The sequence below is a fragment of the Lapidilactobacillus dextrinicus DSM 20335 genome (genome assembly GCF_001436095.1).
GTDB classification, from domain to species: Bacteria; Bacillota; Bacilli; order Lactobacillales; family Lactobacillaceae; genus Lapidilactobacillus; species Lapidilactobacillus dextrinicus.
Genome location: NZ_AYYK01000004.1, coordinates 115,344 through 230,686, shown reverse-complemented (window position 1 = coordinate 230,686; position 115,343 = coordinate 115,344). Strand labels below are relative to the sequence as shown.

97 protein-coding genes, 1 other RNA gene, 6 pseudogenes and 1 other annotated feature (2 of these 105 cut by a window edge) are annotated in these 115,343 nt (G+C 39.2%); of the genes and pseudogenes, 72 read left to right on the top strand and 32 right to left on the bottom strand.

The genetic code is table 11. The features are described 5' to 3' along the window. The 3 genes in view from FC84_RS03240 to FC84_RS03230 are tightly spaced (at most 49 nt apart) and all read left to right on the top strand, a layout consistent with a single transcriptional unit that may run on beyond the window. A protein-coding gene (locus FC84_RS03240; RefSeq protein ID WP_057755322.1) for a RelA/SpoT family protein crosses the window boundary here: on the top strand, window positions 1–683 show its 3' portion. 1,543 nt of this gene lie to the left of the window's left edge; the window shows 683 of its 2,226 coding nt (coding positions 1,544–2,226); the start codon falls outside the window, past its left edge; the stop codon is at window positions 681–683. Window positions 684–732: 49 nt separating this feature from the next. Beyond that, complete coding sequence (gene dtd / locus FC84_RS03235; protein ID WP_057755319.1) at window positions 733–1,176, top strand: D-aminoacyl-tRNA deacylase; 444 nt, start codon at window positions 733–735, stop codon at window positions 1,174–1,176. Then, entirely contained in the window at window positions 1,176–1,808 is a 633-nt protein-coding gene (locus FC84_RS03230; RefSeq protein ID WP_057755316.1) for an HAD hydrolase-like protein, read from the top strand. Before dtd ends, FC84_RS03230 begins: the two co-directional genes overlap by 1 nt. An 82-nt stretch (window positions 1,809–1,890) precedes the next feature. On the opposite strand, the gene FC84_RS03225 is transcribed toward FC84_RS03230, so the two are convergent. Beyond that, window positions 1,891–3,219, bottom strand: a complete 1,329-nt coding sequence (locus FC84_RS03225) for an N-acetylmuramoyl-L-alanine amidase family protein (protein ID WP_225733053.1) — start codon at window positions 3,217–3,219, stop codon at window positions 1,891–1,893. A 527-nt stretch (window positions 3,220–3,746) separates the two neighbouring features. Between FC84_RS03225 and hisS the strand changes: the two genes are divergently transcribed. The 5 genes from hisS (at window position 3,747) to FC84_RS03200 (ending at window position 9,849) form a co-directional block, all read left to right on the top strand. Further along, complete coding sequence (gene hisS / locus FC84_RS03220) at window positions 3,747–5,033, top strand: histidine--tRNA ligase (protein WP_057755312.1); 1,287 nt, start codon at window positions 3,747–3,749, stop codon at window positions 5,031–5,033. Window positions 5,034–5,068: 35 nt separating this feature from the next. Then, on the top strand, window positions 5,069–6,847 hold the full coding sequence (aspS, locus tag FC84_RS03215) for an aspartate--tRNA ligase (protein WP_057755310.1): 1,779 nt from the start codon (window positions 5,069–5,071) through the stop codon (window positions 6,845–6,847). Window positions 6,848–6,957: 110 nt separating this feature from the next. Continuing rightward, window positions 6,958–7,485, top strand: a complete 528-nt coding sequence (gene msrA, locus FC84_RS03210) for a peptide-methionine (S)-S-oxide reductase MsrA (protein ID WP_057755307.1) — start codon at window positions 6,958–6,960, stop codon at window positions 7,483–7,485. 568 nt (window positions 7,486–8,053) lie between these two features. Then, window positions 8,054–8,932: a YitT family protein gene (locus FC84_RS03205; RefSeq protein ID WP_057755303.1), complete on the top strand. Its 879-nt coding sequence runs from the start codon at window positions 8,054–8,056 to the stop codon at window positions 8,930–8,932. 8 nt (window positions 8,933–8,940) lie between these two features. After that, on the top strand, window positions 8,941–9,849 hold the full coding sequence (locus tag FC84_RS03200) for a deoxyribonuclease IV (RefSeq protein ID WP_057755300.1): 909 nt from the start codon (window positions 8,941–8,943) through the stop codon (window positions 9,847–9,849). 68 nt (window positions 9,850–9,917) lie between these two features. On the opposite strand, the gene FC84_RS03195 is transcribed toward FC84_RS03200, so the two are convergent. Continuing rightward, complete coding sequence (locus FC84_RS03195; protein ID WP_057755295.1) at window positions 9,918–10,736, bottom strand: pyruvate, water dikinase regulatory protein; 819 nt, start codon at window positions 10,734–10,736, stop codon at window positions 9,918–9,920. 209 nt (window positions 10,737–10,945) lie between these two features. Here FC84_RS03195 and rpsU point away from each other — a divergent pair, with 209 nt between their 5' ends. From rpsU to glyS, 10 genes are all read left to right on the top strand, one after another. Next, window positions 10,946–11,125, top strand: a complete 180-nt coding sequence (rpsU, locus tag FC84_RS03190; protein ID WP_057755293.1) for a 30S ribosomal protein S21 — start codon at window positions 10,946–10,948, stop codon at window positions 11,123–11,125. An 84-nt stretch (window positions 11,126–11,209) separates the two neighbouring features. Beyond that, window positions 11,210–11,659 (top strand): GatB/YqeY domain-containing protein, encoded by a 450-nt coding sequence (locus tag FC84_RS03185; protein WP_057755290.1) that lies wholly within the window; start codon window positions 11,210–11,212, stop codon window positions 11,657–11,659. Window positions 11,660–11,737: 78 nt separating this feature from the next. After that, a complete protein-coding gene (locus tag FC84_RS03180; protein ID WP_057755278.1) occupies window positions 11,738–12,736 on the top strand; it encodes a PhoH family protein in 999 nt (332 codons plus the stop codon). Beyond that, window positions 12,717–13,193, top strand: coding sequence for an rRNA maturation RNase YbeY (gene ybeY / locus FC84_RS03175; protein WP_057755276.1), 477 nt, complete (start codon window positions 12,717–12,719; stop codon window positions 13,191–13,193). The genes FC84_RS03180 and ybeY overlap by 20 nt, the downstream gene beginning before the upstream one ends. Next, window positions 13,177–13,575, top strand: coding sequence for a diacylglycerol kinase family protein (locus FC84_RS03170; RefSeq protein ID WP_057755274.1), 399 nt, complete (start codon window positions 13,177–13,179; stop codon window positions 13,573–13,575). Before ybeY ends, FC84_RS03170 begins: the two co-directional genes overlap by 17 nt. 19 nt (window positions 13,576–13,594) lie before the next feature. After that, a complete protein-coding gene (cdd, locus tag FC84_RS03165; protein WP_057755272.1) occupies window positions 13,595–13,990 on the top strand; it encodes a cytidine deaminase in 396 nt (131 codons plus the stop codon). Then, the gene (gene era / locus FC84_RS03160) at window positions 13,987–14,889 is read left to right on the top strand and encodes a GTPase Era (protein ID WP_057755269.1); all 903 of its coding nucleotides are present in this window, start codon (window positions 13,987–13,989) and stop codon (window positions 14,887–14,889) included. Before cdd ends, era begins: the two co-directional genes overlap by 4 nt. A gap of 2 nt (window positions 14,890–14,891) precedes the next feature. Then, the gene (recO, locus tag FC84_RS03155; protein ID WP_057755266.1) at window positions 14,892–15,692 is read left to right on the top strand and encodes a DNA repair protein RecO; all 801 of its coding nucleotides are present in this window, start codon (window positions 14,892–14,894) and stop codon (window positions 15,690–15,692) included. A gap of 457 nt (window positions 15,693–16,149) precedes the next feature. Then, window positions 16,150–17,058, top strand: coding sequence for a glycine--tRNA ligase subunit alpha (gene glyQ, locus FC84_RS03150; RefSeq protein ID WP_057755263.1), 909 nt, complete (start codon window positions 16,150–16,152; stop codon window positions 17,056–17,058). Further along, on the top strand, window positions 17,058–19,136 hold the full coding sequence (glyS, locus tag FC84_RS03145) for a glycine--tRNA ligase subunit beta (RefSeq protein WP_057755260.1): 2,079 nt from the start codon (window positions 17,058–17,060) through the stop codon (window positions 19,134–19,136). The genes glyQ and glyS overlap by 1 nt, the downstream gene beginning before the upstream one ends. Before the next feature lie 55 nt (window positions 19,137–19,191). On the opposite strand, the gene FC84_RS03140 is transcribed toward glyS, so the two are convergent. The 3 genes and pseudogenes from FC84_RS03140 to trpX form a co-directional block, all read right to left on the bottom strand. Continuing rightward, the gene (locus tag FC84_RS03140; RefSeq protein WP_057755257.1) at window positions 19,192–19,953 is read right to left on the bottom strand and encodes an ABC transporter ATP-binding protein; all 762 of its coding nucleotides are present in this window, start codon (window positions 19,951–19,953) and stop codon (window positions 19,192–19,194) included. Continuing rightward, on the bottom strand, window positions 19,950–20,846 hold the full coding sequence (locus FC84_RS03135; protein WP_057755254.1) for an ABC transporter permease: 897 nt from the start codon (window positions 20,844–20,846) through the stop codon (window positions 19,950–19,952). The genes FC84_RS03140 and FC84_RS03135 overlap by 4 nt, the downstream gene beginning before the upstream one ends. Beyond that, window positions 20,843–21,846 (bottom strand): annotated as a pseudogene (trpX, locus tag FC84_RS03130) (tryptophan ABC transporter substrate-binding protein). The gene FC84_RS03135 and the pseudogene trpX overlap by 4 nt, the downstream one beginning before the upstream one ends. A gap of 529 nt (window positions 21,847–22,375) precedes the next feature. On the opposite strand from trpX, the gene dnaG reads away from it, so the two are divergent. The 11 genes from dnaG to FC84_RS03075 all read left to right on the top strand — a co-directional run bounded on the left by dnaG (window position 22,376) and on the right by FC84_RS03075 (window position 34,573). Next, window positions 22,376–24,205 carry a DNA primase gene (gene dnaG, locus FC84_RS03125; RefSeq protein WP_083479513.1) on the top strand — a complete coding sequence of 610 codons (1,830 nt, stop codon included), beginning with the start codon at window positions 22,376–22,378 and terminating at the stop codon, window positions 24,203–24,205. A 21-nt stretch (window positions 24,206–24,226) separates the two neighbouring features. Beyond that, window positions 24,227–25,378: an RNA polymerase sigma factor RpoD gene (rpoD, locus tag FC84_RS03120; protein ID WP_057755251.1), complete on the top strand. Its 1,152-nt coding sequence runs from the start codon at window positions 24,227–24,229 to the stop codon at window positions 25,376–25,378. 449 nt (window positions 25,379–25,827) lie between these two features. Beyond that, the gene (locus FC84_RS03115) at window positions 25,828–26,547 is read left to right on the top strand and encodes a tRNA (adenine(22)-N(1))-methyltransferase (RefSeq protein ID WP_057755249.1); all 720 of its coding nucleotides are present in this window, start codon (window positions 25,828–25,830) and stop codon (window positions 26,545–26,547) included. Continuing rightward, window positions 26,519–27,331, top strand: coding sequence for a Nif3-like dinuclear metal center hexameric protein (locus FC84_RS03110; protein ID WP_057755246.1), 813 nt, complete (start codon window positions 26,519–26,521; stop codon window positions 27,329–27,331). The genes FC84_RS03115 and FC84_RS03110 overlap by 29 nt, the downstream gene beginning before the upstream one ends. A gap of 21 nt (window positions 27,332–27,352) precedes the next feature. Continuing rightward, window positions 27,353–28,597 (top strand): peptidase T, encoded by a 1,245-nt coding sequence (gene pepT, locus FC84_RS03105; RefSeq protein ID WP_057755243.1) that lies wholly within the window; start codon window positions 27,353–27,355, stop codon window positions 28,595–28,597. Next, entirely contained in the window at window positions 28,578–29,438 is an 861-nt protein-coding gene (locus FC84_RS03100) for a shikimate dehydrogenase family protein (protein ID WP_057755240.1), read from the top strand. Before pepT ends, FC84_RS03100 begins: the two co-directional genes overlap by 20 nt. Before the next feature lie 13 nt (window positions 29,439–29,451). Continuing rightward, on the top strand, window positions 29,452–30,450 hold the full coding sequence (gene aroF / locus FC84_RS03095) for a 3-deoxy-7-phosphoheptulonate synthase (RefSeq protein ID WP_057755238.1): 999 nt from the start codon (window positions 29,452–29,454) through the stop codon (window positions 30,448–30,450). Further along, a complete protein-coding gene (gene aroB / locus FC84_RS03090; RefSeq protein WP_057755235.1) occupies window positions 30,443–31,510 on the top strand; it encodes a 3-dehydroquinate synthase in 1,068 nt (355 codons plus the stop codon). The genes aroF and aroB overlap by 8 nt, the downstream gene beginning before the upstream one ends. Before the next feature lie 6 nt (window positions 31,511–31,516). After that, a complete protein-coding gene (gene aroC / locus FC84_RS03085) occupies window positions 31,517–32,719 on the top strand; it encodes a chorismate synthase (protein ID WP_057755232.1) in 1,203 nt (400 codons plus the stop codon). Further along, entirely contained in the window at window positions 32,712–34,055 is a 1,344-nt protein-coding gene (aroA, locus tag FC84_RS03080) for a 3-phosphoshikimate 1-carboxyvinyltransferase (protein ID WP_057755227.1), read from the top strand. Before aroC ends, aroA begins: the two co-directional genes overlap by 8 nt. Continuing rightward, on the top strand, window positions 34,052–34,573 hold the full coding sequence (locus FC84_RS03075) for a shikimate kinase (RefSeq protein WP_057755224.1): 522 nt from the start codon (window positions 34,052–34,054) through the stop codon (window positions 34,571–34,573). The genes aroA and FC84_RS03075 overlap by 4 nt, the downstream gene beginning before the upstream one ends. Before the next feature lie 95 nt (window positions 34,574–34,668). Here the strand turns inward: FC84_RS03075 and FC84_RS03070 are convergent, their stop codons facing one another. Beyond that, window positions 34,669–36,087, bottom strand: coding sequence for a C69 family dipeptidase (locus FC84_RS03070; protein WP_057755221.1), 1,419 nt, complete (start codon window positions 36,085–36,087; stop codon window positions 34,669–34,671). Between the two features lie 295 nt (window positions 36,088–36,382). Here FC84_RS03070 and FC84_RS03065 point away from each other — a divergent pair, with 295 nt between their 5' ends. The 4 genes and pseudogenes from FC84_RS03065 to FC84_RS03050 all read left to right on the top strand — a co-directional run bounded on the left by FC84_RS03065 (window position 36,383) and on the right by FC84_RS03050 (window position 39,622). Continuing rightward, on the top strand, window positions 36,383–36,892 hold the full coding sequence (locus FC84_RS03065) for a hypothetical protein (RefSeq protein ID WP_057755218.1): 510 nt from the start codon (window positions 36,383–36,385) through the stop codon (window positions 36,890–36,892). Window positions 36,893–36,942: 50 nt separating this feature from the next. Next, window positions 36,943–38,183: pseudogene (locus FC84_RS03060) on the top strand (glycosyltransferase family 2 protein); the annotation flags it as partial. Window positions 38,184–38,284: 101 nt separating this feature from the next. Beyond that, entirely contained in the window at window positions 38,285–38,473 is a 189-nt protein-coding gene (locus tag FC84_RS03055; RefSeq protein ID WP_057755216.1) for a 2-hydroxymuconate tautomerase, read from the top strand. Between the two features lie 159 nt (window positions 38,474–38,632). After that, entirely contained in the window at window positions 38,633–39,622 is a 990-nt protein-coding gene (locus tag FC84_RS03050; protein ID WP_057755212.1) for an aldo/keto reductase, read from the top strand. Window positions 39,623–39,685: 63 nt separating this feature from the next. Here the strand turns inward: FC84_RS03050 and FC84_RS03045 are convergent, their stop codons facing one another. Continuing rightward, the gene (locus FC84_RS03045; protein ID WP_057755209.1) at window positions 39,686–40,489 is read right to left on the bottom strand and encodes a Cof-type HAD-IIB family hydrolase; all 804 of its coding nucleotides are present in this window, start codon (window positions 40,487–40,489) and stop codon (window positions 39,686–39,688) included. Window positions 40,490–40,680: 191 nt separating this feature from the next. Here FC84_RS03045 and FC84_RS03040 point away from each other — a divergent pair, with 191 nt between their 5' ends. Next, a complete protein-coding gene (locus FC84_RS03040) occupies window positions 40,681–40,992 on the top strand; it encodes a metal-sulfur cluster assembly factor (protein ID WP_057755206.1) in 312 nt (103 codons plus the stop codon). Between the two features lie 90 nt (window positions 40,993–41,082). On the opposite strand, the gene FC84_RS03035 is transcribed toward FC84_RS03040, so the two are convergent. Continuing rightward, window positions 41,083–41,268 (bottom strand): LBP_cg2779 family protein, encoded by a 186-nt coding sequence (locus FC84_RS03035; RefSeq protein ID WP_057755204.1) that lies wholly within the window; start codon window positions 41,266–41,268, stop codon window positions 41,083–41,085. 77 nt (window positions 41,269–41,345) lie between these two features. Between FC84_RS03035 and FC84_RS03030 the strand changes: the two genes are divergently transcribed. Next, a complete protein-coding gene (locus FC84_RS03030) occupies window positions 41,346–41,666 on the top strand; it encodes a hypothetical protein (RefSeq protein WP_057755201.1) in 321 nt (106 codons plus the stop codon). A 74-nt stretch (window positions 41,667–41,740) separates the two neighbouring features. On the opposite strand, the gene FC84_RS03025 is transcribed toward FC84_RS03030, so the two are convergent. Beyond that, window positions 41,741–43,030: a hypothetical protein gene (locus tag FC84_RS03025; RefSeq protein WP_057755198.1), complete on the bottom strand. Its 1,290-nt coding sequence runs from the start codon at window positions 43,028–43,030 to the stop codon at window positions 41,741–41,743. A gap of 142 nt (window positions 43,031–43,172) precedes the next feature. Here FC84_RS03025 and FC84_RS03020 point away from each other — a divergent pair, with 142 nt between their 5' ends. The 11 genes and pseudogenes from FC84_RS03020 to FC84_RS02975 all read left to right on the top strand — a co-directional run bounded on the left by FC84_RS03020 (window position 43,173) and on the right by FC84_RS02975 (window position 51,199). Then, window positions 43,173–43,937, top strand: coding sequence for a hypothetical protein (locus FC84_RS03020; RefSeq protein ID WP_057755195.1), 765 nt, complete (start codon window positions 43,173–43,175; stop codon window positions 43,935–43,937). A gap of 19 nt (window positions 43,938–43,956) precedes the next feature. Beyond that, window positions 43,957–44,976 (top strand): hypothetical protein, encoded by a 1,020-nt coding sequence (locus tag FC84_RS03015; RefSeq protein ID WP_057755192.1) that lies wholly within the window; start codon window positions 43,957–43,959, stop codon window positions 44,974–44,976. 1 nt (window position 44,977) lies between these two features. Further along, window positions 44,978–46,384 (top strand): RsmF rRNA methyltransferase first C-terminal domain-containing protein, encoded by a 1,407-nt coding sequence (locus FC84_RS03010; RefSeq protein ID WP_057755189.1) that lies wholly within the window; start codon window positions 44,978–44,980, stop codon window positions 46,382–46,384. 16 nt (window positions 46,385–46,400) lie between these two features. Further along, complete coding sequence (locus FC84_RS03005) at window positions 46,401–46,907, top strand: DUF1697 domain-containing protein (RefSeq protein WP_201780883.1); 507 nt, start codon at window positions 46,401–46,403, stop codon at window positions 46,905–46,907. Window positions 46,908–47,045: 138 nt separating this feature from the next. Beyond that, window positions 47,046–47,516, top strand: a complete 471-nt coding sequence (locus FC84_RS03000) for a DUF2975 domain-containing protein (protein ID WP_057755184.1) — start codon at window positions 47,046–47,048, stop codon at window positions 47,514–47,516. Between the two features lie 10 nt (window positions 47,517–47,526). Then, window positions 47,527–47,739: a helix-turn-helix domain-containing protein gene (locus tag FC84_RS02995; RefSeq protein ID WP_057755181.1), complete on the top strand. Its 213-nt coding sequence runs from the start codon at window positions 47,527–47,529 to the stop codon at window positions 47,737–47,739. 169 nt (window positions 47,740–47,908) lie between these two features. Continuing rightward, window positions 47,909–48,799, top strand: a pseudogene (locus FC84_RS09125) (glycerophosphoryl diester phosphodiesterase membrane domain-containing protein); the annotation flags it as partial. Then, complete coding sequence (locus tag FC84_RS09120) at window positions 48,794–49,651, top strand: glycerophosphodiester phosphodiesterase (RefSeq protein WP_269079386.1); 858 nt, start codon at window positions 48,794–48,796, stop codon at window positions 49,649–49,651. The pseudogene FC84_RS09125 and the gene FC84_RS09120, both read left to right, overlap by 6 nt. A gap of 178 nt (window positions 49,652–49,829) precedes the next feature. After that, entirely contained in the window at window positions 49,830–50,138 is a 309-nt protein-coding gene (locus FC84_RS02985; protein ID WP_083479510.1) for a zinc-binding dehydrogenase, read from the top strand. An 82-nt stretch (window positions 50,139–50,220) separates the two neighbouring features. After that, a pseudogene (locus FC84_RS02980) lies at window positions 50,221–50,712 on the top strand (type 1 glutamine amidotransferase domain-containing protein); the annotation flags it as partial. Between the two features lie 58 nt (window positions 50,713–50,770). Then, entirely contained in the window at window positions 50,771–51,199 is a 429-nt protein-coding gene (locus FC84_RS02975) for a hypothetical protein (protein ID WP_057755173.1), read from the top strand. A 66-nt stretch (window positions 51,200–51,265) separates the two neighbouring features. Here the strand turns inward: FC84_RS02975 and fni are convergent, their stop codons facing one another. The 4 genes from fni to mvk are packed head-to-tail and all read right to left on the bottom strand — an operon-like array spanning window position 51,266 to window position 55,397. Beyond that, the gene (fni, locus tag FC84_RS02970) at window positions 51,266–52,357 is read right to left on the bottom strand and encodes a type 2 isopentenyl-diphosphate Delta-isomerase (RefSeq protein ID WP_057755170.1); all 1,092 of its coding nucleotides are present in this window, start codon (window positions 52,355–52,357) and stop codon (window positions 51,266–51,268) included. Further along, on the bottom strand, window positions 52,354–53,436 hold the full coding sequence (locus FC84_RS02965) for a phosphomevalonate kinase (RefSeq protein ID WP_057755166.1): 1,083 nt from the start codon (window positions 53,434–53,436) through the stop codon (window positions 52,354–52,356). The genes fni and FC84_RS02965 overlap by 4 nt, the downstream gene beginning before the upstream one ends. Window positions 53,437–53,466: 30 nt before the next feature. Further along, on the bottom strand, window positions 53,467–54,429 hold the full coding sequence (gene mvaD, locus FC84_RS02960) for a diphosphomevalonate decarboxylase (RefSeq protein ID WP_057755163.1): 963 nt from the start codon (window positions 54,427–54,429) through the stop codon (window positions 53,467–53,469). Continuing rightward, on the bottom strand, window positions 54,429–55,397 hold the full coding sequence (gene mvk / locus FC84_RS02955) for a mevalonate kinase (protein WP_057755160.1): 969 nt from the start codon (window positions 55,395–55,397) through the stop codon (window positions 54,429–54,431). The genes mvaD and mvk overlap by 1 nt, the downstream gene beginning before the upstream one ends. Window positions 55,398–55,628: 231 nt before the next feature. Between mvk and FC84_RS02950 the strand changes: the two genes are divergently transcribed. The 6 genes from FC84_RS02950 to nth all read left to right on the top strand — a co-directional run bounded on the left by FC84_RS02950 (window position 55,629) and on the right by nth (window position 67,715). After that, entirely contained in the window at window positions 55,629–59,180 is a 3,552-nt protein-coding gene (locus FC84_RS02950) for a PD-(D/E)XK nuclease family protein (protein ID WP_057755157.1), read from the top strand. After that, complete coding sequence (gene addA / locus FC84_RS02945; protein ID WP_057755154.1) at window positions 59,173–62,928, top strand: helicase-exonuclease AddAB subunit AddA; 3,756 nt, start codon at window positions 59,173–59,175, stop codon at window positions 62,926–62,928. Before FC84_RS02950 ends, addA begins: the two co-directional genes overlap by 8 nt. A 110-nt stretch (window positions 62,929–63,038) precedes the next feature. Further along, a complete protein-coding gene (locus FC84_RS02940; RefSeq protein WP_057755151.1) occupies window positions 63,039–65,795 on the top strand; it encodes a helicase C-terminal domain-containing protein in 2,757 nt (918 codons plus the stop codon). Between the two features lie 100 nt (window positions 65,796–65,895). Beyond that, the gene (locus FC84_RS02935; RefSeq protein ID WP_057755148.1) at window positions 65,896–66,366 is read left to right on the top strand and encodes a cell wall elongation regulator TseB-like domain-containing protein; all 471 of its coding nucleotides are present in this window, start codon (window positions 65,896–65,898) and stop codon (window positions 66,364–66,366) included. 66 nt (window positions 66,367–66,432) lie between these two features. Then, the gene (locus FC84_RS02930) at window positions 66,433–67,053 is read left to right on the top strand and encodes a DnaD domain protein (RefSeq protein ID WP_057755146.1); all 621 of its coding nucleotides are present in this window, start codon (window positions 66,433–66,435) and stop codon (window positions 67,051–67,053) included. Window positions 67,054–67,067: 14 nt separating this feature from the next. Continuing rightward, window positions 67,068–67,715: an endonuclease III gene (gene nth, locus FC84_RS02925; protein ID WP_057755143.1), complete on the top strand. Its 648-nt coding sequence runs from the start codon at window positions 67,068–67,070 to the stop codon at window positions 67,713–67,715. Window positions 67,716–68,165: 450 nt separating this feature from the next. On the opposite strand, the gene FC84_RS02915 is transcribed toward nth, so the two are convergent. After that, entirely contained in the window at window positions 68,166–70,517 is a 2,352-nt protein-coding gene (locus FC84_RS02915) for a PBP1A family penicillin-binding protein (RefSeq protein ID WP_083479508.1), read from the bottom strand. Beyond that, the gene (gene recU / locus FC84_RS02910; protein WP_057755136.1) at window positions 70,514–71,161 is read right to left on the bottom strand and encodes a Holliday junction resolvase RecU; all 648 of its coding nucleotides are present in this window, start codon (window positions 71,159–71,161) and stop codon (window positions 70,514–70,516) included. Before recU ends, FC84_RS02915 begins: the two co-directional genes overlap by 4 nt. Before the next feature lie 64 nt (window positions 71,162–71,225). On the opposite strand from recU, the gene FC84_RS02905 reads away from it, so the two are divergent. From FC84_RS02905 to FC84_RS02895, 4 genes and pseudogenes are all read left to right on the top strand, one after another. Further along, window positions 71,226–71,804 (top strand): SLOG family protein, encoded by a 579-nt coding sequence (locus FC84_RS02905; RefSeq protein WP_057755133.1) that lies wholly within the window; start codon window positions 71,226–71,228, stop codon window positions 71,802–71,804. A gap of 151 nt (window positions 71,805–71,955) precedes the next feature. After that, window positions 71,956–72,303 (top strand): annotated as a pseudogene (gene gpsB, locus FC84_RS02900) (cell division regulator GpsB); the annotation flags it as partial. A gap of 207 nt (window positions 72,304–72,510) precedes the next feature. Further along, window positions 72,511–72,868, top strand: an RNA gene (gene rnpB / locus FC84_RS08845) — RNase P RNA component class B. Between the two features lie 668 nt (window positions 72,869–73,536). Beyond that, window positions 73,537–74,670: a THUMP domain-containing class I SAM-dependent RNA methyltransferase gene (locus FC84_RS02895; protein WP_057755130.1), complete on the top strand. Its 1,134-nt coding sequence runs from the start codon at window positions 73,537–73,539 to the stop codon at window positions 74,668–74,670. A 48-nt stretch (window positions 74,671–74,718) separates the two neighbouring features. Here FC84_RS02895 and FC84_RS02890 read toward each other — a convergent pair whose 3' ends face one another. After that, on the bottom strand, window positions 74,719–75,636 hold the full coding sequence (locus FC84_RS02890; RefSeq protein WP_057755127.1) for a magnesium transporter CorA family protein: 918 nt from the start codon (window positions 75,634–75,636) through the stop codon (window positions 74,719–74,721). Between the two features lie 391 nt (window positions 75,637–76,027). On the opposite strand from FC84_RS02890, the gene FC84_RS02885 reads away from it, so the two are divergent. From FC84_RS02885 to csn2, 5 genes and pseudogenes are all read left to right on the top strand, one after another. After that, window positions 76,028–76,855: a Cof-type HAD-IIB family hydrolase gene (locus FC84_RS02885; protein ID WP_057755124.1), complete on the top strand. Its 828-nt coding sequence runs from the start codon at window positions 76,028–76,030 to the stop codon at window positions 76,853–76,855. A gap of 227 nt (window positions 76,856–77,082) precedes the next feature. Beyond that, the gene (locus FC84_RS02880) at window positions 77,083–78,504 is read left to right on the top strand and encodes a hypothetical protein (RefSeq protein ID WP_057755121.1); all 1,422 of its coding nucleotides are present in this window, start codon (window positions 77,083–77,085) and stop codon (window positions 78,502–78,504) included. After that, window positions 78,504–79,589, top strand: a complete 1,086-nt coding sequence (locus tag FC84_RS02875; protein ID WP_192496371.1) for a hypothetical protein — start codon at window positions 78,504–78,506, stop codon at window positions 79,587–79,589. Before FC84_RS02880 ends, FC84_RS02875 begins: the two co-directional genes overlap by 1 nt. A gap of 145 nt (window positions 79,590–79,734) precedes the next feature. Then, window positions 79,735–80,047, top strand: a pseudogene (cas1, locus tag FC84_RS02870) (type II CRISPR-associated endonuclease Cas1); the annotation flags it as partial. Beyond that, window positions 80,047–80,406, top strand: a complete 360-nt coding sequence (gene csn2, locus FC84_RS09190; RefSeq protein WP_083479506.1) for a type II-A CRISPR-associated protein Csn2 — start codon at window positions 80,047–80,049, stop codon at window positions 80,404–80,406. The pseudogene cas1 and the gene csn2, both read left to right, overlap by 1 nt. 67 nt (window positions 80,407–80,473) lie before the next feature. Here csn2 and FC84_RS02860 read toward each other — a convergent pair whose 3' ends face one another. Then, window positions 80,474–81,502, bottom strand: a complete 1,029-nt coding sequence (locus FC84_RS02860; RefSeq protein WP_057755110.1) for an NAD(P)H-dependent amine dehydrogenase family protein — start codon at window positions 81,500–81,502, stop codon at window positions 80,474–80,476. Between the two features lie 167 nt (window positions 81,503–81,669). After that, entirely contained in the window at window positions 81,670–82,545 is an 876-nt protein-coding gene (locus FC84_RS02855) for a DegV family protein (protein WP_057755107.1), read from the bottom strand. A 154-nt stretch (window positions 82,546–82,699) separates the two neighbouring features. Continuing rightward, window positions 82,700–82,936 (top strand) — a binding site (T-box leader). 63 nt (window positions 82,937–82,999) lie between these two features. On the opposite strand from FC84_RS02855, the gene asnS reads away from it, so the two are divergent. Then, window positions 83,000–84,388, top strand: a complete 1,389-nt coding sequence (gene asnS, locus FC84_RS02850; RefSeq protein ID WP_057755104.1) for an asparagine--tRNA ligase — start codon at window positions 83,000–83,002, stop codon at window positions 84,386–84,388. Between the two features lie 76 nt (window positions 84,389–84,464). Here asnS and FC84_RS02845 read toward each other — a convergent pair whose 3' ends face one another. Then, window positions 84,465–84,782 (bottom strand): DsrE family protein, encoded by a 318-nt coding sequence (locus tag FC84_RS02845; protein WP_057755100.1) that lies wholly within the window; start codon window positions 84,780–84,782, stop codon window positions 84,465–84,467. Window positions 84,783–84,872: 90 nt separating this feature from the next. Continuing rightward, window positions 84,873–85,271, bottom strand: a complete 399-nt coding sequence (locus tag FC84_RS02840; RefSeq protein WP_057755097.1) for a reverse transcriptase-like protein — start codon at window positions 85,269–85,271, stop codon at window positions 84,873–84,875. A gap of 228 nt (window positions 85,272–85,499) precedes the next feature. Here FC84_RS02840 and FC84_RS02835 point away from each other — a divergent pair, with 228 nt between their 5' ends. The 4 genes from FC84_RS02835 to FC84_RS02820 are packed head-to-tail and all read left to right on the top strand — an operon-like array spanning window position 85,500 to window position 88,988. Then, window positions 85,500–85,895, top strand: coding sequence for an EbsA family protein (locus FC84_RS02835; RefSeq protein WP_057755089.1), 396 nt, complete (start codon window positions 85,500–85,502; stop codon window positions 85,893–85,895). A gap of 1 nt (window position 85,896) precedes the next feature. Continuing rightward, on the top strand, window positions 85,897–87,564 hold the full coding sequence (locus FC84_RS02830; protein ID WP_057755086.1) for a formate--tetrahydrofolate ligase: 1,668 nt from the start codon (window positions 85,897–85,899) through the stop codon (window positions 87,562–87,564). A gap of 25 nt (window positions 87,565–87,589) precedes the next feature. Continuing rightward, window positions 87,590–88,063: a signal peptidase II gene (gene lspA, locus FC84_RS02825; RefSeq protein ID WP_057755083.1), complete on the top strand. Its 474-nt coding sequence runs from the start codon at window positions 87,590–87,592 to the stop codon at window positions 88,061–88,063. Beyond that, window positions 88,056–88,988, top strand: coding sequence for an RluA family pseudouridine synthase (locus tag FC84_RS02820; RefSeq protein WP_057755081.1), 933 nt, complete (start codon window positions 88,056–88,058; stop codon window positions 88,986–88,988). Before lspA ends, FC84_RS02820 begins: the two co-directional genes overlap by 8 nt. A gap of 64 nt (window positions 88,989–89,052) precedes the next feature. On the opposite strand, the gene FC84_RS02815 is transcribed toward FC84_RS02820, so the two are convergent. Further along, complete coding sequence (locus FC84_RS02815; RefSeq protein ID WP_057755078.1) at window positions 89,053–90,126, bottom strand: endonuclease/exonuclease/phosphatase family protein; 1,074 nt, start codon at window positions 90,124–90,126, stop codon at window positions 89,053–89,055. A 354-nt stretch (window positions 90,127–90,480) separates the two neighbouring features. Between FC84_RS02815 and pyrR the strand changes: the two genes are divergently transcribed. The 4 genes from pyrR to FC84_RS02795 all read left to right on the top strand — a co-directional run bounded on the left by pyrR (window position 90,481) and on the right by FC84_RS02795 (window position 96,797). Beyond that, window positions 90,481–90,993 (top strand): bifunctional pyr operon transcriptional regulator/uracil phosphoribosyltransferase PyrR, encoded by a 513-nt coding sequence (pyrR, locus tag FC84_RS02810; protein WP_057755075.1) that lies wholly within the window; start codon window positions 90,481–90,483, stop codon window positions 90,991–90,993. Window positions 90,994–91,020: 27 nt separating this feature from the next. After that, complete coding sequence (locus FC84_RS02805) at window positions 91,021–92,301, top strand: solute carrier family 23 protein (protein WP_057755073.1); 1,281 nt, start codon at window positions 91,021–91,023, stop codon at window positions 92,299–92,301. Window positions 92,302–92,511: 210 nt separating this feature from the next. Continuing rightward, window positions 92,512–93,594: a carbamoyl phosphate synthase small subunit gene (locus tag FC84_RS02800; RefSeq protein WP_057755069.1), complete on the top strand. Its 1,083-nt coding sequence runs from the start codon at window positions 92,512–92,514 to the stop codon at window positions 93,592–93,594. Next, window positions 93,594–96,797, top strand: a complete 3,204-nt coding sequence (locus FC84_RS02795; RefSeq protein WP_057755066.1) for a carbamoyl phosphate synthase large subunit — start codon at window positions 93,594–93,596, stop codon at window positions 96,795–96,797. The genes FC84_RS02800 and FC84_RS02795 overlap by 1 nt, the downstream gene beginning before the upstream one ends. A gap of 79 nt (window positions 96,798–96,876) precedes the next feature. Here the strand turns inward: FC84_RS02795 and FC84_RS02790 are convergent, their stop codons facing one another. Next, on the bottom strand, window positions 96,877–98,598 hold the full coding sequence (locus FC84_RS02790; protein ID WP_057755063.1) for an Rqc2 family fibronectin-binding protein: 1,722 nt from the start codon (window positions 98,596–98,598) through the stop codon (window positions 96,877–96,879). A 326-nt stretch (window positions 98,599–98,924) separates the two neighbouring features. Here FC84_RS02790 and FC84_RS02785 point away from each other — a divergent pair, with 326 nt between their 5' ends. After that, complete coding sequence (locus FC84_RS02785) at window positions 98,925–99,788, top strand: DegV family protein (protein WP_057755060.1); 864 nt, start codon at window positions 98,925–98,927, stop codon at window positions 99,786–99,788. Window positions 99,789–100,396: 608 nt separating this feature from the next. Continuing rightward, a complete protein-coding gene (locus FC84_RS02780) occupies window positions 100,397–102,079 on the top strand; it encodes an oleate hydratase (protein WP_057755057.1) in 1,683 nt (560 codons plus the stop codon). A 67-nt stretch (window positions 102,080–102,146) separates the two neighbouring features. Here the strand turns inward: FC84_RS02780 and FC84_RS02775 are convergent, their stop codons facing one another. The 10 genes from FC84_RS02775 to parE all read right to left on the bottom strand — a co-directional run. Next, window positions 102,147–102,794 carry an NAD(P)H-binding protein gene (locus tag FC84_RS02775; protein WP_057755053.1) on the bottom strand — a complete coding sequence of 216 codons (648 nt, stop codon included), beginning with the start codon at window positions 102,792–102,794 and terminating at the stop codon, window positions 102,147–102,149. Window positions 102,795–103,165: 371 nt separating this feature from the next. After that, on the bottom strand, window positions 103,166–105,094 hold the full coding sequence (locus FC84_RS02770; RefSeq protein WP_057755050.1) for an acyltransferase family protein: 1,929 nt from the start codon (window positions 105,092–105,094) through the stop codon (window positions 103,166–103,168). Then, window positions 105,091–105,513: an MORN repeat-containing protein gene (locus tag FC84_RS02765; protein ID WP_057755047.1), complete on the bottom strand. Its 423-nt coding sequence runs from the start codon at window positions 105,511–105,513 to the stop codon at window positions 105,091–105,093. Before FC84_RS02765 ends, FC84_RS02770 begins: the two co-directional genes overlap by 4 nt. A 77-nt stretch (window positions 105,514–105,590) precedes the next feature. Further along, window positions 105,591–106,895 (bottom strand): aminoglycoside 6-adenylyltransferase, encoded by a 1,305-nt coding sequence (locus tag FC84_RS02760; RefSeq protein WP_057755044.1) that lies wholly within the window; start codon window positions 106,893–106,895, stop codon window positions 105,591–105,593. Window positions 106,896–107,026: 131 nt separating this feature from the next. Continuing rightward, window positions 107,027–107,956, bottom strand: a complete 930-nt coding sequence (locus tag FC84_RS02755; RefSeq protein ID WP_057755041.1) for a manganese-dependent inorganic pyrophosphatase — start codon at window positions 107,954–107,956, stop codon at window positions 107,027–107,029. 32 nt (window positions 107,957–107,988) lie between these two features. Further along, on the bottom strand, window positions 107,989–108,963 hold the full coding sequence (locus FC84_RS02750; protein WP_057755039.1) for a LysR family transcriptional regulator: 975 nt from the start codon (window positions 108,961–108,963) through the stop codon (window positions 107,989–107,991). Between the two features lie 105 nt (window positions 108,964–109,068). Then, a complete protein-coding gene (gene pflA, locus FC84_RS02745) occupies window positions 109,069–109,872 on the bottom strand; it encodes a pyruvate formate-lyase-activating protein (protein ID WP_151425846.1) in 804 nt (267 codons plus the stop codon). A 205-nt stretch (window positions 109,873–110,077) separates the two neighbouring features. Continuing rightward, window positions 110,078–112,339: a formate C-acetyltransferase gene (gene pflB / locus FC84_RS02740; protein WP_057755031.1), complete on the bottom strand. Its 2,262-nt coding sequence runs from the start codon at window positions 112,337–112,339 to the stop codon at window positions 110,078–110,080. A 403-nt stretch (window positions 112,340–112,742) separates the two neighbouring features. Continuing rightward, on the bottom strand, window positions 112,743–115,220 hold the full coding sequence (gene parC, locus FC84_RS02735; RefSeq protein ID WP_057755029.1) for a DNA topoisomerase IV subunit A: 2,478 nt from the start codon (window positions 115,218–115,220) through the stop codon (window positions 112,743–112,745). 5 nt (window positions 115,221–115,225) lie between these two features. Next, window positions 115,226–115,343, bottom strand: partial view of a DNA topoisomerase IV subunit B gene (parE, locus tag FC84_RS02730; RefSeq protein ID WP_057755026.1) — the end only. It continues 1,904 nt past the right edge of the window; 118 of the gene's 2,022 nt are visible here — the last part of the coding sequence; the start codon falls outside the window, past its right edge — the gene reads right to left on this strand; its stop codon occupies window positions 115,226–115,228.

Genomic DNA, 115,343 nt, shown 5'->3' with positions numbered 1-115,343 from the left:
ACCACTTACAAACTGTCTTAGAGAAGGTCAATTTCAATACTGAAGACGAATTGCTAAGTGCAATTGGCTATGGTGAAATTTCTGCACTGGTGATTTCTAATAAGCTAACAGAAAAAGAGCGTAAAGAAAAAGCTGAAAATGAGCAACGTCAGTATGAAGACCAAATTTTAACGCAGACCGAAACACTGACACCTAAACAATCTAAAACACCAGAAAAAATGAAGATTCAGCACGAAGCCGGCGTCGTGATTCAAGGTGTCAATAACCTCTTGATCCGTTTAGCCAAGTGTTGTAATCCGGTACCTGGCGATGAAATTGTTGGCTACGTGACGAAAGGCCGTGGTGTTACTATCCATCGAGCTGATTGTCCTAATATTCAGCATGAACAAGAAGCAGGGCGACTAATTGAAGTTGAGTGGGATGAAGACGACGATGCTTCCCAATCATACTTTGCTAACTTAGAAATCTTTGGCTATAATCGCAACGGTCTTTTAAATGAAGTTTTGCAATTGTTGAATGGCAAGAGTAAAAACTTGAACAATGTTAATGGTCGAGTTGACCATAATAAGATGGCACACATTTATGTTAGTGTTGGTGTCCGGAATCAAACGCACTTAGAATCAATTATTGATGGTTTAAAAAACATACCAGATGTTTATGAAGTTAAACGCGCACAAGGTTAACGACTAGCATCTTGATGATCAATAAACGATTTATTTCAGGAGGTTTATTTTGCGCGTAACTTTACAACGAGTTAAATCAGCAAGTGTCACAGTTGATCAGCAACAATTAGGCGAAATTCAAGCTGGTTTACTGTTATTCGTCGGGATTAGTCCGACCGATACGGAGCAGCAATTAGTCAAAATGGCGCATAAAATCGTTAATTTGCGTATCTTTGAAGATGAAGACGAAAAGATGAATCAGAATGTTCAGCAAGTTAAAGGCGGCATTCTCTCAATTTCTCAATTCACACTTTATGCAGATACCCATAAGGGCAATCGACCAAGTTTCCAAAATGCTGCCAAACCTGAAATTGCTAAACCACTTTATTTGGCCTTTAATCATTATTTAGAGGCTGAATTAGGTCAAGCAGTCCAAGTAGGCGAGTTTGGGGCTAACATGCAAATAACAGCGGTCAATGACGGCCCTGTGACGATTAATTTGGAGGTCGAATAATGCTCAAAGATTTTATTTGGGATTTTGATGGTACTTTATATGATACTTACCCTGTGATGACGCAAGCATTATTAACCGCTTTGCATCAATTTGATATTCGTGATATTGATGAAGCGTCTTTATACCGCGACTTAAAGATTCATTCCGTTCGTTCTGCTGTTCAAAATTTTGCTGATCAGTACCAACTTTCAGCTAATGAATTAACAGCTACTTATCATCAAATTGAGCATCAGAATCAACAAGCGCCCCAGCCTTATCCCGGAGCTAAAGCGGTGTTAGAAGCAGTTATTGCTCATGGCGGTCGTAACTTCTTAGATACACATCGTGATCGGACGGTTTATGATTATTTAGCCCAAAACGGTTTGGCTGATTATTTCAGTGGTGGTGTTGATGCTAGTCAAGATTTCCCCAGAAAGCCTGACCCTAGTGCTATTAATGCGATCGTGCAGCAATATCAACTAACACCTTCAACCACAGCGATGGTAGGTGATCGGCGTTTAGATATTGATGCCGGTGTTAATGCTAACGTCCAAACAATTTACTTTAATGTCGACGGTTATCATGATGCGCCTAATGCAACTTATCAAGTCGAACAATTAACAGATATTCTACCGTTAATTAATCTAGCTTAGCGCTGCTAACTTTGAACAAACTAAAACCCCCTGATGAAAATCCTTTAAGTCAAGATTTTCATCAGGGGTTTTATTGAAGTTTTTATTTGAAATATGCGGTTAAGCCATTAACAATTGAATTGGCAACTGTTTGTTGATAACTCGATGATTTAATATAACTAAAATCTTTTTTGTTATTAATGTAACCTAATTCCAGCAATACTGACGGACGAGTGTTATCACGCAGGACTTCATAGTTAGCGTACTCGGCACCGCGATTAGTTAAAGGTAGGACAGCAAGCTGTTTGTTTAATGAAGTAGCTAGTTTGCCATCACGACCTTTATTGTAATAGTAGGTTGTGATACCACTTGCAGAATCGGCACTTTGACTAGAATCAAAATGAATACTAATAAAGGCATCTGCCGAAAGTTTGTTGGAAACATGCGCGCGTTCAGCAAGTCCCACAAAGTCATCACCGCTACGTGTTAACACAACGTTGGCACCGGCAGAACGTAATTGGGCTGCAACAGCGTTAACCATTTGTAAGGTGTAATTCTTTTCGTACTTATTACTTTGCGAAAGTGCGCCAGAATCGTAACCACCATGACCAGCATCAAGTACAATCGTTGATTCAGCTAGGTTTGATGCTACCTTAGGCATGGCGCTACTATCGGTACTCTTGTTTTTCAAAGTAACAACCCAACTGGCTAGATAACCAGTCTTGCCAGAGTTTGTCTTAACTTCATACCATTGATTGACTGTCTTAATATAAGTTAGCGTTGATTTCTCTGACAAATTGGCAACAATCGCCGCACTAGCGTTAGGTTGTGCGCGGAGGTGAGTGTTGTTTGAGTTGATCACCACGACTTGAGTTGCATCAGAAGTGTTTGAAGTAATGACCGTGTTTTCAGTTTGAGCATTGCTTTCAACTTGACTAGAAAGGCGCACTGCACTTTGTTGAATCCAAGCAACGGAGGTACCATATTTAATTTCGTACCAACCATTCTCACTATAAAGAATCGTGACGTTCGTTCCGGCTGTTAACGTTGTTAACTGATGAGATGATTCATTATTGCTTTGGTAAATTGGGGTGCCGCCGCTAATGACACTGGCGACTTGATTAGTGGTCGCACTAACTTCGGTGTTTTTAACTAACCAACTAGCAACCCAACCGACTTGGTTATTACTAATTCTAACCTGATACCATTCATTACGTTCACTGATAATAGTCAAGCGTTGTCCTTTTTTAACTTGACCAGCAACATCATAGGCCAGCCCAGGTCCTTTACGAATGTTTAAAACATTAGCTTGTACTTCGACCTGTTGACTTGTTGCTAACACAATTGTTGTTCCAACTGACAGAATAATGGCAATAGAAATTGTGAGCACAACACGCCAATGCCAAATCTTTTTTAAGATTGCTTTTATCAAATTAATTAACCCCTTGTAATCGAACAAAGATTGTTTCGTGTGTGTATACGATTTAATTATAGACTATTCTTGCATGATTCGCCCAATTTAATCGAATCTTAAAAAAATACTTAAAAATTCAAATGGTACACAAGTGACTAATCCCCAATAAATATTGAGAATGACTTGACTTTCTGAAAATACGCGGTTACAGTAGGAGATAATATTAAACCGATGACAAATGAGAAGTAATTCAGAAAACAGAGACTACCAGTTGCTGAGAAGGTAGATTGAATGAAACGACCATTTAGAGGTTGAGCATCGCTCCGTCTAAAAGACGTTATCTAATGAGTTAATTTAAGGTGGTACCGTGCCGTGAGCACCCTTAATCGTAATAGGCGATTAAGGGTGCTTTTTTTGTCGGTTGACTTAAATTAGCGATGCTAACTTAATTATTGATTAGGTATTCATCAAGTTATAAGCTAGATGAAGCTAATTAATCAGTTCGTTGATTTAATTGTTGATTATTGATCACAGGAGGAATTCCAATGCATTATCAAAAGCCAAAGGGCACAGCTGATATTTTACCTGCTGAAGCTAAAAAATGGCAGTATGTTGAAAATATCGCTCAAGAAGTCTTTGAAACTTATAACTATCACGAAATTCGTACACCAATTTTTGAATCATATGATGTTTTTGAACGTTCATCAGGAGAATCTTCTGATGTGGTGTCTAAAGAAATGTATGACTTCCATGATAAAGGTGATCGCCACATTGCCTTGCGTCCTGAAGGCACTGCTGGTGTTGTTCGCGCTTATGTTGAAAATAAATTATTCGGACCTGAACAAGTCAAGCCTTACAAAGTTTACTATCACGGCCCAATGTTCCGCTATGAGCGTCCACAATCTGGCCGTCAACGTCAATTCCACCAAATTGGGGTGGAAGCTTTTGGTTCAACGTCACCAGATTTAGATGTTGAAACAATCGCCATGGCGATGCAATTATTGGCCCGCTTAAACTTAACTGATATGCATTTGGTAATTAACAGTCTAGGCGATGCGCAAACACAAGAAGCTTATCATCAAGCGTTGGTTGACTATTTAACACCATTAAAGGATGAATTAAGCGCTGATTCAAAACGACGTTTAACAACTAATCCTTTACGAATTCTAGATAGCAAAGATGCACATGACCAAGAATTAGTGGCTCAAGCACCAACAATCCTTGATTTTCTAAGTGAAGATTCAGCTAAGCACTTTGAAGCTGTTAAAGCTGGCTTAACAAGTTTAGGGATTGACTACGAAGTTGACAATACAATGGTCCGCGGTCTTGATTATTACACCAACACAATTTTTGAAATCATGGTTACTTCACCAGCTTTTAATAATACTGAAATGACTGCTATCGGCGGCGGCCGCTATGATGGCTTAGTCAAAGAATTCGGTGGTCCCGATGAACCTGGTATCGGCTTTGGGATTGGCGTTGAACGCTTGTTGTTACTATTAGATAGTCAAGCAGCAGCTTTACAAGCCAAGCCACTAGACTTCTATATTGTTAAGACTAGTGAAGCAGTAGAAGGTGCTGCCTTTAAGTTGTTACAAGCCATTCGCCAAAACGGTCTAAGTGCTGATCAAGATTATTTGGCTCGTAAAGTGAAAGGTCAGTTCAAAAATGCTGATCGCTTACATGCTCAATATGTTATTACAGTTGGTGAAACCGAAGTTGAAACTGGTCGAGTTCCAGTTAAAGATTTAGCAACTGGTGAACAAGTTGAAATCGCCATTGCAGATTTTACAACTAATTTTGCAGGTGTCTTAGCAAAACTAGCAAAATAATTTAAAAATTTTGCTCAATATTTGGAGGAGTTATTATGGTAAAACGTACAACATATGCTGGTTTAGTTGACGAACAATATCTAGGCCAAGAAATTGATTTAGCAGGTTGGGTTCAAAAGCGGCGTAGTTTAGGTAACTTGGTCTTTGTTGACCTCCGCGATCGCGAGGGAATTGTCCAATTAGTTTTTAGTCAAGAAATTAATGCTGATGCTTTAGCAATTGCTGAGACCTTACGTTCAGAATATGTTATTAGTGTGCATGGTCAAGTGGCTGCGCGTAGTGAACAAGCTATTAATGACAACATGAAAACCGGTAAAATTGAAGTTGAAGTGACTGATGTAGAAATTTTAAACAAGGCAAAAACAACACCATTTGAAATTTCTGATAACATCACGGCTTCTGAAGATACTAAGTTAAAATATCGTTATTTAGACTTGCGCCGGCCAGAAATGATGGCTGGTATTAAGACGCGTGCACAAATTGTTAAGTCTGTTCATCATTTCTTAGATGACAATGGCTTCATCGAAATTGAAACACCAGATTTAACTAAATCAACACCAGAAGGTGCTCGTGATTATTTAGTACCTTCTCGTGTTTATCCGGGTAGTTTTTACGCCTTGCCACAGTCACCACAACTTTTCAAAGAATTGTTAATGTCATCTGGTTTTGATCGCTACTATCAAATTGCTCGTTGCTTCCGTGATGAAGATTTACGTGGCGATCGTCAACCTGAATTTACACAAATCGACTTAGAAACCAGTTTCTTATCTGCCGAAGAAATTCAAGCCTTAACTGAAGGCATGATTGCTCAAGTTATGCATGATGAAAAAGGTATCGACGTTAAGTTACCATTCCCACGAATTACTTGGAATGAAGCAGAAGCTCGTTTTGGTTCCGACAAGCCAGATTTACGGTTTGGTATGGAATTACAAGATTTAAGTGACTTCTTTAAAGACAGTGCTTTTAAAGTATTTAGTGGTGCGGTCGCTGATGGTGGTCAAGTTAAGGCAATTGTGGCGCCACAAGCTGCTACTAAGTATTCACGCAAACAAATTGATCAAATCCAAGATTACATCAAACGCTTCGGCGCTAAAGGCTTGGCTTGGTTAAAGGTTGAAAACGATGAAGTTTCTGGTCCAATTGCTAAATTCGTTAAAGAACAACAAACTGAATTAATTAATAAATTAGACGCTAAGAACGGTGACTTGCTCTTATTCGTTGCTTCAAGTAAAAAAGTTGTTGCTGATAGCTTAGGTTATTTGCGTAACTTCTTCGCCAAAGAGTTGGGTTTAATCCCTGAAAATGAATTTGCCTTTACTTGGGTAGTTGATTGGCCATTATTCGAATACGATGAAGGGGATCAACGCTGGATTGCTGCACACCATCCATTTACTATGCCTAATGAAGAAGATGTTCACTTATTAGACACTGATCCTCATGCTGCCCATGCCCAAAGTTATGATATTGTCTTGAATGGTTTTGAATTAGGCGGCGGTTCAATTCGTATCCATAATCGTGAAATCCAAGAAAAGATGTTGAAAGCCTTAGAAATTTCGCCAGAAACTGCTCAAGAACAATTCGGCTTCTTATTAGATGCTATGGATTACGGCTTCCCACCATTAGGCGGCTTAGCTCTTGGTTTGGATCGTTTCGCCATGTTATTAGCTGGTCGTGATAACATTCGTGATGTGATTGCTTTTCCCAAGAACTCTAAAGCAACAGAACCAATGACAGCAGCACCTTCACGTGTTGCTCAAGCACAACTTGACGAATTGAGGTTAGAAGTTGAACCTGAAAAACCAGAACAAGCTTAATCAGTTTACTTTTTAAACAAGATGCTTGATAATTAAGACATCACTTAAGACACCTGAATTTTTCAAGGTGTCTTTTTTATACAATTTATTAGGCAAAGGACGTGGTTTTGATGAAGCAAGAAACAGCGATATTTGCAGGTGGATGTTTTTGGTGTATGGTTAAGCCTTTTGATCAACAGCCGGGTATTATTAGTGTCATTTCTGGTTATACGGGTGGGCATGTGCCTAATCCGACTTATGAGCAAGTTTGCTCGCATACAACTGGTCACACAGAGGCGGTTGAAATCACCTATGATGCTGATGTGATTAGTTATGGCGAATTAGTGCAAATTTATTGGCAAGTAACAGACCCCACGGATGCCGCTGGTCAATTTCAAGATCGCGGCGATAGCTATCGTCCTGTTATTTTTGTCAATTCTCCAGAACAACGGCAAATTGCAACAGCTTCTAAAGCAGCCTTGAGCCAATCGGGAATGTTTAAAGAACCAATTGTAACTGCCATTGAGGATGCCCAACCATTTTATCCGGCTGAAGACTATCATCAAGACTTCTATCGCAAAAACCCAGCCAGGTTTGAACTGGAAGAACGCGGCGGACGCCAGCAATTTATCGCCAAGCATTGGGGTGAAAAAGCCTAAACTGGTGTCTACAGAAATTTATATTTGATGTATCTCGTCGCATTTGCGTAAAGGTTGCTCATGAAACCTAGTGGAGACTGGTTGAAACCAATCTGAGATAGTTTTTAATCTTGACCTTGTCGTAAATGCTAAGGCAATAACGACAAGGTCACAGCTGATCGCGATTTTCTTCCGACAATAAGTAAGACACTCATATCATGATCTAATAACTTGTCTGTTAGCGCTGGAGTAAAGTTGACATCAGTGATGAAATTGTTGTTGCAATTTATTGCTTACAACAAGACCTGACTTGCAGACAATTTTTGCAAAAATTGCCTACAAGCAGTGTCCCTCACGTTCCATGCGCAACTTTGTGGCAGCGCGAAGAAGTAAAAAAACTAGCTAACCAGTTTAAGTTGTTTACAATTGTTTCGTGTATTTAATAAGTGATGGCTGGTTTTAGCGGCAGGGAATTCATAACAAGTTTAATTTAAGCCGAAGTTTTATTTTCTTGCTGATTTTTTAGTTGTATAATTATTCGATGTGTTACAATATTGGCAAATGCTCTAAATGAGAGGGATTTACTTATATGTTTAATGATATCGAACGTGTTATCCGACGGCATTCTAACTTAACTAAGTTATCAATGGCGTTTTTCTATGCGATTTGTGTGTCCATCGCCTTGAACTTTTTCTGGACACCTGGACACATTTATTCTTCAGGAATTACCGGTGCGGCGCAGTTGGTTTCTAACTTGTTAGCGAACACCCCGTTTAAGTTAACGACACCAATTTTGTATTTTGCTTTCAACGCGCCATTGTTTGTCTTGGCCTATTCCAAAATTGGCCATCGCTTTACTTATTTCACATTTTTTGCGGTTTTATTCTCAACGATTATGATGCATTTAATCTCGCCGTTAAAAATCACGTTTGATCCGATTGTCTGTGCAATCTTTGGTGGTTTGATTAATGGTTTAGGGACAGGGATGGCCTTGAAATATAATATTTCAACCGGTGGTCTTGATATTATTGGGATCGTTATTCGTAAAAAAACTGGCCGTAGTATGGGCTCAATTAATATTGCCTTTAACTTATTAATTATCTTCGGTGCCGGTTTTGTCTTCGGTTGGGTTCATGCTTTATATAGTGCCATGGGAATTTTTGTCAATGGGGCAGTAATTGACATGGTTTATACTAGTCACCAACGTTTACAGGTTATGATTGTGACTGATCATCCTAAAAAAGTTATCAGCAGCGTGCAAAAGTCATTGCGTCGAGGAATTACAATTGTCCATGACGCTGAAGGTGCCTATAAACACGAAGAAAAAACAATCTTATTTACCATTATTTCTCGTTACGAAATGCATGATTTTGCTGACGCGATACGCCAAAGCGATCCTTATGCCTTTGTAAGTATCACTGAAGTCTTCAAGTTAATGGGGCACTTCTATGAACCAAAAGTTGAGTAGGTGACAATATGACAAATTCAGAATTAATCATTGGCTCGCACGTTTCAATGAGCGGCAAAAAAATGTTAGTCGGTGCAGTCCAAGAAGCTCAAAGTTATCAAGCTAATACAATGATGATCTTTACTGGTGCACCACAAAATACCCGACGCAAAGACAGCAGTGAAATGAAGATTCCTGAAGGCCAAGCACAAGCAAAATTGGCTGGCATTCAAAGTATTGTGGTTCATGCACCTTATATCATTAACTTAGGCAATACGATTAAACCTGAATCTTTACCTTTTGCGATTGAATTTATGCAGGGAGAAGTGCAACGGGCTGATGCTATTGGTGCTTTTACGATGAGTTTTCATCCTGGCGCTCATGTAGGCGCTGGTGCTGCGGCAGCAATTAAGCAAGAAGCTCAGGCACTTGACCAAATCATTAGCGAACAACAAAATGTCACGATTGCGCTGGAAACAATGGCTGGCAAAGGAACAGAAATTGGCCGTACTTTTGAAGAGTTAGCAGCTATCATTGATCAAACCCAACATAACGACAAATTAAAGGTTACCTTTGATACTTGTCATACTAGTGATGCTGGCTACAATATTCGTGAAGATTTTGATGGTGTCTTAAACGAATTCGATCATATTATTGGTTTAGATCGTTTAAGTGTGGTTCATTTAAATGATTCTAAGAATCCTCAAGGTAGTCATAAAGATCGCCATACTAATATTGGGTTTGGCACAATTGGTTTTGATGCTTTGAACTATGTGGCTCATCATCCGCAATTAACAACTGTTCCGAAGATTTTAGAAACACCTTATGTCGGCATTACCGATGATGCCAAGGGAACAATTGCGCCATATGGTGCAGAAATTGCGATGCTGCGCGCACAAAAATTTGATCCAGAAATGAAAATAAAATTACGAGCATAAAAAATAAGGTGAGTGCAAACTAATTGCACTTACCTTATTTTTTAAATTCTACGTTTATTAAGCAGCTTTTAATAATGATCCAAGCCTAAGTGTTCCATAATTAAAGTAGCCGTTTCTTCAATAGAACGATTAGCCACGTTAATGACATAGCAGCCAAGTTTTCTATACAGTGCCTTAGCAAAGGCTAGTTCTTTCTTAATGGCATCCATATCTGAATAGGTGGTATCGGGATTTAAACCGTAAGCAATCATTCGCTCACGACGAATATTATTGAGAACCTTGGGATCATTGGTTAAGCCAATAATTTTCTTAGGGTCCACTTGATATAATTCATCGGGAATATGAGCTTGGGGAACTAATGGTAGATTAGCCACCTTAATGTTACGATTGGCTAAGAACAGCGAGATTGGTGTTTTGGACGTACGAGAAATCCCTAGTAAGACGACATCCGCTTCTAAGAAACCACGAGGGTCTTTACCATCATCATACAACACGGCAAATTCCATGGCAGAGATGCGATCAAAATAAGTCTCGTTAAGATGATGAAGGGCACCAGCCTCATGAGTAGGTTCTAATTCAAATCGTTTGCTGACGCTACGTACTAAAGGTGAAAGCAGATCGATGGATGTTAAGTTATTATTAGCGGCTTCAATTTGAAGATATTCACTTAAACCTTGCGTTACCAAAGTGTGGGTAATGATCGCATCTTTTTCCTTCGCATTTTCAATTAACTCATCAATTTTTTCTTTGGTGTTCACAAATGGATAGCGTTCATAAATTGGCTTAATCTCTGGGAACTGGGCCATAGCTGCTTGAGTCAGCTTAAATCCTGTCTCACCAACGGAGTCTGAAATTAGAAATAAATATAATTGTCTAGGTTGAGCCATTGTTTTTACCTCATATCATTTATTAGTTTCAATTAATTTTAACATATTTAGCGCTTTCACGACGATTTATTATGAATTAATACAAAATTTACTAAAAAGGTTATTGACCACATTTTCATCTTTCGCTATAATAATTAAGAACCACTGTGATGTAGTTGTTTATTCGCACAACAGAGTAGTTACATAGAAACTGGAAGGAGGGAAATCACATGGCTAAGACAATTGTCCGCGACAACGAGTCTCTTGATGATGCTCTTCGACGTTTCAAACGTTCTGTTTCTAAAAGTGGTACGCTCCAAGAATACCGTAAACGTGAATTCTACGAGAAACCAAGCGTTAAGAAAAAGCTGAAGTCAGAAGCAGCTCGCAAACGTAAGAAATTTAGATAATAAATTTTACCCTCTTGTTTTTTGGATTACATTTTGTGATCTTCTACGACAAGGGGGTATTTTTTCACGAAAGGAAACTTAATAATGACATTAAACGAACAATTAACACAAGATTTAAAAGACGCAATGAAGGCTAAAGACAAGACTAAGTTAAACGTTGTGCGAATGATCAAAACGGCCTTGACTAACGCTAAAATTCAAAAAGGTACTGACTTGTCAGCTGAGGATAAATTACAAGTACTGAGTACTGAAATGAAACAACGTAAGGATTCTTATGCTGAATTTGAAAAGGGTGGCCGCGAAGATTTAATGGCTGAACTTAAAGCTGAAATGGCCATCGTTGAAAAATATTTACCTAAACAATTAAACAAAGCAGAATTATCAGACTTAATTAGCGAAACTATTCAAGAAACTGGTGCAACTTCCATGAAAGATATGGGTAAAGTGATGTCAAACTTGATGCCAAAAGTTAAAGGTCGTGCTGATGGCGGCCAAGTTAACCAAATTGTTAAAGAACTTTTGACGAATAAGTAAGCGCGCGAAAAATTCAAACCAGTGCCAAACTGTGCTAAAATTCAATTCATAGATAACTTTTTGATTGGAGCGAAGTCGTTGGTAGAGCAATCAGGTATTGAAAAAACATTTATCTTATCAGATCCTGACCAGGCGCTAAGTATTTTAGGTGTCAATGATGAATACCTACATTTGCTCGAAGAGGGAATGGCTGTTAATATTCATGCCTTTGGAGAACGAATTGTGGTAACTGGATCAGCAGTTGCAGTTGATCGGGTGATCAGTATTTTTGAACAATTGACGCGTTTATTGCGCCAAGGTGTCATGATTAACAATAGCGATATTTTAAGCGCCATGAAGATGGCCGATCGGGGCACGTTAGAATACTTCAGTGATTTATATACTGAAGAGATCGTTCGTGATGCTAAAGGTCGTAGTGTGCGCGTTAAAAATTTAGGTCAACGGCAGTATGTTCAGTCGGTTAAACATAACGAAATCACTTTTGGAATTGGCCCTGCTGGTACCGGTAAAACTTATTTGGCCGTTGCCTTAGCTGTTGCGGCAATGAAAGCTAACCAGGTTCAACGGATTATTTTGACGCGCCCGGCAGTTGAAGCAGGCGAGAATTTGGGCTTTTTACCTGGTGATCTTAAAGATAAAATTGATCCTTATTTGCGGCCGATTTATGATGCCCTTTACAATATTATGGGAACCGAGCACGCTAACCGTTTAATGGAGCGTGGCATTATTGAAATCGCACCATTAGCTTATATGCGTGGGCGAACTTTAGATGACGCTTTGGTTATTCTTGATGAAGCGCAGAACACAACCCCTGCACAAATGAAGATGTTTTTAACCCGACTGGGCATGAATTCTAAAATGATTGTTAACGGTGACGTTACTCAAATTGACTTGCCGCACAATCAACGCAGTGGTTTAATTGAAGCCGCAAAAGTTTTGAAAAATGTTAAACATATCGGATTTGTCGAACTATCTTCCGCTGATGTTGTTCGTCATCCCGTAGTCGCAAGTATTATTGATGCTTACGAAAAATACAATCAGGAGCAAATAAAGAAGCATGAATCTGGAAATAATTAATGATCAACACGTTTTACCCGCAGAGCGCGAAACATGGATTCGCGATTTAGTCGAATTTGCTGCTAAAAAGTTGGCAATGCCTGAAGATACTGAAATGTCGATTAGTTTAATTACTGATGATAAAATTCGTGAGATTAATCGCGAATATCGCGGTAAAGATCACGTCACTGATGTTATCAGTTTTGCAATTGAAGATGATGAAAGTGATCTACCTGACTTTGAAGCGTTGGCTGCTGAATTAAATATTCCTCGTAACATTGGTGATTTATTCATTGCACCAGAACACGTTCAAGAACAAGCCGTTGAATATGAACATAGTTTTGACCGCGAATTTGGTTATACAATTGTTCATGGATTCTTGCATCTTAACGGCTATGATCACATCGAACCTGAAGATGAAAAAGTGATGATTAAACTACAAGAGGAAATTCTAGATAGCTATGGCCTTAAACGATAAAAAACAAACTGACAAGAATCATACTTTTTTTCAGTCATTCCGACATGCTTTAGAAGGCCTTAGAACCACGTTAGCTGACGAAAAGAACTTTAAGCGCCATTTGGTCATTGCAACGTTTGTTTTGCTACTAGGCTTCTTATTTGGTGTTAGTAAGCTTGACTGGCTATGGTTAATTGTTGTTATTTTCTTAGTGCTGATTGCCGAGCTTTGGAATACAGCAGTTGAATATTTGATTGACTTATTAGTGGCTAAGCACTATGACCCACTAGCTAAAAAAGTAAAAGATGTATCAGCAGCCATTGTCTTAGTCGCCGCATTTTTGGCTGCGATTGTTGGTGTCATTATTTTTATGCCTTATATTTTAAATTTTTTAAATCTATAATGGTTGGGGAGGTCATTTGATGAATGAATTGATCGAACAAGCACAACAAGCCCGTCGACAAGCGTACGTCCCATATTCTCATTTTGCTGTTGGTGCGGCAGTGTTAACAGATGACGGAAAAATTTTTCAAGGTTGTAATATTGAGAACGGTTCTTACGGCATGACAATTTGCGCTGAACGCGTGGCCATGTTTAATGCTGTTTTAGCTGGCTATCATCACTTCAAAACAATCGCCGTCACCGGCGACACACACGGAGCTGTTTCACCATGTGGTGCTTGTCGCCAAGTGATGACGGAGTTTATGCACGCCGATGATCAAGTGATTTTAACGAATTTAAACAATGATATTAAGAAATTTACCGTTGACCAAATACTACCATACTCATTTTCATTAAAGGATGATCCGATTAAATGACAGATTATAAATCCGGCTTTGTGGCATTGCTAGGCCGACCTAATGTTGGTAAATCAACATTAATGAACCGTCTAGTTGGCGAAAAAGTCGCCATTATGTCACCCAAAGCCCAAACCACCCGTAATAAAATTCAAGGTGTGGTTACTGATGACGAAGCACAAATCGTCTTCTTAGACACCCCGGGAATTCATAAACCTAAAAATGACCTTGACAATTATATGGATAAGGCTGCTTTTTCAGCGTTAGCTGAAGTTGATATTGCCATTTATATGACTGGTGCTGAAGACAAAATTGGCCCTGGTGATCGTTATATTTTGGAACAGTTAGCTAATATCAAGGCCCCATTATTCTTGGTTATTAATAAGATCGACTTAATTCATCCTGATGATTTATTATCAATGATTGTTGAATACCAAGAAATTGCTAACTTTGCTGAAGTAATTCCCTTATCAGCTACGCAAGGCAACAATGTAGACGAATTAATGACCGAGATTAAGAAATATTTACCAGCTGGTCCTAAATTTTATCCCGATGATCAATTAACGGATCATCCAGAATACTTTATCGTCGCAGAATTAATTCGCGAGAAGATTTTGGAATTCACGCGCGATGAAATTCCTCATTCAACGGCTGTCATTGTTGAAGACATGAATCGCTTTGAAAGTGGCAAGCGTGTGATTAATGCCATTATTTATGTCGACCGCGATAGTCAAAAGGGAATTGTGATTGGTAAAGGCGCCGCCATGATCAAGAAAATTGGCATTGGTGCCCGGCGTGAAATTGAAGCTTTACTAGGCGAAAAAGTAAACCTGAAACTACAAGTCAGTGTGCAACGCAACTGGCGTGATAATCCGCTGTTCTTAGCTCGAGCTGGCTATAACGCCAAGGACTTTAAATAAAAATGGCTTTATTTCGCGATACAGAATTCCGCGGAATTGTCATGTATCGGCGTGATTATCGCGAACGTGACTTACTCGTTCAGATTTTAACGGACAAGTATGCAGCCAAAATGTTTATGGTTCGTGGTGCTAAGAAACAAGGTTTTAAACTACAGACTGCTATTTTACCCTTAACGTTTGCTGATTATATTGGCGCAATTAATACGCAAGGCTTGTCTTATATTTCCGCCACCAAAAGTACAAACTTGTACACCACTATTAGTGCAGACATTGTTCTACAAGCTTACGCGGCGTATTTGTTAACCTTAGTAGCTGCTGCTTTTGATGAAGGTAAGCCACTTGGTCAATATTTTGATTTGGTTAAAACAGCAATGGATAAAATGAATGGCGGGACCGATCCGCAATTATTAACAAATTTAGTTGAAATTAAGTTGCTGAATCAATTTGGTGTCGCACCGCATTTACAGGATTGTGTCATTTGTCAACGAACCGATTTACCAATGGACTACTCTGAACAATATGGTGGTTTGCTTTGTCAGAATCATTGGCATCAAGACCAACATCGATTGCACGCTCAGCCCAAAACGATTGCTTTAATGCAAGGTTTGGCGCGAATCATGCCTCAGCAATTAGGAACGATTAATCTCAGTGTGCGGACTAAGAAAGATCTACGACGAATTCTTGATAAGATTTATCAAGACCAAGTCGGTTTACAATTGAAAAGTAAGAAGTATTTAGACGAAATGCTGCGCATGCCGCAATTAACACCAAAAAAAGTTGACAAGTCGTCCGAAAACGATTAGACTTTTTTACGAATTCAATATTATTCTAGCTTGATGAGGATTTAATGATTTTAAAACAGCGAGTGTGGTCAGTGAAAGCACACCAAAAATCAGGGCACCTCAATAGAGTGCGCGAAGCAATTAGTTGTTTCAAACACATTTATATTTAAAAAAAACAATTAAGTGCAGATGCCTAGCATCTGAATTAGGGTGGAACCGCGAAATTACTCGTCCCTATGTTACGTTTAGCGTAGCATAGGGACTTTTTTTGTAGAGTGTGAAAGCCAATGGTTTGATGGTGACGTCTTAATGATAAGGCATAGCTGTGTATTAACACAGATGAGGTTTATCATTAAGTATAGCCATCAATTGGCTTGAGTACGTTTCACTTAATTGCCTTGAACGTTGTTTTGATTCCTAACTCATTGCAGTTCTCATCAGCTACTTAACCACGATTAAATAAGGAAAGGTGAATTTTATGGTTAAACATTTGAATGTACAAGAAATGATTTTAACATTGCAGAAATTTTGGTCACAAAAAGGCTGCATGTTAATGGAGGCCTACGATACAGAAAAGGGTGCCGGAACAATGTCACCATATACATTTTTACGGGCGATTGGTCCAGAACCTTGGAATGCCGCTTACGTTGAACCTTCACGGCGTCCTGCTGATGGTCGTTACGGCGAAAATCCTAACCGATTGTTCCAACATCACCAATTTCAAGTTGTCATGAAACCTTCACCAAAAAATATTCAAGAGTATTATTTAGATAGTTTACGTGAATTAGGCATCGAACCTTTGGAACATGATATTCGTTTCGTTGAAGACAACTGGGAAAACCCATCAATGGGTTGTGCCGGTGTTGGTTGGGAAGTTTGGCTTGATGGTATGGAAGTTACTCAATTTACTTATTTCCAACAAGTTGGTGGGTTAACCGTTGATCCTGTGACTTCCGAAATCACTTATGGTGTTGAACGTTTAGCTTCTTACATCCAAGAAGTTAACAATGTTTTTGAACTCGAGTGGGGCGATGGCGTTCTTTATGGCGACATCTTTAAAGAACCTGAATATGAACATTCTAAATACGCCTTTGAAGAAAGTGATCAAGAAATGCTATTAACTTTCTTTAATGACTATGAAAAAGAAGCACTTCGTTTAATTAAATTAGGGTTAGTTCATCCAGCTTATGATTACGTTTTAAAATGCAGCCATACGTTTAACTTGTTAGATGCCCGCGGCGCAGTTTCTGTTACAGAACGGGCCGGCTATCTTTCTCGTATTCGGCGGTTAGCTCATCAAGTTGCGCAAGCCTTTGTTGATGAACGTGAAAAACTGGGCTTTCCATTATTAAAACATGCCCAAGAACAAGCTGAGGAGGAAAAATAATGGCAGCAAATTATTTATTTGAAATTGGCTTAGAAGAAATGCCAGCACACGTTGTTCGTCCTAGTATTGAACAACTGGTTGCTAAAACAACTAACTATTTAAAAGAACAACGTTTAGATTATGCTGAGATCAAATCTTTTGCGACACCACGGCGCTTAGCTATCTTAATTAGCGGCTTAGCAGAACGCCAACCAGATAAGGTTGAAGAAGTGAAAGGTCCAGCTAAGCGAATGGCTTTAGATGTTGATGGTCATTTTACTAAGGCGGCTATCGGTTTTGCTCGTGGTCAAAAAGTTGATCCTGAAACCATTACGTTTAAAGAATTTAAAGGCGAACCATACGTCTTTGTTGAAAAGAAAACCGTGGGTCAACCTGCTGCTGAAGTGCTTGCAGGTATTCAAGATATCGCTAAGGGCTTAACTTTCCCAACTCGAATGAAGTGGGGGAGTAATGAATTTGAATACATTCGGCCAATTCATTGGTTAGTGAGCTTGCTTGATGAACAAATTGTGCCTATGCAAATTCTTGACGTTCAAGCTGGTCGTATTACTCAAGGTCACCGCTTCTTAGGCAAGCCGATTGAATTAGCAACAGCAACAGATTATGAAGAAGCATTGGCTCAGGAATTTGTCATTGCTGACATGGCTAAACGTCAAGACGTGATTGAAAAACAAATTCAGGACATTGCTGCTGAAAACAACTGGCAAGTTGATCTTGATCCTGATTTGTTAGAAGAAGTTGTCAACTTAGTTGAATATCCAACGGCATTTGCTGGTCACTTTGCTGAAGAATACTTAGCTGTTCCCGAAGCAGTTTTAATTACGTCAATGAAAGATAATCAGCGTTACTTCTATGTTCGTACTCAAGATGGTCAGTTAGCACCATACTTTATCGGTGTTCGTAACGGTAATCACGATTATCTTGAAAACGTGATTTCTGGTAACGAAAAAGTTTTAGTTGCACGTCTTGAAGATGCTAAGTTCTTCTTTGAAGATGATCAAAAACATACCATTGCTGATTATGTTGATAAATTAAAGACAGTTAGCTTTCATGACAAGATTGGGACCATGTACGAAAAAATGCAGCGTGTTGCTTTAATCGCACGTAACCTAGGCGAAATGTTTAATTTAAGCACACAAGAACTAGCTGACTTAGATCGTGCTGCTCACATCTACAAATTCGACTTGGTAACTGGTATGGTCGGTGAATTCCCTGAATTGCAAGGGGTAATGGGTGAAATCTACGCTAAAATTTTTGGTGAAAATGAAGCTGTTGCTCAAGCAATCCGCGAACACTACATGCCAACTTCTGCTGATGGCGACTTACCAGCTTCTAAAGTTGGTGCTACCTTAGCAATCGCAGATAAATTAGATACGATTTATGCTTTCTTCTCTGTCGACATGATTCCAAGTGGCTCAAACGATCCATATGCTTTGCGCCGTCAATCATATGGTTTGGTTCGTATTTTAGTTGCCAACCACTGGCACTTGAAGTTACGCGACTTACAACCTCGGATTGCCAACTCATTAGCTGAAAATGATTTAACTTTCAATCTTGACTGGACTAATAACGCTCAGAATGCTCGTCATTTCTTCGTTGATCGCATTCGTCAGTTGTTTAATACTAAGAACTTACGCCATGATATGATTGAAGCAATCGTGGCTTCTGACAGCGCTGATCCAGCAACCATTGCTGATATTGCTAAGACATTAGTTCAACACAGTCACGATGATGATTTCAAAGAAACGATTGAAGCCTTGACTCGGGTTTCACGCTTGGTTGCCCAAGCTGATCTTGACCTGGACACTTTAACCGTTGATCCAAGTTTGTTTGAAAATCCATCTGAACAAAAATTATATGACGCAGTTGAAAATATTCGCGATAGTTTCAAACAACAAACAATCGCCGAAAATTATGAACAATTACACGCTTTACAACCATTAATTGCCAATTATTTTGATGAAAACATGATTATGGCAGATGATGAAAAAGTTCGTCGTAATCGTTTAATTCAATTAGCGTTGATTCAACGTTTAATTAAGATCTTTGGTAACTTACAAGAACTCGTTGTTAAATAATAAAAGGTGTTATCGTAGCAATTCGCTATGATGACACCTTTTTTATTTAATTAAGTTAACCAAAATAAGTTAACACAGTTTGTTTCGTTAGCGCGGCTTTTTGTTCACCACTAATCTCTAATAAAATCTGACCAGCATTTAAAATAATGAGACGATTGCCATATTTTAAAGCATCTTCTAAATGATGAGTAATCATCAAACAAGTCAGTTGTTGGGTCGTTACAACTTGATTGGTTTGCCTCATTAATTGAGTACTGGTCCTAGAATCAAGAGCAGCCGTATGTTCATCTAGTAATAATAGTTCGGGACGTTTTTCAGTCGCCATTAAGAAGCTTAACGCTTGACGCTGTCCACCAGATAAATTTTCAGTTGGTGTATCTAAGTGTTGATCTAAGCCATTACCCATTGTCGCTAATAATTGTGTAAACTCATGCCGTTGTTGTTTTAAGTGACGCGGTTTAAGCGTGCGACGTTGGCCACGGTGTTTAGCAAGCAATAAATTTTCGGTAACGGTCCTTCTTGGCGCTGTTCCTAATTTAGGATCTTGAAAAACTCGGGCAATTTGTCGAGATCGCTTTTCTGGACTTAAATGATTAATTGCTTGCCCATTTAGTAATATTTCACCTGAAGTTAGCGGTAAAAGACCAGCAATTGTATTAAATAAGGTGGATTTACCAGCACCGTTGGTACCTAACACGCTAATAAAATCACCTGAATTAATTGTTAAATTGAGATTTTTTAATATTTTCGTTTGTTCAACATTTTGTTGATCAGCTGCAACAACAATATTTTTAAGTTGCAAGATTGGCATTGTCATCCGCGGCTCACTCCTTTACGCAATAGTTGGTCAAGTTTTAACTTCTTGCTGACTTGCGGTAATAACAAACAAATCGCTAAAATAATGGCCGAAATTAAATTTAAATCGTTGGTACTAAAGCCAAGCTGTAAAACACCGAGAATAACAAAACGATAAATAATACTGCCAAGGGTTACAGCAACAAGTCGTTGATTTAAAGTTAAGGTCCCAAAAACAACTTCACCAATAATAATCGACGCAAGAGCAATCACAATAATACCAATCCCCATATTAACGTCAGCATAACCATTGCTTTGTGCGATTAATGCGCCGCTTAAAGCAATTAAACCGTTTGAGACCATTAACCCCAAAATTATCATATTATCAGTATTAATACCGATAGACTGGGCCATCACCGGATTATCGCCAGTCATAATAAAAGCTTGACCTAAATCAGTTTGCAAGAAATAAATTAATAAACTAGTAATGATGATAATGGCAATTAACCCAACCAGGACACTATCAAAATAACGGGGGAGTGTTTTGAGAAAATGTTGGCTAAAAATTGTTGCTTGGCCAAGTAATGAAATATTTGATGTTCCCATAATCCGCAAATTAATGGATAAACAAGCGGTCATAACCAAAATACCAGCCAGTAAAATAGGCACTTTGCCTTTAGTATAAAGTAATCCTGTAATCAAACCAGCAACAGCTCCGGCTAGAAAAGCTAACCCAATTGCCGCAGTGGGCGTGAGGTGGTGCGTTAAACTGGTGACGGCTACTGCCGCCCCTAAAGGAAACGTGCCTTCAACAGTCATATCTGCAAAATTTAAGGTCCGAAATGTTAAAAATAATGCAACGCCTAAAATGGCCCATAATAAGCCTTGACCAATAGCAGAAACAATCATACTCATTTAATCATCTCTCTTTTCGTTTGTGCCTGATGAACAACGGACTTAGGTAGATTAATTCCCAACGTTCGTGCTGTTTTTTCATTAATGACATTGAGACCTTTCGTCACGTAGGCTAAAGGATAGTTGGCTGTTTTACGGCCTTTTAAAACTTGACCGGCCATTCGACCAGCAACTTTACCTAAGTCAAATTGGGTGATAGCATAAGCTGCCAACGCACCGTCTTTAACCATCGTATCAGCAGAAGCAAAAACTGGTTTTTTAGCACCATTAGCCGCACTTACGAGTGTTTTCATAGCAGTCGCAACATTATTATCTTGTGGTGCATAGACGGCATCAACATCACGAACCATTTGTTGGGCCACTTGTTGCATATCATTCGTATTACTAATCATATAGAATTTTGGCGTTAGACTGGCTTGAGTAACCAATTTAGCAAAGTTCTTGGCATTATATTCACCACCATGGTCACTGGAAGAATAAATGATGCCGATTTTTTAGCTTGTGGGACAACTTCTTGTAGTAACTGAAGTTGCTTATCTAAAGGCGCATCACCTGAAGTGCCCGTCACATTACCGCCAGGATGCTGATCTGTTTTGATTAGCTTAGCCCCAACCGGATCGGTGATACCTGCTAAGAGCACCGGTGTCTGACCTTTGGCAGCATTGGCGCAAGCTTGCGCAGCAGGGGTGGCAATGGCGGCCATTAAATCAACTTTTTCATCCACAAATTTTGTACTCATGGTTTTTAAATTACTTTGATCACCTTGAGCGTTTTGAAAATCAAGCTTGACCGTTTGACCATCAATAAAACTCTCTGACTTTAAACCCGCAACAAAACCTTGATGAATTTCATCTAAAGCAGGGTGGGTTAATGGTTGTAAAATGCCAACAGTTGGAATTTTTTTGGTGGTACTTAGTGTTTGGTTCTGGTTGGTCTTAATGAAAGCCTCAATTAAAAAAATAAGCAAAGCTCCAATAAAAGTAAGCATTCGTTTCATCATCATAACCTCATTTTCATTGATAAAATTAATCACGAGATACAAAAAAGGCAAACCAGCATTTCTGCTCGTTTGCCTCAATTAAAAGGAACAGCAGAAGTCTGTTGATGGACGTTTTCCATGCAGACTTCTTTTTAACACACAAAAGTTAGCCAGCACAGATACAAATTGTTTGCCAGATTGTATCCGTGTGACGGCACTACAATCTGTTCTGCTGGCTTTGCCATGAACGATTAAGATTAGTTAATAGCTTTTGCATGTTCATTACTCCTTTACGTATTTGAGTTCCTTGAGAAAGATTATTCAGCACCGCTAAGTGTGTTTAACAAATCCTAAACAATTCGCTCACTTGAAATTGACACTAGTGTAGCCAATGCTTAATTAACTGTCAACAGTTTTTGAAATCATAATCTTTTTATTTGTTTACTTTCTGAAATAGTGGTATATTATAACTTGCGAAATTATGTAAACTGGGCTGACTTTAGGTATCTCACGGTTCAGCCCATTTCTTGCTAATTGATAGTGAGAGGAAGTGATTACCATCGCAGGAAGAATTCCCGAAGCTTTTATTGAGGAAGTGCGGCAAAAGACTAACATTGTTGATGTTGTCAGTCAGTACGTTCAACTGAAAAAACAAGGAAAAAACTTATTTGGGCTATGTCCCTTTCATGAAGAAAAGACGCCTTCATTTTCAGTAACGGAAGACAAACAAATCTTCAATTGTTTTAGCTGTCATCGTGGTGGTAATGTCTTCAAGTTCATCATGGATATTGAAGATATTTCCTTTCCCGAAGCAGTTTTAAAAGTCGCTGACTTCAGTGACATTTCGCTGCCCCAAGATCTCGCCACGCAAAAAGCTACGGCAGATCAATCGCAGGCTCAACAATTACGCCAACTTTATCAAGATGTGCAAGTTTTATACACGCATATTTTGTTGAAAACTAAAATTGGTGAGCCAGCACTGGATTATTTACAGGATCGTCAACTTGATGAGCAGGCAATTAACGAATTTGGATTAGGTTTTGCACCTGATCAAAGTGATTTGCTACTCAACTTTTTAAAAACACGTCATGTCTCACGTGAATTAATGGTTCGTTCTGGACTGTTTGCGCAACGTCAAGATGGTCAGTTAATTGATCGTTTTCGTAATCGGGTGATGTTTCCGATTTGGGATCAGTCTGGGCGAGTGATTGCTTTTTCTGGACGCTTATTAACCAAGTCTGATAACGAACCGAAATATTTAAACTCACCAGAAACTGAAATTTTTCAAAAACGTGATGTGCTCTATCATTTTGCCCAAGCTAAGCGCGAAATTCGGCAAACCAAAACAGCCTATTTGTTTGAAGGCTTCATGGATGTCATTAGTGCTTATCGCGCCGGGGTAACTAATGGTATTGCCTCAATGGGAACTAGCTTAACGTCTGATCAATTATATTTATTGTCTCGGGCCGCACAGCGGTTAATTATTTGTTATGATGGTGATGAACCTGGTCAGAATGCAATTGCTGATGCGTTGAAATTAGTTAAGGAGCGACCGTTCGAAATTGGTGTCGTGATGCTACCTGATGGCCAAGATCCTGATGAATACATCAAGGCTCATGGTGCTGAAGCATTTCAACAGCAATTAGAAGGTCACGTCTTAACACCAGTAGCGTTTGAATTACAACGTTTAGCTGGACAATATAATTTCTCGGTTGATAATGAACGTTTGGCTTATGTTCAAAGTGCTTTACAAACTTTGGTGACAATTGAGTCAACAGTCGAACAAGATTTATATTTACGGCAAGTGGCTGATCAAGCTAATGTTGATTTAACCGCATTAAAAACCGAATTTACCAATGCAGTGCGGCAATATCAACGTAAAGAGCGTGCTAAGAAACGACAAACGCGTTTAACCACTCAGCAAACAAGTTCAGCGCCGCCAATTTTAAATGTCGTTTTAAATCGGACCGAGATTTCTGAACGACGCTTGTTGAATTTGGCAATTGGCGATCCAACGCTGTGTCAACAATTGATTGATCAAGCTGATTTTGCCTTTAATAATCCGCAGTTGCAAACATTATTTGAAAACTGGCAACAATATTTACAAACAGACGGTCAGCATGATGTGGCCGGCTTTGCTGATTTTCTCACACCGGATCAGCAACCATTGTTAATGGAAGTTGAAATGATGCCACTGCCGGATGAAATTAGCGATGCTGAAATCAATGATTACATTCATAATATTCAAACTGCTCACCTTGACCAACGTTTAAAAAATGCTCAGCAACAAGTTAAACGAGCGGCCGAACAAGGCGATGGTGATGCAGAGATGAAATGGCTAAACGAACTTTTACAGTTAAAACGCCAATTGAGTCAATAGCAATGTAGGGGGACAATCTAGATGGCAGAAAAGAAAACAACTAAAAAAACAACCACTAAAACAAAACAAGAAATGAAAGCAGAGGTTAAGAAATTAACTACTGCCGTTAATGCTTTAGTTAAAGAACACAAACCCGATAAAGAAATTACCGAAGATGAACTAGTTAGCAAAATTGTTCAACCTTTTGAACTGGAAGATCAAGCTGTCGATGAATTAATGCAGCAACTAGAAGACAAAGGTTACGCAATTGTTGATCAAGACGGTAATCCTAGTGCCCGTTCCCTCAAGAAAGAAAAAGAAGTTAGTAAGAAGTCATTAACGAACCTTTCTGCACCAACAGGAGTTAAAATTAACGATCCCGTCCGAATGTATTTAAAAGAAATCGGTCGTGTTCCGTTATTAAAGGCTGACCAAGAAGTTGCCTTAGCTTTACGGATAGAACAAGGTGACGAAACAGCAAAACAAGAATTAGCAGAAGCTAACTTGCGTTTAGTTGTTTCAATTGCCAAACGCTACGTTGGTCGTGGCATGCAATTTCTTGATTTAATCCAAGAAGGTAACATGGGCTTAATGAAGGCCGTTGAGAAATTTGATTACCGCAAGGGCTTTAAGTTCTCAACTTATGCCACCTGGTGGATTCGTCAGGCAATTACGCGTGCAATCGCTGATCAAGCTCGAACAATTCGGATTCCAGTTCATATGGTCGAAACAATTAATAAATTGATTCGAATCCAACGTCAATTATTACAAGATTTAGGTCGGGAACCAACACCAGAAGAAATTGGTGCTGAAATGGACATGCCAACTGAAAAAGTTCGCGAAATCTTGAAAATTGCTCAAGAACCCGTTTCGTTAGAAACACCAATTGGTGAAGAGGATGACTCTCATTTAGGTGATTTCATTGAAGATCATGATGCAACTAGTCCTGAAGAACACGCTTCTTATGAATTGTTGAAAGAACAATTAGAGAGTGTCTTAGATACGTTGACAGACCGTGAAGAAAACGTCTTACGATTACGTTTTGGCCTTGATGACGGTCGAACTCGCACTTTGGAAGAAGTGGGTAAGGTCTTTGGTGTTACGCGTGAACGGATTCGTCAAATTGAAGCAAAAGCATTGCGAAAATTGCGTCACCCATCACGTTCTAACCAATTAAAAGATTTCTTAGAATAATTAACTTTAAGCTCAGGACATTTTGTCCTGAGCTTTTTTAGTACTTTTTGCTAAGGGGTACATGAAACATGATAATACTTTTGCTATAAAGTTAGATTGACAAGTAGTTTAATAATCGTCGAGTTTAAAAATGATACCAATAATATGAGTAGCGTAGGAAAATCGCGGTCAGCCGCGAAATTGTTGTTGATGCTTTAGCATTTACAACAAAGCTTGTATTTAAGACAAGCCTCGATTGGCTTAAATCAAGGATCGCAGCGTTCCACCGCCGTATTTTCCGGAGATACGGAAATAACCAGATTAGTATTAACATGATCACATGTGTATTCGAAGCACGAGCATGAGGAATTTTTAGTTTTAATAATTTTCAAAATGGTTTAGTTGTGGGGCTAATTAATTAAGGCAATCTTTGCTATAATAGAAGCGTAAACAATTTCAAGGAGTTTTTAATGGTTAAACTTTCAAAACGGTTACAAGCAGTGGCAGACTTAACCCAACCTTGGCGGCGAATTGCCGACATTGGTTCTGATCATGCCCACTTACCACTTTATTTACGAGAACAAAATAAAATCGACTTTGCAGTTTGTGGTGAAGTCATTCCCGGACCATACGAAATTGCCGCAGCACACGTCAAAAACAGTGCTTATTCGGCAGATTTAGTCGTCCGCTTGGCGGATGGTCTACAAGCCATTCAGCAAGATGATCAAGTTGAATGTGCTGTGATTGCCGGTATGGGTGGCATGTTAATCACACAAATTTTAGAGCGTGGTCATCAAGAACTTAGTTGGCTGAAAGGCTTAGTTTTACAGCCTAATCAAAATGTCGACGTCGTTCGTAAATGGTTAGCCGAACACAATTGGCAAATTACAGCTGAGAATCTAGTTTTTGATGAAGGTCACTATTATCAAATGATGGCAGCTCAGCCTAGTAAAACCCCAACAACTTACACTGATCTGCAATTATTAATGGGACCGGCAATGTTGCAAATGCCAGCAGTGCCTGCTGATTTTACTCATTACTGGCAATTTAAATTAACCCAAAAACAAGCAATTTTACAGCAGTTACAAAATGCTAGTGAGCCACCAGCCGATAAGATTTCACAGATGGCTAAAGAAGTTGATTTGATTAAGGAGGGATTAAATGCAACCAACCGTTCAGCAAATCATTGATCAATTCGAACAATTTGCACCACCACGTTATGCAGAACCCCATGATCCGATTGGCTTACAAATAGGTAATCGTGACCAAATTGTTCATAAAATTTTAATCACCTTAGATGTTCGACCAGAAGTCGTTCAAGAAGCAATTGCTAATCAAGTTGATTTGATTTTAGCCCATCATCCGCTGATGTTTCGCCCAGCACCACACTTGGACTATCGTGATCCCCAACAGAGAATGTATATGGATTTGATTCAACATCAAATTTCCGTCTTTGCTGCTCACACGAACTTAGACGAAACGCCCGGCGGCATGAACGACTGGCTAGGTGAGAAAATTGGCTTACAAAATCTACGGCCCTTTAATCGGCGCACAAAAGACTTTAGTGAGCCCTCGATTTATCTAGGTGTTGTCGGTGAACTGCCCACCACGCAGTCGGTACTAGCGTTTGCCCAAACCTGCAAACAAGTTTTTAACGTCTCTGGTTTGCGTTTAACAACCCATCATCCGGAGCACCCCGTTAAACGGGTCGCAATTATTGGCGGAGATGGCGGTAAGTTTTATCGTGCAGCCTTGGCTGAAGAGGCCGATGTTTTAATTACCGGCGACGTTTATTATCACACCGCTCACGATATGTTAGCTGAGGGCTTAAGCGTCATTGATCCTGGTCATCATATCGAAGCCGTGATTATGGAGCGACTGCCACCGTTACTTAAAGAATGGCAACAACAGCATGATTGGCAATTCGAGATCCAAGTTTCACAGATTAACACTGATCCATTTCAATTTATTTAAACTACTGGAGGTTATCACATCATGGCAAAATACGAAAATTTAGTCCCAAGATTTCTTAAATATGTAAAGGTTAATACACGTTCTAATCCTAACTCTGACACAATTCCTTCCGCTGCTCATGAAGTACCATTTTTAAAGTCATTAATGGCTGAGTTGGAAGAAATGGGCATGAGTGAAGTTAAATATAACGAAAAAAATAGTTATGTGACAGCTTTATTACCATCAAATCTTGATCACAAAGTACCAACAATCGGCTTTATTACCCATATTGATACCGCTGATTTTAACGCTGAAGGTGTTAACCCTCAAATCGTTGAAGATTATGACGGTCAATCTGTTATCAAGCTTGATGCTGATGGCAAATATGTCTTGGATCCGGCCGAATTCTCAAGTTTAAAGAAGTATGCCGGTCATACGTTAATTACCACTGATGGCACAACCTTACTAGGCGCTGATGATAAGTCTGGTGTTGCTGAAGTGATGACAGCTATGGAATATTTGATTAGTCATCCCGAAATTAAACACGGTGATATTAAAGTTGGCTTTGGTCCTGATGAAGAAATTGGTACTGGTGCCGATCACTTTGATGTTAAAGATTTCAATGCTGATTTTGCTTATACTGTTGATGGTGGTCCGCTAGGTGAATTGGAATATGAAACTTTTAATGCCGCTTCTTTCAAATTAAAGATTGAAGGTAAAGATGTTCATCCTGGTAGTGCTAAAGATATCTTAGTTAGTGCTATTCAATTAGGTATTGACTTCCAAAATCAATTACCACGTGATGAAACACCAGAAACAACTGACGGCCGCCAAGGTTTCTTCCAGCTTTGGATTTTCAACGGTACGATTGATGAAGTCAATATGGAATATATTATTCGTGACTTTGATCGTGAAGGCCTCGAAAACCGTAAACAATTAGTCAAAGATATTGTGGCTAAAATGAACAAAGAACTTGGCCAAGAACGCTTAGCTTTAGACATGCATGACGAATACTACAACATGGTTGAAGTTATGAAAGATCACATGGATGTTGTTAAACTAGCGGAAGAAGCAATGGCTGAATTAGATATCACACCGGATGAATCACCTGTTCGTGGCGGTACTGACGGCTCTAAATTATCATTCATGGGCTTGCCAACACCAAACTTATTCGCCGGTGGTGAAAATATGCACGGTCGCTATGAGTATGTTTCTGAGCAAGTTATGGAACAAGCACTTGATGTTGTTTTGAAGATCAGTGAATTAAATGTTAAACAAAACAGCTAATCAGGCTCAATATGCTTTATTGGCTCATCCCGCTAAGCATAGTTTGTCACCCCAAATTCATAATTATGGCTTTAAAGTAAACCGCCTAAACGCGGTTTATTTTGTTATTGATACAAATGCTAGTGGGCAAGAAGTGGCTCGAGCAATTCGGCAGCAACCGTTGACTGGCTGTAATTTATCCTTGCCTTTAAAAGAAACTATTTTGCCTGAACTAGATACTATTTCAACCAGTGCTCAACTGATTGGTGCGGTGAATACCGTTTATAATGACAATGGACGCTTAATTGGTGAAAATACTGATGGTACTGGTTTAGTTGCTGATATTAAAGCTCACGGTGTTGATTTAACCCAGGCCAATATTCTCTTACTCGGTGGTGGCGCCACAGCACGTGCGATCTTAACAGCATTTGCTTTAACACCGGTTGCTAGTGTCACGGTTTTACAACGTGCACATCGGCTACACTACCAACAAGTTGAACAACTGATTAAGAATTTAACACCAAAAACAACGACTAAATTAACTTGTCAGCCTTGGCAACAAGTTGAACAACTTAATTGGCCACAGTTTAACTTGTTGATTAATGCCACGAGCATTGGGTTTGGCAAACTTAGTGATCAAGCGTCATTAACACGCCAACAATTAACCCATTTACAGCCAACAACTAAAGTTTGGGATGTCATCTATCAACCACGCCAATCGCAATTACTTCAACAGGCAGCTCAACTTGGATTACAAACCCATAATGGCTTAGGCATGTTAGTGCAACAAGCAGCGGGTGCCTTTAACTTTTGGACTGGTAAAAATTTACCCGTTAATGAAATCGAATCTTTTTTGAAATGAGGACTTCAACCATATGATTATTCAATTTAAAACACCAATGAACCACGTTATCGTCGACGATATTTTAGAGCAAATGAAAAAAGGCCACCATCATGGGGTTATGTCTGACAATCATTTGATCATTTACGATTTAGATCATTTTGATTTTACCGACCGTGAAGCTTCAGTGATTGAACATATTGAAGCAACGCAACCACGTTATGCATTAAGCAGTCGCAAGTTCCAACCCGAAGATACAATTATTGAAACAGCTCATAATAAAATTGGCGGCGATAATTTTACTATCATGGCTGGTCCTTGTTCGGTTGAAAATGAAGAAATGATTCACCGCTTGGCTGCTGAAGTTAAAGCTGCTGGAGCAACCGTTATTCGCGGTGGGGCCTTCAAGCCTAGAACATCACCATATGACTTCCAAGGATTAGGTGTTGAAGGCTTACGTTATTTACGCGAAGCCGCCGATGAAAATGACCTAGATGTGATTACTGAAGTCATGTCTGTTGAAGAAGTCGAAACGATTGGCGAATATACCGATATTTTTCAAATTGGCGCTCGTAACATGCAAAACTTTGACTTGTTAAAGGCCGTTGGCAAAACCAATAAACCAGTCGCTTTAAAACGTGGTTTAGCTGCAACAATTGATGAATGGTTAAACGCGGCTGAATATATTATCAGTGAAGGCAATTCAAAAGTAATGTTAGTTGAACGCGGAATTCGGTCATTTGATAGTACCTACACCCGTAATATTCTTGATGTCGGCGCAATTGCAGTTGCCAAGAAATTAAGCCATTTCCCAATTATCGTTGACTCTAGCCATGCAGCTGGTCATGCTGATTTAGTTGCACCTATGGCTTACGCTGGTGTTGCTGCTGGTGCTCAAGGTTTACTAATTGAAGTCCATGACCATCCTAGTCAAGCACTTTCTGACGCAGCACAACAATTGACCCCAGCGCAATTCACTAAACTGGTGGCTCAAGCTAAACAAATTCACGCTTTAACTGAAAATCATGACTAATTGGCAATTAAAGCTCGCGGATAAAACGACGAAGATCCAAGTACAAACGGGAAGTAGTCAGCAGTTATTAACTGCTTTGCCGCAACTTGGGGGTAGAAAAATCCTGATCTTAACAGATAGTCAGGTGGCGCCGTTATATTTACAAAAGTTAGTTCAACAACTGGCGGCAGTTAGTCAAGTCTTTACTCAGATTGTGGCCGCAGGAGAGTCTAGTAAAAAAATAGCCAATGTGGAAATTTGCTATCAACAATTAATTGAAAATCATTTTACCCGTCAAGATTATTTGTTGTGCCTTGGTGGCGGCATGGTTGGTGATTTAGGCGCTTTAGTTGCCAGTACTTTTATGCGTGGCTTGCACTTGATTCAATTACCCACCACAATCGTTGCCCAATCAGATAGTAGCATTGGTGGCAAGACGGCCATTGATTATCACGACGTTAAAAATTTAATTGGTACTTTTTACCCAGCAGAAGCGGTCTTAGTCGATCCAGAATTATTGTTGACGCTACCACAACGAGAATTAGCGGCTGGCTTGGCCGAGGTTATTAAATCATTATTGATTAGTGAGCAACAACCGGAGGATCAACAATTACTAGCACAAATCACCCCAGACGAATTGACCAAGACTGATTTATTGGCCCGGTTAGTTACGCGGGGCCTTCAAATTAAGACTCAGCTAGCTCAGATAGACTTTTACGATTTTAAGGAGCGCCGTTATTTAAACTTTGGTCATACGATTGGACACGCGGTGGAAGCATTAGCAGCTGGTCAATTACATCATGGTGAGGCAGTTAGCATTGGCATGGTCGCGATGATGCGTGCTTTAGTAGCGCATCAACAACTACCAACATCAGTGTTGACGCAGACACAACAACTGTTAAGTAGTCTAAATTTACCTATTGAAATTCCTCAGCAGTTCACGCACCAACAGATTATGACTAAACTCATGACAGATAAAAAAGCAAATGATGTCGGCATTCAATTGGTCTTACTGCATGATATTGGACAACCTTATTTACAGACCATGACATTTACAGATTTTAAACAATGGTTAGGATGATAACAAATGGATTATGTCACAGCCGGTGAATCTCACGGGCCCTTTTTAACGGCCATTATTTCAGGCTTTCCTGCTAATGTGCCACTGGATCAAGCAACCCTTTTAAATCAGTTGCGCCAGCGGCAAGTCGGCTATGGTCGTGGTGGCCGCATGAAAATTGAAACCGACCAAGTTCAAGTCACCAGTGGCGTTCGTTTTGGTAAAACATTAGGTTCGCCAATTGGGTTATTATTAGCAAATAAAGATTATCAAAATTGGCAACACGTCATGTCAATTTGGAATGAGGCCGATCAAAACACACCGGAAAATCGTAAACGAACGATTACCAAACCACGACCAGGTCATGCTGATTTAGTTGGCGGCCTAAAGTATCAACATCTCACAGATTTGCGTAATGTTTTAGAACGAGCTAGTGCCCGCGAAACAGCAATGCGCGTAGCAGTGGGTAATTTATGCCAACAATTTTTGGCCAATTTTGGTATTCAGATCAGTGGTATAGTCACCGCAATTGGCCAGGCTGAACTAGATAACAAGACATTAGCTCATGTTAGTCGGGCACAGTCCGCTACTGATTTTACAACAGCAGTGATATTGCCTGTACAAGCAAGTAATGTCCGCACAGTAGACGAAACAGCAGCCCAACAAATGCTCACTGTCATTGATCAAGCTCAAGCGGCTAAGACAACTTTAGGCGGTAAAATTCGCGTGATTGTGCAAGGACTACCTGCAGGATTAGGTAGTTACGTTGACGCTCAACAAAAATTAGATGCCCGTTTAAGTCAATCCTTAATGAGTATCAACGCCATTAAAGGCGTTAGTTTCGGTGATGGGTTTACCCTGGGGACAACGAATGGTCGCGCAACTTTAGATTTAATTACCTACAAACAGGGGCAGTATCAACGGCTGAGCAATCATCAAGGTGGATTAGAAGGTGGCATGACTAATGGTGCGCCATTATTAATCGATTTGGTGATGAAACCCATTCCGACCCAACCAACTGGTAGTCCAACCATTGATGTTCAAACCAAAGAACCTGCCCAAGCAACGGTTGAACGTTCTGACACAACAGCAGTGCCAGCAGCTTCGGTTATTGCCGAAGCAATGACTGCGATTACAATCATGCAAGCCTTTTGCGATATGTTTGGGGCTGATGATTTAACTCGAATTAAACGCAACTATCAAGCTTATTTGGATGAGATTAATGACTAAATCAGAACAAATTCAACAACAATTTAAAGAGCTGCAAATAACGCCCACACAATCATTGCAAGGAACTTATCAAACGCCTAGTGATAAAAGCATTTCTCACCGCGCGTTAATTTTTGGTGCAATTGCAAAAGGACAAACAGTCATTAACCGGCTTTTACCAGCAGCAGACGTGTTGCGGACTAAAACTGCTTTACAACAACTAGGGGTTAAAATCACGACTACTGGTGAACAAACAACTGTTGAGGGGCAGGGTGGTTTTAAGTTTAAGCAACCTCAACAGCCCTTAAATCTCGGTAATTCTGGCACAACGACGCGCTTATTTTTAGGCTTATTAGCTAAACAAGCTTTTCCAATCACCCTTGTTGGTGATGCCAGTTTAAGTCAACGGCCAATGGCACGTGTGGTTACGCCCTTGCAAGCTGTGGGGATGAAAGTTAACTATCTAAATGAGTTTGATCAGCTACCTTTGACAATTTTGCCAAATCAGCATTTACAAGCTTTGAATTATCAAATGCCAATTGCCAGTGCCCAATTAAAATCGGCTTTAATTTTAGCAGCTTTGCAAGCAGACCAACCATCAAAAATCGGTCAGCTTGCTGAAAGTCGGAATCATACCGAATTAATGTTGACTCAGTTTGGCGGTAATATCAACGAAAAGCAACGTTGTTTACAGATTCAGCCCTTGATTCAACCGTTAATTGGCCAAACACTGACGGTACCTGGCGATCCTTCCACGGCAGCATTTTTGATCACTGCAGCTTTGTTACTACCTAATAGTCGCTTAACGGTAACTAATCACAGTCTTAATCCAACTCGCACGGGCTTTTTACAATTATTAGAGGCACAACACGCACCACTAACATATTTAAATAAAACAACCGCAGGCGAGCCAAGCGCTGATATTCAAATTAAAACTTTGATCACACCACTAAAAGCTTTTACGATTAATCAGAAAAATTTAGGACGTTTAATCGATGAAATTCCAATTATTAGTTTGCTGGCAACGCAGGTAGTAGGAACGACAGTGATTCGTGACGCGCATGAATTACGCTATAAAGAAACCGATCGCTTGCACGTTATCGCCACAGAATTAACTAAGTTTGGTGCGACAATTACTGAATTACCGGATGGTTTGCAAATTACCGGTCCCACTCAATTAAAACGCCCTAGTGTACCGTTAGACGCTCATCAAGATCACCGTATTGCGATGATGTTAGTCGTTGCCGAATTATTGATTGGCGAGAAATTGCCCATTGCTGGTATTGAAAGTATCGCGATTTCTAATCCAACATTTATCAAGGATCTGATTTCATTGCTAAAGGATGAAAATAAATGAGTATCATTTTGATTGGTTTTATGGGTGCAGGTAAAACAACCATCGCTAAAACTTTAGCGACGCAATATCAATTACCGATGGTCGACACAGACCAACTATTGAGCCGCAAATATCAACAACCCACTGGCAAATTATTCACGGCTATTGGCGAAGCAAAATTTCGCGAAGTAGAATTCCAGGCTTTAAAAATGGCTTTGCAGGCTAACACACCAATTATTGCCACAGGTGGCGGCATTATTGAGTATCAAAAAAGTTGGCAACTATTAGCTGAACAGAATGACGTATTTTGGCTAGACGTTGATTTTGCAACTTGTTGGCAACGCATTGCCAACGATTCAAATCGCCCAGTTGCCCAACAAAACTCACCAGTAACTTTATTAGCGCGTTATCAAAATCGGAAACGACGTTATCAGTCCGCTGCTAATTACACAATTACTGCAGCTAATCAATCACCATTAGCATTGGCCAGCCAAATTTGGGCCTTGCAGACAACACTACGGTCATCAAAAAAATTTTAAAGTATAAAAAAATCGAAGTCTTAAGACCGGAGCGTAACTAGATAAGAAAACCTGGTTGCTCGCTGGTCTTGCGGCTTCGATTTTTTTTAGAAATTTTAGAGATTAGGGTCGACATTAAAGTTTAAGGGGGAATCAGCAGTTTGCTCTGTCAATAGTTGCGCTGTTAATTTTTTGTAAGCTTTCAAAGCGATGTCAGCAACTTTTTGATTATGCTGATCAATCAAAGCTTGATGACTTGCTTGTTTAGCCAACGCCTGATCAGATTGACGTAATTGTTGCGTTAAGGCTTGGTTAGTATCGCGTTGTACACCAGCTAATAACTTAGCATTGCGCGCCCAATGACGATCTAAGAGAACACTGGCTTGTTTGAAGACCCAGTATGCTGAATTAGTTGAGTAAGTTTCCTTGCCGTGGGCATACATTGCGGGGACTTTTTGACCATAACTATAAAATGGCACATAAACACTTTGGGCAGCAATGCCCATTGCTAACCAATGCACACCAATTAATTCAGGTTGTTGCACGGGGCGTAATTGTAAGAGATGCGACTCTTGACAAGTGGCCACACTAATTGGTCGAAAACGTGGGGTTCCTTGCGGATTGGCAACCAGATCATAAGGTGTATTCTGATAGTGATCGCTTAGTACACGTTGTGCCATTTGCACAGAAATTGGAAAATCAGGCTTGCGAATAAACGGCAAATTAAAGTCTTGTGGCATTTGTTTGGCAGATGGTGTTAATAATCGTTGGCCACTCCAAACGCGCGGTGTGTTGTAGACTAAATCTGAGTCATCAGTAGTGCCAAAAATCCGACGAAAGTTAAAGGGTTGATCAGCTGGCCATAATTGGTTTGCTTGAACGAATTCTTGTAGATGAGGTGCCGTCATAAAGGTATCAGTATCGTTAAAGTCAACGACTTCAATGCCTAATTGATTCGCAACAACTGCATAACCGTCATCGGGAATTCGTTGGGCAACCCATTGATGTCCTGAAGCCACTTCAAAGTACCAAGCTTCTTCTTGATCAGCAAATAAGATCCCGTTAGCTTCAGCACTACCGTGTTCAGTAATAATTTCACCTAAACGCTTAACACCTTCTCGAGCCGTCTTAACGTAGGGAAGTACAACTGTAATGATTGCTTCTTCTAAAATGCCAGTTTCTAATTCGAAGGGGTCAGCGGCTAAAACCCGTTCATTAGCATAAGCACTTTCTGTTGCGCTAACAGCCACATGATACTCATTGATCCCATCTTCTGCGAAAATACCATATTTATCTGTCCATTCAGGTGTGGCCGAGTATTGATAGGCAACTTCTGGCAGATTAAGTTCAAATTTATTAGCCTTTGACTTAAAAATTACTTGTTGGTGTTCAACATGAGGATAGAATTTTAAATGTTTAGGCCAAGCAGTTTGACTATCTTCGTTACGGCCAATGATTACCGAACCGTCGATACTAGCTTTTTTACCGATTAAAATTGATGTACAAGCGGAACGTCCATACTTTTTTGTTGCCATGAATAAACTCCCTTTTTGATTAAATAGACCATCGTATTTTATTAGTCCATAACGATTTAATACTCTATATTTTAGTCCATTACTAAAAAAACTGCACGAAGTTATCAATAGAATTTATGAATAAATTTACATTCAACCAACCACTTAATTAAGTGATGAGTTCACAAAAAATATATAACGTTTAGCCCAAGAATATGGTAGATTTTTTGAACTGAGCTACTGGCTTTGTGATATAATAATTGTTTTGAAGGTAGTATAGTTATTCGTCATATTTTCAGGAAATCGAGAGATAGCAATGGTTAAAAAAATAATTACTCGTCAAGCGGTCAGTCATGAGTTATTATCTGATCGGTACTTCATGCCCGGTCATTTAGGTTTAAAAATTCGGCAAACTTTATTTGCACTTTTAACTTGGTTAGGGGTCTTTTCATCGTTCATTTGGCTGACGTTGCCTTATCTTTGGCCGCAAGTACTTAAACCGTTCCAGTTTAATATAAAAAAACAAGAAACAAGTGCAATTAAGTCACTAGGCTTATTCTTTTTAATTGCGGCAATTGTGATTTTCACTGGTGCTGTTATTTTAACAATCCGTAATAATTATATTTATAAGCGTCAATTAACTCAGTATACCTTGCCCGATGAAAGGCAAGTTAATCATCGGGCTTTAATTATGGAACAATTTTATACTGAACGTTTTGGACCAAGGGAAATGCGTGAATCGATTCGTTATTATTCCGTTCCCGAGGAAAAGAACTTGGCGGATGATACAATTCAAAATCTATTTAAAGACCATGGTGAATCGTAATGAATTTAATATTTGCACAATTAAGCGGATTTTTTAAAATTATTTTTCTAATACTTGTTTCCTATCCAGTATTAGGGGCCTTTTATTGGTTTGTGGGCGCAATTTGTTTTCGATTTTTATTTAAATATAATCTACCAGCTTGGATTCCGCTTACTAAAGAAATTGAACCAATGGTTACAATTATGATTCCCGCCCACAATGAAGAAATTGTTATCGAAAAAACAATCACGTATTTGATGACAAAATTAAATTATCATAACTATGAAGTCCTAGTTACTGATGATGGCTCAACTGATCAAACCGCCGCGATTCTTGAGCGGTTGATGAAACAGTATGATAATCATCGTGTACTTCATATTGAAAAGAATAAGGGAAAAGCCCATGCTTTCAACATTGGCGTTGGCTTTGCAAAAGGCAAACTCATCCTGAGCAACGATGCTGATACTGTACCTGAAGCAGATGCTTTATGGAAATATGTTAATTATTTCTTATACTCTGACTCCAATAATATTGCTGCAGTAACGGCCAACATGGACGTTAAAAATCGCACTAAAATTATTGCTAAGTCACAAACTGTTGAATTCTCCAGTATCGTTGGTATTATTAAACGAACGCAACAGGCGGTTTTAGGCGTTATTTATGCTTATAGTGGTGCCAACACGATGTACCGGAAAAAGCTTTACTAGATGTTGGTTTATTTCGGCAAAATCGGGCAACTGAAGACATTAGTATTGCTTGGGATCATCAAGAACGTAATTGGCTATCTTTATTTGCACCGGAAATTATGTTTTTTATGGAAGTACCTGAAGATCTCAAGGGACTCTATCATCAACGTAAACGCTGGGCCAAGGGCGGTACAGAAGTTTGGCTAACCAACTTTAAATTAGTCTTCCATCAACCAATTCAAAATATTGGCAGAACGATGCTATTCGTTGATCAAAGTTTAAGCATTATCTGGTCATTATTTTTTTGGTTTTCTTCTGTGGTTTTTATTGTGAAGATGATGATTGCCATTGGTTCAGGGCAGTGGATTGCTATTGACCAACTTATTACAACGTCAGCTGTTTTCATTAGTTTTGAAATGATTGCTGGTATTTTACAACTTATGGCAAGTCTTATTGTTGATGATCGCGGTCGTAAATTAAAATACTTTTTATTTGCACCTTTTTACATGTTGTTCTACTGGTTGATCAATACTTTAACAATTTTAACGACTTTTATTGCGGCTGTTAAAACTATTTTAGGACAGGGTACTGGCACTTGGGTTAGTCCTGAATGTCATCGTGATTAGCTTCCACTCTGTTAATGAAGTACTAGCCGATACAGCTTTACAACACTCCCTAAATAGCCGATAATAAAACTATCTTTTATTTAATTAAGGAGGGCTGATCCATGCCATTCGTTCATATTGAAGTCGTTGCTGGTCGGACAGAAGCACAATTAAAAGCCATGATTGAAGACGTTACGGAAGCCGTAGTTAAGAATATCAATGTTCCTGCAGAACACGTTCATGTTATTCTTGATGAAATGCAACCTAATCGCTATGCTCAAGGCGGCGTTTTACGCAGTGAACAAAAATAAACACTCAAAAAGGACTCACGGCATTTAGCCGCTGCTGTCCTTTTTTAATACAAATAATTCCAATTCACTTGCTAAACCAAAGGTAACCGTTTTATCATGAGTAAGTACTAGTTCTAATGTTTTCTTAAAAATAAAATCAATCTAAAGGAGTTTTTTTAAATGGTCTATCGTGCAGCAGAGAATCGTTATGAAAAAATGCTTTATCGGCGTGTTGGGCAGAGCGGCTTAAAGTTATCGGCTTTATCGTTAGGTCTTTGGCACAACTTTGGTGATGTTGATCGCCTTGCTAACCAAAGTGACTTATTACATTACGCCTTTGATCACGGCATTACTTGTTTTGATATTGCCAATAATTATGGTCCAAGTGCAGGATCAGCTGAAGAGAATTTTGGTAAAATCTTTCATGATGATTTTAAGCCTTATCGTGATGAAATGATTATTACTTCTAAAGCCGGCTTTTATATGTGGCCTGGCCCCTATGGTGAGTGGGGTTCACGCAAGAATATTATCGCTAGCTGTAACCAAAGTCTTAAACGAACAGGCTTGGATTATTTTGATATTTTTTATTCACACCGTCCTGATCCTGAAACACCGTTTGAAGAAACAGCATTAGCGTTAGATCAAATTGTTAAATCTGGTAAGGCTTTATATATCGGCATTTCTAACTATGACGCTGAACAAACCCAAGCGATTACGACTATTTTTAACGACTTGAAGACGCCTTATATTATTCACCAAGTCCAATATAATATGTTTGAGCGAACTCCAGAAAATGGATTGTTCGACGTTTTAACTGCTGAACACAAAGGGGCGACTGTTTACAGTCCCTTAGCACAAGGCTTATTAACTGATCGTTACTTGAACGGTATTCCTGAAGATTCGCGTGCTAATCGACAAGATAGTCCATTCTTGTCAGTTGAGGATGTAGATCAACGTTTAGCCCAAATTAAACAATTGAACCAAATTGCTGAATCACGGGGACAATCACTAGCAGAAATGTCCTTAGCTTGGGATTTACGCAACGAGGTTGTTGCAAGTGTCATTATCGGTGCTAGTCGAGTTAGCCAGCTTGAAGATAATTTGCAAGTCTTAGACCATTTAGATTTCAGTGATTCTGAATTAGCTCAAATTGATCAAATTACCAAATAATTTGCTTTACAAAAAGACGCCATTAGTCATCATTTTGACTAATAGCGTCTTTTTAAAATTTAATTATAAACTTAAATAATGGCTTAAATAATCAGCTAATCCGTTTTGATCATTGGTTAAAGTTGTCACATCATTAGCAATCGCTTTAACATTAGGTACGGCATTAGCCATAGCAACGCCCCAGCCAACATTGGTTAACATATCTAAATCATTGACTTCATCACCAAAAGCAATGATATCACGGTCAGCAATGTTGAAATAATCAGCGACGTAGCGCACACCAGCATATTTGTTAATGCCATGATGGACAATTTCTAGAGCATTAACTTCGCCACCCCAACTATTCATTTCAATGTTGGGATATTTAGCACCAAGAACTTGCTTCACATAAACTTGATCTTTATTATCTAAGAAAATCGTCAAAGAAGTCGGATCAGTGGTTAAACTTTGCTCATTTAAAATTTGTTCGCTAGTTAATTGAGTCGGGAAGAAACCAATGTCTAAGTCAGCTAATTGGTCAGCAAATAAAAAGTTTTTGCCTTCAGCAGCAATCATTTGAATCGGTAAGTCGCGTTTCATCTTTAGTACATCAAAAACTAAATCACGAGGGATAGTAGAATCACGTTCACCAGCCCACACTTGGTCGGGAACATGAATTAAACCACCGTTAAAATTAACCATCGGGCTATTTAACTTTAATTGGTGATAATAATTAACACTAATGCGATTAGGACGGCCAGTGGCAATTGCTACAAGGTTACCAGCATCTTCAGCTTTTTTAAGAACACGGGCGGTTTCACTAGTGATTTTAGATTGATTATTTAAGGTTGTACCATCAAGATCTAATGCAATTAATTTTTGTGTCATGAGCTAATTCCTTTTTATCTTGTTTTTTATGAATAACATAAAAGTTGTTTTTTAATAAAACGTATCGTTTAATCTTATCAAAAAATACGCTAATAATAAAGTTTTCTCACTTTAAGCATCATTGAACTAGTGATTTTTAAATTGCGCTTTCATTGATTTGTCGGTATAATCAGGGGCAGGGAGTGAAGCTTATGGCAACTGATGAACAAAAAGAAAAAATGCTAAACGCACTAGAATCTGTTATTGATCCAGAATTAGGGATTGACATTGTCAATCTCGGCTTGATTTATGAAGTTGATCTAGATGATGATGGCTTAGCTACAGTTAACATGACGCTAACGACAATGGGTTGTCCTTTAACCGACTATCTTAGCGATAACATTAATCATGTCCTTAAGGCATTGCCTGAAGTTAATGATGTTGAGATCGAACTTGTTTGGTATCCACAGTGGAATCCTGATATGATGAGCCGCTATGCGCGAATCTCATTAGGTATCGGTTAAAAAACTTCAACCAAATAAAAAAACGTGATATTATCACGTTTTCTACATACACTGCCTAACAGTGTGAAGTTGATCTAAATAAGCTAGTTGCTATCTTTTACTAGCAAGATAAGTTGTCAGACGTTGTGCTTCTTCAGGAGTAGGCGTCATCTCGCCAGCTTTAATCTGATGAATGGCTTCAACACTGAAGTGGCTCTCAAATGCGATTTGAGTATCTGTTAATTCTTTACGCTTCTGAAATTCAATTAATTCTTCCGCAATTTTTGGTAATGCCATGTCAATAACCTCCTTGGCTAACAACTAATTTTAACATGAAATGTCATCATATAGAAAATAAAATGTAGGTGAGTATAATGGAAAAAAATGAATTACCTGATTTCCCCGCAACAGAATTTGCCGCTTTTTCAACTGCTAAATTGAGTTACTTCTTACCTTACACCTCGCTTACCACAGTTGAGCAAATCAAAACCTTCTTTGGTGAAGACTTCGGTAAAAAAGCAGACGTGGTTAATGACCAATTGGTTGTTTTAGGTAGTGAAGGCTGGGAACCCGTGCAAAAAGGGTTAATTATCGCTAAATTTACCAACAATAAATATAAAATCATTGATGTTGATTACTATCGCCGTGATTTTAATGATCCTATTATCGATTCAGAAGGTAAGGGAATTTACTAAGCATTAACTAAAAAACGACTACGAATTTATCGTAGTCGTTTTTCTATTAATTGATTCTTGTAATTTTAAACAGATTATTTGAAATCGTGTTCTGCAAATTTTGGTGTTTCAACAGCCTTAACGCCTTTTAAATGGGTGATTAAGCGGGCAGGTTTAGCGCCAACAATTTGGCGTAAAATTTGAACAGCCTCAAACCCGGTCTTACCATCATTTCGACCAGTTAAACCACGTAAAATGGTTTCTGGTGTGACATAAGGATCAATCAGCGCTAAGACCACATTTTCGGTTGCTGCCGCTGTTGCTTCAGGAACTGCTAAAGTTGTCAGAGCTGTTTCTAATCCAGCCGTATAATCTAATTTCGTCTGTAAGAAGCGAATTTCAGCGGCAACTTCAGTGCGATCAACTGAAACAAAGTCTAAAATATCAGTTTGTTGTAATGCTGTCACCATTTCAGCATCTGTGTTAACTGCTTTATCAGCAACTAACGCTGCTAAACGCTGCAAATTTACTTTGATCTCTGGTGCTAATTCAGTCGCTTCACCGTTGATAAAAGCGGACAAATTACTTTCAGCAGCCACAGCAACAATAATTTTAGCAATTGGTAACCCTAATTGACGAGCATAGAGTGCTGCTAAGACGGCATTTAACTTAGTACCAGGGATAACCAGATTCACTGCTTCAGATTGAGCCTGATTCGTTAAATTGACTAAGGCAGCAATTAAAGGAATTTGCGTCAATAGCACGGTTTGATCAATTAAGCGATACTCTGGATGGCTGGTTAAAAGATGATTAGCAGCAACTGTCGGTTGATCATCTAAATAGAGTGCTACATTATCATGACCTTGTAACTCAGCAAGCTCTGTTTTTAAGATGGTTGGTAACTGACGTTCATCATAGATACCGATTAACTTTTGGTCAGCTAATAAAGTTTGGCCTAGGCTAATTAATAACTCAGGATCTGTGGCAACAAAAGTTTGTGTGGTTGCGGCCAAATGAGTGATTGCTAAGGTTGCTAAATCAGCACTGGTCATCGTGGGGCTATTAAATAATTCACTAAAGTTAAATTGAGTTTGTGGATGATCAACTTCAGTATAATCTGGGGTCACAAACTGACTTAAGGCTTTATCTTTAAAAATAGCTTGCGTCGCTGTTTCAACCGCTGTGGTTATTTGTTCTTGATCTAAACCAGGTAAAAATTCAGAATATAGTTTTTGTAAAACAGCAACTGGCGTCAGCTCCTGTTCAAAAGTTAATGGCGCTAGATCAGTCGGAATTGATACTTGTTGCGTATTAGCAGCTTGCCATACGGCATTGGCTGCTGGTATAACTGTTGTTAAATCTGTTACATTAATATATTTTGTCATTGTTATATTCGCATCCTATCATAATCTAATTTCCTCCTTCATTGTAACGTAACCGATTACAAAATTACAGGAACAGTCAAATAAAAGTTAAATATTTTTAGTAATTTTGCTATTTTGACGCATTTTAGCTAAAATTAAATTCATGGACTACTTATTAAAATTACAACAACTGGCAGAGCCTTATCGCAGCAACTTTGATGTTGAAGTTCGCTTGCTGGAAATCAAACGTTGTGTTGCTGAAATTAGCCAAGGCCAGCTTTTATCACGGCCACTGCCAATTTTGACTTTAGTTGAAGATTGTTGGCTAGACTTTTTAACAATTGGGATAAAACAGCAATTGCCAACTGTACAAATTGAACAGGATTTTCGTGATTTGAATCATTTATTTGCCAATTTTCGTAAATACTTGCAATATCATTTTGGTCAATGGACTTTAATCTCTCAACAGGCTTTGGCTATTTGGACAAAATACTGGCCCCATCGTCATTATTTAGAATTGATGGCTGGCAATGGTGTTTTGGCAAAAGGCTTAACGGCCTACGGTCAAAAGGTGATTGCAACAGATAGCTTTGCTTGGCAAGGGGAGAACAATACCGGTCGCCAATTACATTTTCCTGTTCAAGATGCTGATGCTTTAACAGCGATTAAAAAGTTCGGTTCGCAAGTTGACGCTATTATCTTAAGTTGGTCACCTGATCGTGATCCAATTGATGTCGTCATTGCCCAACAAATTCGTCAGCTCCCACAACATCCTGATTTAATTGTGATCGGTGAAAAATTCGGTGTGACGAATAGCGAGTTATTCTGGCATACGCAACCAATCGCCTTTTCGCCCCAAGTTCATCTGATCAACCGCTACTTACCACAACACGATCTCGTTAAAGAACAAGTCTTCTTAATCCGTTAAAAATATTCGGAGCAATTTTATGAAAAAAAAGATATTTTTCGATGCAATTTTAGTTATATTAACGTTTCTAATGTTTCTTTGCTTTCGGCAAAATGAACAGCGCAACAATGAGAGCCGTTTAAATCGTAATGGTCTTTCCGTTAACAGTCTAATTGTTAATCAGGCTCAAGATCAGCCTTTGCAAACGACAATTCAACAGATTGCCAAAAGTCCACTGAAAAATTATCAATTACAGTTTGTCAGCCGCAAAGACCCTAATTTTTCATATATCTATGCTAAAGGCGACGTTAATTCAACGTTACCGCTAATTTCAGGTCGCTTTTTTAATCAGCATGATTATGAATCTGAAGTCCCATTTGTTGTCTTGGGGTCTAATTTAACCAAGCAAACCTATCAACCGCAAGCCCAACAATATTATCAGTTAAACCATAATTATTATGCGGTCATTGGGGTTACCGGTGTTGGTGAAAACTCAGCGATTAATCAACATACGTTTGTTTCACTATCGCCTAATCAAACCTTAGATTCAGCCATTAGAACCGGTCAATTCCGAATCATTTATGATCCTAGCACTCAAAAAGCTAGCGATACAAAAAAGGTATTACAAATTTTTCATGCGACTGGTACCAAACGACTCGTTGACAGTTCTTCAATTAAGCGTGAACGCCAAGGTTGGTTCGACCGTTCTGGTATGATTATTACCCAAATTATTTTGTTGTTAGCGTTAATGATTATTGTTACTTGGATTTTAGCTTACTTGGTTATTTTTGCCAGCAAACAATTTAACTTAGGTTCATTTTTACAAAACCAACTAAGTCTTAAAACGCTTGGCCAATTAGCTGCTCATTTAATTTTAGCCACAGGTATTGGGTTTGTAATCGGTTGGCAAACTCAAAAAATCAATCGTCCAGAAGTTATTTTGACAATTTTATTATTGTTCGTCTTGATCACGTTAATTAGCGCTTATTTATATTTAACTCACTCACACCACTACACCCACTTAAAACAAGTCTTGAATTCTAATAAAAAGCAGGGATAAGATGACATTACCACAAGCATTTATTGATAAATATCAACACTTACTAGGCGCCGATGCAGACGCCTTTTTTGCTTCATTACAAGAGCCAGCCGTTGCTGGTTTTCGGGTTAATCCACATAAGATTAATTTCGATTTACAACAACAGTTTAACCGCGATTATCAACCAGTTCCTTGGAACGCCAGTGGTTTTTATGGCAAAATTTCAGGCCACGACATTGCCCAAATTTCTGGGGGAATTTATAGTCAAGAACCTAGCGCTCAAGGCGTCGCTGCATTAGCCGACCCTCAACCAGGAATGCGCGTTTTGGATTTGTGTGCTGCACCTGGTGGTAAGACGACTCAATTAGCCGGTTTATTAGCTGACCAAGGTCTGTTAGTTGCCAACGAAATCGATCGTCAGCGTGCTAAAATTCTGTCAGAAAATGTTGAACGCTTTGGCTATGATAATGTGGTGGTCGTTAATCACGATCCTGATAGTCTAGCTGCTATTTTGCCGCAATTTTTTGACTTAATTGTCATCGATGCACCTTGCTCCGGTGAGGGCATGTTCCGTAAAGATCCTGATGCCATCAGCTACTGGTCGCCAGACTATGTTTTACAATGCCAAGAACGTCAACGACTAATTTTACGAGCGGCGTTAAAAATGCTGCGACCAAATGGACAGGTGGTCTATTCAACCTGTACCTTTGCTCCAGAAGAGGACGAAGAGAACATTGATTGGTTATTGCAAGAATATGAAGCCTTGTCCGTTGTAACACCGACGACTACTTGGCCCGGTGTTGATGAAGGACGTCCAGAATGGGGCAACGATAATCCGCAGTTAACTGGCGCTCGGCGCTTCTGGCCGCAGCATTTAGCTGGTGAAGGACACTTCATGGTTAAATTACAAGCAAACGGCCTAGTAACTGAAGCAGTGCCAGCACGTCCAATTACTCAAAAGAAACATGCAAAAAATAAACGTACTGTTTACAAGGATAAAGCCCAGTTAACCAAGGAACAACAAAAACTATTCCAGCAATTCATCGACCAAACCTATCAAGTAGCACCGGACTGGACCAAAAAAACTTTTCTGGTCCAAAAAGAACAATTATTTGCTGTCCCTAACGAGTTAGTCGCCATTGAAGGATTAAAATACGTTCGCCGTGGATTATGGCTCGGTGAATTCCGTAAAAACCGCTTTGTTCCTAACCATGCTTTGATCATGGCTAGCACCGCAACTCAATTAAAGACAATTATTGAACTATCTGAAGAACAATATCAGCAATACGTTCATGGTGACGTAATTCGGCTAGACACTAATTTAGCAAAAGGTTGGTATGGCGTTAGCTACCAACAACAAATTTTTAGCTGGGGTTATTTAGTTGAACGAACTTTGAAGAATTTCTATCCTAAAGGGTTACGCTTCTAACTTTAAGGAGGGCGCAATGATGAAATACATTGCCTTACTACGAGGAGTTAATGTTGGGGGCAAGAATGCAGCATTAAATTTTCAAAATATTAGCACTTATATTAATAGTAGTAATGTCATTTTTGACACAGCAGCGACTGATATTTTAAATCTGCAGCAACAATGTCAAGCTGCAATTTTAAACCATTTTCAGATCGAAGTTCCTGTTGCTGTTATTAGCGTAACTGATCTAAAAACAGTGCTCGCTCATGCACCAGCCTGGCGGGGCGTTGCACCAGAAAGTAAACACAACGCGATTATTGTTATTCCACCAGTTGATCCAGCGACAATCATCGCAGAAGTTGGTGCTGCTAAACCTGAATATGAACAGGTCTTTAATTATGGTCAGGTTAGCTTTTGGTCTGCGCCGCTTAAAACCTTCTCAAGAACAAGTTGGTCTAAAATCACTGCAAAAACTAGTTACGGCGCTATTACCATTCGCAATGCCAATACCATTAAAAAATTAATTTCCTTAGCAGAATAATTACAGTTAACGCCTTAAGAATGATTTGGTTCTTAAGGCGTTTTTTGTTGCTGATTAATTGAATTTCGATAATTATTTATTGATTATCGATAAAAATAATGCTAAATTTAAACCACAATGATAATTGAGGTGTTTAAAATGAAACAACAAATTAAACTGTTAAAAGTCGCACTGATTGCTGGCGTTGCGTTAATCTTATTTTTTGCGACGATGGTGGCAGCAAAACTATTTAGTGGCGCAACTTTAAAAATGGGACTGAGCATTACTTTATTTGCTGCAGCAATTGTTTTAGGTAGCTTGCTGGTTATTTTAATTGCTTTTTGGTTGAATCAATTACTAAATATCATTCAAAAACAACAAGTTTTCTCCCAATCGGCATTACCAATTGTTGCCAAAATTAAAAGAACCATTTTCCTAATTGGTTTTGATTTAATCGGTATTTTGCCGCAAGTCTACCAAAATGCCCAAAATGAAGATGCGCCAGGTTTAATATTGATCGGCTTAGGGCTTGTTTTTTTACCATTTGCAGTTGGAATTTTTGCCACTATTTTGGAACAACTTTTAATTCAAGCCGTCACTATAAAAAAAGAAAATGACTTAACAATTTAGGAGGGCAGCAATGGCGATTAAAATTAAGCTTGATCTTTTACTTGTTCAACGCAAAATGACGTTAACCGAATTGTCTGAGCAAGTTGACTTAACAATGGCTAACTTATCGATTCTAAAAAATGGCAAAGCTAAAGCAATTCGTTTCTCAACTTTGGCAAAAATCTGTGCAGCCCTCGATTGCCAACCAGGGGATTTAATCGAATATCAACCAGATATCAAGTAAATTGGGCATACAAAATAAAAACGGCACGTAGATAATGTCTAGGACTAGTCTACGTGCCGTTTTTAATGCGTCAATTTGGGTGGCAGCTCTTAAGCTATGCTATCGTTAAAATAGATCATAAGGAGGGACAGTAACGATGCGCACATAGCAATCATTTCGCAATGCCAATCGCGAACTCTTTAAAAATTGGCCGACCTATTTAATCACAATATGGGGTTCATCAGCAGTCATTATCTTAGCGGCCACGTTATTGCTGACTCACTTTACCAACTGGCTGCTTAAAGTCAGTCAAATTCCTTATTTATCCTATTCAGATCTAGGCCAGCTGCTAAGTCATCACTTTTGGGTTGCTTTGATTTTGTCAGGGGAACTAATCTTATTGTTATACTTAATCTACGGTCAATTTGCGTTTGTTTTGATTATTAGCGATCAACTTCAACACCGGCAATTTCGTCGGATTACCAGCGCGCTTCACCAAACTTTTAAAAGGCTCAAATCCACATCCCCATTAGCTTTTTTGATTTTCATTAGTAACTTTATCATAATTTTGCCACCAGCCAGCTTGCTGTTAAGCACACCATTAATCAATAAGTTAAAAACACCCGGACCGATCTTAGACTTCTTATTGCAAAATCCGCCTTATGCAGTGATCGTGGATATTTCATATCTGATTTTATGCTATCTGGCTTTACGCTTATCACTGATGTTGCCACTAATCTTATTAAAGCAATTATCTTGTCGACAAGCTGGGCAATTAAGCTGGCAAAAAACTAAAAAGCAGTTCGGTCGTTTCTTGGGCGAACTAATGCTCATCGTTAGTGTTAGCTTACTGCTAACTGCCATTTTTGATAGTATCATTTACTTGTTACAAAGCTGGCTAGATACCACTTCAATTGCGCCAAATAGCGTGATTGTTAATCTCTTTTTGATCGAACTATTTGCTGAAATCATCACTTGTTACTTGGTTGCGATGATTAGTCAATTACTTGTCAAAAATATAACCACAAGCTCATACCAGCAAACTTTTAGACCACCAGCTTTTTATAAGTGGTTGGTGGTACTGCTTGTCCTTGCAGGCGTGACCGGACTAGTCACAAATCAACTGTTACTGCTGAAACAATTAACGTTTAGTCGGCCACTAACAATCTCACACCGTGGTGTTGATAATGGCAATGGTGTTCAAAATACAATTCCATCCTTAAAGCAAACCAGTCAGGAAAAACCTGATTATATCGAAATCGACATTCAACAAATCAAAGATCAGCAATTCGTCGTCTTACATGATGATAATTTAAAAACGCTAGCAGGGCTTAATAAGTCACCACATCAATTAACGTTACAACAACTTACACAAATTACTGTTCGCGAAAATGGGCATCAAGCTAAACTGGCTAGTTTTGATGACTACTTAGCAACAGCGAAAAAGCTTAATCAAAAGCTATTGATTGAGATTAAAGCAACGCCGACTGATTCCAAAGATATGACAGCTATTTTTATTCGTCGTTATCAAAAGCAAATCTTAAAAAATCATCATCTTGTTCAAACACTGTCGTATCCCGTGGTTACACAACTTAAACAACAAGCACCACAATTATTTGTTAGTTTTATTTTACCTTATAATTTAACGTTACCAGTGACTAAAGCCAATGCTTATACGATGGAGGCGACAACCTTAAATACCAAATTTATTCGTCATGCTCAACAGAAAAAACAACAAGTTTATGCTTGGACGGTTAATGAACCACAACAAATGGATCATATGATGTTTATTGGCGCCAAAGCGATTATTACCGACCAATTGCATGAATTGAAACAACAGATCAAACGTAATCGCCGCCAACCTAATTACGCCAGTTTGTTACGTTCGTTAATGATACCTGTAACTTCATCGGAAGCAAATAAAACAAATTAAACACGAAAAAGCACTGAAAAAATGAGCTGCGCAAGTCATTTTTCAGTGCTTTTTTAATTAAATCTGTCAGCGATTAATCTTGCCAACGTTTCATTTTTTACGGTTTTTTAGACACCCGTCGTGAAACCAAGCTCAAGGAAGCGCTAAAAATCTTAAAGCCGGGGCCAATTATGTCACAATAAATAACATCCCCGAACCCAATTTTGCTGATCAACAACATCTGAATAAATTCAAAAAAATGATTTTTGCGCTCTTTTCAACTGAGCAGCGGCAGATTGCTAAGTATTATGGTGTTGGCTATCAATTTTATTTAATGCACGAAGATGGCACTCAATTACAACAATTAACCGAATGGATTGAAGCCGGTAAGCTACAACCGCTCATTGACCGTACTTATCCCTTTGCCAAAATTAAAGAAGACTTAACTTATTCTAAAGCTGGCCATACTGTCGGCAAGGTTAATATTGTCATACCACCAATTCATTAGTTCTACAGCTGTTAGTTAAAATGTGAAAGGATGTTTTATTGAATGAAAAAAGTACTCATTATCGAAACAAACACTTGCAACAATTATGGGGATTTATGAAAGTGCAGATTTTATTCAGCGTGGCTTGAGCAATACTTTGAAGCCAACACAGATTAAACCAGCTGATTATGATGCTATTTATTATACTGGCGGCCATGGTGTGATGTGGGACTTTCCCGATAATCCAGAGCTAAAGACGATTGCGCGGACTATCTATCAAAATGGTGGTTATTTGGTCTAGGTCTGTCATGGTATTGCCGGCTTATTGAATCTTCAAGATGAGCAAGGGCATTATTTAATCGCTGGCAAAAAGATTACTGGCTTTACCCCCGCTGAAGAAATAATTGCAGGTAAAAAAACTGTCGTCCCATTTCTCAATCAAAAAATAGCGACCGAACACGGTGTAGAATTTAAAAAGAAACGTTTTTACAGCGAATATGCCCTTAAGGATGGACAATTGATTACTGGTCAGAATCCATTCTCAGTACGGGCTGTTGCAAAATTATTAATTCAAGCTTTGACCACTAACAACTGAAAAGCACTGCAAAATCTGTTAGGATAAATGACAGAAGTTAATTTGTGGAGGTCGCAAAATGAATAACCTTGACTGGTATTTACAGCAATCAGAAAGTTTGACATTGGCAGAAATGGACGCGTTACAACAGCAGATTTTTAACCAGGCGGACTCAACAGATCCTGAATTTCAGGAAGTCTGGCAAGATTTGCTGAGCTCAGCTATTAAATATACTTCGATTCGAGCAGGATGGCATTTATTATCTCGCTCAGAAAGAAGTGCGCAAGACCAAGTACGCACAGCAACACATAATGATGTCATTACTAATTTCTTAATTTTAGAGCGACTTTTTAAACTCAAAGGTTGGCATAGCCAAGCTTGGACTGAGAAACTGTTTTTACAAGCTGACCAACCACAACGGCACTTAGCTGATGTTAACGGTCATCGCAAACGCATTGGCGATTTTGCCAATTATTTGGCCTTCATCAGTGCACTAAGTCAACGTTAAGGAACTCATCATAAAAAAGCGCAAATCATCAATTGATGATTTGCGCTTTTGCTTTATTATTCATAACTAGCGTTGTTGTTTAAATTGCTGCCAATCTAAATCTGTTTGTTGAACAAAGTTAATTAATTCTGGGCTGAGAATTAGTGATAACTGTCGCAAATCAGCTACATTGCGGCAACCAAGCATGGCAAAAATCCCTTTAAATTCTGTTAGCCAAGCTGCAAATAGCGTCATCATTTCGTCTAAATCGTGATGTAAGGCTAAATGTAAGAAGTAAGCAGACATCCCTACTAAATCACCGCCTAAAGCCAAACATTTGACAGCTTGCCAAGGTGTTGAGATACCACCACTGGCAAAGGTGATTACTGGCTGTTGTTTAAGCGTCTGTTGAACGTTTAAGCGTTCTAGCAAGCTCTCAATCACGGTTAAACCAAAATCGCTGTAATCAGAAATCAGCGCTGTTTTACGCCGATGATTTTCGATTTCAATAAAGTTAGTTCGACTAATACCAGAAAGATCAATATTTTGAATGCCTAGGGCTAACAATTGGGCGATGGTACTGGCACTCATACCAAAACCAACTTCCTTAGCAATTAAGGGCGTTTTTTGTCCAACTGTTGCTTGAAGATGAGCCAGTTTTTTCGACCATAAATAATCTTGATCACCTTCAGGCATGGCAAATTCTTGGGCCGCATTTAAATGGACTTGCAGCGCGTCAGCATTCAATAACTTAATCAACTCAATAGCAAAATCAACCGGGTGATCAGCGCCAATATTGGCAAAAATTAACCCTTCAGGATGATTCTCGCGAACAGTGGTAAAGCTTGTGGCTAATTCTGGTTCTTTTTTTAGAATGCTCATAGAACCGACTGCCATTGGTAATTGGAAGTGAGCAGCCAATTGGGCGAGCTTTTGATTAATAACTAAGGCCTGATTCGTGCCGCCAGTCATGGCATTAATATAAATTGGATAATTAATGGTTTTATTAAAGAGCATCTGTTCTAAATGAACAGATGCTAAAGTTGTATCAGGTAGACTAGGGTGGCTAATACGCACACCAGCAAACTGATCACGCGCAAATTCTGGCTGACGATAAAAGCGTTCAGCAATGGCAATATGCTCTTTTTTACGTTGTTCTTGTTGCGAAGGCTGGGTCATACTAAGACCTCACTTAAGTTATAAACAGCAAGTGACAGTGTTTCAATATGGTGACGTGACCAATCAGAAATCAATTGGGCTTGGTCAACGTGACGATCAGTAATCGCAATACCACAGTCACCACCACCAGCACCTGAGAATTTAGCAGCGGCGCCATATTTTTCAGCGATTTGACAAAGTTCTTTTAGTTCTGGTGTTTCAATATTAACTTCTGAGAATGCGCCTAATTGTCTAAGCAAGGCGCGATTTCCTCGAATACCGCCTTTGACAGCTGCAAGATTACCTGTCTTAATACCAGCAATAATGCCTTGAATACATTTGCGACTATTGGCTAGGAATTCTTGGTACTGATCTTTTTTGGCAAACTTTGCAATTGTAATTTTATCTACCAAGCGACTTGTTGAAGCAGGGGAGCCAGTCCAACCAATTAATAATTCTAATTCATTAGGTACATTGAGCACTTCAATTCTAAGTCCAGGCCATTCACTAGCCAAAATTTCGGTGAAATTGTCAGTTTTTAACACGGTTCTTAGCCAGTCTTTATCAAAAGTACTAAAAGCTAACCAACCACCAAAAACGCTTGCGGCAATATCACCCAATGAACCATTACCTTGAATATTAAAATGGGCAATGGCTGCTAGTTTGAAAATATCCATGCGAGATAAATCAAGTTGATAAAATTCACAGAGTGCTTTAACGGTACCGACAGTCACTGCTGCTGAACTACCAAGACCATATTTGCGACCACCGTTATCTTCTAGTTGACTGTTAATATCTAAATCATAAATTCGGAGTGGTTTACCCATTTCTAGGGCCAAAGTTTCAACAACGCGGATTGCTTCAAGAATATAGTGGAACGGATTATCACGATTATCAAACACCATTTGATCGCCTTGGCGACGCCAATGAAAATCAGTTTCAGCATATTGACGGGAATTGATCGTTCCTTGATCTTGCGCTTCGCTAACTGAAACCGTGATAAATCGATCTAAAGCAACGAGAATTGCGGGATGTCCCGGTTCCAGCACAGCATATTCGCCTGCAATATAAAGTTTTCCGGGAGCTTTGACTGTAATCATCTAATTATTTCGACCCTTCAAATACATAATTTATTGCGTCATCAATTTGGCACCAGGGCCAGGTTGACACAATGTATAAGTAAGATTTGGTATTTCTGCGTTCAAAATCTCAACGATTTTAGAAACGTCTTGCATGTGACATATTAATTTAGGATTAGGGCCAGCGTCAAGCGTTAAGTAACAATTTAACCCTTTTGTACGAATTTGACGGACCAATTCCCAAATTTGGAGTGTTTCCGGAGCAAAATAGGTAAATGGAGGATTAGCGCTTAGCGTTGTTGCATGCATGCGCATCGCATTAGTTTCCGCGAGTTTACCAATTTGCGCGATATCTTGGTCAGCAATAGCCGCAGACATACGACTAATATCAGCCTCAGCAGTTTTAACCCAGGCAGAATAGTAGGGGGAACTAGTAACAGCCGCTTGCATACCAGCCCCTGATAAAATCGACTTTTGTTGCTGATTAACTAAGACTGCAATAACTGCAATCGGAAAATCAACTTGTTCACTTAATGGTTCTGCAAAAGAACTTTGATCATCTGTTCCCGCATGCCATAGTACAAAACCACCATACAATGAACGACTGGCAGAACCAGAACCGTGACGGGCGAGAATTGATAACTCACGTCGAGACAATTCTAAACCAGCAGCATGGCTAGCCGCCACTGCTAAAGCGGCAAAAGCAGACGCAGAAGAAGCCAGACCAGCTGACGTGGGGACATGATTATGACTTTTAACCTGTGCTTTTTGCTGACTACCGGCTAATTGGCGAACATCATCTAAGACTCGCATCAATTTGGCAGAGACTGGTTGTTGCTGGCCTTCAAAAATAAACTGATCCTCAGCTTGATCTGTGAATTCAACACTGGTTTCCGTATAAAATTTATCCAGTGTTAATGACAGTGAACTATTGTAGGGGAGCATTTGAGCAACATCACGTTTACCCCAATATTTAACTAGTGCAATATTTGTATATGCGCGCGCTAAGCTCATTATTCTACCTCCGTTTTAGCTAAAGATGTTAACCAAGTTTTCTCCGTGAATTGACGTTGGGCAATTTGAGCAGTCGTTAAGTCAGCAAAGTAGCCAAAAACGCAACCACCTAAGCCACCGCCAGTTAACTTGGCTCCTAAAGCGCCATGTTCACGTAGTTTAGCAATTAAGTGATTAAGGGTCGCTGTACTAACTTGAAGTTGTTGTAGGGCTGTTTGGTTTTGATTTAAGAGCTGGCCAAAATGATGTTGGGCAACAAGATCGGTTTGCGTTAAGATCGTCTTAGCCTGTTCTACGATATCTTTAATTGCCGTCATCTGATCATGCCATAATTTAGCATTGACCGTTTTTAAAGCCGCCACCGAACGAACGGCTTCACTGGTACGTCCAGTTACACCGCTGTCAACAATTAATAAATAGCCCGGCAGCTTAATAGTTAAGGGCTGTGCTAATTGCTGCCGTTGAAAAAAGTAACCTTGATCAGACTTAACAACGAGTGCATCCATGCCACTAGGATTACCATGTTGAATCATTTCAGCAACATTAACCAACTCATCAAATTCAGTTGACGTAACTTTAATTTCTGTAAAATCAAGTAACGCTCTTAAAACCGCCGTTGAAATTGCTGCTGATGATCCCATACCACGTTCAAAAGGGATGTCACTGGCAACCGTTAGTTGCAACTTTTTAGGCCAAGCCAGCATTGCGCCTTGATTAGTAATAAAAGTTTCAATTAGGCTCTTAATATTGACCAATTCGTCAGGTACATTGGCCAATAAACCATGATAAAGTGCAGAATCAAAACTTATTTCTGGTTGTTGGTCGACTGCTTGACTTTGCGGTGTTAGCGTTGCGCGGACTTGAATGCCTGTTAAGGGAATGGTAATGCCCGGAATCCCATAGACAACTGCGTGTTCACCGACAAGAATTAATTTGGCGTGACTAGTCCCAATGCCAATTTTTTTCATAAAAAAACCTTCCTCAAAAATATCCTAAACTTATGATACCTTAACTCACGCCCCAGTTGGCAAATTTTTAAAGTTTGAATCTTTTTTTAACATTTCAAAAAAGAACAGCGGCTGACAAAATAACGTTATAATGTGCGCTATTTTGAGCAAAAAATGACCAAATTTCACGGAGAATCCCTCATACGCGCTGACTGGCTAATATGCTAAAATAACAACAAGGAGATAACGACAATGACAATGAAATTCATAGTAGGTCGCCAACAAGATGATGTTGCGGCAAGATTGTACCAACAAATCAGCACCGATTATTCAACATCTTTAGACAAGCAATTCATTTGTTTAGTCCCTAATCACATTAAATTTAATAGTGAAGTCCAGATTCTAGCACATTTGGCAGATGCTCGGCCCGAATTGGCAACAAATGGTATTATCGCCAGCAGTCGCTTACAAATTCTATCTTTCTCACGGTTGCTGTGGTATTTCTTACGTGATGATCCTAAATATCAGCAACCCCAACTATCACCAGCAGCGCAAGCGATGTTTCTCAGTAACTTCTTGCACGATCATCGCCAAGAGTTGCCGCTCTTTTTTGGTGAGAGTCGAAAAATGGGCTTCCTGGAACAACTCGGACAACAACTTAATGAATTATTACAGGGAAACTTCTCAACAGCGGACTTACAAGAAATTCTGACTAAACTCCCTGAACAAAAACAAGTCCCTGGCTCAACACTTGAAAAAATTAATGAATTAAGCTTTATCTTCGAGAATTATCAAGCAGAAGTCGCGGCTAAATTCATGACTAATGAACAGTTAATGGCTTATTTTATTAGCCAAACCGAAAAGCGCGACTTTTCAAACTTTAATATTTATCTTTCTGGTTTTTCAGAATTAAACCAACAGCAAGTACAATTACTCCGTAACTTCGATCAACAGGGGGCGACGGTTTATTTAACTTTGTATTTAAATCCCGATTTAAAACATCAAGATATTAGTGAACAATATTATTTTCACGGCCCCCTTAAAATGCTACGTCAACTAGGCTATCCCGACCTGACGACAATTGCAGCGGAAAATTGGTTAAGTTGCCAAACAAAAAGAACGTCACCAGCTTTACAAGCACTTGAAGATTATTGGATTGATTCAACTAATGGTGTACCAGCAAATGCGCAAATGGATCAAAAAATGAAACAAGATGTTCAAATTTGGCAGGCAGATTCTGTTACCAGTGAAGTGCGCGGTGTGGCCAACTATATTCGGCAATTAGTCGCATTACAAAATTATCGTTACCGGGACTTTTTAGTCCTGGCCAATAATCTACCAGATTATACTGCCCCAATTGTGGCCTTGTTTAAGCAAAATGAATTGCCGTTTTTCAGTGATCAACAAATACCCATGGCCAATCATCCCTTGGTTGTCTTTATCAAGTCATTATTGAATATGACCCAGAATCCTTTAAACCGGGAAGATTTATTTGTGTTATTACGGACTGAATTACTGGTCCCAGCCGATCGTGAACTGTCAGAATTTCGGCAACAACTAGATTGGTTAGAAAATTACGCCTTGGCCTTTGGTATTCGCGGCACAACTTGGCTAAAAACAAAACCTTGGACACTTGAAGGACCTTATCGCAAGCAGGCCACCAATAATATTGAGCCAGATGCCCAAATGACCGCAATTGAAAATTTACACCAATTTATCGCACAAGTTTTTGGTGCTTGGCAAAAAGCCGTTAAAAAAGTCACCACGGCTAAAGATTTTGCTAGCTGTCTATATGACTTTTTAAACAACCAGCAAATTATTGCCAAGTTGCAAGCTTGGGAGCAAACCGCTATCGACCAAAATGACTTGGCCTTAGCCCAACAGCCACGCCAAACTTATCAGGCTTTTATCAACTTGCTGGATGATTACGTGACGATTTGGGGTGAACAACCGTTTGATCTAACCGTCTTTACTGATTTATTAAACGCCGGTTTCAACAACACTGAGTTTTCTCAAATTCCTGCAACTTTAGATGCGGTTTTAGTCTCTAAAGTAGGGATGGTTCAAGAACAAACTCATAAAATTACAATTATTCTAGGGGCAACCCGTGATAATTTGCCTACGCAAACTCAAAGCAATCAATTAATTGATGATCAAGAACGACGCTTAATTAATCAATACTTAGTGACGGCTAATAAGCCCCAGCAGCTAGGGGAGGCTACTAACGAACAAGCTGTTGAACAACCTTTGCGCTACGGTTTAATTTTCTTAACGCCGCAGCAACGGTTAATTTTTACTTATCCGCGTCATAGTGACCGTCACGCTGAAAATAAACTATCGCCATATGTTGCCCGGATTCAACAACACTTTGACTTGCCAACTACCGCTTTAACCGACTATCCGCAACGCGAAAGTCGTATTCTTGACTTTGCCGCATCCAAACAAGGTGTTGTTGGCCCATTACTATTGTTAAGTCGCCAAATGCAAACTCAAAATGAACCATTACCACCAGCTTGGCAATGGGTGAAACGACTATTAGAAGAAAATGGTCGGCAAGACTTCTTTAAGCATCTTTTAGCCAGCTTAACGTATCGCAATCAACCGCAAGACTTAACTTCAGAAAACGTCCAAAAGTTATACGGTCAACATTTATTTAGTTCGGTTTCGCAATTAGAGAATTTTTACATGAATCCTTACGATTATTTCTTAAAGTATGGTCTTAAATTGCGACCACGTGCAGAATATACCGTTGATAGTGCGAATACAGGGACTTTCTTCCATGATTATTTAGATCACTTCGTTAAATTATTGACCGAGCGTCACCTAAAGCCAGAAGAACTAACCCAAACGCAGTTAGATGCCTTAGATCAAGAAATTAGCCAAACCTTACTTGGTAAAACGGACTATCAAATTCTCAATGGTCCTGGCCAAATGCATTATTACCGCCGACGTTTGAGTAAAACCAGTGCTTTTATGAGCCAAGTCTTAATTGAACAAGCAGCGCATAGTTTTTTACGTCCGTTAATGACTGAAGTGCAATTTGGAATCATTGAGGGGACTAAAGGCCTGCCAGGATTAGAATTCCAGTTGGCTGACAACAAACAACTATCCGTCCGCGGTAAAATCGATCGGATTGACGTTGGTACAGCTGCTGATTTGAATTACTATCAAATCATTGATTATAAATCAGGCGACAAGAAATTTGATTTTACTCGCGCCTACCATGGTTTATCTTTACAACTATTAACTTACCTACAAACCGTTGCCAATAACTATCAGCGCTTATCGTTAAACCAAGCCGAACCAGTCGGGGCTTTTTATTTGCATATTGCGGACACGCCGTTAAAATATGCCGATAATTTAAACGTTAACCAAGAAATTTTAAAAAAGCATCGCTATAAAGGGCTGCTAATTGAACAGCCGCAAACAGATTACTTAGCTAACTTAGATCCTAAGTCCGAAAGTACGAATTCATTATTATATCCAGTGAAATATACGAAATCAGCTGGTTATAAAGTTACAAATGACAATTCCGGGGTCACAACTGATGAATTACAACTGTTGTTGCAACATAATCAAGAACTGTTGATTGCCGCTGCTAACGAAATTTTCTCTGGCAAATTACGAATTGCTCCTTATAAATTAAGCGATCAAGAAACTGGTCTGCAATATACTGACTATAAGTCAATCATGATGTTTGACGCGATGCTCCCAGAAAATCGTTATCACATTTTACCAACACTAGGTAAAGCTGATGTTTTAAATCAATTAAAACCAAAAAAGGAGGACGAGCCCGATGCCTAAGTTCACACCACAACAACAAGCCGCAATTGATCATCACGGTCACGACATTCTGGTTTCTGCATCAGCCGGTTCTGGTAAGACGACGGTACTAGTGAAACGAATCATTGAAGAAGTTCTCCATGGCGTGCCTTTGGATCAACTACTGGTTGTGACGTTTACTGATGCTGCAACCACCGAAATGCGCGAGCGAATTCGCCAAGCTTTAAATGATGCCGTTGAACAAGCAACCAATAGTGCTGAAAAACAAGCACTGCGGCAACAACTGAATTTATTAAATACTGCCCAAATTAGTACCTTGCATTCCTTTTGTTTAAAGGTAATTCAGAAGTTTTATTATCTATTAGACTTAGATCCTAACTTTCGTTTATTAGCTGATGATACTGAGAAAGAATTAATTAAAGAACAGACCTGGGCCAACGTGCGCGATCAGCATTACGATGCTGAAGATGAAGCCTTTTTCCAGTTGGCAGAACAGTTTGGTAATGACCGCTCTGATCAAGGCTTAGCTGATGCGGTTTTTTCGTTGTATGAATTTGCCATTGCTCGACCTCAACCATTAGTCTGGTTAGATAATGTGGTGCAATCTTATCAAATCGAAAATTCAATCAGTGATAATCCTTACTTCCAAGATAAAATCAAACCAGTATTATTGAATAACATTCAAGAAGTTGCCACCGCTTGCGATTATTTATTAGCAAAATTACCCACAATTACCGACGATAAAGGGGAACTGGCCGAATTCTTTACGGCTGATCAACAATTATTAAGCAGTATTATCCTGGCTAAAGATCAAGTACTTGACTACCACACCTTGGCAACAAAACTTCAACAATTTAAATTTCCTAGTCGCTTCACGGTTAAAGCTAAAAAGTATGCGGAAGAGTTGCCTGAGCGCGAAGCTTTTAAACAACAACTCGACGTGTTTAAAGAATTATACAAAAACTTGATAACACAGTACTTCTTTGCACCGGAAGCAACCCTCATTAAAAGTCAACAAGCCGCTAGTACAGTTTTACAAACCTTAGTTGATGTTACGAAAGAATTTATTCAAGCTTATCAAGCTGAAAAACAACATTTAAAGGCGCTAGACTTTAACGATTGGGAACAATTAACTTGGGAATTGCTCATGTTTGTTAAAGACGGCCAACAACCTGTCCAAGCCTATTACCGCCAATTGTTTCATGAAGTTTTAGTCGATGAGTACCAAGATATTAATCCACTACAAGAGGCCATTTTACAAGCTGTTTCACAAGATGAACCTGGTAATTTATTTATGGTTGGAGATGTGAAACAATCTATTTATGGTTTTCGCCAAGCCGATCCTAGTAAGTTTTTACAGAAGTATCAAGATTTTAAATCTGAAGCCGTTACTGGCGAGCGCATTATTCTAGCGGAAAACTTCCGTTCAACAGCCAACATTAATCAAAGTACCAACTTCTTATTCCAACAGGTGATGCATCACGACCTAGCTGAACTCGATTACGATCAAGATGCGCAACTCGTTACAGGGGCCCAAGATTATCCTGAAGATTTAGAGACCAGTACCGAAGTGCTCTTGTATGAAACTAAAAGTACAGCCGAAAAAACGACTCCAGATGATAATGCAATCCTAAATAGTACCTTCAGTAAGGATGAAGCCCGAATTAAACTTTTAGGTCAAAAAATTAAACAATTACTTGATGAACCTTACCAGATTTATGACCGTAAGCTCGAACAAAAACGCAACATCACTTATCGCGATATCGCCATTTTAGTACCAACGCGGCATGACAACCTAGCAATTGTGAGCGAGTTGCAGCGTCAAGGAATTCCTGTTTTTGTTAAAGATGCCAATGATTATTTCCAAACGACTGAAATTCAAGTCATGTTGGCTTTTTTGGAAATCATTAATAATCCTGAACAAGATATTCCCTTAGTCACGGTTTTACGTTCGCCAATTGGTAATTTAAACGAGAATGATCTCGCCGTTATTCGGGCGACTGACAAGCAGCATAATTTTTATCATGCTTTACAAAAAGCTGCGCAATTGCCTGATTCACCGTTAACAACTCGCCTGCAAGACTTCTTGCAATTATTAAATCATTTACGTGATTACACCGTTCAACACAGCATTGCGCAATTAGTCTGGGAAATTTATCAACAAACTGGTTACCTAGATTATGTGGGCGGAATGCCTGGTGGTTTACAACGGGCGATGAATTTACACGCGTTGTATCAACGGGCTTTTAGTTATGAACAGACAAGTTTCAAAGGGCTTTATCAATTCATTAACTTCATTAAACAAATGCAAGCGCATGAAAAAGATTTAGCGCAGGCTTCCGTTGGCGAAAGTAACGAAGATGCCGTGCAATTGATGACAATTCATGGCAGTAAGGGTTTGGAATTCCCAGTGGTCTTTGTCTTTAATATTGATCACCAATTCAACCAAAGCGACGTTCGGCGCAATAAGGTTGTACTCGATGGTAAATACGGCGCTGGTGTTAAATATATTGATTTACAAAAACGGGTTAAATATCCAACGTTAATTGATAATTTCATCCGCCAACAGCATCAACAAGCTGCAATTGCTGAAGAAATGCGTCTTTTGTACGTCGCCATGACTCGTGCGAAGCAAAAATTATTGTTAGTCGGGGCAATTGATAATTGGGACAAACTAGTCCAAACTTACCAAGTTAATGATGAACACTTAACTACCTTACTACCAACCAATTTACGATTACCTAGCAAACTGCAAAATTTCTTGCAACTGATGCTACCTGCAATTTTACGTGCTAAAACCTTACAAATTCGTGGGACAGCCACACAATCGGCCAGTTCATTATTACCAACCACCGCGCAATTTACGGTTGAAGTGTTTAATCAAAGCGATCTCATTGAAGCACCTGTAACTACCACTAACCCAGAAACTGTCGGCGCAGTAGAAGTGCCATTAACGAAATTAGATCAGAAACTTCAAACAACAATTGCCACTTTACTTAATTTTCAATATCCGCATCAAACAGCAACTCAGACAACAGCCTACCAATCTGTTTCTGAAATTAAACAAGCCTTTACCGATCCTGACCAATTCCAGCTTAGTTTTTTACCGTTAACTTTAGCTGGCACAGCTGATCAGCAACAGGCTGCACATTTACTACCACCAACTGATTTAAGTGGGCGTTTAGTCAATGATGATTTCCCTAAGCCTAGCTTTATGACGCAACAGCAAAAGGTTACTGGGTCACAAATTGGGACTGCCACACATTTATTGTTACAACGGGTTGAATTACAACGGCTAATTGATTTAAACTATTTATCTGAACTGCGACAACGATTAACTGATCAGCAATTAATTTTGCCCGAAGTTGCAGCTAAAATCGATTTGCAAGCTATCGTCAATTTCTTCAAAACACCATTAGGGCATGCTTTACAAGATCAACAAAACCGTGTCCAGCGAGAAGTTGCCTTTTCATTATTATTACCAGCACAAGCAATTTTTAAAATGCCTGATGAAACAGAGATACAAAACCTATTAGTCCATGGTATTATGGATGGGTATGTGATTAACGATGATGACGTGATCTTATTTGATTACAAGACCGATTATGTAGGCCATGGTGCTCAGCAAGCAGATCGCTTGGCTGAACTGGTTGCTAAATATCAAGGGCAGCTTAATTTATACGAACAAGCACTCAGTAATATGCTTCAAAGACCAGTTACTCATAAGTACCTGTATTTCTTAGATATTGATCAACTTGTTGAGCTCTAATTTTAGCAATTAAAGCAGCATCAGTCATTTTCATTAAAGTTAATTCCAAAAGAAAACCAATAGGAGACAATCCTAATTTTGTCTCTTAAGTAATTAAAGGAGCGGGGAAGTTGGCAGATAAAGTCTATGCCGTCGTTGACCTAGAAACAACCGGCACGCAGCGCCATGCCGGCAATAAAATTATTCAGTTTGGCTGTGCGATTATCGAAAACGATACGATTACCGAGAATATTTCTTTATCGATTAATCCGGAACGCACCATTCCCCGCGAAATTCTGGCCTTAACCGGATTAAAAACCAGCGAGCTAGCTAGTGCGCCGACCTTTGATGAAGTCGCATCAACATTACGTGAATTGCTAGCTGACAAAATTTTTATTGCTCATAATGTTAATTTTGACTTACCTTTTTTAAACGAGGCATTTGTGGAGGTAGGATTAGATCCGATTGATCCCATTGCGATCGACACCGTAGAGTTAGCGCAAATTATGTTGCCTCAAGCCGCTAGTTATCGTTTAAAAGATTTAAGTACTTTCTTAAACATTAATCATGAACATCCTCATCAAGCAGATAGTGATGCTATTGCCACTGCTAAAATTTTCATTATCTTATTAAATCAATTAAAACAGTTACCTCAAGAAGTCTTACGACAATTAGTGCAACTTAGTCAGTATTTAACGAGACAGACTGGTCAAATATTTGAACAGATTCTTGACCAATGTCACACCGCACCATTGCCACCATACTTGCAACAGATTGGTCAATTCACGATTCGCCGTATGATTAGCGAACAAGCGACAACTGATCAGCGTCAAAATCAAGACTATCCCATTACTGACGATGACAAACGCCAACAGTTCGACCAAATTATTAAACCGCGGACTGCTCAATTTAAGATGATGGATTTTATCCAGCAACATGCACACGATAGTGAACAAACTAATTTAGTAATCGAGGCGCCTACTGGTGTTGGTAAGTCTCTAGGCTATTTATTCCCATTATCTTATGAACTAACCAAGCCTCAGCCGCATTCTCGTCTCGTCATTACCACTTCCACCACAGTCCTACAAGCGCAACTTTATCGTCAAGCCGTACCATTACTTGCTCATTTGCGGCATCAATCACTTAGTGCAGCATTATTAAAAAGTGCTAGCCACTATTTGGATCTCGACCGCTTTGCAGCCTATTTACAACACGGCGCCAAAAATCGTGGTACAGCCATTAACGAAATGCGTATCCTAGTTTGGCTAACACAAACCCAAACAGGGGACTTAGATGAGTTACAAATTACAAATTATGATACGGAGTTCTTCCAAAGTATTAATCATTTGCCTACGCTAGTGCCAAGTAGTCGCTATTATGAGGTTGATTATTGGCATCAAGTGGTACAAGCTGCTCAAACTGCTGATATTGTGATTACCAATAACGCTTATTTGGCCCAACATTTGACAGACTTTAGTTATGAGCAAGACATTTTGGTCGTCGATGAGGCCCAACATTTTGCTGAAGATTTGACCAACAGCTCCCACGGTTATTTTTCAGTGATGCAGTTACACAATCGCTTGAACCAAATTGATGATATCTTAAGAAGCTTAGCCGACAATAACGATGCTGAACCGTTGCTAGATAAATTACAGCCGGTTATTTTAACGAGTCAGTTGTTTTTAAGCCAAGCACAAGCTTTAACGCAACAATTAAATGATCAAGTGATCTTATTAGCTGGTGAGAATTTCATTCGCGAACCGGTTTATTTGGAGGCCGCTGATTTCCAAAACAATCTCACCATGCTTAATCGGGCTTTAAATGAACTAATTGATAATTTAGATAATTATTTAAACGCAACTGAAACCTTGGAATCAGGCGTGGACCGTCAAGAAATGCGACCAACTTCGGCCCAAAAGATCACCGAGTTAATTTTCCAGAATAACAAATTAGAGAAGAATCTGGACTATTTAGTAACTGGCTTTGATCATTTACAAAATAACGAATTTCGACAATATGGGTTTTACTTGTCCTTAGATGATGATGGGATTAATTATCGCTTTAATTGGTTGGCCAAGTCACATGATAAGTTGCGCCAAGCTCTGAATCAGCAGTTTAAAACTCAAATTTACACTGGCGCTTCTTTGGCCATTGGTCATGATTTTGACTACTTCTTAGAACAGTTAGGCTTTACCGAAACAGATGTGCAAACTTTACGCTTAGATTCACCGTTTCAGTATGAAGAAAAGGCGGAGTTATTATTACCCCAAGAAACGTATTCGCCAAGTGAAAATGGGGCGGACTATGATAATTGGCTGGCGAGCACGATTTTACCGGTGCTACAACAAACCGATGTTCAAACATTAATTTTGTTCAACTCACTTGCTAGCATTCGCAACGTTTATCAACGCTTGCAACATGTCCTGGGCTTTAAGCGGGAAATTATGGCTCAAGGGATTACCGGAAGTAATGATAAAATTGCCAAACGTTTCCGTTTATCTAAAAATGCCGTTTTACTGGGTTCACAAAGTTTCTGGGAGGGAATTGATTTCCCAGGTGAGCAGTTATCCTTACTCATTATTACGCGGATTCCTTTTGAATCGCCTAAGAATCCAACCACACATTATCGTAATAGTTTACTTAAAGCTCAGAATAAAGCGCCATTTCCAACCGATACTTTGCCTAAAGCCATTTTGAAATTAAAGCAAGGCTTTGGTCGTTTAATTCGCACGGAAACTGACCAGGGCATTGTCTTAATGATGGATGAACGGGTGATTAATAGTTCCTATGCCACTAAGGTTCAACGAGCTTTTCCACCCAAATTACCTAAAATTATTTTGCCTAATCAACAATTAGGGCACCATATTAGTGACTTTTTTGAAGAATAATCGGTCACAACTTGGGTAAATTCAAAAGCCAATCAAGTTTTGCTATAATAAACTTAACTCTAGTGTTGATAAGTTAAGATTTTTGAGAGGGATTAACAACGTGCGTAAACGAAATATTATCGTCGGCATTATCATTGTTTTGGTATTATTGGTATTTGGTGGGTATAAAATTGCCACAACACCACGCCATACTTTAGAAAAACAAAGTATTACCATCAGCAAAAAGGCCGCGCATCTAACACGGACCACTGATTTCATGATTTATAATCGTGAGCAGACTTATTATGCTGTTGCTGGCTACACGCAAGATAATCAACTGAAATATGTTTTGATTAATGGAAAAAGTGGTAAAATCACAGTTCTTGAAACTAATAAGGCTTATACCAAAGATAAAATTACCAAATTAGTTACCAAGAAATATCCGTCTAATAAAATTTATGGTATTGATTTAGGCCTCAATAAAGGCCAACCAGTTTGGGAAGTAGCCACTAAAAGTAAAACTGGTCAATTAACTTATCGTTTATTTGACTACCAAACGGGTAAATTAGTTGAACAAATCGAAAATCTCTAAGTGAATTTAACGAGTAGCTGTACCAACAAATAGTTCAGAACATTTTGATTAAAGGACTTGTGACCAATGACGAAACTAACCATTAATGATTTGGTCGGAACACCACAAACAGCCATTGCCAACTTGATTTTAGATTACTATGCCGAACTAGGTATGGACGATCATCAGTTGGCAATTTTTCTACAAATCATCAAATACAGTCAAAAGGATGAAAAATTCCCAACACCAACTGAACTGGCTAAAGTGGTGAAACGACCAATTAGTGAGATCTATCAAGCATTACAACAAATGACCCAGAAAGGTTTTATTCGCGTTAAAAGTTTTATTGATCATGATCAACACGTTGATCAATATGATATCGCGCCATTTTTTGAACGATTGGATCATTTGCTAGATAGCCAAGATACTGTCGCTAATTTTCAAGCTGAACAAGCCGATGTCTCCAAGCTATATCAAGAAATTGAAGTCGAGTTTGGCCGAACTTTATCGCCAATTGAAATGGAAACGGTCGATAGTTGGTTAAATCGTGACCATTTCTCAACTGAGATTATTCGCCTAGCTTTGCGGGAAGCGGTCTTAAATGATGCACGTTCATTTAAATATATTGATCGTATTTTACTAGATTGGCAAAAACGCCAAATTAAAAATGCGGATGACTTAGAACGTTATCGTGCTAAATTTCAATAGATGAGGTGGTAGGGATGTTAAATCAAAAACAAACGCGTTGGGCAGTCGAACAAATCATGCTGCTTTTTCCAGACGCTAAGCCCAGTTTAGATGCGCGAACACCGTTTCAAATTGCGGTTAGTGTCCTTTTAAGCGCGCAAGCAACTGATGTTTCTGTTAATTTAGCAACGCCGGCCTTATTTGCCGCTTATCCCAATCCTGCTGCTTTTGCGAAGGCGACACCAGCAGAAGTTGAACCCTACATTAAATCGATCGGCCTCTATCACAATAAGGCCAAACATATTGTGGCAATGTCACAAAAGCTAATGACTGATTTTAACGGCATCATGCCACAGACAATGGCAGAATTAACTTCATTACCTGGCATCGGTCGTAAGTCAGCTAGTGTCATTTTAGGTGACGCCTTTAATGTGCCAGCTTTTGCAGTTGATACGCATATTACGCGGATTGCCAAGCGTTTAAAGATCGCTAAGGAGAAAGATTCCGTTTTACAAATTGAAAAAAAGATTACTAAAGCTTTGCCAGAGGATGAATGGATTAATGGCCATCATGCTATGATTTATTTTGGACGTGAAGTTTGTTCAGCGCGGCAGCCAAACTGTCAAACTTGTCCTTTGCTTGAGATTTGTGCTTTTGGCCAGGACTATGTCAAACAATCGTAATCTTACAAGAATATATTTGAGTTTATTTACTTAAGTTAGCTTATTTAAAAGTAGGTGATGCATCATATTATGGACTGCTTTTCAAAAAGGAAGTACAATTGGCGAAAAAGGCTCCGAAGAAGGCGTGATTATTAGGGACGAAGAGGGAGCCGATGGCGCACGAGTTACTCTTGAAAAAGATACAGAATTTGGTGCCCCTTATGCTATTACTTGTGGCATATATGGCGTCATGTTCACAACACTTTATAGCTCTCTAAAATCCGAAGCAAATAATAATTTTGTAAAGAGCAAGACACTAATTGACTTATACTTTTCAAATGATATCGACGAAGATTCTTTATTGAAGGAATTTGAGAACATGAAATAATCGATAATTTTATATCTAGAAAAACAAAAAAGCTTCACGCTAAAATCATTTAGCGTGAAGCTTTTTATTTATCGAACAAGTAATTATTTTGCAGATGTTGTTTCAGAATTAGCGACACTTTTATTGGCCTGTGATTCTGTTGAGCTCTGCGTGCTTGTAGCTGAGCTTGAGGAGGAAGAACTACTTGGTGCAACACTAGAACTCGAGCTAGAGCTAGAGCTTGATTCACTACTTGAACTTGAGGAAGAAGATTCTGACGAAGAACTACTGCTGGATGATGAGGATTCTGATGAAGAACTACTACTTGATGAACTAGAACTTGATTCACTACTACTTGAACTGAATATCGAACTAGAACTGTACAGCACACTAGAAGAACTCTTAGAACTTGAACGTTTAGAGCTGCTAGATGACGCTGCTGGTGCATAACCACGCACATATAACTCGCCATTGCGTTTAACAACCGAGCTTGGCATGGTCCAATCAGTGTTGCTGACGTTAGCACTTAGATCAGTCATAATCGCTTTATAAAGTTGAGCTGGAATTCGTTCACTAGAAGTAGCTACACCGTGTTCACTAGACTTATCATAGCCTAACCAAATTGCCACAGAATAATGCTTCGTGTATCCAGCAAACCATGAATCTTTAACCGTACCACTTAAAGCATAGTTATTAGCCAACTCTGTATCAGAATAATCTGTGGTACCAGTTTTGCCGGCTTGATGTAATCCACTAATTTGAGCCCGTGTACCAGTTCCGGAACTAATCACATCCTTTAGCATATCGGTAATCATATATGCGGTGGAAGACTTCATTGCCGTTTTACCAGTGCCTTGATCGTACTCATGTTTAATATTATCAGCAGTGGTAATTTCTGAAATATACTTCGGTTGATAATAAGTACCCCCATTGGCAAAAGCACTATAAGCCGCCGCAACTTGAAGCGTAGAAACATCGGAACCAATGCCAGCTGACAAACCGGCATCGTCTGGGAGATCGATACCAAGATTGCTAGCAAATTGACTGGCCTTTGTTAAACCAACCGTTTCTAATGCTTTGACGGCAGGAACATTACGTGATTGCGCGAGGGCATAGCGCATCGTCATGTTGCCCCAATATTGACGATCCCAGTCATAAAGCTGAATGTCTGTACCTGGATAGATGTACTTAGAATCATCTAAGCGGTGGTTTGTTGCCCAATTCAAATATTCAATGGCGGGGCCATAATCAAGAATCGGTTTCATTGTCGAACCATTGCTTCTTGTGGTTTGTGTCGCGTGATTAAGTGCCATTTGCACATTACCGACTTTACGATTACCAACCATGGCAACCACATCACCATTATTAGGATCCATAATCGTAATTCCGGTTTGGATTGTATCGTCTGGAAAAACAACCGAACTACCATTAACTAAGTCATAAACTTTCTTTTGTGTACTTAAATCTAAATTCGTTTTAACCGTTAAATTGTCTCGATAGGGATCATAACCTTTTTTCTTGATCGCCTTGATAACTTCTTGCAGATAAGCATCTGAAACTAAAGCATTGGTTTGATTTAAAGTTTGTTGCGATTTTGCCTTTAAGCCGTCCGTAATGGGTGTATTAATTGCGGCTGTGGCTTCTTCTTCGGTAATCTTCTTATCACGCAGCATTGACTTAATGACTAAATCTCGTCGGGTTTTAGCAGCTTCTGGATGTTCATAAGGGTCATAGGTGGTAGGGGCATTAGGAATGCCCGCAACTAATGCTGTTTGGGCTAGATTAAGTTCCTTAATTGATTTACCAAAATAATAATTAGCCGCTGTTTGCATACCATAAACGCCATTACCTTCATAAACCATGTTGATGTAATACTCTAAAATCTGTTCTTTAGAGTATTTGCGCTCAACTTGAACAGCCAGCCAAGCTTCTTGAGCTTTACGGCGTAAGGTTTGGTCAGACTTATTGGTTGAGAAATAGGCTAATTTAACTAATTGCTGGGTTAAAGTACTACCGCCTTGCGGTGCCGCATTACGATGAGTCACATTATAGGCAGTGGCTGAAGCAATTCGTAAGGGGTCAACACCAAATGGTTCATCATAAAAGCGACGATCTTCAATTGACACCACAGCGTCTTTTAATTGCTGTGAAATTTCTGTTCCCGAAACATGGGTTCGATTTTCACCTAGTTGCGTGATCGTATCACCATTACTGGCTAAAATCATGGTGGAACCACCAGAAGCCAACTTAGATTCCTTCAAAGCTGGCGTGTCCTTAACGTAGTAGAAGAACAAACCTAATCCGGCCAAAAAGCCAGCCAAAATGATGATTAAAGTCCATTTAAGAATACGACGCCATAATGGTTTCTGGCGTTGTGGTTTTGAGCTAGTGGGGCGACGCTTAGTTTTTTTCTGCTGCGCCATTCGTGCTTCACGGGTCATATTGTTTTGTGTCATATTTTGCCACCTTTAGAATTTGTTTGCGTTGAATGTTGAATCAGTTGATCAACTGCCTTTAAATAATCCAAAGCAGGGTGAAAACCCGCCTGAATTTCATAGCCTTGCGTTTCAATTACTTTTAACGGAATTGATTTTCGATTGGTCTCTTGTAATTGCCAGTAATCAATTAATAAAGAAGCTGGTGTTACAAAATAACGTTCCAAACTGGAAAAACGCATAATCGTAAAGCAAATACCTTGCTGGGCTAAACAGCGTTTAAAGTGATCAACCTGATGTTGATGAAAGTTTTTTAAAGGAAAAGAAGCTTTATTAGTAGTCTCTTTTGCTTCAAAGTCTAAATAGTAGCCACGGTAAACACCGTTATAATCTGTTGTGGAAGCTTGTTGGAAATAAGCTTCTTTAATTGTTGCTTTACTCCGCTTCGGATAGTCAACTTTAACAATTCGAATTGGTGTCGGTTTTTTATAAATGACGGCTCGGTCTTGACTGCGATAATAAACATTGCTGTCATTAATCGTTTCTTCTAAAGACATGCCGCGGCCACCGAAAATGACGTTATCACGATGATGTAACTTTGTGTTAGACTGATTAGTATCAGTATTACCTTGGTAATAACGTCCATCTGGATATTTAATGGTCATAAATTCACGCTCCTATGCCTATTATACCAAATGGTCTTTAGATTAACTCATCAGAAAGGCTGATATGATGTTGAGTCGACTGTGGTTAACTGGCTATCGGGGCTACGAACTGAATGTTTATCAAGATAAGGACCCGAAGTTAGCAGTTATTAAATATTCTCTAAAAAATACACTCCGAATTTATCTTGAGGATGGTTTAGAGTGGCTGATTACTGGTGCCCAATTAGGAGTTGAACAGTGGGGTGTTGAAGTCGCGGCTGAATTAAAAGAAGATTTTCCCGATTTTAAAATCGCTATTATGTTCCCTTTTGCCGAATTTAGCAAACAATGGAACGAACATAATCAGCAAAAGCTCCAGCAAATTTTAACTAAAGCCGATTTCACTGGCAACGTTTCCCAGCATCCTTATCAAAATCCTAGTCAATTAAAGAATTATCAAACTTTTATGAGTGAGCATACTGATGGCGCACTAATGGTTTATGATCCTGAATATCCAGGCAAGCCGCAGTATGATTACGATTTTCTTAAACAAAAAAGTGAACGTGAAACAGATTATCCACTGCGCTTGATTGATTTTTATGAGTTGCAAGACCAAGCTGAACAATTAAGTGAAGCCCAACACGCCGACGATGATTGGCAATAATTAACCATTAATAGTCTAGCGATAAGAATGTGGGGCACTGCCGATTTTTTTAATTTTAAAGATTATAGTAAGGTCGCCAATGTCTTTTGCAATTTAAGCCATTTTTGCTATACTGAGAATAACGCGTAAAAGTATAATGAGGTGTTCACATATGGAAAAATCAGAAGACACACGCGATTTTAAAGTTAATTTCACTCCTGAAGATATTGTTAACAAAGATTTTAAACAAAAGTACCGTGGTTATGACTCTGCCGAGGTTGATCCATTTCTTGATCAAGTCATCCAAGATTACGAAGCATTTAATGCTCGCATTAAGGCGTTAGAAGCAGACAACAAGCGTTTGGTTAAAAAGGTTGATGAATTATCTCAACAAGAAACACCAACTGCTGCACCTGTTGCTGCAACGCCAGCACCTGCTACTAATGCAGCGCAAAATACAACTAATTACGATATTTTGCGTCGTTTAAGTAACTTGGAACGTCATGTCTTCGGTGAGAAAGAAGCAGCCCGAATCGCACCAAAACCAACTGCACCAAGTAGTCGCTACACTAGCGAAGACAAAACTAGTTCGAATTTGAAGTCAGCTTATGAAGATGACGATCAAACAGAGAATAAAAAATCAACTGAATCAACTTGGTTAAATCGATTCTAGGTTGAAACTTGATTCATTTAAGCGTAAAATAGTAAAAGTTAATTTAACTTGGTAAACTTCGAGTAATCGCGGTCGGCCCTGAGTCGGCTGAGGAAAGTCCACGCCCGCACAAGCTGAGATGCTTGTAGTGTTCGCGCTTAGCCCAATAAGCTAAGGTACTCTTTTAGAGTAACGGCGGCTCAATGATCTAAAGTCTTTTGACCATGGTTATAGCCTGAAAGTGCCACAGAGACGAGTCGACTGTGAAAACGGTCGAGTGGAACGGGGTAAACCCCACGAGCGAGCAACCCAAATTTTGGTAGGGGAGTCCTATGGCGGGAAATGAACCTAAAGTAGGAGCGTCAGCAGATAGATGATTACTGATGATTAAAATGGACCTAGTTTTAATCGGAACAAAACGTGGCTTATAGAAGTTTGCCAAAGGTAGGGAGCTGTGACGAAAGTCGCAGCTCTTTTTTTGTTAGCATAACTTTTAAAACTTAACACGTTGTCGTAGTGGCGAAAAAATACTTAACGCTGGAACGTAGTGGGTATCGCGTTAAGTTGAATAAAAAACAATTCGTCTTAAAACTGAGCCTTGTTGTAAACGATAAATCGTCAACAACAATTTCACTACTGAGCGGTATTTTTTCGCCGCCACTTAACTAGATTGCTATGTCATATTACTATACTAACTTCACTACTGATGGCAACTTTATTCCAAAGCTAGCAAACATGTGATTAAATCGTTTCTAAATTTTTACAAGTATAAAACTGCAGTTAAGTTGCACTAAATCTCTTTTGTCAGTGTCGGAGGGAAATCGCGGTCAGCTGCGGAATTATTGTAAGTGGTTTACCACTTGCAATAAAGCTCGTATTTAAGACGAATTGGGTTTCATTCGGCTTAAATCGACGCTTGCAGCGTTCCACCAGCGTATTTCCCAAAGACACGAAGAATTAAAATATCATCGTTTTACTCACCGAGGCATGAAAACAGCAATAGTGAGATCACCTGTTATCCCTACGCACATTCGTGTATAATATAGCTAATACAACGTTTAATTTTGCGCCAATCATTTACGCCAACTTAAGGAGTTCAACATGAGATATCAATTAATTGCCACGATGGCTGCTGGTTTTGAATCAGTGGTTAATCAAGAACTAAAAGCACTCGGCTTCACAACTCAGTCAGATAACGGTCGGATTACTTTTGAGGGTGACGAACACGACATTATCAAAGCTAATTTATGGTTGCGTACGGCTGATCGGGTGATGATCGTCGTTAAATCTTTCAAGGCCACTAACTTTACCATGTTATTCGATGAGATCAATGCGATTCCTTGGGAAAATTATTTAGCCATGGATGCCCATTTTCCGGTAACTGGCCGAGCAATTAAGTCTAAGCTCCACAGTGTTCCTGATGTTCAAGCTATTTCCAAAAAAGCGATTGTTTCTCGGTTGCAAGATGTTTATCATCGACGCACGCGGTTACCTGAAACTGGCGCCACAACTAAAATTGATGTCCGCTTACTCAAAGACCAAGCCGAAATCTTAATTGATACAACAGGTGATAGTTTATTCAAGCGCGGTTACCGGATTGATCATGGTGGTGCACCGCTAAAAGAAAACTTTGCTGCCGGCTTAATTGCTTTAACGCCATATCGGGCTAATGATCCGTTTTTAGATCCGATGACCGGTTCTGGTACGATTGCCATTGAAGCTGCTATGAAGGCTCGTAATATTGCTCCCGGCTTGAAACGCCATTTTGCTTTTGAACAGTTTGCTAGTTTTGATCCTCAATGGTTAGCTGACGCTCGGGAAAATGCTCGTGCTGATATTAAAAATGATCTCGAATTAATGATCATGGCCAATGATATTGATCAAAATATGATCGACTTGGCCAAATTGAATGCTAATGAGGCTGGTGTTTTACACGACATTCAATTCAAACAATTAGCTGTTAAAGACTTCAAAACTGATTTAGATAACGGTATTATTGTTGCCAATCCACCTTATGGTAAACGATTGAACGATCAAACAAAGGCTCGCGAAATTTATAAAGAGATGGGGCAAGCTTTCATTCCGTTGAAAACTTGGAGTAAATACATCTTAACCAGCGATCTCGAATTCCAAACTTATTATGGTCAACGCGCAACTAAACGCCGCAAACTTTATAATGGTTACTTACGAACTGACTTATTCCAATATTGGGGTAAACCAACTTATAAGAAATAATAAAAAGCACTTAACCGCAATTGTGATTAAGTGCTTTTTTGTTTGCTATTAAAGGAAACGATCACGCTTTAACTTAAAGATAATCCAAATACTAGGAATAATTGTAATTAGAATTGTAAATAGCCAGCCCCAATTCTTATCGGCAAGGGGGAGGAATGTATTCATACCGTAGAACCCGAAAATAATTGGTGGAATCATTAAAACAACTGAGTAGATAGTCAAAACTTTCATGACGTTATTCAAATTATTATTTAATAGATTATTGTAAGTGTTAGAAACTTTATCCAAAATATCAACGTTCAGCTCTAACATTTCTTGAACTTGGTGAGCTTCAACTTCAATATCTTGTAATCGTTCTATTGAACGCTTGTCTAATGTTAATTTATCCCTGCGACTGATCAGTAACCGTAACTGTGAAATCGCCACTAAATTACTGTTTGCCCCAGTTAGGAAGTAGGTTTGGTTTTTACTCAAATCAGCCAATTGAAAAATCTGCTTTGATGACGTGTCATGCCGTAAATGTTCTTCAACATGAACGCGCATTTCATTCATCTGTTGAATGTAGTCAAAGAAATCCGTTGTCACTTGATAAAGTAAACTAAAGACAGAATCCCAAACACCTTGCGTTTGATCGCGATCAGTTAACATCGTTGCATCTTCAATAATGAATTTAGTGTCGGTCGTGACAAAGACAAACAATTGATTATGACGTACCATCAGACTAAACGGATGAATCACTCGCGGCGCATCGCCAGTAGCGGAAAGCGGTACGTTATAAACAATTAACCAAGTTTCGATTAATTCATCATATTCAACGCGGGCCCGTTCAACTGGATCGACCGCATAATTTAAGAATTCATTGTTTAAATGATAGTTATCCTTAAGTTCTTGCCGATCTTCGGCGGTCATATCAGTAACAGCGATAATTTGATTATTAGCATGCGTGTAGGGGCTAATTCGGATCATGTTGCGTTCCTCCCAAGTAACATCAATATTATAAGCGTATGACAAACTAAGGTGTAAAACAAGGATAATGTTAGAAATCTGGTCCGCATAGCTTACTTAAACTCGAACTAAGCAAATTGCCAATTTAACGATAGGTAAAATATTAAAATTGCCGCTAACTAGCCCAAAGTCACACCAATTTATCAAATATTGCGTCTATTTAAATATTTGTCGGATCTACTTTTGCACTTATTCAACAAATCTGTCTGAAATTACACGCGATATTTTTATTACTAAATTAAATTAACCTAGTGCTTTGCATGTTAGTCATTATTGGATTGACAATATTTATTCCACAACCTAACTATGCTATGATAAACTGCTAATGACAATAATGAATGGGGTTACAAGAATGAAGAAAAAACCGTATTTAGTCTTTATGGATATCGATGGCACCTTAGCCGTTAGCCATCAAAAAGTTAGTCGCTACACCGTAAAAACAATCGAAACTTTGCAAAAACGCGATGATGTTATTTTTTATATTGCTTCTGGACGTATGTATGAATTTGCTTGTTTAGTTCGTAATCAGATTAATCCACAAGTTCATATGATTACTTCAAATGGTGCTTATTATGAAACTGCCGCAGGAACTGTTAGTGAGACTTTAGGTGCTGATGCTTTAACACAGATTTATGATGTTAGTCATCAATATAACTTAGCGGTTAATTTCTTCGCTCACGACACTGTTTATTACACTAAAAAAGTACCAGCATTTGTCTTGCGTAACTTTGCTAATATCGTTTCAGGTAATCGCAAAGTTCGTTCATACAAAGCATCTGATCAGCAGTTTCTATTAAATCATGCCGCTGAAATTAACAATGGCATCATGGTTAGTCCTGGCCATGGGGAACTTCTAAAAGAAGCACGTCAAGAACTTGCTTCAGAACAACTGCTAGAGTTATCTTCTTCTGGCAAAGATAATATTGAACTCATTCCTAAAGGCGTTGATAAAGCCACAGCAGTTCAGGCCGTCCAGGAATCATTTGGTACCGATGCAGCACATACATTAGTTTTTGGTGACGGCATGAACGATACTGGCATGATGCAAGTCGCTGATATCAGTGTGGCAATGGGCAACGCCTTGCCACAAGTTAAAGAAATCGCCAACTATGAAACTGAGACGAATACTAACGACGGATTAGCTAAATTTTTACGGCAATATTTTGACTTATCATTGTAGAATTTAATACGAACAGGTCTTAACACTCTGAATAAATCAGAGTGTTTTTTGTTTAGCCTTCACAATTTGGAGGAGGTGCTCATCGTGGATAAAGAAATGATTCGAAATGAGATGCTTTGCTTGATTAGCGAGAGTGCTTTCTTAATCATTACCGTTGTTCACACTTTGAACACAACACCTATGATAAAATACAGGTATATTTGATATTCAAAAAAGGACATGATGTCATGGAAAGTGCAGTATTTCTTGAGTTAGAGGATACGGGAAATGGGTTTAATTTCAAATCCTCCATTGAAGCTGAAATAAATAACGCTCAAATTGAATTAGATGAACTTAATGAGACGATTGATTCAATTAGAATAATAAGACCAGAATGCGATAAAGTAGACTATGCTCTTGCTATTAGTTCGGGAGCTATCTGTAGAATTATTGATATCTTTTTGGTTGGAAAGCCTGGCGAATCTCCGTTGGGAAATATCACAGATAAATGGTTTGAAAATAGAACTAAGGATTTTGCAAAACTATGGGGTTGGAGTGGAGGCAAAGAAGGTTCAACTTCCTCAGCAATTCGTTTTTTGGAAGAAAAATTTAAAATTCCCTACGACCAAAGAGGAGCAAGTGATGCTGGGCAGTATATTTTTGGATTAAATCCGACTAATCACCACTTTAAGTCTCTTGCCCATAATCCTAGTTTATTAGGATTGTTTTTCTCAATACTCGATCAATTTACTAATCAATCGCATTTTGTTACTGAGGGAGAGCTCATTTCTTTACAACGAGCGGATGATGGATTCGAGCTACAAGGGACAAATGTTACAAGCAAATTATTTTCTGCATTCGTAAATTGGTTTGGACATATAATTTCGGATATTTCTGGTTCTTCTGGCAGTAAGGGGCGAGGAATGGGGATACCATCCCCGCTTTGGACTTGGACGAATGATGTAATCGCAATTAAAAGGAAATTAAATATCGAACCGTCTGACTTTGATAAGTCAGTCAATGATTTAGCTCTCAAAATGTTTAATCAAGGTTATGATATAAGATTCCAGTCGACCCAAGCAATTCCAGTGATAATTAATGAATTAGTAGTTAGACTGTTTTATTCAGTTAGGCGCCTAGTGAAATATTTTTCGCAATCAGATAGAAATCATCGTAGCTTTGGAGAAATGTGGAAGAAATGCGAGCCGTTTTCAAATGCTACTGTTAAACGGATGCTAACGGTAGCTCATGGAACCTTCTGTTTGGTAGATGTTGGAGATGCGACAGTCCGAGGTTTCGTTGCAGGTGGTGGAACTTTCAATGCTCTTGAATTCTTTATGAGAGTAAATGTTGTTGGGATTGGACGTTTCACGATTTCACTATATGGTGAAGTAAAAAGAGAAATTCAAAACACTAGAAATAGTCAACGATTATTTGAAAACGTCCGCGAAAGAGAGGTCGTTAAATATTATCTTGAAGGTCTGAAGCTTCTCTCAAATGAGTACGATGACCAAGAACTCGTATTGCTAATCAGTGACTTTTCAAATAGCGATGTTTATCGAGAAATGCTCAGTGCTTCGGTTGAGCTAGCAAATAAACGTCATGTGCCTCAAGAAAAGATTATAAGCTCGAAAGAATCTGGAGATGCATACTTTAGGGGGACAAAATAATGGCCAAGAAAAAGAGTGCTCTAGAAACAGCACAGACAAAAGCAAAAAAACTATCCGAACAGACGAATAAGAAAATAGAAGAGTTAGGTGGTGTGACTAATGAGCTGCATAAGCAATTAACTGAAATTCAAAATATCTTTGATGAAATTCGAGGGATTCCGGCTAAAGACAAGATTCAACTGTCTAAATTAAAGAAAGTACGACTTGAGTGGGAACATCAAGTTGAAAAGATTGAAGCTGACTATAAGGAGGCAGAGGTCAAAGCTGGAGGATTTGGTGCAGCAGGTGCTGGAGCTGGCATAGCCGTTGCAGCACTAGGACCAACGGTAGCTATGGGTGTTGCAACTACGTTTGGAGTAGCCTCTACGGGGACAGCGATATCAACATTATCAGGAGCAGCTGCAACAAATGCGGCACTTGCTTGGCTTGGTGGCGGAGCTTTGGCAGCCGGTGGTGGCGGAATGGCCGGAGGTCAAATATTACTCGCATTGGCAGGACCTGTCGGGTGGGTGATTGCAGGAGCTACATTACTAGGTTCAGGAATTTTCTTTTTCAGTGCATTATCTGACAAAAAACGATTGGAAAAGATTTTTACTAATATCAGTAATCGCGATTCGAATTCTTTTAAGTTAGCCATTGTCGAATTGGAAGAAAGAATTACTAGAATAAGTAATGAAACTAAATTATTGGCTAAAGCAATCGCTGAAGCAAAAATTTTTGGTACTAACTATGATGACATGACAGAGCAACAACAATATGAATTAATTTCTTTTGTAAACCTGATGAACTCATCAACTCAATTGCTAGTTAATCCGATATTAGGGCTGCAACCCAAATTCACGAATGTGGATTTGGATAACTATTTCGATGCGTCCAAGGCACAAAAACCTTCCGAAGAAATTCAGAATCTGATGGTAGCATTAGGAAATCTATTGTATAGAATCAAGTTAGACGATACGGATAAAAAGGTATTGTGGAAGGCAATTAGAAGCAACAAGAAATTTATCAAGGCGATTGGAATTAAAAAGAAAGATCTTGAATTGGACATTTTACAAGATACAATTGCGGCTCTTGAATTAAACTAATCTATCAAAACAAGGCATCACACTAGAAATCAAATCTAGCATGATGCCTTATTTTTGTTGTCAAAAAAAGAAAAATGACAAAGTATGAGAATAATGACATAGTACACGGGAAAAATGACATTGTATCACCGACAACGTCTAAATAGATGAATCAAATCGCGAAGCAGTTGTCGCGCGCAAATATTTTATGCAACTTTTTGACGATCAATTTGCTAGACGAGATGGGGACATTATTAATGCTGCACTGAACTATGGGTTTAATTCTATCAGCTTGTAATCGCGAAATCGTCGCGGCCGGCTATTTAACACAGCTGGGCATTCATCATCACAGCAACGAAAATCAGTTTAATCTCGGCTCTGATTTAATGGAACCGTTTTGTTCATTTGTTGATGTTTGGGTCCGGGAACAGAATTTTAACGCCTTATCGCCAGATGTTAAGTTTGGTCTAATTGACCTATAACGGTTAACCCAGAATTTTCGCTGGCAAATATCATTAAATTGTGCAATATCTCTTTTATAAACACCTTAAAAACACAGCCATATGATATAATAGAGGCAGTATTAAAGTGTGCTTCTGAACTTAACGAGAGGAGCATTCTGGTCTTAACCAATGTGCATCAATATCTCAGTGTCAGCCAATTCCAAGAGTTGGTGAGATTAATTGAGACACTTGATTTGTCTACTTTATTAATCGAATTCTCAGAAAAGAAAAAATTGATTATTATGAAAATTGCCGCTATTACTATATTGATCAAGACTTTATCGATTGGCGCCAAGAATAATCATGAAACGATAATGAGAAAACAACGGTTTTAGAAGAGTGTCTTTTCAATAATCAATGAAAAAGCTATCCAAAGGATAGCTTTTTTCTTTAACTTTTTTACTATAAATACATGTTTAATGGATAAGTGGGAAAGTTGACTGACACCAATTTTTCAGCGGTGACAAAGCCGGCGGGTGCTTTTAAAACGGATGGAATTCTGTTAACAATCGTCGCACAAGTATGAGCAACTGTATCCAGCTTTTCTAATGAAAAGACCATGTCGGGTTCGCCTTCAATTTGCCAGTCGCACATATCACCGTCAGTTTCACGATAAACTTTGCCAATGCATTCTAGTTCTAGGCTGGGACCTTGATAGGTTTTGATTGTGGTCACAGCGGACATGCCAATCGCATTACCAGCAGGAATAACTTCACCGAGCGTCTCTGAATGAACCGCCTCATCTAAGGTAATCGGAACGTTCTTTTGAGAGATTTCCTGAATCGTCCAACCCATTTTGGCACAGATAGCTTCGCCAGCATTCCACATATAAGATGGAAAACTTTCAGCTTGCGCAATTTCACGGTCAAATTTATCTAGATCAAACCCAGCGCCGTGTGCTTCAGCCAAAGCTAAACCATAATCTTCTACGTTGTAACTGGCGGCACCTTTAATTTTTTTAATTTGATTCATGCCAGCCATCATGAGCGTTGGCATATTAATCCAATAAATATCTTGCATGCCACTGCCGGTAATCGTGACATTATTTTCTTTAGCAAGTTTATCAAGTTTGTTCGTCACCATAGGCGAAGTGTTCCACGGATAGATTGCTTCTTCACAAGTTGTTAAAACATTGACACCATTTGTTAGACACAGTTCAAAGAAATCAGACATTTCGGGCATATAACTAAAAATCGTCACAATGGCAATATCCGCATCACAATTAGCAAAAACTTCCTCAGCATTATCAGAAATTTTAACACCTGTTAATGCACCAAATTCAGCAAATTCACCAATATCTAAGCCCACAACTTCAGGATTAGCATCGATTGCCCCGACAATTTCAGCACCGTGATCACGCAAATATTTCATAATCACTTTGGACATCTTACCACAGCCATATTGAATAACTTTAACTTTATTTTGGTTCATTTGAAAGCCTCCATAAATGTATTATTGTTCACATGGTCAGTATAACATCTTAGCAAGAATATTCACCAGCAAAAGCGGCTTGCCTATCTTGATGTTCGTCAACTTATTGAGAAATAAATAAAAAGCATGTTCAAATGAATTAACTTTGAACATGCTTTAATATATTTTTACATTTTATCCCAGTCACGACCCCAAATTAAGGCCATTGCACCTTCGCCAGTATGAACACCGACAACTGGTCCGATAATACTCCCTTCAAAAGTGACATTAGGGTAGCGTTTAGACAAATCATCAATCCATTCTTGCTTAGCTTCTGGTGCATTGGCATCAAAAACAGTCGCACGAATTGGATAATCCTTATCTTTAATGGCATCGCCGAAATGCGTAGCAATCCATTCATAAGCGCGTTTTGTTTGACGTTCTTTGCCAATTGCGGAAATCTGACCTTGACCATTATGATCCACGTCCATGGCCAAAATCGGTTTAATTTTCAACAAACCAGCGACAAAGCTTGAAGCATTGCTTAAACGTCCTGTCCGTTTCAAATGGTTGATATCATCGACCATAAACAAAACGTTGGTTGTTTCCCGCAAGTCATAAAGTACCTGCATGATTGCTTCTGGTTCTTTACCAGCCAATACCATTTTACCAGCAAGTAGGGCGGCATAAGCAGTGCCGGCACAAGTGATATGTGTGTCAAACGGATAAACTTTAAGTCGTTTTTCCCGGGCCGCATATGCCATTAAATTATCATAGTAAGAACTAATCCCACTAGAAATTGCGGGCACAATCACGGCTTCATAACCATCAGCCACTAATTCTGTGACTTTTTGTTCTAATTCGCCAATCGATGGTTGAGACGTTGTTGGTAAAACTTTGTCGGTACGTAGCCGTTGATAGAATTGTTGTGAATTAATATCAATCATATCACGCAACGTTTCATCACCCCAAAGAATCGGGATTGGTAAAACGTGAATTTGGTATTCTGCTGCTTGTTCTGGTGTTAAGTAAGCAGCACTATCTGTAACAACCGCAACTTTCATTGAGTAAAAACCCCTTTACGTTTAAATCAAGTAGATTTTATCATAGATCGATCAAAAGAAAAAATATTAGTAAAAATTGGGACTGTTATCTTAAAAATCTCACTGAAAACAATTGTCATTCAAATCTAGATATGCTATCATTTCGGTAAATCAACAATCGGCAATAAAAAGGACCAGTAAACTTAATGAATCATCTTCAGTGAATTAGGAATAGTGTAAACCTAATGGTGACTTAAGTTGAATAACACCTTTTTGCTTCGAACTGAAATTTATTAAAGTAAGTTTAGACGTTACCAATCCGTTATCATTGGAAAGTATGTTTGTACTTTTTGAGTTGACTTCATTTTGAAGTAATCTGGGTGGTATCGCGGAAAGACTTTTCGTCCCTAATTGGGGGAGAAGGGTCTTTTTTTATTGCCTGTTGGTACTGATTTTAAGGAAGGGGTTTATAATAATGACACAACAAACAGTTAAAGATTTATACACACACCTTGACCAATTAACTGGCACCGTTGAGTTAACTGGTTGGGTCCGTACGATTCGTTCTTCTAAGCGTGTCGGCTTTATTGAATTAAACGATGGCTCTAGTTTAGCCAATGCCCAAATCGTCATGACTAGCGAAATGGCCAACTATGAGGAATTAACGAAGTTGCCATTAAGTGCCACAATTCAAGTTGTTGGTGAATTAGTCGCAACACCAAAGGCCCAACAGCCTTTTGAAATTCAAGCAACAGCCATCACGCAAGTTGGTGGTTCTGATAATGATTATCCATTACAAAAGAAAAAGCATTCTTATGAATACTTACGGACAATCGCTCACTTACGGCCACGGACTAATACCTTTTACGCGGTCTTCAAGATTCGTTCATTAGCAGCTTTTGCCGTTCACCAGTATTTACAAGACCATGACTTCACTTACGTTAACACGCCAATTATTACTAGCAGCGATAGTGAAGGTGCCGGTGAAATGTTCCAAGTCACAACTTTAGACATGAATCATTTACCACTAGATGATCAAGGTCAAGTTGATGAAAGCCAGGATTTCTTTAAAGAAAAGACCAACTTAACCGTTAGTGGCCAATTACCAGTTGAAGCCTTTGCTTTGGCTTTCCGTAACGTTTATACCTTTGGTCCAACTTTCCGTGCAGAAAATTCCCACACGTCACGTCACGCATCTGAATTCTGGATGATTGAACCCGAAATGGCCTTTGCTGATTTAACTGACGTCATGGCAATGGCAGAAGGTTTATTGAAGGGTGTGATCGCTTATTTATTCGATCATGCCCAACCAGAATTAGCTTTCTTAAACGAACATGTTGATCCTGAATTAATCGACCGCTTGCAATTAACTTTAGACGAAGATTTTGCTCGCGTACCTTATACTAAGGCGGTTGAATTATTGCAAGCTGCACCGGTCGACTTCAAAGTACCCGTTGAATGGGGTACAGATTTGCAAGCTGAACATGAACGTTATTTAACTGAAGAAGTTTATCACCAACCAATCTTCTTGACGGATTATCCTAAGGAAATCAAAGCCTTCTATATGCGCAACAATGACGATGGCAAAACTGTTGCAGCGGCTGATTTACTCGTTCCCCAAATTGGCGAATTAATTGGTGGTAGTCAACGTGAAGAACGCTTTGAACAACTTCAACAAAAGATTAAAGACTTCGGTTTATCCGAAGAAGAGTATCAATGGTATTTGGAATTACGCAAATACGGTGAAACTAAAGAAGCCGGTTTTGGGATCGGTTTTGAACGCCTAGTAATGTACGTCACTGGTATGAGCAACATCCGCGACGTCATTCCTTATCCAAGAACACCAGGTAACGCTGAATTCTAAGTCTTTATCCGCAACACAAAAATAGCAATCACGCAGACCTTCAAGTTAGCTTGAACTAGTCTCGTGATTGCTATTTTTATGGTTTAATATAGCGATAACCCTGATTTTGTAAATTAACGAGGTCAATAATCCCCGCCGGTACAACTTTAACACCCTTTGATAATTGATCTGCGGTGATATCATGAGCTTGCATCGCATTATGACAAGCGTGAAAAGCAATTTGACTTTGATATTGAGCGATGAACTTTTGAACCTCGGGCTGTAAATACCCGGTAATGGCCACACCGTTAACAACGACGACCATGTCAATATTAGGCACCACTAATGTGTTAACGAGATTGCCTTGCGCAACTGGCCACTTTTCTAACTCATCGATATGAAAGACAATTTTCATCAGACGCCTCCAATAAATGTTTTACTATCACATTTAGCTTAACAAGATTCTGGCTTAAATGCAGATAAGATGCTTATCACTTTACCAGTGTCAATTCAGGCCATAAATCGCTTGGCGGGCAAGTTGATGCGCGGCACGATTAGTATGATCCGTCACGAGTTTGACTAAAAACAAGTTAAACTGATCCGTCACTGCTAAAATTGCTGCTGTTTCTGGGCCATAGTGCTTAGCGTAGCGCTTTTCTAAGCTGTCTTTAACAAGTTGACTGTCTGTTTGTAAAACAACCACATCTGCTTGCTGCGCATATTTAGCAGCAATCAATTGAACGCCTAGCAGAACGGCTTGAAATTCAGCATGATGATTATCTTGATAAGGTAATGGTTGGCCTTGTTGTTCATTAATTGTTTTCGTGGAATTATAAAGATGAATGCCGATGCCAGTTAATTGTTTTTGTTCGTCAACTGAAGCGTCGGTTGCTAACCATAACATGATCACTGAACCTCCTAATACTTAATCTTGAAACTTGCCTTAAGTTTATGAGATGTTGTTTTCATGATACTATTTTTTTCGTTATACTGAAATGGCAAATAAAACAATCTTAGCAACAAACAAAATTGTTGATTGCCAGCAAATTGCTTCATCATTTTTGTGGTGATTAACTGACTTTTGCCGCAACTAAGCACTGGTCTATGATAAGATAATCAGGTGAGGGAAGCTATGTCTAAAAATAAAAAAATCTATTGTCAGCCATTAACATTGAATCGACTTAATTTATGGTTGTGGGTGACTTGCCTATTGCTACTGGGAATTATTGTCCAACTTGAACAAACCAGTGTCATTTACTGGCTTAGTCTTGGATTCGGCCTTATTTTTATCGTGTTGGCTATTCATTTGTTTTTCAATAGCTTCATCACGGTAAAATCGGGACAACTCGAATTGCATTTTCCATTTAGTCGCCAAGCCTTAATCCTGACTAAACAACAAATCGACAAGTTAAGTGCAACCAAACATACTGTTGAAATTCACTTGAGTCATCATAAATTTTCTTATCGGTTTTTAATGACTAAAAAGACCCAAGTAACACTGATGAAGCTTTGGAAGGAGCAATACTAACATGGAAGATATCGAAATTGCGCAAAAAAACGTCTTAGAACCTATTGAGAAAATCGCTACTAAAATCGGTTTAACTGCCGCTGAAATTGAACCCTATGGTCACGATAAAGCTAAATTACCCCTTGAAGCTTTAGCCAAGCTCAATCAAAATCCCGCTGGTAAATTGGTGCTTGTCACCTCAATTAATCCCACACCAGCCGGTGAAGGTAAGTCAACCGTTTTAGTTGGTTTAGCTGATGCTTTACGTCAACGCCAACAAAGGGCTGTGATTGCCTTGCGCGAACCATCATTAGGTCCCGTCATGGGGATGAAGGGCGGCGCTACTGGTGGTGGTTACGCCCAAGTTGTCCCAATGGCCGATATTAATCTTCATTTCACGGGCGATATGCATGCTTTAACAGCAACCGTGAACACACTGGCTGCCTTAATTGACAATCACATTCATCAAGGTAATGCCTTGAATATTGATCCTAAACGGATTATTTGGAAGCGCGCTTTAGATATTAACGATCGTGCACTACGCGAGATTGTCATTGGCTTAGGTAAACCTGCTAATGGTGAAATGCGTTCAGATGGTTTTGATATTACCGTTGCGAGCGAAATGATGGCGGTCTTATGTTTAGCGACTAGTTTAACGGATCTCAAAAAACGAATCTCTGAAATCTTGATCGGTTACACCTACGATCGTGAACCGATCTACGTTAAAGACTTAAAAGTTGAAGGTGCTTTAACTGTCTTATTAAAAGACGCAATTAAGCCCAACTTAGTCCAAACACTGGAACATACACCAGCGATCATTCACGGTGGTCCTTTTGCTAATATTGCCCACGGATGCAACAGCATTCTCGCCACCGAAGCTGCTATTCACGCTGGTGATTATGCCATTACTGAAGCTGGCTTTGGAGCTGATTTAGGTGCTGAGAAGTTCCTTGATATCGTCACACCCAAGCTCTCAAAGGCACCAGATGTTATTGTTGTTGTCGCCACAATTCGCGCTTTAAAATATAATGGTGGTCAAGCATTAGCAGATTTAAAAGATGAAAGTGTCAGTGCGCTTGAACATGGTTACGAGAACTTACATCGCCATCTCCAAAACATGCAACGTTATGGTATTCCAGTAGTCGTCAGCATTAATCATTTTGCTAGTGATACGGACCAAGAATTAGCTGTTTTACAGGATTTAATCAGTCAAGAAGGCTTAGCAAGTGCCATTACCGATGTTCATGAAAAAGGCGGCCGCGGTGGTCTAGCGCTAGCTGACCTTGTCATGGCAGCAGCTGAAGATGAAACACCTGATTATGAACGCTTATACGCAGATGACGAGACTGTTACTATTAAGATTCGAACCATTGCCCAAAAGATTTATGGCGCTGCTGATATCGAACTAACAAGTCAGGCTAAACAACAATTACGCCAAATTAATAAACATGGCTGGAATAATTTGCCTATTTGTATTGCAAAGACACAATACTCATTTTCTGACCAACCTAAGCTTTTAGGTGCACCAACTGGTTTTACTTTAACCATTCGCGAACTTATTCCTAAGTTAGGGGCAGGTTTTATCGTGGCAATGGCCGGTAGCGTCTTAACCATGCCAGGCTTGCCTAAACACCCCGCTGCCGAAAAAATTGATATTGACGCTGATGGCAAAATCAGCGGCTTATTCTAGTTAAAACTTAAATAGAGGTTCATTCATGTACACACTCACACTTATTATCGGTGCTGCAATTGTCGGTGCTGATCAACTATTGAAGAATTGGATCACGGCTAATATTAGTTTTGGTGAAGCTCAAACGATTATTCCTGGTTTATTGTCTTTCACCAAGGTCCATAACACGGGCGCTGCTTGGAGTAGCTTTGAAGGTCAAACTTGGTTCTTTTATTTAGTAACGGCTATTGCCGTCGCCATTATTCTGCCGTTATTAATTAAAGCTTGGCGCCAAAAAGCTAGTTTAATGTATTACACTGGCTTAGTTTTCATGTTGGCAGGTACGATTGGTAATTTTATCGACCGAGCCCGTCAAGGCTTTGTTGTGGATATGTTCCAATTAGATTTTATTAACTTTCCAATTTTCAACATTGCTGATCTTGCTTTAACGATTGGTGTTGCATTGCTATTTATTTTTGTGATCTTCTTTGATCGCGATGAGGAGGAAGACCATGCCTGAATATACGGCCAAAATTATTCAAGAAACTGGGCGGATTGACAAGGTAGCAGCTGATTTATTTACTGATGTTAGTCGCTCACAAGTTCAAACCGCCATTAAAAATCAACAATTGCAAGTTAACGGTCAATTGGTCAAAGCTAAGTATCAAGTTCAACCAGCCGATGAAATCAAACTAATCCTGCCTGAACCAGAACCGATTGATGCCCAGCCAGAACCAATGGCGTTAGATATCATCTATGAAGACGACCAGGTCATTGTTATCAACAAGCCACAAGGAATGGTCGTTCATCCAGCTCCTGGTCATTTACACGGTACTTTAGTGAATGGTTTATTAGCACACGGACAACTTTCGTCAATTAACGGTAAAATTCGCCCAGGTATTGTTCACCGAATTGACCGCGATACTTCCGGATTATTAATGGTTGCTAAGACTGACATTGCCCACAAATCCTTGACAGAACAGTTGAAAAACAAAACCAATCTGCGCGAATATGTGGCCTTAGTTCACGGTGTCATTGGTGAGGAGTCGGGCACAATTAACGCGCCATTAGCCCGTGACCCCAAGCATCGCAAGCGCCAAGCTGTTGTCGCTGGTGGTCGTCATGCCGTCACTCATTTCAAAGTGATTGAGCGATTGAGCGATTATACGTTAATTCGTTGTCGTTTAGAGACTGGGCGGACCCATCAAATTCGCGTGCATTTACAATACATTAAGCATCCAGTGGCTGGTGATCCCCTATATGGTCCGAAAAAAACATTGTCGGGTAACGGTCAGTTTCTCCACGCGGCTAAACTCGGTTTTACCCATCCCACAACTGGGGAATGGCTAGAATTCCAAGCACCATTACCACCAATTTTTACAGAAACATTAGCTAAATTACGTGCAGGCGAGACAATTAAGCTTGTTAACAACAGTGGCTATTAAACTAGGCCAGCAAAAAGCCTTGATCAAATCCAGTTACGGATCATGATCAAGGTTTTTCTATTACTTATTTTTGTAGTTTAAATTTTAAAACAGCGGGATTGTGATCTGAATATTGAAACTGCGTATCAGTAATGTGGAGTGATTTTGCTTGAACATTCGGCGAAAGAATAAAACCATCGACCAACGTCACAAAAGTTTTTCCCTTAGTATAAGGTTGGTCCATGCCACGCACCGAAGGAATAGCCGCTTGAGTTAAACCTTGCGTTGGCACCTTGAAGCCTTTGGGTAAGTCTGTAAAAGGAAACAAGTGTGTCCAAGTTAGGTTGGGCTGTGATGTTTTAAAAACTGTCGCACTGTCATTAATCAGGCGATGATTATAATCACCACCAATAATGACATAATCGCCATTTTGATAAGCAGTCTGAGCATAGTTAAATAATTTTTTAAATTGCGCCTTTTGAATACTTTGATCTTTCGTGAAGGCTGACAGATGAACATTGATTAATTGCAAAGTCCGACCATTGGCCACTGCGACCTTCGTAGCCGTAAAAGCACGATCAAGATCAGTTAGTTTGGTAAGGTCAGTAGCAATCGGTAAGGTATAGCGTTGAGCACTGATGACTTTTTGGCGGCTCAAAGTCACAAGTCCCGATTTAGCCGCACCAATAGGATCAGTCACAGGATAGAATAAGTAGGGGGTATCGTAATTTTGCCCGTAAACACGCGCATGTGTTTTAGCAAGGGCAGTCGTAAGCATTGCAACTTCATCAACATTACGCGACCGTTGCCCCCATCGATCTACTTCTTGAAAAAAGGCAAAATCTGGTTGATTAGCCTGGGTGGTTTTAATGACACCTTCAAGATTACCTTTAACTGCTGCAACACTGCGCGCTTTAGATTCAGTACCACCATCCATAAAGAAACTGTCTTTAGGCGTATAAGCACCATAGCCGATATTATAAGTTTGTACAGTATAAGTCTGATTAGTTTTAACTTTTGTCGTTTGATTGGCCACTGGTTGTAAACTCATTTTAGCAGGTAGCCGATAATAAGCCGTTAACACATAAATCAAATAACCACCAACTACCAGTAAAAAGAGACCTAAAAATCCCAGCAACCATTTCAACCATCGTTTCATTTAAAAACTCCCTTTGCCCAAATCTTAATACCTAATGGTGGTAATCTTATAATAATCACAAATTGATGTCAAAAGGCCAAGCAGCAACTGGCACAGCAAGCTTTAACAAGTAATATCAGCAATAATGATAAGCCTATTGTTATCAAAATGATTTATTGTCTTTAATTTACTTGACTTTAAAAAAGGAGACCTTTACAATTAATCCAATTGATCCTTTAATTTAGTCCCGTGAGGCTGAGAAGGAATTCGACTTTAATACAACCAGTCTAATTCTAAACTTTTACACACGCCTCATGACTAATTATTGGTCATGGGGCTTTTTTAGTTGGTCATCACTAAAAGGAGGCAGTGATAATGGCAAAGGTTATTATGGATCAAACCGGGATTCAACGGGCACTAACCCGAATCACTTACGAAATCATCGAACAAAACCGTGGTTTAACTAATCTGATCATTGTGGGGATTCGTACGCGGGGTGCGTATTTAGCTACCAGAATTGGGCAGCGGATTGAGCAACTAGAAGGAACTAAAATTCCCGTTGTTTTTCTTGACGTGACTGATTATCGGGATGATCGCCCAGCAAGTCGCACTAAGACGACCCAGCTTGATGATAAAATCAATGGGAAAAATATTGTTTTAGTGGATGACGTTCTTTATACCGGTCGGACTATTCGCGCAGCTTTAGATGCGATTATGGATAGTGGGCGTCCACAGAAGATTTCGTTAGCTGTCTTAATCGATCGCGGTCACCGTGAACTACCTATCCGCCCAGATTTTGTCGGTAAAAATATTCCAACGGCTCATGACGAAACTATCAATGTGCAAATGACTGAAGTCGATCAAGTTGACCAAGTTATTTTAAATTAAGCAAATTAAATTATAGGGGGAAGTACCATGTCCGCACAAAATCAACACCACGAGGAAATTGTCTTAGATATTGAAGACAAACCCAAATTTAGCCATTGGATTGCATTGTCTATCCAACATTTATTCGCGATGTTTGGCTCAACCGTCTTAGTACCCATCTTAGTTGGTTTAGATCCTGGCATTGCCTTATTTAGTTCTGGCGTAGGGACGCTATTACACATCTTAATTACGAAACGTAAAATTCCTGCTTACATGGGTTCTAGTTTTGCTTTTATTATTCCCATGCAAGCTTTAATGAAGACCGTTGGCTATCCTGGCATCTCCCAAGGTATTATCGCCGTTGGTTTAGTTTATGTCTTAGTTGCAACGATTATTGCCAAGATCGGTTCTGATTGGATTGATAAAGCCTTACCGCCAATTGTGGTAGGTCCAATTGTGATGGCAATCGGCTTATCCTTAGCAACGTCAGCTGCTAATAATGCCACCTTAGATGCAAGTGGTCATTATAATGGCAAAATCTTATTAGTAGCCTTATTAACTTTGTTTATCACCATTATTTTTAATATGTATTTAAAAGGGTTCTGGGGCGAAATTGCCATTCTGCTAGGAATCATTGTGGGTTATATTTTAGCTCTGGCTTTCGGCTTAGTTGACTTAACGCCAGTTGAACAAGCCCACTGGTTTAAAGTACCGAACTTTGAATTGCCATTTGTTAATTACAAACCGAAATTCTACTGGGGTTCAATTGCAATGATGGCTCCAATCGCCTTTGTCACCATGACCGAACATATGGGACACTTAATGGTCTTGAACGGTTTAACTGGGCGTAACTTCTTCAAAGATCCTGGCTTGAGCAAAACTTTAACTGGCGATGGGACAGCTTCAATTTTTGCCGGTTTAGTTGGTGGTCCGGCCATTACCAGCTATGGCGAAAACATCGGCGTCATGGCCATTAATCGAATTTATAGTGTCTGGGTTATTATTGGTGCCGCAACATTTGCGATCTTATTTAGTTTTGTTGGTAAACTAAGTGCTTTGATTCAAAGTATTCCTGGTGCCGTACTTGGTGGCATTAGCTTCTTATTATTTGGTGTCATCGCTGCCAGCGGTTTAAGAATTCTGATTGAAGAACATATCGACTTCAACAAACGCCGCAACTTAATGATTGCTTCTAGCATCCTGATCATTGGCGTGGGGAACGTTACTTTACAACTTGGCAGTTATCAAATTACTGGTGTCGCTTTAGCAACAGTCATTGGTATTTTGTTAAATCTTATCTTGCCACAAGAAGCCGCAAGTGAGAAATAGCTCAGTGGCAACATGCTAATTAAACCTTAATAATTCAATAGGGTTAGTCTAACAAGCGACGAAGAGAGACAAATAAGTTATAATAAAGTTAGTGTAAAACGCGACAATCTTTAAAGATTGTCCGTTTTTCTGTGTCCAGCACTATTTTAAGTCGTTAAGGACACGCTACTATTTTCAATCATAACTGCTCATATAGGGGAGTTTAACAAGATGAAAAGATATTTAATTTTAGAAGATGGCACCGTCTTTCCCGGCGATGCTTTTGGCGCAACTACTAACACAACTGGCGTCTTAACGATTTATACCGGAGCTACTGGTTATCAAGAAGCCATTACAAATTATGCTTTTACTGGCCAGATTCTAGCTTTTGCATATCCTCAACAGGGCGCTACTGGGATTAATCGCGATGATTACGAAGCCATTGGTTCTGCTATTAAAGCCGTGGTTATTGGTGAAAATTATGATCTAAAAACCAATTGGCATGCCCAAATGACGTTGAATGAATTTTTAATTGAACAGCGGATTCCTGGTCTAATGAATGTCGATACGCGCCGGCTATACCGCCATATTGCCAAATTCGGCAATATGAAAGCGAGTATTATGGACACTCATGATGAACACGCCCATGATCAGATCAAGGCGTTAGTCGTGGCTAACAACCAAGTCAACCAAGTCTCAACGAAACAACCATATCCTAGTCCTAACATTGGTAAAAATGTGGTTGTGATTGATTTAGGCTTAAAAAACACCTTGCTGCGCGAACTTTCTAAACGACAATGTAATGTCACAGTGGTGCCATACGACACACCTAGTTCAGTCATTAATACGCTAGCACCTGATGGCATTTTAATTAGTAATGGTCCGGGCAAGCCAGAAGCCTTAGCCAAGACAATTGATACTGTTAAAGCAATTCAAAACCGGTACCCAATTTTTGCGATTGGTCTGGGATTTGCTGTTGTGGCTTTAGCAAACAAAGTGGCCGTTAAAACGCGACCGTTTGCCCGCCATCGCATTAACTTAGCCGTTCAAGAGAAAATTACTCAAGACACTAATATCGTGTCACAAAACAGTGTCTTTTATTTAAGTGATGAGGAGCCATTAGGTGACCTTTTGGGAACTTATGTGGCGGTTAATACTAATGATGTGCTAGGTTTTCGTCATCGTTACTTGCCAATTTACGCGATCAATTTTGATCCCGAAGCCGCTCCTGGTCCTAAAGACGGTTTGCATTTCTTTGACGACTTTCTTGAATTAATGGAAGCCAATATTGCCCGGAGAAAGAGGGAATTCTAATGGTTAAACGCACCGATATTAACAAAATTTTAGTCATTGGCTCTGGTCCCTTTGTTGTCGGCCAAGATAGTGAGTTTGATTACCTTGGTACCCAAACAGTTAAAACTTTGACGGATGCCGGTTATCAAGTCGTTTTAGTTAATTCTAATCCTGCTACTAGCATGACTAATAGTTATCCTAATTTACGAATTTATTTAGAGCCATTAACTGAGAAGTTTCTTTCCGAAATTGTCCGTAAAGAATTACCAGACGCAATTCTAGCCAACGCTGGCGGGCAAACGACTGTTAACTTATTGGCGAACTTGCAACAAAATGGGGTCTTAAAACGCCTGCAAATTAAAATCATCGGTCCCAATTTACGAACCTTTCAGCAAGCAACCAGCAATAAAGAATTCCACCAATTATTGAAGCAGGCTAATTTACCAACTAATCCCACTTTAATGTTGACGCCTGATGATGACGTCATTAGTCAGTCAGCATCCTTAGGCTGGCCTCTAATGATTCGGCCAATTAATTCAATTGGCGGAACTGGCGGTGGTATTGCCGAAAATCAAAATGATTTAGTCGAAATTTTTGAGCGTGCACTGGCAATCTCACCAATCCACCGCGTAACCGTAACCCATAGTCTAGCTGGCATGAAAGAATTAGAGTTTGAAGTGCTGCGCGACCAAAGCGATCAAGTTGTAGCGCTATTTAATTGCGAACAACTAAATCCAGTGGGGATTCATTCTGGTGACTCAATTGCTTTTGCCCCAATTCAAACCTTAACGGATAGTGAAGTGCAAACTTTACGCAATGCGGCGATTACCATTACCCGCCAATTAAACGTTGTTGGCAGTTGTAATATTCAGTTTGCCGTTGATCCTAAAACTGGTCAATTTTGGGTTTTAAAGGCCACACCACGCCTTGGCAGAACCAGTGCTTTTGCTGCTAAAGCTTTAGGTTATCCCATCGCCAAAGTTGCTGCGCTGCTTGCGATTGGCTATCGGCTTGATGAGATTGAACATCCTTTTGAAGCAGGTGCCACAGCTTTAGTTGAACCAGCTTTTGATTATTTAGCAGCGAAGTTGCCGCGTTGGCCGTTCGATCGAATCTCCGGTGCTGACCGCAAGTTGGGTGCCGAAATGAAGTCAACTGGTGAAGTATTGATGTTAGAACGTAGCGTTGAAGCCGCACTTTTAAAAGGGATTCGCGCTTTAGATATGCGCATTGATCACCTTTATCAAGCTAAAATCGCCGCATTAAGTGATGAGGAACTAACAGCTGGTTTGATTTATCCAACCGATGAAGAAATCTTCTATCTTGCTGAAGCATTGCGCCGAGGTTATACCGTTGAAGATCTGAGCCACTTATCAAAAATTGACGCCTTTTTCATTGAAAAAATCAATCATATCATTCAACTGGAGCGCCAGTTAGTCGATAAGAAAGCCGACCTAACGGTGTTAGCTGCAGCTAAACGCTATGGTTTCTCTGATCGGAAGATTAGCGAGTTGTGGCAAATAACACCGGCACAATTATTAGCATTGCGACAAGAAGCCCATATCGAAGAAGGCTTTCAAGAAGTTAACGCTATCGCTAGCAATCCTTTAGTTCATTCCCAACGTTATTTCCCAACTTATGGTACCGAGAATGAAGTTGATCCCGCCACCACTGGTGAAAAAGTCATGATTATTGGGTCTGGCCCTACTAAAGTCGGGCAGGGTAGTGAGGTTGACTATGTTACCGTTCAAGGCCTGCTAACCATGCGCAAATTAGGCTTTGAAACAATTCTGCTTAATAACAATCCTGATGCTTTTTCAACCAGTGTGGGAGTCGCTGATCGCATTTATAATGCACCAGTTAATCTAGAAGCCGCTTTAAACATTGCTGCAGTCGAACAGCCGCATTATATCATCACCCAGTTAGGTGGGAAATCTGCCAGCAAATTAACTAAAGGTTTAGCCGCAGCTGGTTTTACAGTACTTGGCGCTTCTGCTGAAGCGCTAAATCAAGTTCATCAACCAGCCAAACTACAAGCATTATTACAGCAATTGGATTTAATGGGGCCCACCGTAACTGAATTAAAAGCACCGACAGACTTTGCCCAATATTTAGCAACACCCAGTCAAATACCATTTCCGATTTTAATTCATCCTAATCCAGCGCATATTTTTTCACCCACAGAAGTCTTAAATGATGAACAAGATTTACAACGTTATGCGGCGCATTTCCAAAATGATGTCCATAATTTCCCCTTCACGGTTCGGGAATTCTTAAGTGGTGATAAATATGAAGTTGATGGAATCTATGATGGTCAACAAATGCTTATCACCGGCGTACTGGAGCATTTAGAGCATTCTAGTTTGCACTCTGGAGACGCCATGACCATTACACCGGCACAAAATTTAACTGATACCATGCTGCAAAGAATGCAACAGGTCTTCATTAAGGTGGGCCAAACGTTAAAAACAACCGGTTTTATGAATATTCGCTTCCTAGTCAGACAAGAGCAACTTTATATCTTGGCCATTGACTTAAAAGGCAGTCGCAATTTAGCCTTTTTAGACAAAACCGTGCCTGAAAAGATTATTGCCATTGGCGTGCGTGTACTAATGGGCACCAAGCTATCAGAATTAGGCTTTACCCCAGAACAAACATTAATTCCGCAGGGCGTTCATGTCAAAATGCCGGTTTTCTCATTTACCAAGTTAAATAAACGGGAAAAATTAACCGAAAACCAAATGAAAACAACCGGCGAAGCCATTGGTACTGATTTAACTTTTGAAAAAGCCCTCTATAAGGCTCTAGAAGCTTCCAGACAGCCATTGCCTGGGTTTGGTCGAATCTTGTTCTCAATTGCTTCTCACGATATGTCCGTCGGCTTAGCGATGGCCCAACGCTTCAAGCGATTGGGCTATCAAATTGTTGCTACGGCCAAAACCGCCGCTGCTTTCCAAAAGGCTGGTCTAGTAACTGACCTAGTTCACGAAATTGGCGGCAGTCAACCTAATATCGACACAGAAATTAGCACTGGCAAAATTCAGATGGTTATTAATACGGCCGAATGGCGCGGACCGGTCAGTGTCTTAGGTGCGATTTTACGTGAAGTTGCCGTCATGCATCATGTTCCTTTGATTACCACGATGGACGAAGTAGAAGCTATTTTGACAGTATTAGAGTCACGCGCTTTTGCAATTGAACCATTAGTCGACAAAGAAGACTAATGGTCATCGAGCGCTTAATATATTGAACTCAAAAAAAGGAGCTGATCCTAAATAAATAAGATCAGTTCCTTTTAATTTGCTATTTTTTCTGCCGCATTTGTTCAACTAATTGGCGTTCTGGCGTAACATATATGGTCTTTTGACCAGTAAAGATCACAAAACCAGGTTTTGCCCCATTGGGTTTATGAATTTGTTTAACTTTAACATAGTCAACTGGAACCTGACTTGATTCACGCGCTTTAGAGAAATAAGCAGCTAACTTAGCTGCTTCTAGAATAGTTTCATCACTAGGCTCGGCAGATTGAATGATCACATGCGAACCAGGAATATTCTTAGTGTGCAGCCACAAATCTGTTTTACGCGCCTTTTTCAAGGTTAGTTGGTCATTTTGTAGATTGTTTTTACCAACAAGAATTGAAGTACCATCGCTAGCGTAGAATTGTTCCGCAGGATTAATTTTAATGCGCTGCTTCTTTTTCTTCTTATCAGCGCGAATAATACCTTGTTGTTCCAATTCAACACGAATATCTTCAATATCCTTAGGCTCACCAACTTCAACTTGTGCTAAAACACCTGTTAAATAATCTAATTCAGCTTGTGTTTCTTCCAACTGCGTTTTAACATAGATCAACGCATTTTTATCTTTTTGATAACGGGTAAAGTATTTCTGAGCGTTTTTAGCAGGCGTAAGCGCAGGGGAGAGTGAAATCGTTAGTGGCTGATTATCGTCATAAAAGTTGGGTAAGGTCACTTTAGTTGCATGCTCCGGAACCTCTCGCAAATAAGTCATCAGGATTTCGCCCTTAATCCGCACTTCATCGGCATTTTGGGCACTCTTAAATGTTTGCTGTAATTTCTTTAACTTCTTCTGATTACGTTTGATGACCGTGTTTAACCGTTGTAATAAATTACTTGCTAATTGATGTTTACGATCAGACTCGGCCTTTTGACCAAAGAAGCGATCTAACATCCCGCTTAAGGTTGTGAAATCATCATTAACAGTTCCGGTAAAAGTTTGGTAAGGGATCGCAGCAAACTGTAATTTTTGATTTTGCTCACCAATTGTTGGCTGAACTTGTCCAAAAGACTGCCAAAAGTCTGTGACGATTGTCGTCATCTCTTCAACAGAACGGGCTGTTTTCGTGCGTTCAGCTAATTCAAAAGCAGTATCTGTGCCTAAACCTTGGAAGAAGGTTTGCCAAACACGCACTGGTTTGTTTTTCAAATCATGAAGTTGTAGCCAAACTTGATTCCAATCATCAACCGTTATTTCACTAGCAAAAGGATTGAAGCCACTAGCCAATTCAGGTTGAAGATACTGCGCCCCAGGCATTAATAATCGGTAACGATTTTGGTCAGGGGAAACATGTTTAATCAATTCAATGACACGATTGGTTGCCTTTTCGATTAAGAAAATATTACTATGACGTCCCATCATTTCCACAATTAATAATAAATCTTCTTGATCGCCCAATTCATCGCGTGAACGCAAAGAAATCTTTAAAATACGATCATTTTCGATCTGTTCGACAGCTTCAACACTGGCGTTTTCTAAATACTTGCGCAATGTCATTACGAAATTAGGCGCAGTTTTAGGATTAGCGTAAGGAATCTTGGTGATTTGTGCGCGGGCCAAACTAGGATTGGCCGAGAGTAGCAGGGGATAATTATGCCGCTGACTGCGAATGGTTACAATAATTTCTAGGGGATAAGGTTGTTGAATTTTTACAACTTTACCACCAACAAAAGTAGTCGCCAGTTCAGCTGTCATGGCATGGAGAAACGTTCCATCAAATGACATAATAAATTCCTTTCCAAGTAATTATTTTAATAAATACTGATTTTACGGTTGACCTATTTTACTGTATAATCATCATATTCAAGCAAATTCAAGCAAAATTTTACTTCGATACCATCATGCTTTATTGATTAAGATAATTAAGCGTGTGATGCTTGTTCTTTTAAGCAAGACCAGACTTAATCCATTTTAGCATAAAGTTATGCTAGTACCCAATAACACCAACTATCAAGTATCAAGATCGTTTTTTGACGATAACGAACATCATGATAATCTTAAACCAAGTTAAATGATGATGCGTACCATTGCTTTAAGGGGGATCACTCAAGTTGAAAATTGCAATTGTTACCGATAGTTCCGCTTATTTGTCAGCTCAAGAAGCAGAACAATATAATATTAAAGTTGTACCAATTCCAGTGATTATTGATAATCAAGTTTATGAAGAAGGCGTTGACTTACAGACCGCTGAATTCTATGAAAAATTACGTAATTCAAAGACTTTTCCAAGCACTTCACAGCCAGTTCTCGGTGACATGTTAAAGTTGTATGAAGATCTTGGTAATGAAGGTTATGACACTGTTTTATCCATCCATTTAGCCAGTACCATTTCTGGCTTTTATAATACACTCGTCACAGCCGCGCCAGAAATCAAGAGCGTTAAAGTTGTACCCTACGATTCTGGTATTACGGTACGCTTAATGGGTTACTTAGCAATCAAAGCAGCGCTAATGGCTCAAGCAGGTGCTGATTTAACAGATATCATCGCGACATTAGATGATTTGAAAAAGACCATCAATGAAGTATTTATCGTCAATGATTTACAAAATCTTGTCCGTGGTGGGCGCTTATCTAATTCCGCCGCTTTTATCGGGTCAATGTTAAAGATTAAACCGTTATTAACTTTTGATGAGCAATCAAACAAAATTGTCGCTTTTGAAAAAGTCCGTTCCATTAAAAAAGCTTATAAACGTGCTGAAGAAATCTTCACAGAGGCTTACGAAAAGTCCGATGTACCTTTAAGATTACTAATTATTCATGGTAACGATTTACCGGCTGCTGAAGCTTGGCAAACAGAATTACAAGCCAAGTTTCCCGATTTAGCAACTGAAATCACTTATTTTGGCCCGGTTATCGGCACCCATTTAGGTGAAAAAGCTATTGCATTGGGTTGGATGGCTGATATTTTTGCCTAATCTTAATTCATAAAACGAACACTAAGAAACTGATCTATCGTGAAAGAGAATAAGTATGATGATGCGGCCTTCTTTGCCGCTTACCGGCAATTTCCTCGTTCAGTTGAGCATCCTGTTTTTACAGCAGTAGGACGGCAAAAATTGGCCTTATGATGCAGATGGTAAGCCTAAGTGTTGGCTAGTCGATCATTATTTTCAGGAAGGTCAGCGTAATGCTGTTTTTCTCGACCAACATATTACCAAATATCATCGCACACTAACCACTTACTTGAATACGTTGTTGCAGACCGGTTTTACGATAACTAATCTGGCTGAACCAACGCCACCTCAAGATCTTTTGGCAAGTGTACCCGGTATGCAAGATGAGCTCCGACGGCCGATGATGTTATTAGTTACAGCGCAAAAAATTAATTAAATCACGTTGGTACGACACTATTAACTTAGTGTCGTATTTTTTTACACCAAAAGTGCTTTGAACATTGGTTTTTCTAGTAGAGGATTTATAATCAAGGTGTACAAAGGTAGGTCGTACGAATATGTCTTGCAAATTAATTTTAGACATAAACCAGTTAACTCAATGCGACATAATTTGATAAGGAGTGATCTCAATGTCACGTAAAGCTTATATGATCGGTACAGGTGTCGGTAACTTAGCAGCTGCTATTTATTTAATTCGTGATGGTCATTGGCAAGGCCAACAAATCACGATGTTTGGTTTAGAAACACATGGTGCTAATGATGGTGCTGCTGTTAGTGATTATGAACATGAATATGGCAATCAACCTTTAGGCAATAATAAAGGCTTTTTAGCTAAGGGTGGCCGCATGCTTAACGAAGAGACTTATGAAAATCTATGGGATGTCTTGCGTTCAGTGCCATCTGAGGATCATCCCGGCTGGAGTGTAACTGACGAGATTTTAAATTTTGACCACGCCCATCCCACTCATGACGTGGCACGTTTAATGGATAAAACCGAGGGCATTCGTAATCACGGCGGCAAGAACGATTATCGCCACATGCAATTCAACAATCATGATCGGGCGCGTTTAACCGAATTAATGATGATGCCCGAAAGTAAAGAAGAACAACTAAATGATATTAGTATTGAGGAATGGTTTAAGAACACACCTCATATCTTTAGCACAAATTTCTGGTACATGTGGGAAACAACTTTTGCCTTTAAACGCCAAAGCTCAGCTATGGAATTAAGACGCTACATGAATCGAATGATTCTAGAGTTCAGTCGGATTAATACACTAGCAGGGGTCACTAGAACCCCTTACAACCAATATGAGAGTGTCATTTTACCAATGCGTCATTTTCTCGAAAAGCAAGGTGTTACTTTCAAGAATAATATTAAGATAACAGAACTTTTATTTGCTGATTCACCACTACGCGATAAAATCACCGTTACTGGTCTGAAATATGAAGTAGTTAATACCAAAGAACCAAAATCCGGCACCATTAAAGTTGATCCAGATGATTTAGTCTTTGACACTAACGGTTCAATCACCGACAGTAGTTCAATTGGTGATATGGATACACCAATTAAAGAAAATATGGAATATGCACCATCAGCTATGCTTTGGAAGAAAGCGACAGAACATTTCTATCAATTAGGTCATCCTGATAAATTCTTCAACGATCGGGAACAGTCTGAATGGTCAAGTTTCACCGTAACCACGAAGAATCACTATTTGCTTGATCAAATTAGTCGGATTACTACCCAACAACCAGGTCACGCTTTAAACACCTTTATTGATAGTAATGAATTATTATCAATCGTTGTCCATCATCAGCCACATTTCCATGCCCAAAAGGAAAACGAGACAATTTTCTGGGGCTACAGTTTATATCCACGGCAAACAGGGGACTATGTTGACAAGCCATTCATCGAAATGACTGGCCGTGAAATGTTAGAAGAATTAATTGGTCAGTTGGCTGCAATCGATCACAGTTCAGATAACATTCGCAACCATGTTGATGAAATTATGGACAGCGTTATTAATGTCATTCCGGTTTACATGCCATATGCCAGTGCGTTATTTAATCAACGCGCTAAGGGTGATCGCCCAGCGGTTGTTCCTGAAGGTTCAACTAACTTGGCTTTCATCAGTCAATTTGCAGAAATGCCATTTGATATGGTCTTCACCGAACAATATTCCTTTAGAGCCGCACAAATTGCCGTTTATCATTTCTTAGGTATTCCCGATAAACATTTAACTAAACTTCATCACTACGAAAAGAGTCCAAAAGTCATGGCCCGTGCAACAAAGACCATGTTTAGATAAACAAAAAGAAGCTAACAACACCTATGAAATAGGGTAGTTAGCTTCTTTTTTATATATTGAATTTTAATTAAAAGGCTTCATCAATTGGTTCATCACCATTAACAAAAGTATAAATCTCACCAATCGTTTGTGAATTATCGAGAACGGCAGCAATTACTGCAGCCACATCAGCACGCGTAACCGTTAAATCACCTGTAGTTGCCCCGCTTAAGTCGATTTCACCAGTGGGTTCATCATTTGTTAGCGTACCAGGACGTAAGATGGTATATTGCAAATTCGTTCGTAGCTGTAACCATTGATCTGCATAATATTTAGCTACATAGTAACCACGAATTGATGAATTAGCCCAGAATTCACGGTCGCCGGTACCAAACGCACTAACCATAATAAATCTTTTAACTGCCGCTTGTTGAGCAGCTTCCATAGTCTTAACTGCACCATCGAGATCAATATTCAAAGTGCCACTTTGACCGCCATGGCCACCAGAACCAGCTGTAAAAACAATAGCATCAGGTTTAATATCAGCAACAGTCTTTGTCATATCAGCAACTGAACCCAATAAATCATAAGTAACGGGAATACCACCAAGTGTTTTAATTTCATCATTTTGGGCGGTGTCACGAATACTACCATAAACTTGATTACCTTGATCAGCCAATAATTTCGTTGTCAGTTGACCAACATGTCCATGAGCACCAATAATTAAAATTTTCATCTGTTAAACCTCCAAGATTTATTTTTCATAACTAAGCGTACCGATGTTTGGATCAAAACGCACGTAAAATGATTTATTTTTTGTTTTATCACTAGTAAACATCGAAATAGAATTATGAGCACAAATAGGTCATCATTTTAATAAGGGGAGCTGCTTAAATACAAAAGTTATATTCTAGTTAACATAATATATATTATTGGAAGAATTGATTTAAAATTAAAATACCGCTCTTTTTAATTGCTCATAGATATTACCCGCTTAGTTTTGCTAACAACAAATTTAAGTAACTTGATTATTAATCTTTCTAATAAAAAAGACCAACGCATTTTACAACGTTGATCTTTTTTATTATACAGTCCTTAATAATTGGTTCATTTTTTAAATGGTTGTTTTTTTGCAATAGCTAACGCATCATTGATGCATTTGGCAAACAAAGCGTCGCCTTGAGCATTTCCACCAAAGTGTGTGCCATCACTGCCTTTAAAAGCTTCCGGATGTGCTTTAGCTACTGTGTTCCAATCTGCAATTGTAATCCACGGATACCGTTTCGGTAACGTACGCTCATAAACCGCTAGCTTCTCAGAATTATAAGCTGCTGTGGCTGAGCCGTCGTGTGGCGTCATTAAAATTAGATGATGGCCTTTTTCTAACGAGTGAATCACTTTATCAGTTTGTGCCTGCCAATCATTTAAAGCATTAGTCCCAATAGCTATCACAACGTATTGGCGTAAAGTATGTTTCTTTTGTTGATCCATCATAACTTTATATGCTAGATCCATAGTTCGGTTGCCAGCAGCATCAATCGTGCTTTCTGGCACATGCGCACCTAGGTACTGACGTGTGCCTAAAGTAACACTATCACCAATGATAGAGACGCCTTGAGGAATCATACTTAGAATGCGTTCTTCTTCAGCTTTAGCCTTTTCAGCAGCCGTTTTTGCTGCCAGCTGTTTTTTGCGCGCGGCTTCGGCTTTTTGCTTAGCTTCAACCGCAGCTAAAACAGCTTGATGCGCATCATTAATTTGATCGATATCCTGATACAGTCCACTTGTCCAAAGCTTTGTTTCCAAACTTGTCATCGTGGGTGCAGCATATGCCGTATAACTGGTTACACCAGTTAACGCAATTAAAATAACCACAATAGCAGTTTGAAGTAAATGTTTCTTCAATGACCAGCGAACCCAGGTGGCATGAAATTGATCAGTTTTACCGGCAATAAGTGGTTCCAAGAAATAATAAGACAATGCCGAAAACGCCAGTGAAAGAACAAGCGTTAAAATAACAGCCCAATATAGGTTAACCACGTGTGAAAATATGACGAAGAACGGCCAATGGAATAAATAAACGCTGTAACTCGTATCAGCTAAAAATGTGATCACTTTAGGTTCAGCAATAGTTGGTGTTTTTTCATGAAGTATTCTAGCTGCATAAATCATAATGCTAGCTAGAATACTTGCAACTAAAAACCCGTAAAAGTAGGTTGAACGTTGATCGAATTGCAGGGTTAGACTTAACCCAATTAACGCCGTAAAGCACAACCCCAGAATAAAAATGGCAATTGGTGTGGTCCAAGTCCGAACACTGGCCATAAAACGTGTCGATATCTGACGAATACCGACTAAGATACCTAAACAACTGCCTAAAAAGAAAGGAAAGCAATGAGTTAACGTTGAAAAATAAACTGGCGAAAATTCTTTTAAATGAAGCGAACCAATAATCATAGCAGATAAGCTGGCAATGAAAAAAATACCAGATAGCAAAAATAGCGAACGTTTAAAAAGCATTAAAGCTCGTCGCTTAGTTTTCTGATTCTTTTGGTAGCTATGTTTAACTAAACGGGCAATCAGTAATGCACATAAACCCCAAATAATATAATAATGCATCTCAATTGCTAACGACCAAGTATGAACGAATAGATGAGGAATAAAATTAGTTTCATAACTCCCCCCGGTCGCAATCTCATAAAAATTAGTAGTGAATCCCAAAGCCGCCGTAATCTGTTTGCCAATATTAGTAACATAATCACGGCTAACTAAATAGGTAAAGGGAATGACCAATAAAATCGAGAGCACTAATGGTGGCACAATTCGGTAAAAACGGCGTCGATAAAAGCCAATCAAATCAAAATTCCCCTGACGATTGAACTCATCCACCATTAAAGCTGTGATCAAATAACCGGAAAAAGTAAAGAAGATATCAACACCAATGAAGCCACCAGGCAATAGGTTTTTGAAAAAATGATACGTCAGAACCAATAATAGCCCAGTGATACGCACAAAACTAAACCATTTTATTCTCATGGCTGCTGTAAAACCCCATTTTTGTATTTGCCAATCACTTGTTGCTTAGCGTCAAGCATCTTTCCGTTGCCACTAATCATGCCATTCTTAAACTGACCAAGGTAAGTCCAACCATCCAGAGATTTAAATTGACCAAGATCATTGAAACGGCCGTCACTAAAATGGCCAACATAAGTCCCTTGACCGGCAACTTTTAAGGTTCCTTGACCATTAAACTTTTGTTTGTTAACACGTCCCTGATAACTAATCTGACTATGATCTAACTTAACTTGAGCCTGACCGGCATACCCAGGCCACAAGCTATAGATTGCACAGCCTAACACAATTAAGATTGTGATGACTTCCAAAGAATGTCGTCGTGAAAAATGATGTCGTTGTTTGACAACCGATTCTACAGTTGTCTGCCCTACTTTATCCACCGGCACTTTCCCCTATATCTATATGATGACTAACAAAACTGGCTACTGAGAATTTTAATACTGGCGGTGCAAAATAACTACTGCAAATCTTGTTCTGTCGTTAAGTGTTTAATGTTCTTAAACTGTTGTCGTTTATCAACCAACACCTTAAAACCACCCTGTAACACTTGCTTGGTGCTTGCTGGTAGTGGCTTTTCTAACCAAGTTGCATCAGCAATGCTAAATTCGATCTCTGAAGCATCCTCATAAGTTGCTCGAATTGAAGTGACCGCGCCATAAAATTCAGTCTGTACCTTCGTTGTTTTACCAAATTGATTAACGAATTCATGATGTTGGAAAAACTTAGCCTTATTACCTGTGATTAAAACTAAATCGAGATCAGATTCAGGTTTTTGAGTGCCTTGGCCGTATGATCCTACTACAACCAAACTATCAATATCCTCATCACGGTTACCCCAATCAATTAACTGACTTTCCTGTTGAAATAACAAACTGGCATTTTGTTGATCAAAATAGGTGGCCAAATCTTGTTCGTCTTTACTGCACAGATAGGTTAAGGGCACTTGGTCTAGTTTTAGAAGTGGTTGATAATTGAGGCTTAACTTATCGCCGACTAATTTTAAGGCGGTATTTTCTAATTGGCCCATTGCCTTTAACGCTGCATAAATAGCGGTCAAACTACTAGTATCATAGGTTGCTAAAACCTGACGTTGAACTTTAGGTGACAGGAGCTTTAAGGCTTGTTGATTTTCTTTGCCATAACTCCGTTCAAAACCGTGACTCGTTGCCACACCCCAAGTTAACATGCGAATCAATTCTTCGCGGGTCAAATTTAAGTAAAATTGTGCTAAGAAATTCTCTTGGCGGATAGCTGCTTTTAACGTGTTAACAAACTCCCACCAGAATTCTTTTACGGAGCTATTAAATGTCTTCTCAGATGGACGGCCCAACCAATATTGACGATCATTAGGATGTAATGATTTAGTAACTCGACCATCTTTATCACCGACAATTCTAGTTAACGTATCCTCTTTTAAATAACCCTTTAATTGCTTTAATGGCCGAAATTGCCAGTCAATGCGTAAGCCGCTTTGATATAATACTAAGAAATTATGACGCCCGTCAACATCAAGTGGTTCAGGTAAATAAAGGCCATCATGACCTGGTTCAGTTGCTAATAAAATCTCCCCAAATGCCTTCATAAAAGAACGATCAGCAACATATTTGTCTACTTTATCAGTAAAGAAGACCACATCGTAGTCTTTAAACTTATCATCGACAACATTGGGATTCGTTCGCGAACCGTTCATACCAAAGACACGTAGATCGTCATTTTCGTTGAAAAAATTCTGAAACTTTAACATCATTTGTTCTTGTTTCAAAGTAATTCTCCTTCTTCAATTCCACATTTAAGCTTAAATATCAGGTTACTGTGAACACCTAGTTTTAACTAAAAAAAGAGGTATGCAGAACTAGCTGCTTACCCCTTATTTTACCATATCGTCATTAAAATTTAGTATGCTTCTGTTAATTGTGGCACAATTTGTTTCTTACGAGAAACAACGCCTGGTAGCAACACGCGGTTGTTAACAATCTTCTTAGCAAAAGCTTTTTCAAAAGCAGCTAATCCAGTTTCTGAACCAATAACAATTGCTTCAGAATCACTATTTAAGATATTTGTTATTAATAAAACAAATAAGTCATAGTCTTCAGCACTGTTTTCGGCATTAATCACTGTTTCAAAGTTAGCTTGGCGTGCTAAAACACTGTCCAAATCAACCGTATTAACTTGAGCAACTCGTACTTTCTTGCCGCTAAGTTCAAAAGTCTTAGCATCCATATCAATTAATTCTTGTTCAGATTTGCTAGAAAGATCCGTGCCGGCCTTTAACATATCTAAACCATAAGCTTCATAATCAACGTTAGCAATCTCAGCAAGATCTTTAACTGCGTCACGATCTGTTTGAGTTGTTGTTGGTGACTTGAAAAGCAACGTATCAGAAATAATTGAAGATAGCATTAAACCAGCAATTTTAGCTGGAATTGCGACTTGGTTTTCATGATATAACTTCCAAATAACGGTGCTGCAGCAGCCAAGTGGTTCTGCACGATAGAAGATTGGATCAGACGTATTAAAATTGTTAATCCGATGATGATCAACCACATGTGTTACTTGAACATCAGCGATGTCACTAACACTTTGTTGTGGTTCATTATGATCAACTAACATTACTTTTTCAACTTCAGCACTAGCACGCGTAATTACCCGTGGTGCTTCTTGGTTGAAATGATCTAAGACATACTTAGTCTCTTCGTTTGGTTCACCTAATGCAACTGCCTCAGCCTCATAACCTAATTGTTTTTGCAAATAAGCATATGAAATTGCTGCACAAATTGCGTCTGTATCTGGATTTTGATGTCCGAAGACTAATTCTTTTGCCATTATACTAAAAACCCCTTTTAACTCAGATAATTCTATTCTACCCCAAATTTGTGCGAATCGATATCACTTAAGACCGATAAATAATCTTTTTCAGCAAAATATTTATCCCATTCTTCAAAGAATAACTTAATCCGCGGAATCTTTGCTTTGTCATTGCGGTAAACAAAGGAAACATCAAAAGAAATCGCTGGATCAAAATCAGCATGGTACATGGTGATTCTATCAGTATGTGCTAAGAAGAAAGTATAAGGTAGTGCCGTGACGTAATCACGAGCTTGAGCGAAGCGAATAATTGAAAATGGTGAGGTAAATTGTCCCTTAATCTCTGGTTCATCAACCATTTTATTTTTGAAAACTTCTGATAATAATTGCGACGTGAAGTAATCTGGTGGATAGCCAACCCAACTACTTTTAGTAGCCGCTGCTAATTTAACCTTCTTGCGTTTTGCCATTTTTTCATCATGATGCAAAAAGACTAAGTGATCGCTGGCAATTTCTTTAGTATCATAAGCACGCCAGTTTTTAATACTTTCATCGGGAACATACATCACTGCAAGATCGATTTGATTATTTTCTAAACGATCCCAAATTTCACGACGTGTCAATAAATCAAAACTAATTTTAACATCGGGATATAACTTATTGAAGTTCACGAAAAATTTCTCAAACGCGATCGTTTCCATTGACGACAAAAAGCCGATACTAATTGGTCCTTCAGTTGCGCTAGTTGATTGCTGAACCTTATCCAAAGCGCCATTCACAATTTCAAAAATTTGCTGCGTCGTTGCTAACATTGTCCGACCCGCATCAGACAAATAAAGCTTCTTGCCAATTGAAAAGAAAACGGGAGCGCCAACTGTCCGTTCTAATTTTTTAATCTGTTGAGTTAATGCTGGCTGAGTAATACCTAAAATTTGCGCAGCTTGAGTATAATTCATTGTTTCGGCGAGTTGTAAGAAATATGTCAATGTTTTAGAGGCGAAGAGATTTTCCTGTCGCGTCTTCATATGTTTTCCTCCGATAATAGTAATATAAACTTTATCATTATAATAATATAAGCCTTAAAAAAGAGCAACCATAATGGCTACTCTTTAAGGAATTATCTTAATTTTTTACTTATTAAGTGGATAAATCCGCCACCCTTGATAATCGTTAACATGTAAATAATTTTCGGCATTAACCACGCGATCATGTGTTGGTGGTTCGATTCCTTTTAAGGGGTAATCGATTCCTAGATCTTCATATTTAACGACACCCATAGTGTGGTATGGTAGCACTTCAACCTTATCAACATAATTCAAAGTTTTAATGTAGTCGCCTAGTTCCTTTAAGTTCTCATCAAAATCAGTTCGTTCTGGAACAAGTACGTGGCGAATCCACATGTGATGACCATTTTCAGACATATATTGAATCATGGCCAAAATTGGTTCATTGTTAAAACCAGTTAGACGTTTATGACGATCAGTATCAATTTGCTTAATATCAACCATCGAAACATCCGTAACAGCCATTAATTTCTTAAATTTATTAAACCAAGGTTGCTTATAAGTAAAGGGTTGACCACATGTATCCAAACATGTATTAATTCCCATTGCCTTAGCCTTAGTAAACAAATCAATTAAGAAATCAATTTGTAATAGTGATTCACCACCACTACACGTAATACCGCCTTGTTTGCCCCAAAAAGCGCGATACTTTGATGCTTCTTGTAATAACGTATCAGCATCAATTTCGTCGCCAGTCCCAATGTTCCAGGTATCAGGGTTATGGCAGAATTCGCACCGCATTCGGCAGCCCTGTAAAAAGGCAACGAAACGGATACCAGGACCATCAACAGAACCAAACGTTTCAATCGAGTGAACATAACCAATAACTGGTTTAGTTACAGTTGCAGTTGCCGTATCCATAAAAATCATCCTTTCTTAAAGCAAACAGTTAGTCTGAATACGATGACCGTATTTAAAATGTGACTAATTGCATTATACTGACAAATTAATGATAAGTAAATTTAATCTGTCAGTAACTCACCTTGCTTATTCAAAAACAAAAGGGATCTGGGATATCATCCCAGATCCCTTTGTCTAAAAGCAGAATACATACTTAATCAGTTAAGAATATTGATTACATTTCTTCGAAGTAAGTCCGTGAAATAACATCATCTTGTTGTTCCTTAGTTAAGTCTGCAAAGTAGACACAGTAGCCAGAAACACGAACTGTTAATGTTGGATATTCTTCTGGATGCTTTTGAGCGTCAATTAAAGTCTCACGGTTGAAGACGTTGATGTTCAAGTGCATACCTTCATTTTCCATGTAACCATCGATCATGTTAACTAACGTCTCTTTACGAGCTTCATCATCATGACCTAATGTGTTAGGTGTGACACCAAACGTATTTGAAATACCATCAGTTGCATAGTGATATGGCATTTTAGCTGTTGAAAGTAATGATGCTAATGCGCCGTTCTTTTCAGCACCGTATGCAGGGTTAGCACCTGGTGAGAATGGTTCGCCCTTTTGACGACCGTTAGGTGTTGTACCAGTGTTCTTACCATAAACAACGTTAGAAGTAATGGTTAAGATTGAAGTTGATAACTTAGCACCACGATAGAGATGATGTGTATTCATCTTTTCGTAGAAATGTTGTACTAACCAAACACCGATTTGATCTGCACGATCATCGTTGTTACCATAGCGAGGATAGTCATCGTTGTCAGCTTTGAAGTCAACAGCAATACCCCTTTCGTCACGGATAACTTTAACATGACCATATTTGATTGCAGAAATTGAATCAACGGCATGAGAGAATCCTGACAAACCAGTAGCAAATGTCCGATCAAGAACAGTGTCCTTCAAAGCCATTTGAGCTGATTCGTAATAATATTTATCATGCATGTAGTGAATAGCGTTCAATGAGTTAACGTAAACGTCTGCCAACCAATCCATCATTGGATCTAATTTCTTCATGAAATCATCATAATCGATGTAATCCGTAGTGATTGGTGCATATGCAGGTCCAACTTGTTCTTCAGCAATTTCATCAACACCACCGTTGATTGCATAAAGAATTGTCTTAGCCATGTTAGCACGAGCGCCAAAGAATTGCATGCCGCTAGCGATAGGTTGTGCAGATACACAGCAAGCAATACCGTAGTAATCTGTACCCCATTCGTCTTTAAGCATTTCATCGTTTTCGTATTGAATTGTTGAAGTTTGAATAGAAACTTCAGTTGCATATTGTTTGAAACCTTCAGGCAACTTGTCGTTCCATAACAAAGTAATGTTTGGTTCTGGAGCAGCACCCATGTTTTCCAAGGTCTTCAAGAAACGGAAAGCAGTCTTAGTAATATGGTGACGGCCATCAAGACCAGTACCAGCAAGTGTTAAAGTTGCCCAGATTGGATCGCCAGAGAATAATGAGTTGTATTCTGGTGTCCGAATGAAGCGAACTAAACGTAATTTCATTGTGAATTGGTCAATTAATTCTTGGGCTTGTGCTTCATCAAGAATACCACGCTTTAAGTCACGGTTAATGTAAGCTTCGATAGTTGTATCAATTCGGCCAACAGACATTGCAGCACCGTTTTGAGTTTTAACTGAAGCAAGATAACCAAAGTAAATCCATTGAATAGCTTCTTGAGCTGTTTCGGCTGGTTTGCTGATATCATAGCCATACTCAGCAGCCATTTCTTTCATTTGAGCCAAAGCACGATATTGTTCTTGAACTTCTTCGCGAAGTTGGATAACTTCGTTAGTCATTTCACCGTCGCCGATGTTTTCGAAGTCATGAGCTTTAGCAGCCATTAACTTGTCAATACCATAGATAGCAATCCGTGGAAGGTCAGGAATTAAACGGCCACGGCCATAAGCATCTGGCAAGCCAGTAACAATCTTGTAGTGACGTGCTTTACGCATAGCAGGTGTATAAACATCAAAGACACCTTGGTTATGCGTTTTACGATCTTCAGTGAAGATTTTGTGCATTTCTGGATCTGTATCAAAGCCGTAAGACTTTAAAGCATCTTCAGCCATCCGAATACCACCAAATGGCATAAAGGCGCGTTTCAAAGGTTTGTCAGTTTGTAAACCAACAATCTTTTCAAGATCTTTTTCGATGTAACCAGCTTTGTGAGAAGTAATTGTAGCAACAACGTTATTGTCAGCTTCAAGAACACCGCCAACTTCACGTTCTTTTTTCTTTAAGTCGAGAACTATTTTATTTAATTTAGTTGTAGCATCTGTTGGACCAGCTAAGAAAGACTCGTCGCCATCATATTGGACCAAGTTTCTATTGATGAAATCACGAACGTTGATCGTTTTTTGCCAATCGCCACCGACAAAACCTTCCCAATAACTTGGAGTGGCTTGTTTTTCCATCTGTTTCATTAGTGTGCCTCCGTGTATATATAAGTTTTACAACACTTTTTACACTATTAGTATAACATGTCACAATTAGAATGCAAACCTTTTCTTAAAAAAAATCAAAAAAATGTAAGTGCTTCAAATTCGGTTAAATTAACATTTGTCATTGATTGATGAAAATTGAACACTATTGAAATATCCGATTTCAAAAAAATATTCCGTTTGTTTTATAACAGTTTGAAAACTCTGTTTCACAACGGCAAATGCGCGTTATACCTTTATTTAACGGCAAGGGCATTAAAATAGGGGTCGTTATTTTGTTAAATAATTAACGAATAACGACCCCTATTTTACTAAAGGTTAAACCTAATTTTCAATAGAAATGCTTGCACTACCTAACTACCAAGATAAAATCGACGACTCAAATTTATTCAGCAGTATCTACTGCGGGAACGTCAATTAATGCCATTCGTACCGGCGTACCGTCTTGTTCAACATCTAAAACAAAGCTGCCGTTTGAGTAACGATCGTTAGTAGGAACATTGGCAATCATAAGTTCAACTTGTTGATTCTTCTCTGTATAAATCTTAAGTTTCTGATCATGTTGTAATAATAATTGTGTGGCCACAATTTCATGTGGTTGTCGTTTAAGCTGACGAAGAACTTGTAGTCCTCTTAAGGCCCGATTACTTAATGGTAATTCTGTTAGTGGCATTTTCTTAAACGCACCACGTTGAGTCAAAATAGCTAATGCCGGCTCTGCAGTTACTTGATCAGCAGTCAGAGACCAAGAACCAACAAGGACGTCATCATCTTTAAGGTTAATCCCCTTAACCCCTGCAGCCTTAGCACCAACTACTGGGACATCGCTTAAAACAAAGTGAAGTCCGTAGGCGTGGCGACTAAACAAATAAACTTCCGCAAAAGCAGCTTCTTCTGGCAATAAGTATTGCACGTTAACTACTTGTGCATCCTTCTCCTTTAGTTTAACTGCCATTTGTGGTCGTGTTCGATAAGTTCGGCCCGGCAATAGACTGTTAAAGGCTACTTGCTTAATATACCCATCTGATGTTGTTAAAACGAACTGACCGTTTTGTTTCAAATCAGAATAAACATAGGCGGCCAGTACTGATTCGTTACTATCTAATCCGACATCTTGTGACAAATGTTGGCCCATATCTTTCCATTTGCTATCGGCAATTTCGTGAACTGGCCGATAAATCAAATTACCTTTGGTTGTAAAAATGAAAAGATGATCGAGGGTATTAACACTACCCTCAAAAATAGGATAATCTTCTGTCTTCAACCCATTTTCGGTTGACCCAGTAGCTTGATATGAACGCAAACTGCTGCGCTTAATGTAGCCGTCATGACTAACTAATAACTCAACTTCTTCAGAAGTAACCATAACACTTGTATCAATATTTAATGATTGTACTTCAGCCTCAATGGTGGTTAATCGCTCGCCAGGAAAGTCACGTTTAATTTGTTGCAGTTCTTTTTTGATGACACGATCTAACGTCTTAGCATCACCGAGGATTTTTTGATAACCAGCAATCTTATCAGAAAGTTCTTGATGTTCAGCCTCTAGTGCCGTCACATCGGTATTCGTCAACCGATAAAGTTGCAAGGAAACAATGGCCTCAGCTTGTGTTTCAGTAAATTGATATTCCTTAACTAAGTTTTGCTTGGCATCGCCTTTATTCTTACTACTACGAATAATTCGGATGACTTCATCAAGAATAGATAAAGCACGAATTAGTCCCTCAACAATATGTTGACGTTTCTGCGCCTTTTCTAGATCAAATTTTGTCCGCTTGGTAATAACATCGCGTTGGTGCTCAAGATAGGCTTCCAATGCCTGTTTAAGACCAATTTGCTGTGGTCGTAAGTCGGCAATTGCGACCATATTAAAATTATATGAAATCTGCAAATCAGTATTTTTGAATAAATAATTCAAAATACCTTCGGCGTCAGCGTTCCGCTTCAATTCCACAACAATTCGTAACCCCATCCGGTCAGTCTCATCACGTACTTCAGAAATACCATCGACTTTTTTAGTCACGCGTAACTCATCGATTTTCTTAACTAACAATGCCTTATTCACTTCGTAAGGCAATTCAGTAATAATAATCTGTTGCCGTTGACTACGCATGGATTCAATTGCCGTCTTTGAACGCAGCACCACACGTCCACGGCCAGTTTGATAAGCCTCTTTAATACCAGCAGCACCTTGTAAGATACCACCTGTTGGAAAATCTGGTCCCGGAACAAACCGCATTAAATCATCCAAAGTTGCCTCAGGATGAGCCATGAGATAAATAACCGCATCAATCACTTCACCTAAATTATGTGGTGGAATTTCAGTCGCGTAACCTGCGGAAATACCCGATGACCCATTAACCAATAGATTTGGGAAATGAGCCGGTAAGACAGTTGGTTCTTCCGTTGTATCATCGAAATTTAAGACCATATTAACCGTCTTTTTATCAATATCGCGTAATAACTCGCTAGCAATTTTACTTAAACGTGCTTCGGTATAACGCATTGCGGCTGGTGGATCACCGTCCATTGAACCATTATTACCGTGCATCTCGACTAAAGGTTCACGCAACTTCCAGGTTTGACTCATGCGGACCATTGATTCATAAATTGAGCTATCACCATGGGGATGAAAGTTACCCATGACATTCCCAACTGATTTCGCCGACTTACGAAAGTCATGCTCATACGTATTACCGTCTTGATTCATCGCAAACAAAATTCGGCGCTGAACTGGCTTTAAGCCATCACGAATATCCGGCAAAGCCCGCTCTTGAATAATATATTTGGAGTAACGGCTAAAACGTTCACCCATAACGGTTTCAAGTGATAATTCTTCAATTTTTCCTGTTTGATCAGCCATTAACTTCACTCACCTTTATGATGTTCAACTTGTTTCAAAAGATCTTGTTCGCCGGTGCTAACTTGATGAGCATCATCAGCCGCTGTTGTATCTAAGATACTGCCAGCTTCACTCATCGTAAAC

Coding starts and splice junctions, on each gene's coding strand:
- FC84_RS03230 (WP_057755316.1), top strand. CDS start 1,176: ATGCTCAAAGATTTTATTTGGGATTTTGATGGTACTTTATATGATACT.
- hisS (WP_057755312.1), top strand. CDS start 3,747: ATGCATTATCAAAAGCCAAAGGGCACAGCTGATATTTTACCTGCTGAA.
- aspS (WP_057755310.1), top strand. CDS start 5,069: ATGGTAAAACGTACAACATATGCTGGTTTAGTTGACGAACAATATCTA.
- msrA (WP_057755307.1), top strand. CDS start 6,958: ATGAAGCAAGAAACAGCGATATTTGCAGGTGGATGTTTTTGGTGTATG.
- FC84_RS03205 (WP_057755303.1), top strand. CDS start 8,054: ATGTTTAATGATATCGAACGTGTTATCCGACGGCATTCTAACTTAACT.
- FC84_RS03200 (WP_057755300.1), top strand. CDS start 8,941: ATGACAAATTCAGAATTAATCATTGGCTCGCACGTTTCAATGAGCGGC.
- FC84_RS03195 (WP_057755295.1), bottom strand. CDS start 10,736: ATGGCTCAACCTAGACAATTATATTTATTTCTAATTTCAGACTCCGTT.
- rpsU (WP_057755293.1), top strand. CDS start 10,946: ATGGCTAAGACAATTGTCCGCGACAACGAGTCTCTTGATGATGCTCTT.
- FC84_RS03185 (WP_057755290.1), top strand. CDS start 11,210: ATGACATTAAACGAACAATTAACACAAGATTTAAAAGACGCAATGAAG.
- ybeY (WP_057755276.1), top strand. CDS start 12,717: ATGAATCTGGAAATAATTAATGATCAACACGTTTTACCCGCAGAGCGC.
- FC84_RS03170 (WP_057755274.1), top strand. CDS start 13,177: ATGGCCTTAAACGATAAAAAACAAACTGACAAGAATCATACTTTTTTT.
- cdd (WP_057755272.1), top strand. CDS start 13,595: ATGAATGAATTGATCGAACAAGCACAACAAGCCCGTCGACAAGCGTAC.
- era (WP_057755269.1), top strand. CDS start 13,987: ATGACAGATTATAAATCCGGCTTTGTGGCATTGCTAGGCCGACCTAAT.
- recO (WP_057755266.1), top strand. CDS start 14,892: ATGGCTTTATTTCGCGATACAGAATTCCGCGGAATTGTCATGTATCGG.
- glyQ (WP_057755263.1), top strand. CDS start 16,150: ATGGTTAAACATTTGAATGTACAAGAAATGATTTTAACATTGCAGAAA.
- glyS (WP_057755260.1), top strand. CDS start 17,058: ATGGCAGCAAATTATTTATTTGAAATTGGCTTAGAAGAAATGCCAGCA.
- FC84_RS03140 (WP_057755257.1), bottom strand. CDS start 19,953: ATGACAATGCCAATCTTGCAACTTAAAAATATTGTTGTTGCAGCTGAT.
- FC84_RS03135 (WP_057755254.1), bottom strand. CDS start 20,846: ATGAGTATGATTGTTTCTGCTATTGGTCAAGGCTTATTATGGGCCATT.
- rpoD (WP_057755251.1), top strand. CDS start 24,227: ATGGCAGAAAAGAAAACAACTAAAAAAACAACCACTAAAACAAAACAA.
- FC84_RS03115 (WP_057755249.1), top strand. CDS start 25,828: ATGGTTAAACTTTCAAAACGGTTACAAGCAGTGGCAGACTTAACCCAA.
- FC84_RS03110 (WP_057755246.1), top strand. CDS start 26,519: ATGCAACCAACCGTTCAGCAAATCATTGATCAATTCGAACAATTTGCA.
- pepT (WP_057755243.1), top strand. CDS start 27,353: ATGGCAAAATACGAAAATTTAGTCCCAAGATTTCTTAAATATGTAAAG.
- FC84_RS03100 (WP_057755240.1), top strand. CDS start 28,578: ATGTTAAACAAAACAGCTAATCAGGCTCAATATGCTTTATTGGCTCAT.
- aroF (WP_057755238.1), top strand. CDS start 29,452: ATGATTATTCAATTTAAAACACCAATGAACCACGTTATCGTCGACGAT.
- aroB (WP_057755235.1), top strand. CDS start 30,443: ATGACTAATTGGCAATTAAAGCTCGCGGATAAAACGACGAAGATCCAA.
- aroC (WP_057755232.1), top strand. CDS start 31,517: ATGGATTATGTCACAGCCGGTGAATCTCACGGGCCCTTTTTAACGGCC.
- aroA (WP_057755227.1), top strand. CDS start 32,712: ATGACTAAATCAGAACAAATTCAACAACAATTTAAAGAGCTGCAAATA.
- FC84_RS03075 (WP_057755224.1), top strand. CDS start 34,052: ATGAGTATCATTTTGATTGGTTTTATGGGTGCAGGTAAAACAACCATC.
- FC84_RS03070 (WP_057755221.1), bottom strand. CDS start 36,087: ATGGCAACAAAAAAGTATGGACGTTCCGCTTGTACATCAATTTTAATC.
- FC84_RS03065 (WP_057755218.1), top strand. CDS start 36,383: ATGGTTAAAAAAATAATTACTCGTCAAGCGGTCAGTCATGAGTTATTA.
- FC84_RS03055 (WP_057755216.1), top strand. CDS start 38,285: ATGCCATTCGTTCATATTGAAGTCGTTGCTGGTCGGACAGAAGCACAA.
- FC84_RS03050 (WP_057755212.1), top strand. CDS start 38,633: ATGGTCTATCGTGCAGCAGAGAATCGTTATGAAAAAATGCTTTATCGG.
- FC84_RS03045 (WP_057755209.1), bottom strand. CDS start 40,489: ATGACACAAAAATTAATTGCATTAGATCTTGATGGTACAACCTTAAAT.
- FC84_RS03040 (WP_057755206.1), top strand. CDS start 40,681: ATGGCAACTGATGAACAAAAAGAAAAAATGCTAAACGCACTAGAATCT.
- FC84_RS03035 (WP_057755204.1), bottom strand. CDS start 41,268: ATGGCATTACCAAAAATTGCGGAAGAATTAATTGAATTTCAGAAGCGT.
- FC84_RS03030 (WP_057755201.1), top strand. CDS start 41,346: ATGGAAAAAAATGAATTACCTGATTTCCCCGCAACAGAATTTGCCGCT.
- FC84_RS03025 (WP_057755198.1), bottom strand. CDS start 43,030: ATGACAAAATATATTAATGTAACAGATTTAACAACAGTTATACCAGCA.
- FC84_RS03020 (WP_057755195.1), top strand. CDS start 43,173: ATGGACTACTTATTAAAATTACAACAACTGGCAGAGCCTTATCGCAGC.
- FC84_RS03015 (WP_057755192.1), top strand. CDS start 43,957: ATGAAAAAAAAGATATTTTTCGATGCAATTTTAGTTATATTAACGTTT.
- FC84_RS03010 (WP_057755189.1), top strand. CDS start 44,978: ATGACATTACCACAAGCATTTATTGATAAATATCAACACTTACTAGGC.
- FC84_RS03005 (WP_201780883.1), top strand. CDS start 46,401: ATGATGAAATACATTGCCTTACTACGAGGAGTTAATGTTGGGGGCAAG.
- FC84_RS03000 (WP_057755184.1), top strand. CDS start 47,046: ATGAAACAACAAATTAAACTGTTAAAAGTCGCACTGATTGCTGGCGTT.
- FC84_RS02995 (WP_057755181.1), top strand. CDS start 47,527: ATGGCGATTAAAATTAAGCTTGATCTTTTACTTGTTCAACGCAAAATG.
- FC84_RS02975 (WP_057755173.1), top strand. CDS start 50,771: ATGAATAACCTTGACTGGTATTTACAGCAATCAGAAAGTTTGACATTG.
- fni (WP_057755170.1), bottom strand. CDS start 52,357: ATGACCCAGCCTTCGCAACAAGAACAACGTAAAAAAGAGCATATTGCC.
- FC84_RS02965 (WP_057755166.1), bottom strand. CDS start 53,436: ATGATTACAGTCAAAGCTCCCGGAAAACTTTATATTGCAGGCGAATAT.
- mvaD (WP_057755163.1), bottom strand. CDS start 54,429: ATGAGCTTAGCGCGCGCATATACAAATATTGCACTAGTTAAATATTGG.
- mvk (WP_057755160.1), bottom strand. CDS start 55,397: ATGAAAAAAATTGGCATTGGGACTAGTCACGCCAAATTAATTCTTGTC.
- FC84_RS02950 (WP_057755157.1), top strand. CDS start 55,629: ATGACAATGAAATTCATAGTAGGTCGCCAACAAGATGATGTTGCGGCA.
- addA (WP_057755154.1), top strand. CDS start 59,173: ATGCCTAAGTTCACACCACAACAACAAGCCGCAATTGATCATCACGGT.
- FC84_RS02930 (WP_057755146.1), top strand. CDS start 66,433: ATGACGAAACTAACCATTAATGATTTGGTCGGAACACCACAAACAGCC.
- nth (WP_057755143.1), top strand. CDS start 67,068: ATGTTAAATCAAAAACAAACGCGTTGGGCAGTCGAACAAATCATGCTG.
- FC84_RS02915 (WP_083479508.1), bottom strand. CDS start 70,517: ATGACACAAAACAATATGACCCGTGAAGCACGAATGGCGCAGCAGAAA.
- recU (WP_057755136.1), bottom strand. CDS start 71,161: ATGACCATTAAATATCCAGATGGACGTTATTACCAAGGTAATACTGAT.
- FC84_RS02905 (WP_057755133.1), top strand. CDS start 71,226: ATGATGTTGAGTCGACTGTGGTTAACTGGCTATCGGGGCTACGAACTG.
- FC84_RS02895 (WP_057755130.1), top strand. CDS start 73,537: ATGAGATATCAATTAATTGCCACGATGGCTGCTGGTTTTGAATCAGTG.
- FC84_RS02890 (WP_057755127.1), bottom strand. CDS start 75,636: ATGATCCGAATTAGCCCCTACACGCATGCTAATAATCAAATTATCGCT.
- FC84_RS02885 (WP_057755124.1), top strand. CDS start 76,028: ATGAAGAAAAAACCGTATTTAGTCTTTATGGATATCGATGGCACCTTA.
- FC84_RS02880 (WP_057755121.1), top strand. CDS start 77,083: ATGGAAAGTGCAGTATTTCTTGAGTTAGAGGATACGGGAAATGGGTTT.
- FC84_RS02875 (WP_192496371.1), top strand. CDS start 78,504: ATGGCCAAGAAAAAGAGTGCTCTAGAAACAGCACAGACAAAAGCAAAA.
- FC84_RS02860 (WP_057755110.1), bottom strand. CDS start 81,502: ATGAACCAAAATAAAGTTAAAGTTATTCAATATGGCTGTGGTAAGATG.
- FC84_RS02855 (WP_057755107.1), bottom strand. CDS start 82,545: ATGAAAGTTGCGGTTGTTACAGATAGTGCTGCTTACTTAACACCAGAA.
- asnS (WP_057755104.1), top strand. CDS start 83,000: ATGACACAACAAACAGTTAAAGATTTATACACACACCTTGACCAATTA.
- FC84_RS02845 (WP_057755100.1), bottom strand. CDS start 84,782: ATGAAAATTGTCTTTCATATCGATGAGTTAGAAAAGTGGCCAGTTGCG.
- FC84_RS02840 (WP_057755097.1), bottom strand. CDS start 85,271: ATGTTATGGTTAGCAACCGACGCTTCAGTTGACGAACAAAAACAATTA.
- FC84_RS02835 (WP_057755089.1), top strand. CDS start 85,500: ATGTCTAAAAATAAAAAAATCTATTGTCAGCCATTAACATTGAATCGA.
- FC84_RS02830 (WP_057755086.1), top strand. CDS start 85,897: ATGGAAGATATCGAAATTGCGCAAAAAAACGTCTTAGAACCTATTGAG.
- lspA (WP_057755083.1), top strand. CDS start 87,590: ATGTACACACTCACACTTATTATCGGTGCTGCAATTGTCGGTGCTGAT.
- FC84_RS02820 (WP_057755081.1), top strand. CDS start 88,056: ATGCCTGAATATACGGCCAAAATTATTCAAGAAACTGGGCGGATTGAC.
- FC84_RS02815 (WP_057755078.1), bottom strand. CDS start 90,126: ATGAAACGATGGTTGAAATGGTTGCTGGGATTTTTAGGTCTCTTTTTA.
- pyrR (WP_057755075.1), top strand. CDS start 90,481: ATGGCAAAGGTTATTATGGATCAAACCGGGATTCAACGGGCACTAACC.
- FC84_RS02805 (WP_057755073.1), top strand. CDS start 91,021: ATGTCCGCACAAAATCAACACCACGAGGAAATTGTCTTAGATATTGAA.
- FC84_RS02800 (WP_057755069.1), top strand. CDS start 92,512: ATGAAAAGATATTTAATTTTAGAAGATGGCACCGTCTTTCCCGGCGAT.
- FC84_RS02795 (WP_057755066.1), top strand. CDS start 93,594: ATGGTTAAACGCACCGATATTAACAAAATTTTAGTCATTGGCTCTGGT.
- FC84_RS02790 (WP_057755063.1), bottom strand. CDS start 98,598: ATGTCATTTGATGGAACGTTTCTCCATGCCATGACAGCTGAACTGGCG.
- FC84_RS02780 (WP_057755057.1), top strand. CDS start 100,397: ATGTCACGTAAAGCTTATATGATCGGTACAGGTGTCGGTAACTTAGCA.
- FC84_RS02775 (WP_057755053.1), bottom strand. CDS start 102,794: ATGAAAATTTTAATTATTGGTGCTCATGGACATGTTGGTCAACTGACA.
- FC84_RS02770 (WP_057755050.1), bottom strand. CDS start 105,094: ATGAGAATAAAATGGTTTAGTTTTGTGCGTATCACTGGGCTATTATTG.
- FC84_RS02755 (WP_057755041.1), bottom strand. CDS start 107,956: ATGGCAAAAGAATTAGTCTTCGGACATCAAAATCCAGATACAGACGCA.
- FC84_RS02750 (WP_057755039.1), bottom strand. CDS start 108,963: ATGAAGACGCGACAGGAAAATCTCTTCGCCTCTAAAACATTGACATAT.
- pflA (WP_151425846.1), bottom strand. CDS start 109,872: ATGATTTTTATGGATACGGCAACTGCAACTGTAACTAAACCAGTTATT.
- pflB (WP_057755031.1), bottom strand. CDS start 112,339: ATGAAACAGATGGAAAAACAAGCCACTCCAAGTTATTGGGAAGGTTTT.
- parC (WP_057755029.1), bottom strand. CDS start 115,220: ATGGCTGATCAAACAGGAAAAATTGAAGAATTATCACTTGAAACCGTT.